The organism is Pacificispira sp. (genome assembly GCF_965228185.1).
In the GTDB taxonomy this organism is placed as follows: domain Bacteria; phylum Pseudomonadota; class Alphaproteobacteria; order UBA8366; family Aestuariispiraceae; genus Pacificispira.
In genome coordinates this window covers 459,326-573,237 of record NZ_CBDDHE010000003.1, presented here as the reverse complement: position 1 = coordinate 573,237, position 113,912 = coordinate 459,326, and the positions used below count along the sequence as shown (strand labels likewise).

109 protein-coding genes (2 of these 109 running past the window's edge) are annotated in these 113,912 nt (G+C 62.0%); 55 read left to right on the top strand and 54 right to left on the bottom strand.

The annotated features are described in order from the left end of the window. From ACO06O_RS06340 to tssB, 14 genes are all read right to left on the bottom strand, one after another. Positions 1-106 carry the start of an ATP-binding protein gene (locus ACO06O_RS06340; RefSeq protein WP_421877474.1) on the bottom strand. The gene continues 1,025 nt to the left of window position 1, outside the view, so 106 of the gene's 1,131 nt are visible here — the first part of the coding sequence; its start codon is at positions 104-106; the stop codon falls past the left edge of the window. After that, positions 103-564 (bottom strand): response regulator, encoded by a 462-nt coding sequence (locus ACO06O_RS06335; protein WP_421877472.1) that lies wholly within the window; start codon positions 562-564, stop codon positions 103-105. Before ACO06O_RS06335 ends, ACO06O_RS06340 begins: the two co-directional genes overlap by 4 nt. Before the next feature lie 14 nt (positions 565-578). Further along, positions 579-2,273, bottom strand: coding sequence for a sensor histidine kinase (locus tag ACO06O_RS06330; protein ID WP_421877469.1), 1,695 nt, complete (start codon positions 2,271-2,273; stop codon positions 579-581). Between the two features lie 82 nt (positions 2,274-2,355). Then, complete coding sequence (locus ACO06O_RS06325) at positions 2,356-3,249, bottom strand: toxin-antitoxin system YwqK family antitoxin (RefSeq protein ID WP_421877466.1); 894 nt, start codon at positions 3,247-3,249, stop codon at positions 2,356-2,358. Positions 3,250-3,253: 4 nt separating this feature from the next. After that, a complete protein-coding gene (locus ACO06O_RS06320) occupies positions 3,254-5,437 on the bottom strand; it encodes a type VI secretion system Vgr family protein (protein WP_421877464.1) in 2,184 nt (727 codons plus the stop codon). A gap of 45 nt (positions 5,438-5,482) precedes the next feature. Then, a complete protein-coding gene (tssH, locus tag ACO06O_RS06315; protein ID WP_421877460.1) occupies positions 5,483-8,152 on the bottom strand; it encodes a type VI secretion system ATPase TssH in 2,670 nt (889 codons plus the stop codon). Between the two features lie 70 nt (positions 8,153-8,222). Next, positions 8,223-9,548, bottom strand: coding sequence for an NAD(P)/FAD-dependent oxidoreductase (locus ACO06O_RS06310; protein WP_421877458.1), 1,326 nt, complete (start codon positions 9,546-9,548; stop codon positions 8,223-8,225). Positions 9,549-9,635: 87 nt separating this feature from the next. After that, complete coding sequence (tssG, locus tag ACO06O_RS06305) at positions 9,636-10,706, bottom strand: type VI secretion system baseplate subunit TssG (protein ID WP_421877456.1); 1,071 nt, start codon at positions 10,704-10,706, stop codon at positions 9,636-9,638. After that, the gene (gene tssF / locus ACO06O_RS06300) at positions 10,670-12,484 is read right to left on the bottom strand and encodes a type VI secretion system baseplate subunit TssF (RefSeq protein WP_421877453.1); all 1,815 of its coding nucleotides are present in this window, start codon (positions 12,482-12,484) and stop codon (positions 10,670-10,672) included. Before tssF ends, tssG begins: the two co-directional genes overlap by 37 nt. 3 nt (positions 12,485-12,487) lie before the next feature. Further along, entirely contained in the window at positions 12,488-12,958 is a 471-nt protein-coding gene (gene tssE / locus ACO06O_RS06295) for a type VI secretion system baseplate subunit TssE (protein WP_421877451.1), read from the bottom strand. A gap of 37 nt (positions 12,959-12,995) precedes the next feature. Next, the gene (locus ACO06O_RS06290) at positions 12,996-13,520 is read right to left on the bottom strand and encodes a hypothetical protein (RefSeq protein ID WP_421877448.1); all 525 of its coding nucleotides are present in this window, start codon (positions 13,518-13,520) and stop codon (positions 12,996-12,998) included. Positions 13,521-13,583: 63 nt separating this feature from the next. Then, on the bottom strand, positions 13,584-14,072 hold the full coding sequence (locus ACO06O_RS06285) for an Hcp family type VI secretion system effector (RefSeq protein ID WP_420417251.1): 489 nt from the start codon (positions 14,070-14,072) through the stop codon (positions 13,584-13,586). A 52-nt stretch (positions 14,073-14,124) separates the two neighbouring features. Continuing rightward, positions 14,125-15,576, bottom strand: a complete 1,452-nt coding sequence (tssC, locus tag ACO06O_RS06280) for a type VI secretion system contractile sheath large subunit (protein ID WP_421877446.1) — start codon at positions 15,574-15,576, stop codon at positions 14,125-14,127. A gap of 65 nt (positions 15,577-15,641) precedes the next feature. Beyond that, positions 15,642-16,166, bottom strand: a complete 525-nt coding sequence (gene tssB / locus ACO06O_RS06275) for a type VI secretion system contractile sheath small subunit (protein ID WP_421877444.1) — start codon at positions 16,164-16,166, stop codon at positions 15,642-15,644. Between the two features lie 398 nt (positions 16,167-16,564). On the opposite strand from tssB, the gene ACO06O_RS06270 reads away from it, so the two are divergent. The 3 genes from ACO06O_RS06270 (at position 16,565) to ACO06O_RS06260 (ending at position 17,813) form a co-directional block, all read left to right on the top strand. Further along, positions 16,565-16,858 (top strand): hypothetical protein, encoded by a 294-nt coding sequence (locus tag ACO06O_RS06270; protein ID WP_421877442.1) that lies wholly within the window; start codon positions 16,565-16,567, stop codon positions 16,856-16,858. Positions 16,859-16,924: 66 nt separating this feature from the next. Continuing rightward, a complete protein-coding gene (locus tag ACO06O_RS06265) occupies positions 16,925-17,095 on the top strand; it encodes a hypothetical protein (protein WP_421877440.1) in 171 nt (56 codons plus the stop codon). A 22-nt stretch (positions 17,096-17,117) separates the two neighbouring features. Then, positions 17,118-17,813, top strand: a complete 696-nt coding sequence (locus ACO06O_RS06260) for an aspartyl/asparaginyl beta-hydroxylase domain-containing protein (protein WP_421877438.1) — start codon at positions 17,118-17,120, stop codon at positions 17,811-17,813. 258 nt (positions 17,814-18,071) lie between these two features. Here ACO06O_RS06260 and ACO06O_RS06255 read toward each other — a convergent pair whose 3' ends face one another. Next, positions 18,072-18,794: a GNAT family N-acetyltransferase gene (locus tag ACO06O_RS06255; RefSeq protein ID WP_421877436.1), complete on the bottom strand. Its 723-nt coding sequence runs from the start codon at positions 18,792-18,794 to the stop codon at positions 18,072-18,074. Between the two features lie 109 nt (positions 18,795-18,903). Then, the gene (locus tag ACO06O_RS06250; RefSeq protein ID WP_421877433.1) at positions 18,904-20,067 is read right to left on the bottom strand and encodes a serine hydrolase; all 1,164 of its coding nucleotides are present in this window, start codon (positions 20,065-20,067) and stop codon (positions 18,904-18,906) included. Between the two features lie 204 nt (positions 20,068-20,271). Here ACO06O_RS06250 and ACO06O_RS06245 point away from each other — a divergent pair, with 204 nt between their 5' ends. Next, on the top strand, positions 20,272-20,991 hold the full coding sequence (locus ACO06O_RS06245; protein WP_421877430.1) for a hypothetical protein: 720 nt from the start codon (positions 20,272-20,274) through the stop codon (positions 20,989-20,991). Between the two features lie 3 nt (positions 20,992-20,994). Here ACO06O_RS06245 and ACO06O_RS06240 read toward each other — a convergent pair whose 3' ends face one another. Next, positions 20,995-21,780, bottom strand: a complete 786-nt coding sequence (locus ACO06O_RS06240; RefSeq protein ID WP_421877428.1) for a peptidase — start codon at positions 21,778-21,780, stop codon at positions 20,995-20,997. A gap of 396 nt (positions 21,781-22,176) precedes the next feature. Between ACO06O_RS06240 and ACO06O_RS06235 the strand changes: the two genes are divergently transcribed. The 3 genes from ACO06O_RS06235 to ACO06O_RS06225 all read left to right on the top strand — a co-directional run bounded on the left by ACO06O_RS06235 (position 22,177) and on the right by ACO06O_RS06225 (position 25,977). Beyond that, positions 22,177-22,662: a phasin family protein gene (locus tag ACO06O_RS06235; RefSeq protein WP_421877426.1), complete on the top strand. Its 486-nt coding sequence runs from the start codon at positions 22,177-22,179 to the stop codon at positions 22,660-22,662. Positions 22,663-22,849: 187 nt separating this feature from the next. Further along, positions 22,850-25,222: an ATP-binding protein gene (locus ACO06O_RS06230; RefSeq protein ID WP_421877423.1), complete on the top strand. Its 2,373-nt coding sequence runs from the start codon at positions 22,850-22,852 to the stop codon at positions 25,220-25,222. A 155-nt stretch (positions 25,223-25,377) separates the two neighbouring features. After that, positions 25,378-25,977, top strand: coding sequence for a DUF1013 domain-containing protein (locus ACO06O_RS06225; protein WP_421877421.1), 600 nt, complete (start codon positions 25,378-25,380; stop codon positions 25,975-25,977). Between the two features lie 39 nt (positions 25,978-26,016). On the opposite strand, the gene ACO06O_RS06220 is transcribed toward ACO06O_RS06225, so the two are convergent. The 4 genes from ACO06O_RS06220 to ACO06O_RS06205 all read right to left on the bottom strand — a co-directional run bounded on the left by ACO06O_RS06220 (position 26,017) and on the right by ACO06O_RS06205 (position 29,176). Beyond that, a complete protein-coding gene (locus ACO06O_RS06220) occupies positions 26,017-26,475 on the bottom strand; it encodes a methylated-DNA--[protein]-cysteine S-methyltransferase (RefSeq protein ID WP_421877418.1) in 459 nt (152 codons plus the stop codon). Positions 26,476-26,490: 15 nt separating this feature from the next. Beyond that, positions 26,491-26,760, bottom strand: a complete 270-nt coding sequence (locus tag ACO06O_RS06215) for a hypothetical protein (protein WP_421877416.1) — start codon at positions 26,758-26,760, stop codon at positions 26,491-26,493. A gap of 46 nt (positions 26,761-26,806) precedes the next feature. Further along, complete coding sequence (locus ACO06O_RS06210) at positions 26,807-27,577, bottom strand: S49 family peptidase (protein WP_421877414.1); 771 nt, start codon at positions 27,575-27,577, stop codon at positions 26,807-26,809. A 153-nt stretch (positions 27,578-27,730) separates the two neighbouring features. Then, complete coding sequence (locus ACO06O_RS06205) at positions 27,731-29,176, bottom strand: PLP-dependent aminotransferase family protein (RefSeq protein WP_421877411.1); 1,446 nt, start codon at positions 29,174-29,176, stop codon at positions 27,731-27,733. 93 nt (positions 29,177-29,269) lie between these two features. Between ACO06O_RS06205 and ACO06O_RS06200 the strand changes: the two genes are divergently transcribed. The 5 genes from ACO06O_RS06200 to ACO06O_RS06180 all read left to right on the top strand — a co-directional run bounded on the left by ACO06O_RS06200 (position 29,270) and on the right by ACO06O_RS06180 (position 33,410). Continuing rightward, positions 29,270-29,536 carry a DUF1127 domain-containing protein gene (locus ACO06O_RS06200; protein ID WP_421877408.1) on the top strand — a complete coding sequence of 89 codons (267 nt, stop codon included), beginning with the start codon at positions 29,270-29,272 and terminating at the stop codon, positions 29,534-29,536. A 192-nt stretch (positions 29,537-29,728) separates the two neighbouring features. Then, complete coding sequence (locus ACO06O_RS06195) at positions 29,729-30,703, top strand: threonine dehydratase (RefSeq protein WP_421877406.1); 975 nt, start codon at positions 29,729-29,731, stop codon at positions 30,701-30,703. Next, the gene (locus ACO06O_RS06190; protein WP_421877404.1) at positions 30,690-32,123 is read left to right on the top strand and encodes a pyridoxal phosphate-dependent decarboxylase family protein; all 1,434 of its coding nucleotides are present in this window, start codon (positions 30,690-30,692) and stop codon (positions 32,121-32,123) included. The genes ACO06O_RS06195 and ACO06O_RS06190 overlap by 14 nt, the downstream gene beginning before the upstream one ends. Further along, positions 32,120-32,920 (top strand): PhzF family phenazine biosynthesis protein, encoded by an 801-nt coding sequence (locus ACO06O_RS06185; RefSeq protein ID WP_421877402.1) that lies wholly within the window; start codon positions 32,120-32,122, stop codon positions 32,918-32,920. Before ACO06O_RS06190 ends, ACO06O_RS06185 begins: the two co-directional genes overlap by 4 nt. Beyond that, a complete protein-coding gene (locus tag ACO06O_RS06180; RefSeq protein ID WP_421877400.1) occupies positions 32,913-33,410 on the top strand; it encodes a GNAT family N-acetyltransferase in 498 nt (165 codons plus the stop codon). Before ACO06O_RS06185 ends, ACO06O_RS06180 begins: the two co-directional genes overlap by 8 nt. Positions 33,411-33,412: 2 nt before the next feature. Here ACO06O_RS06180 and ACO06O_RS06175 read toward each other — a convergent pair whose 3' ends face one another. The 6 genes from ACO06O_RS06175 to ACO06O_RS06150 all read right to left on the bottom strand — a co-directional run bounded on the left by ACO06O_RS06175 (position 33,413) and on the right by ACO06O_RS06150 (position 38,592). After that, positions 33,413-34,204 (bottom strand): substrate-binding periplasmic protein, encoded by a 792-nt coding sequence (locus tag ACO06O_RS06175; protein ID WP_421877397.1) that lies wholly within the window; start codon positions 34,202-34,204, stop codon positions 33,413-33,415. Positions 34,205-34,354: 150 nt separating this feature from the next. After that, on the bottom strand, positions 34,355-34,648 hold the full coding sequence (locus tag ACO06O_RS06170; protein ID WP_420417274.1) for a ferritin: 294 nt from the start codon (positions 34,646-34,648) through the stop codon (positions 34,355-34,357). 119 nt (positions 34,649-34,767) lie between these two features. After that, entirely contained in the window at positions 34,768-35,130 is a 363-nt protein-coding gene (locus ACO06O_RS06165; protein ID WP_421877394.1) for a hypothetical protein, read from the bottom strand. A gap of 127 nt (positions 35,131-35,257) precedes the next feature. Next, positions 35,258-35,770, bottom strand: coding sequence for an AAA family ATPase (locus ACO06O_RS06160; RefSeq protein WP_421877392.1), 513 nt, complete (start codon positions 35,768-35,770; stop codon positions 35,258-35,260). A 3-nt stretch (positions 35,771-35,773) separates the two neighbouring features. After that, positions 35,774-38,239, bottom strand: a complete 2,466-nt coding sequence (locus ACO06O_RS06155) for a GcvT family protein (RefSeq protein ID WP_421877390.1) — start codon at positions 38,237-38,239, stop codon at positions 35,774-35,776. Between the two features lie 119 nt (positions 38,240-38,358). Continuing rightward, positions 38,359-38,592, bottom strand: a complete 234-nt coding sequence (locus ACO06O_RS06150) for a hypothetical protein (RefSeq protein ID WP_421877388.1) — start codon at positions 38,590-38,592, stop codon at positions 38,359-38,361. Positions 38,593-38,913: 321 nt separating this feature from the next. On the opposite strand from ACO06O_RS06150, the gene ACO06O_RS06145 reads away from it, so the two are divergent. Both ACO06O_RS06145 and ACO06O_RS06140 read left to right on the top strand, forming a co-directional pair. Continuing rightward, positions 38,914-39,435 (top strand): c-type cytochrome, encoded by a 522-nt coding sequence (locus ACO06O_RS06145; RefSeq protein WP_421877386.1) that lies wholly within the window; start codon positions 38,914-38,916, stop codon positions 39,433-39,435. Positions 39,436-39,448: 13 nt separating this feature from the next. Beyond that, positions 39,449-40,360, top strand: coding sequence for a c-type cytochrome (locus ACO06O_RS06140; protein WP_421877383.1), 912 nt, complete (start codon positions 39,449-39,451; stop codon positions 40,358-40,360). Between the two features lie 3 nt (positions 40,361-40,363). Here the strand turns inward: ACO06O_RS06140 and ACO06O_RS06135 are convergent, their stop codons facing one another. The 4 genes from ACO06O_RS06135 to ACO06O_RS06120 all read right to left on the bottom strand — a co-directional run bounded on the left by ACO06O_RS06135 (position 40,364) and on the right by ACO06O_RS06120 (position 45,753). Then, a complete protein-coding gene (locus ACO06O_RS06135; RefSeq protein WP_421877381.1) occupies positions 40,364-41,392 on the bottom strand; it encodes an Ldh family oxidoreductase in 1,029 nt (342 codons plus the stop codon). A gap of 96 nt (positions 41,393-41,488) precedes the next feature. Beyond that, positions 41,489-43,453 (bottom strand): adenylate/guanylate cyclase domain-containing protein, encoded by a 1,965-nt coding sequence (locus ACO06O_RS06130; RefSeq protein WP_421877378.1) that lies wholly within the window; start codon positions 43,451-43,453, stop codon positions 41,489-41,491. A 391-nt stretch (positions 43,454-43,844) separates the two neighbouring features. Beyond that, a complete protein-coding gene (locus ACO06O_RS06125) occupies positions 43,845-45,143 on the bottom strand; it encodes a tetratricopeptide repeat protein (protein WP_421877376.1) in 1,299 nt (432 codons plus the stop codon). A gap of 25 nt (positions 45,144-45,168) precedes the next feature. Next, a complete protein-coding gene (locus ACO06O_RS06120) occupies positions 45,169-45,753 on the bottom strand; it encodes a peroxidase-related enzyme (protein ID WP_421877374.1) in 585 nt (194 codons plus the stop codon). A gap of 383 nt (positions 45,754-46,136) precedes the next feature. Here ACO06O_RS06120 and ACO06O_RS06115 point away from each other — a divergent pair, with 383 nt between their 5' ends. Continuing rightward, positions 46,137-46,757 (top strand): hypothetical protein, encoded by a 621-nt coding sequence (locus tag ACO06O_RS06115; protein ID WP_421877372.1) that lies wholly within the window; start codon positions 46,137-46,139, stop codon positions 46,755-46,757. 355 nt (positions 46,758-47,112) lie between these two features. Here the strand turns inward: ACO06O_RS06115 and ACO06O_RS06110 are convergent, their stop codons facing one another. Continuing rightward, positions 47,113-47,979, bottom strand: coding sequence for a TauD/TfdA dioxygenase family protein (locus ACO06O_RS06110; protein ID WP_421877369.1), 867 nt, complete (start codon positions 47,977-47,979; stop codon positions 47,113-47,115). A 106-nt stretch (positions 47,980-48,085) separates the two neighbouring features. Here ACO06O_RS06110 and ACO06O_RS06105 point away from each other — a divergent pair, with 106 nt between their 5' ends. Then, positions 48,086-49,012 carry a LysR substrate-binding domain-containing protein gene (locus ACO06O_RS06105; protein WP_421877366.1) on the top strand — a complete coding sequence of 309 codons (927 nt, stop codon included), beginning with the start codon at positions 48,086-48,088 and terminating at the stop codon, positions 49,010-49,012. A gap of 6 nt (positions 49,013-49,018) precedes the next feature. Here ACO06O_RS06105 and aroC read toward each other — a convergent pair whose 3' ends face one another. Continuing rightward, positions 49,019-50,101, bottom strand: a complete 1,083-nt coding sequence (gene aroC, locus ACO06O_RS06100) for a chorismate synthase (protein ID WP_421877364.1) — start codon at positions 50,099-50,101, stop codon at positions 49,019-49,021. After that, positions 50,101-50,943 (bottom strand): enoyl-ACP reductase FabI, encoded by an 843-nt coding sequence (fabI, locus tag ACO06O_RS06095; protein ID WP_421877362.1) that lies wholly within the window; start codon positions 50,941-50,943, stop codon positions 50,101-50,103. Before fabI ends, aroC begins: the two co-directional genes overlap by 1 nt. Before the next feature lie 149 nt (positions 50,944-51,092). On the opposite strand from fabI, the gene ACO06O_RS06090 reads away from it, so the two are divergent. Beyond that, on the top strand, positions 51,093-52,520 hold the full coding sequence (locus ACO06O_RS06090) for a YihY family inner membrane protein (protein WP_421877360.1): 1,428 nt from the start codon (positions 51,093-51,095) through the stop codon (positions 52,518-52,520). Here ACO06O_RS06090 and ACO06O_RS06085 read toward each other — a convergent pair. Together ACO06O_RS06085 and ACO06O_RS06080 are read right to left on the bottom strand one after the other, a co-directional pair. Next, positions 52,517-53,428, bottom strand: a complete 912-nt coding sequence (locus ACO06O_RS06085) for a DnaJ C-terminal domain-containing protein (RefSeq protein WP_421877358.1) — start codon at positions 53,426-53,428, stop codon at positions 52,517-52,519. The two genes, ACO06O_RS06090 and ACO06O_RS06085, sit on opposite strands and share 4 nt — an antisense overlap. Before the next feature lie 93 nt (positions 53,429-53,521). Continuing rightward, complete coding sequence (locus ACO06O_RS06080) at positions 53,522-54,025, bottom strand: RT0821/Lpp0805 family surface protein (RefSeq protein ID WP_421877355.1); 504 nt, start codon at positions 54,023-54,025, stop codon at positions 53,522-53,524. 189 nt (positions 54,026-54,214) lie between these two features. On the opposite strand from ACO06O_RS06080, the gene pdxH reads away from it, so the two are divergent. From pdxH to ACO06O_RS06060, 4 genes are all read left to right on the top strand, one after another. Next, positions 54,215-54,811: a pyridoxamine 5'-phosphate oxidase gene (gene pdxH / locus ACO06O_RS06075; protein WP_421877353.1), complete on the top strand. Its 597-nt coding sequence runs from the start codon at positions 54,215-54,217 to the stop codon at positions 54,809-54,811. A gap of 85 nt (positions 54,812-54,896) precedes the next feature. Continuing rightward, the gene (locus tag ACO06O_RS06070) at positions 54,897-55,799 is read left to right on the top strand and encodes a cation diffusion facilitator family transporter (protein WP_421877350.1); all 903 of its coding nucleotides are present in this window, start codon (positions 54,897-54,899) and stop codon (positions 55,797-55,799) included. Then, the gene (locus ACO06O_RS06065; protein WP_421877347.1) at positions 55,792-56,568 is read left to right on the top strand and encodes an SDR family NAD(P)-dependent oxidoreductase; all 777 of its coding nucleotides are present in this window, start codon (positions 55,792-55,794) and stop codon (positions 56,566-56,568) included. The genes ACO06O_RS06070 and ACO06O_RS06065 overlap by 8 nt, the downstream gene beginning before the upstream one ends. A 25-nt stretch (positions 56,569-56,593) precedes the next feature. Continuing rightward, complete coding sequence (locus tag ACO06O_RS06060; RefSeq protein ID WP_420417295.1) at positions 56,594-57,028, top strand: acyl-CoA thioesterase; 435 nt, start codon at positions 56,594-56,596, stop codon at positions 57,026-57,028. 15 nt (positions 57,029-57,043) lie between these two features. Here ACO06O_RS06060 and ACO06O_RS06055 read toward each other — a convergent pair whose 3' ends face one another. Continuing rightward, complete coding sequence (locus ACO06O_RS06055; protein ID WP_421877345.1) at positions 57,044-58,861, bottom strand: sensor histidine kinase; 1,818 nt, start codon at positions 58,859-58,861, stop codon at positions 57,044-57,046. A 53-nt stretch (positions 58,862-58,914) separates the two neighbouring features. Then, positions 58,915-59,631, bottom strand: a complete 717-nt coding sequence (locus ACO06O_RS06050) for a hypothetical protein (protein ID WP_421877342.1) — start codon at positions 59,629-59,631, stop codon at positions 58,915-58,917. Between the two features lie 246 nt (positions 59,632-59,877). Between ACO06O_RS06050 and ACO06O_RS06045 the strand changes: the two genes are divergently transcribed. From ACO06O_RS06045 to ACO06O_RS06035, 3 genes are read left to right on the top strand one after another with little or no spacing between them, the layout of a single operon-like run. Next, positions 59,878-60,666, top strand: coding sequence for a DUF4197 domain-containing protein (locus ACO06O_RS06045; RefSeq protein ID WP_421877339.1), 789 nt, complete (start codon positions 59,878-59,880; stop codon positions 60,664-60,666). Between the two features lie 21 nt (positions 60,667-60,687). Continuing rightward, positions 60,688-62,865: a CHASE2 domain-containing protein gene (locus ACO06O_RS06040; RefSeq protein WP_421877337.1), complete on the top strand. Its 2,178-nt coding sequence runs from the start codon at positions 60,688-60,690 to the stop codon at positions 62,863-62,865. Positions 62,866-62,899: 34 nt separating this feature from the next. Continuing rightward, the gene (locus ACO06O_RS06035) at positions 62,900-64,090 is read left to right on the top strand and encodes an NADH:flavin oxidoreductase/NADH oxidase family protein (protein WP_421877335.1); all 1,191 of its coding nucleotides are present in this window, start codon (positions 62,900-62,902) and stop codon (positions 64,088-64,090) included. A 226-nt stretch (positions 64,091-64,316) separates the two neighbouring features. Here the strand turns inward: ACO06O_RS06035 and ACO06O_RS06030 are convergent, their stop codons facing one another. The 3 genes from ACO06O_RS06030 to ACO06O_RS06020 all read right to left on the bottom strand — a co-directional run bounded on the left by ACO06O_RS06030 (position 64,317) and on the right by ACO06O_RS06020 (position 66,793). Beyond that, positions 64,317-65,639 carry a FecR family protein gene (locus tag ACO06O_RS06030; protein WP_421877333.1) on the bottom strand — a complete coding sequence of 441 codons (1,323 nt, stop codon included), beginning with the start codon at positions 65,637-65,639 and terminating at the stop codon, positions 64,317-64,319. Between the two features lie 13 nt (positions 65,640-65,652). After that, positions 65,653-66,282, bottom strand: a complete 630-nt coding sequence (locus ACO06O_RS06025) for a flavin reductase family protein (protein ID WP_421877331.1) — start codon at positions 66,280-66,282, stop codon at positions 65,653-65,655. Between the two features lie 106 nt (positions 66,283-66,388). Next, positions 66,389-66,793: a hypothetical protein gene (locus ACO06O_RS06020; RefSeq protein ID WP_421877328.1), complete on the bottom strand. Its 405-nt coding sequence runs from the start codon at positions 66,791-66,793 to the stop codon at positions 66,389-66,391. Between the two features lie 432 nt (positions 66,794-67,225). Between ACO06O_RS06020 and ACO06O_RS06015 the strand changes: the two genes are divergently transcribed. The 6 genes from ACO06O_RS06015 (at position 67,226) to ACO06O_RS05990 (ending at position 74,135) form a co-directional block, all read left to right on the top strand. Next, positions 67,226-68,242, top strand: a complete 1,017-nt coding sequence (locus tag ACO06O_RS06015; RefSeq protein WP_421877325.1) for an amino acid ABC transporter substrate-binding protein — start codon at positions 67,226-67,228, stop codon at positions 68,240-68,242. Between the two features lie 194 nt (positions 68,243-68,436). Then, on the top strand, positions 68,437-69,630 hold the full coding sequence (locus ACO06O_RS06010) for an amino acid ABC transporter permease (RefSeq protein WP_421877321.1): 1,194 nt from the start codon (positions 68,437-68,439) through the stop codon (positions 69,628-69,630). A gap of 10 nt (positions 69,631-69,640) precedes the next feature. Continuing rightward, positions 69,641-71,020 (top strand): amino acid ABC transporter permease, encoded by a 1,380-nt coding sequence (locus tag ACO06O_RS06005; protein ID WP_421877319.1) that lies wholly within the window; start codon positions 69,641-69,643, stop codon positions 71,018-71,020. A 54-nt stretch (positions 71,021-71,074) separates the two neighbouring features. Continuing rightward, positions 71,075-71,824 carry an amino acid ABC transporter ATP-binding protein gene (locus tag ACO06O_RS06000; RefSeq protein ID WP_420417562.1) on the top strand — a complete coding sequence of 250 codons (750 nt, stop codon included), beginning with the start codon at positions 71,075-71,077 and terminating at the stop codon, positions 71,822-71,824. 150 nt (positions 71,825-71,974) lie between these two features. Then, complete coding sequence (locus ACO06O_RS05995; RefSeq protein ID WP_421877317.1) at positions 71,975-72,988, top strand: ketopantoate reductase family protein; 1,014 nt, start codon at positions 71,975-71,977, stop codon at positions 72,986-72,988. A 79-nt stretch (positions 72,989-73,067) separates the two neighbouring features. After that, the gene (locus ACO06O_RS05990; protein ID WP_421877313.1) at positions 73,068-74,135 is read left to right on the top strand and encodes a TAXI family TRAP transporter solute-binding subunit; all 1,068 of its coding nucleotides are present in this window, start codon (positions 73,068-73,070) and stop codon (positions 74,133-74,135) included. A gap of 27 nt (positions 74,136-74,162) precedes the next feature. Here the strand turns inward: ACO06O_RS05990 and ACO06O_RS05985 are convergent, their stop codons facing one another. The 4 genes from ACO06O_RS05985 to gmd form a co-directional block, all read right to left on the bottom strand. Beyond that, entirely contained in the window at positions 74,163-74,993 is an 831-nt protein-coding gene (locus ACO06O_RS05985; RefSeq protein WP_420417309.1) for a universal stress protein, read from the bottom strand. A gap of 101 nt (positions 74,994-75,094) precedes the next feature. Then, positions 75,095-76,471, bottom strand: a complete 1,377-nt coding sequence (locus ACO06O_RS05980) for an SLC13 family permease (protein WP_421877310.1) — start codon at positions 76,469-76,471, stop codon at positions 75,095-75,097. Positions 76,472-76,483: 12 nt separating this feature from the next. Next, positions 76,484-77,434: a GDP-L-fucose synthase family protein gene (locus ACO06O_RS05975; RefSeq protein ID WP_421877307.1), complete on the bottom strand. Its 951-nt coding sequence runs from the start codon at positions 77,432-77,434 to the stop codon at positions 76,484-76,486. Between the two features lie 5 nt (positions 77,435-77,439). Next, a complete protein-coding gene (gene gmd, locus ACO06O_RS05970; RefSeq protein ID WP_420417312.1) occupies positions 77,440-78,480 on the bottom strand; it encodes a GDP-mannose 4,6-dehydratase in 1,041 nt (346 codons plus the stop codon). A 133-nt stretch (positions 78,481-78,613) separates the two neighbouring features. Here gmd and ACO06O_RS05965 point away from each other — a divergent pair, with 133 nt between their 5' ends. Further along, complete coding sequence (locus ACO06O_RS05965; RefSeq protein ID WP_421877303.1) at positions 78,614-78,967, top strand: DOPA 4,5-dioxygenase family protein; 354 nt, start codon at positions 78,614-78,616, stop codon at positions 78,965-78,967. Between the two features lie 23 nt (positions 78,968-78,990). Here ACO06O_RS05965 and ACO06O_RS05960 read toward each other — a convergent pair whose 3' ends face one another. After that, positions 78,991-80,313 (bottom strand): aspartate aminotransferase family protein, encoded by a 1,323-nt coding sequence (locus tag ACO06O_RS05960; RefSeq protein ID WP_420417314.1) that lies wholly within the window; start codon positions 80,311-80,313, stop codon positions 78,991-78,993. A 167-nt stretch (positions 80,314-80,480) separates the two neighbouring features. Between ACO06O_RS05960 and ACO06O_RS05955 the strand changes: the two genes are divergently transcribed. From ACO06O_RS05955 to ACO06O_RS05935, 5 genes are all read left to right on the top strand, one after another. Beyond that, on the top strand, positions 80,481-81,023 hold the full coding sequence (locus tag ACO06O_RS05955; RefSeq protein ID WP_421877300.1) for a cupin domain-containing protein: 543 nt from the start codon (positions 80,481-80,483) through the stop codon (positions 81,021-81,023). A gap of 76 nt (positions 81,024-81,099) precedes the next feature. Next, positions 81,100-82,314 carry a S1C family serine protease gene (locus tag ACO06O_RS05950; protein ID WP_421877298.1) on the top strand — a complete coding sequence of 405 codons (1,215 nt, stop codon included), beginning with the start codon at positions 81,100-81,102 and terminating at the stop codon, positions 82,312-82,314. A gap of 136 nt (positions 82,315-82,450) precedes the next feature. Further along, on the top strand, positions 82,451-83,128 hold the full coding sequence (locus ACO06O_RS05945) for a TIGR02466 family protein (RefSeq protein WP_420417317.1): 678 nt from the start codon (positions 82,451-82,453) through the stop codon (positions 83,126-83,128). Beyond that, positions 83,125-84,447: an adenylosuccinate lyase gene (purB, locus tag ACO06O_RS05940; protein WP_421877296.1), complete on the top strand. Its 1,323-nt coding sequence runs from the start codon at positions 83,125-83,127 to the stop codon at positions 84,445-84,447. Before ACO06O_RS05945 ends, purB begins: the two co-directional genes overlap by 4 nt. Then, entirely contained in the window at positions 84,398-86,494 is a 2,097-nt protein-coding gene (locus tag ACO06O_RS05935; protein ID WP_421877294.1) for a hypothetical protein, read from the top strand. The genes purB and ACO06O_RS05935 overlap by 50 nt, the downstream gene beginning before the upstream one ends. A gap of 82 nt (positions 86,495-86,576) precedes the next feature. Here ACO06O_RS05935 and ACO06O_RS05930 read toward each other — a convergent pair whose 3' ends face one another. Further along, positions 86,577-86,903, bottom strand: a complete 327-nt coding sequence (locus ACO06O_RS05930) for a DUF1476 domain-containing protein (RefSeq protein WP_420417320.1) — start codon at positions 86,901-86,903, stop codon at positions 86,577-86,579. Between the two features lie 267 nt (positions 86,904-87,170). Between ACO06O_RS05930 and purC the strand changes: the two genes are divergently transcribed. The 3 genes from purC (at position 87,171) to purQ (ending at position 89,047) form a co-directional block, all read left to right on the top strand. Then, a complete protein-coding gene (gene purC, locus ACO06O_RS05925; RefSeq protein ID WP_420417321.1) occupies positions 87,171-87,935 on the top strand; it encodes a phosphoribosylaminoimidazolesuccinocarboxamide synthase in 765 nt (254 codons plus the stop codon). Positions 87,936-88,055: 120 nt separating this feature from the next. Beyond that, the gene (gene purS / locus ACO06O_RS05920; protein ID WP_420417322.1) at positions 88,056-88,298 is read left to right on the top strand and encodes a phosphoribosylformylglycinamidine synthase subunit PurS; all 243 of its coding nucleotides are present in this window, start codon (positions 88,056-88,058) and stop codon (positions 88,296-88,298) included. Between the two features lie 44 nt (positions 88,299-88,342). After that, entirely contained in the window at positions 88,343-89,047 is a 705-nt protein-coding gene (gene purQ, locus ACO06O_RS05915; protein WP_421877291.1) for a phosphoribosylformylglycinamidine synthase subunit PurQ, read from the top strand. On the opposite strand, the gene ACO06O_RS05910 is transcribed toward purQ, so the two are convergent. Then, on the bottom strand, positions 89,044-89,754 hold the full coding sequence (locus ACO06O_RS05910; RefSeq protein WP_421877288.1) for a substrate-binding periplasmic protein: 711 nt from the start codon (positions 89,752-89,754) through the stop codon (positions 89,044-89,046). The two genes, purQ and ACO06O_RS05910, sit on opposite strands and share 4 nt — an antisense overlap. 356 nt (positions 89,755-90,110) lie before the next feature. Between ACO06O_RS05910 and ACO06O_RS05905 the strand changes: the two genes are divergently transcribed. The 8 genes from ACO06O_RS05905 (at position 90,111) to ACO06O_RS05870 (ending at position 97,551) form a co-directional block, all read left to right on the top strand. After that, positions 90,111-91,805: a methyl-accepting chemotaxis protein gene (locus ACO06O_RS05905; protein WP_421877285.1), complete on the top strand. Its 1,695-nt coding sequence runs from the start codon at positions 90,111-90,113 to the stop codon at positions 91,803-91,805. Between the two features lie 95 nt (positions 91,806-91,900). Next, a complete protein-coding gene (locus ACO06O_RS05900; protein WP_421877282.1) occupies positions 91,901-92,293 on the top strand; it encodes a DUF2237 family protein in 393 nt (130 codons plus the stop codon). A 30-nt stretch (positions 92,294-92,323) separates the two neighbouring features. After that, positions 92,324-92,851, top strand: a complete 528-nt coding sequence (locus ACO06O_RS05895; RefSeq protein ID WP_421877280.1) for a DUF4019 domain-containing protein — start codon at positions 92,324-92,326, stop codon at positions 92,849-92,851. Positions 92,852-92,872: 21 nt separating this feature from the next. Then, entirely contained in the window at positions 92,873-93,535 is a 663-nt protein-coding gene (locus ACO06O_RS05890; protein WP_421877278.1) for an RraA family protein, read from the top strand. Positions 93,536-93,604: 69 nt separating this feature from the next. Beyond that, the gene (gene purL / locus ACO06O_RS05885) at positions 93,605-95,833 is read left to right on the top strand and encodes a phosphoribosylformylglycinamidine synthase subunit PurL (protein ID WP_421877275.1); all 2,229 of its coding nucleotides are present in this window, start codon (positions 93,605-93,607) and stop codon (positions 95,831-95,833) included. A gap of 33 nt (positions 95,834-95,866) precedes the next feature. After that, the gene (locus ACO06O_RS05880) at positions 95,867-96,106 is read left to right on the top strand and encodes a BolA family protein (protein ID WP_420417332.1); all 240 of its coding nucleotides are present in this window, start codon (positions 95,867-95,869) and stop codon (positions 96,104-96,106) included. A 46-nt stretch (positions 96,107-96,152) separates the two neighbouring features. Beyond that, on the top strand, positions 96,153-96,491 hold the full coding sequence (grxD, locus tag ACO06O_RS05875) for a Grx4 family monothiol glutaredoxin (RefSeq protein ID WP_421877272.1): 339 nt from the start codon (positions 96,153-96,155) through the stop codon (positions 96,489-96,491). Positions 96,492-96,516: 25 nt separating this feature from the next. Further along, the gene (locus tag ACO06O_RS05870; protein WP_421877270.1) at positions 96,517-97,551 is read left to right on the top strand and encodes a hypothetical protein; all 1,035 of its coding nucleotides are present in this window, start codon (positions 96,517-96,519) and stop codon (positions 97,549-97,551) included. Here the strand turns inward: ACO06O_RS05870 and ACO06O_RS05865 are convergent. Further along, complete coding sequence (locus tag ACO06O_RS05865) at positions 97,512-98,354, bottom strand: hypothetical protein (RefSeq protein WP_421877267.1); 843 nt, start codon at positions 98,352-98,354, stop codon at positions 97,512-97,514. The genes ACO06O_RS05870 and ACO06O_RS05865 overlap by 40 nt on opposite strands. 7 nt (positions 98,355-98,361) lie before the next feature. Next, a complete protein-coding gene (locus ACO06O_RS05860) occupies positions 98,362-99,003 on the bottom strand; it encodes an MlaC/ttg2D family ABC transporter substrate-binding protein (protein ID WP_421877264.1) in 642 nt (213 codons plus the stop codon). A gap of 123 nt (positions 99,004-99,126) precedes the next feature. Between ACO06O_RS05860 and ACO06O_RS05855 the strand changes: the two genes are divergently transcribed. The 6 genes from ACO06O_RS05855 to ACO06O_RS05830 all read left to right on the top strand — a co-directional run bounded on the left by ACO06O_RS05855 (position 99,127) and on the right by ACO06O_RS05830 (position 107,145). Next, positions 99,127-101,700 (top strand): MMPL family transporter, encoded by a 2,574-nt coding sequence (locus ACO06O_RS05855; protein ID WP_421877262.1) that lies wholly within the window; start codon positions 99,127-99,129, stop codon positions 101,698-101,700. 138 nt (positions 101,701-101,838) lie between these two features. Then, a complete protein-coding gene (locus ACO06O_RS05850; RefSeq protein ID WP_421877260.1) occupies positions 101,839-102,741 on the top strand; it encodes a sterol desaturase family protein in 903 nt (300 codons plus the stop codon). 167 nt (positions 102,742-102,908) lie between these two features. Further along, on the top strand, positions 102,909-103,658 hold the full coding sequence (locus tag ACO06O_RS05845) for a vWA domain-containing protein (RefSeq protein ID WP_421877258.1): 750 nt from the start codon (positions 102,909-102,911) through the stop codon (positions 103,656-103,658). 19 nt (positions 103,659-103,677) lie between these two features. Further along, positions 103,678-104,454: a PP2C family serine/threonine-protein phosphatase gene (locus ACO06O_RS05840; RefSeq protein ID WP_421877256.1), complete on the top strand. Its 777-nt coding sequence runs from the start codon at positions 103,678-103,680 to the stop codon at positions 104,452-104,454. Positions 104,455-104,463: 9 nt separating this feature from the next. After that, the gene (locus tag ACO06O_RS05835) at positions 104,464-106,302 is read left to right on the top strand and encodes a protein kinase domain-containing protein (RefSeq protein ID WP_421877254.1); all 1,839 of its coding nucleotides are present in this window, start codon (positions 104,464-104,466) and stop codon (positions 106,300-106,302) included. Positions 106,303-106,320: 18 nt separating this feature from the next. Further along, positions 106,321-107,145 (top strand): glycosyltransferase, encoded by an 825-nt coding sequence (locus tag ACO06O_RS05830; protein ID WP_421877252.1) that lies wholly within the window; start codon positions 106,321-106,323, stop codon positions 107,143-107,145. Here the strand turns inward: ACO06O_RS05830 and ACO06O_RS05825 are convergent. Next, on the bottom strand, positions 107,108-107,980 hold the full coding sequence (locus ACO06O_RS05825; RefSeq protein WP_421877250.1) for a LysR family transcriptional regulator: 873 nt from the start codon (positions 107,978-107,980) through the stop codon (positions 107,108-107,110). The two genes, ACO06O_RS05830 and ACO06O_RS05825, sit on opposite strands and share 38 nt — an antisense overlap. A 124-nt stretch (positions 107,981-108,104) precedes the next feature. Between ACO06O_RS05825 and ACO06O_RS05820 the strand changes: the two genes are divergently transcribed. Further along, the gene (locus ACO06O_RS05820; RefSeq protein WP_421877247.1) at positions 108,105-109,139 is read left to right on the top strand and encodes an aldo/keto reductase; all 1,035 of its coding nucleotides are present in this window, start codon (positions 108,105-108,107) and stop codon (positions 109,137-109,139) included. Between the two features lie 3 nt (positions 109,140-109,142). On the opposite strand, the gene ACO06O_RS05815 is transcribed toward ACO06O_RS05820, so the two are convergent. The 3 genes from ACO06O_RS05815 to ACO06O_RS05805 all read right to left on the bottom strand — a co-directional run bounded on the left by ACO06O_RS05815 (position 109,143) and on the right by ACO06O_RS05805 (position 113,314). Beyond that, positions 109,143-110,591: a TrkH family potassium uptake protein gene (locus tag ACO06O_RS05815; RefSeq protein ID WP_421877245.1), complete on the bottom strand. Its 1,449-nt coding sequence runs from the start codon at positions 110,589-110,591 to the stop codon at positions 109,143-109,145. A 54-nt stretch (positions 110,592-110,645) separates the two neighbouring features. Then, positions 110,646-112,262 carry a malate synthase A gene (gene aceB, locus ACO06O_RS05810; RefSeq protein ID WP_421877242.1) on the bottom strand — a complete coding sequence of 539 codons (1,617 nt, stop codon included), beginning with the start codon at positions 112,260-112,262 and terminating at the stop codon, positions 110,646-110,648. Between the two features lie 119 nt (positions 112,263-112,381). Continuing rightward, entirely contained in the window at positions 112,382-113,314 is a 933-nt protein-coding gene (locus ACO06O_RS05805; protein WP_421877240.1) for a DMT family transporter, read from the bottom strand. 190 nt (positions 113,315-113,504) lie between these two features. On the opposite strand from ACO06O_RS05805, the gene ACO06O_RS05800 reads away from it, so the two are divergent. Then, positions 113,505-113,912: the 5' portion of an Lrp/AsnC family transcriptional regulator gene (locus ACO06O_RS05800; protein ID WP_421877238.1), read on the top strand. Its footprint extends 57 nt past the window's final position; 408 of the gene's 465 nt are visible here — the first part of the coding sequence; it begins with the start codon at positions 113,505-113,507; its stop codon lies beyond the right edge, outside the window.

Here is a 113,912-nt window from a genome sequence, read left to right as displayed (position 1 = left end):
CACAGCGTAGCGGCGCATTTTCCAGGCAGCGCCGCAGCATCTCCCGATCGGCGGGGGAATCGTCGACGATCAAAATGTCCAGCATCGGTTCGGTTCCTTCGCTCATGGCGGAAGCTCCGCCACATCGCGCCAGTACTTCAATAGCCCTTCCAGTGCCTGGACCAGGGAATCGAAATCGGGCGGCTTGGTTACAAAGCCGTTAGCCCCCTCCCGATAGGCCGATTTGATATCACGGCCTGACCGGGAACTGGAAAAGATTACAACCGGGATATGATTAAATTTTTCGTTTGTTTTTAATGTGCTGAGGACCTGCAATCCGTTCGCTTCAGGCAGGCTGAGATCCAGAAGAACGAGGTCCGGCAAGTCCTCGTCCCGCCCCAGGCGCTGCTCCAAATGGGTCAGAGCATCCCCGCCGGAACCGACGGAATCGAGACTGTGCCCTCCCCCAACCCGGCGCAGCGCCCGCGCTACGGATTCGACGTCAATGACGTTGTCATCGACCAACAGCAAACTGCAGCCCTGATCCATGCGACTCGTCTGTCCGTAACCGGGCATGGCGATCATGGTCTTGTCTCCGATCAGGCTGACAGCGTGAAATAGAACACAGAACCGCCGCCTTCTACGGGGCGCGTCCAGATTGTCCCGCCATGCCGGTCGACGATGCGCTTGGCGATGCTGAGACCGACGCCATGGGAGTCCCCATTATCATCGTTGTTCGACAGTTTACGGAACACCGTGAATATCTCGTTACGCGACTTTTCGGGAATGCCGATCCCATTGTCACGGACGAAGAAGACCGGCCCGGACGTCTTGCGCAAGACCGACAAGGCATCACCATCCGGAAGATCGGACACGGATCGAACCCAGCCGATTTCCACCATCTTCGATTCCGAATGATTGTACTTTAGGGCGTTGGCAATCAAGTTGCGATAAAGTTGCTGAACCTGCTCGGAATCGACCCGCATCGTTGGCATTTTGTCATCGACTTTCACCACGCCGTCCTGGGTGGCGATGTAACTGGCCAAGGTTTCAACCGCCGCCTGGGCGCACTCACCGATATTTGCCCGGTTGACCGGATTCCAGCGTCGTCCGCTCTTTGCCAACCGGTACAAGGAATCGATCATACCCTGAAGCCGCGATGCCATGGTTCGGATGTCGATCAGGCGCGACTTCACATCCTCGGGCAGGTCGTCCGGGTGATCCTCCAAAGCAAACGTCGCATAGTGCGAAATGCCGCGCAGCGGCTCCTTCAGGTCGTGAGAGGCGGTATGGGCGAAACTGTCCAGCTCGGTATTACTGATCTCCAATTGGCGTGCATACTCCGCCTGCTCGATCTGTGCGCGTTCACGCATCGCCACTTCGTCGACCAATTGCTTGTTCACTTCCAGCAATTCGTTTTGAGCCGACTTCTGGGCTGTCACATCGGTGGCAATTCCCCCGACGGCGATAACGACGCCCCCTTCCGACAAGATGGGGAATTTGGTCGATACGATCGCCTTCACCTCGTCAGAGGTCGTCAGCGGTTCCTCCTCACGCAGCGGGCGGCGCGTCGCGATGACCTGACGGTCATTCCGGACAAAGGTGTCCGCCATATGAGGGGGCAGAATGTCATGGTCGGTAAAGCCGATCGCCCGATCTCTCGGAATGCCGGTTATCTTCGACCATTCTTCGTTGACCAATTGATACCGGTTGTCGACGCCTTTGACCCAAATCGCCGACCCGGCATTGCCGATGATCGATTCCAAGAAGCGCGACTGTTCCCGTAGCCGCCGATTGACGTCCTGAAGCTCTTCAGTGCGTTCGGCGACGCGGACTTCAAGCTCATCCCGCGCACGGCGAAGATTGGTTTCCGCTTCGCGCCGCACTTCGATCTCGTCCTGAAGCGCCCGGTTCGCCGTTTTCAGATCGCCGGGGGATGGCAGCGCGATAAGCTGCGGCATGATGGCCCAGACAACGATGGCGGTGGAAACCGACGCCAGGGCCGTCAGCATCTTGGCTGTCGCCTGCACGCCATAGATCGGATACCAGATCGTCACCAGGTCGGCGACATGGGTGATCCCGCACCACAGGATGAACAGGATGAACAAATGGGCGATCCATTTGAACTCCAGATCCTTGCGCTCCTTGGCGAAGTACATGATCGCCAGCGGGATCGAAAAGTAGGAAAGCGCGATTACCGCGTCTGATCCGACATGGGTTACAATCAGATCTGGATCTTCCGCGAAACAAATCGAATGCGGCATGTACCGCTCAAGCGAAAAGAAATCCCACATGGGTGCTCCATACCGGTAGCCGAGACCACGTTGCGTCTCAGGATAGCACCCATACGTCTTAACGAAGATTTAACGGTTCAACTTATTCTTCAGCCTCTTCATCCATTTCACGCCGGCCAAACCGCGTTTTCTCGAGCTTTGGTCCTATTGGTTCCCCGTCGCGAAATTCCTGCCGAAAGGCTTCCTTCGATTTATGGTTGTATTCTACAGACCAGCCGTGAAGTTTATCGTCGCGATACCGGCTTTCCTTCAGGACGGTACCGTTGGGCAGCATTTCGACGGCCGGCCCGTTCAACTTTCCTGCAACGAAGGTCTCGCGCTTGACCAAATGGCCTTCCAAATCGAAATAACGCGCTTCCCCGTGCTTTTTTCCGTCCTTGTAGGGGATTTTGGCCATCGCCTTGCCGATCGGTGAATAGGTCGTCAGCCACCCGTTCTCCAAATCCGACTTGAACTCTATCTCCATCAACCTCTGGCCCTTTTCATAGAAGACGCACAATCCTTCCTTGCGTCCGCGTACGAAGACCACGGTCTGCTGAACCTCGCCATCATCATTGAAGAAGACGGTCTCCCCGTCCAGATAGCCGTTCACATAGATCGAACGCTGGGTCATGCGTCCGTCGCTATAGAACTCCGAAGGGCCGTTCAGGACGCCGTTGTTGAAATGGTGCCGCGCGGTCGGCCTGCCTTGGCTGTATTCGATGTATTCGCCATGCAGCTTGCCGTCTCGATGGTTCGAAAGCTGGACGATTTCCCCGTCCGAATAGAAACGGTTCTCGCCATGCAGCTTGCCGGCCCGGAAATTGCCCCATTGGGACAGTTCTCCATCGGTATAGAACTGCGCAACGCCGTCCAGCTTGCCGTCGGCGATGGTGTATTCCGCCTTCGGACGGCCCTCGTCATCCCGTTCCTGGTAAATGCCGTCCGGCGGCCGGGGTTTGGCCTTCTTCTTCGGGGGGTCGCCGTTTTCCGCCATGTGCCTAGCCCAGCTTTGCGATCGCGGCTTGCAGCATCGCCATCACACCGCCCTTAAGCGTGCCGTTCAATCCGCCCTCATAGGTGCCGGACAATCCGCCCTTCGCCGTCAGGGACAGACCGCCCTCCTGCTTCAGGCTCATGCCGCCCTTCATTTCCATGGACATGCCGCCTTCTTCCTTCAGCGACATCCCGGCCTTCGATTCCGTGTTCATGCCGGATTTCAGGGTCAGCTTCATACCAGCGTCGTCCGTGACGTTCATGCCGCCCTTGTTCGTCAGGTTCATATCCGCCTTGTTGTCCATGTTCATACCGGCGGTGTTGGTCATGTTCTGGCCCGCCGAATTGTCCATGTTCATACCGGCATCGTTGGAAATGTTCTGACCGGCGGAGGTGTCGATACTCTGCCCGGCCTCCACACTGATGTTCTTGCCGGCCTTGATCGTGATATTGCCATCGACATCGATGGTCAGGTCGCCGGACACGGTCAGCGAATAGTCGCCGGTGACCTTGTGAGTGAACCCGTCGCCGGTGGTGTGGTCCTGCGCCCCGTCGATCTTGAGCGTCCGCGTACCCTTGACGTAATGGTCCTCATTCCCGGTGTTGATCTTGGAAGTCCGATTGCCCTTTTCGACGGTCAGCGTGTCATCGGATTCGTTGATCGTCGTGGTCCGCGCATTTTCGACGACGCTGTTCCAGTCCTTTTGGGCGTGCAGGTAGACCTCTTCCTCACCCGCCTTGTCCTCGAACCGGAATTCGTTGAACCCGTCGCCGCCCTTGGACGAGTTGGATTTGATCGTGAACTTGGTCTGGTCGTCCGGCAGCGTATAGGGTTGGACCTGTTCGCCGTTATAGACGCAGCCGGTGATCAGCGGCCGGTCCGGGTCGCCTTCCAGGAAGGTCACGACAACTTCCATCCCGATGCGCGGCAGAAACCAACTTCCCCAGCTCTTACCAGCCCAGCCTTGGGCGACGCGGACCCAGCAGGACGTGTTCTCGTCCTTCTTGCCTTCGCGGTCCCAGTGGAACTGGACCTTCACGCGGCCGAACTCGTCGGTCCAGATCTCCTCTCCCGACTTGCCGGTCACCAGGGCCGTCTGCGTGCCGTGGATGCGGGGCATGCGAGTGCGGCGGCCCGGCCGGTAGGCCAGCGATTTGGGAAAGGCGCGGAACGTGTTCTCATAGCGGTCTTCCTCGGCCCGGACCGACAGTTCGCCCAGGACGTATTCGTCGTTCAGCGATTCCCGCCCATGCCAGATCAGCGAGAAGGAATAGCCCGCCGTGAAGGATTTCATCTGGGAACGGCCGTCGAGCGATTTCGACAGCGCCTCGAATTCCTGAACGCGGATATTGGCCCGGCCGTCACCGGCGCTTTTGGCCATATAGCCGCCCGGATACTCATAGACTTCCATATCCGAACCGGTACCGTCCCCGTCCGCGGTCGTTGCCAGTTCGGTCGACGGCGTTTCGAAATTATAATCGTCGGTGGCGAAATGGTCGGACACGACCCGTTCGGCATAGGACAATTGCAGGATCGCGTCTTCGTCCTCGCGCCCCTGCTGGCCGGTCGGGCGATAGGTCGCCGTATCAAACCCTTCGCAGGGCGCATGGGCGTCGGCATCGTCGGCCAGGACCAGCGTGTGCTTTCCGTCCTCGTGCCGGTGGTAATAGAAAATCCCTTCATCCTCGAACAGACGGTTCAGGAAGTCGAAGACAGTCTCGTTATACTGCACGCAATATGTCCGCGCCGTGTAGGACGAGGTCGTCTCATCCGCGAAATTCGTGACGCCGATCTCTCCCAGCACCTTGGCGGCGATATCGGTCACGGACATGTCCTGAAAGATGCGGCAATCCGTCTTGCGCGTGCCCAGCCAGAATTTCGGCCGGATGACGGCGCGATAGGTCCAGAAACGCGGGTCGGAATCGTGCTGCGAGAATTCCGTGACCATGCCGTCGAAATAGCGGGCGCTTTCACCGTCCGACATATCGATCTTCGCAGTCACCGTCTGGCCGACGATGCTGGCGAAATCGACCTCCGGATCCTCGGACATCATTTCCAGCTCATACCGGAACAGGGTCGACAGCCCCTCGGTCCCGCGGATAGCGCGCAGAATCATGGTGTCGGTGCCCAAGGGGGTCGTTACCGACAGATAGCGGTTCTCCTGCGTAAAGCCGATCGGATCAGCCATTCCGGGACCTCATGACCGCACCGCATCGAGACCGCGGCATCGGGATTACTCGAAAGAAACGGCGAAACCGCCGCCGTCCAGGCGGACGATGGCCTTATCGAACGGCTTTTCCTCCGCCATCCGGGCAAGAACGGACTGAGCCAGGGTCGGAAGAAGATTCTGGGTCACGACATTGTCGATGGCGCGCGCGCCGCTCTCCACCTCGCCGGACCGGGCTGCAATCGCCGCCGGGATCTCCGCGTCGATGACGAGCTCGGCGCCATTGTTCTCGCGGAAACGCCGCGCGACCTTGTCCAGCTTCAGGGTAACGATATTCGCGATCTCCTCCCGGCCCAGCGGCAGGTAGGGCACGATGACCAGCCGGCCCAGGAAGGCCGGCTTGAACCGCGTCAGCAGATCAGGACGGATCTTCGCGACCAGCCCGTCCAACGACAGATCTTCGCCGGAGAAAGCGGTGTCCATGATGACCTTGTCGCCCAGATTGCTGGTCAGGATCAGGACAGTGTTCTTGAAATCGACCTCGATCCCCTCGCCGTCTTCCATCTGGCCCTTATCGAAAACCTGAAAGAACAATTCCATGACGTCGGGATGGGCTTTCTCGACCTCGTCCAGCAGCACGACGGAATAGGGGTTGCGGCGCACGGCCTCCGTTAGGACGCCACCCTGGCCATAGCCGACATAGCCCGGCGGCGCGCCCTTGAGGCCAGAGACGGTATGCGCCTCTTGAAATTCGGACATGTTGATGGTGATCAGGTTGCGCTCGCCGCCATACAGCAGCTCCGCCAGCGTCAGGGCGGTTTCCGTCTTGCCGACGCCGCTGGGCCCCGCGAACAGGAAGACGCCGACCGGCTTGCCCGGATCGTCCAGACCGGCACGGTAGGTCCGGATCCGGCGCGCCACCACATCCAGGGCGTGGTCCTGGCCGACGATCCGCGCCTTCATGCGATCTTCCAGGTCGATCACGCCCTGGATGTCGTCGCGCATCATCCGGCCAACCGGAATGCCGGTCCATCCCGCGATCACGGAGGCCACGGTATCACCGTTGACCTCGACCGGCACCATCGGCGTTTCGCCCTGCATCGCCACCAGCCGGTCGCGCAGATCGGCATAGGCCCGTCCCGGCGGTTCGCCTTCCAGCTTCTTGCCGAAAACGGCGATCATCTCATCCGCGATTTCCCGTTCCGCCTCCCAGCGCGCCGTCAGGTCGTCGCGTTCCGTCTCCGCCTCCGCCATCGACGCTTCCAGGGAATCCAGGCGCTCCGCATGGTCGTCTTCCAGAATGCGTTCGCGGCGCAGAATATCGATCTCGACCTGCAAGCGCTCCACCCGCCGGGCGGCGGCCTCGACCTCGGCCGGACGATCACCCTGCGCCACCGCGACGCGGGCGCAGGCGGTGTCCAGAACGCCGATTGCCTTATCCGGCAGTTGCCGTCCGGCGATATAGCGGGCCGACAGCGACACCGCCTCGGCGATGGCCTCGTCCAAAATGCGGACCTTGTGATGATCCTCCAGGCGGCGCGCCAACCCACGCACCATCGCGACGGCACGTTCGACATCGGGCTCGTCAACTTTCACGACCTGGAAACGGCGGGCCAGCGCCGGGTCCTTTTCGATGTACTTCTTGTATTCCGCCCAGGTGGTCGCGGCGATTGTCCGCAGCTCGCCGCGCGCCAGGGCCGGCTTCAACAGGTTCGCCGCGTCGCCCTGCCCCGCCGCGCCGCCCGCGCCGATCAGGGTATGCGCCTCGTCGATAAACAGGACGATGGGCCGCGTCGACGAACGGACAGAGTCGATCACGGATTTCAGCCGTTCTTCGAACTCACCCTTCATGGAGGCGCCGGCCTGCAGCAGGGCCAGATCCAGCACGCGCAGGTCGACGTCGCGTAACGGTTCCGGCACATCACCGTCCGCCAGACGTTGGGCCAGGCCTTCTACGACTGCAGTCTTTCCCACCCCGGCCTCGCCGGTCAGGATCGGATTGTTCTGCCGCCGCCGCATCAGAATGTCGATCATCTGACGGATCTCGCCATCGCGCCCGACGATCGGGTCGATGGCACCGACCAGGGCCTGATCCGTCAACGAGACGGTATAGAGATCGAGCGCATCGGCCTCGCCGGCCGTCGTTTCGCCGCCCTCCGCAGCAGGTTTCGGCGGTTCGGCGGGCGCCTGGCGGGCTTCCTTGCGGCGCTCCCGTGCGGCCTTTGCATCGGCCTTGCTGGCCTCAAGAGAGGTCGGCATGGCTTCCGGCGAATGCCGCAGTATTTCATTCCACGAATCGCGCAATCCATCGCGCGGGATGGTTTCGAAGGATGGCGCGCCGTCGATCAGCGGCCCCCGTATCGTTTCTGTGTCCAGCGCCGCCTGCAGCAATCCGGCGGAACGGGTGGCATTCTGTCCCAATGTCAGGGACGAGAAGACCCAGGCTTCCTGCAGCAGGTCGTTGATATGGGGCGACAGGGACGGCGTGCGCGTATTTCCGCGCCGAAATCCGTCGATGGAAACCTGCAAATCCTCCAGCAGATCGGCAATGTCGACGCCATGGGCCTTCAGGGCCTGCACCGCGTCCGTGTCGGTCTGTTCCAGCAGTTTCAGCAGAACATGCTCGACTTCGACATTGAAATTCGTCTGCTGGACGCAATAGTTCGCCGCCTGCTCCAGCGCGCGCTTGCAGGCCGGGTTCAGCTTTCCCAGCAAGGTTCTGACGTCGAGCTTCATCAGCCCAGGCTCTCCTCACGCCGTCTTGTCAGGGAGTCGGGCGCGATTCGAGTTCCGGCGCAAGGAATGGCTATACTTCGGCGGGTGCGAGGCGGGAACCGTCGAAGAAGCGCTGATAGGCGAACGGCGCCGGATCGACGCAAGTCGGCGCGCCACTTACCATCTCGGCAACCAGTTTGCCCGCCCCGGGGCCAATACCGAAACCATGGCCGGAGAAACCGGATGCCAGAACCAGTCCGGGCATGGCCTCGATCGGCGCGATACAGGGGACCGCGTCCGGCGTCACATCGATCATCCCGGCCCAGTATTCCTCGACCTGAAGGTCCGCCAAAACGGGGAAACGCCGGCGCAGATCGGCCAGACCGGCATCCAGGATTCTCCGGTCGGCGGGCGGGTCCAGAACCCGGTTGCGCTCAAACGGCGTCTCGCTGTCCAACGCCCATTCCTTATCCTCGCGCAGGTCGCGCAGGAAAGCCCCGTCCAGGCGCAGCTTCACACTGCCCCGTTCGGCCAGGAAGGCGTTCCAGAACTTTCCGAACCAGCGGAAAGCGTCCGGCACCAGATGGAAGGTCGAATGGAACCCGCGCGACAGGGTGTACTTCCCGTCATTGCGTCGGCGTATGGAGAATTCCGGGGTCGACAGGCCGCCCGGCGTCACCTCAGGCCCTTCGGTCGTCCGCATCACGGAGGACCGGACCTTCAATTGCGGGAACTCGATCCCGTGCCGTCGCAGGAACAGGGACGACCACGCACCGCCCGCCAGCACCACCGCGCTGCAGTTGATGCGTCCCTTCTCGGTCACGACGGCGGACACCTTGCCGCCGCTCGTTTCCAGGCCCCGGACCGCACAACCGGTCAAGATCGCCGCCCCTTCCCGCTGCGCCGCCTTGGCGATCGCAGGCGCGGCGCGGGACGGCTCGGCGCGGCCATCGCTCGGCGTCCACAGCGCGCCCGGCCAATCCGATTCCAGTTTCGGCAGCAGATCGGAAAGGCCCTGCCGGTTCAGAACCTTGGTGTCCAACTGGTACTGGCCGGACAGGCTCTGCCATTTCTCATAGCTCGCCATGTCCTTTTCGGACTTTGCGACATAGATCACACCGGTCTGAACGAAGCCGGTTTCCGCCCCAATTTCCGCGTCGATTCCGCGCCAGATGCGCATGGATTCAATGATCAGCGGCAGTTCCTTGGGATCGCGACCCTGCTGGCGGCAATACCCCCAGTTGCGCGAGGACTGCTCTCCGCCGACGACGCCCTTTTCGCACAGGGCCACGCGCAGACCGCGCTTGGTCAGGAACCAGGCTGCGGAAACACCGACAATACCGGCGCCTATGACGACGACGTCGACTTCTTTGGGCAGCGTTTCGTTCGGGGTGACCGGATCGACGGGGGGCGACATGGCAGGACCTGCATCTCTGAAAGGAGCGCTACGATAGGCGGGAGTCCGCGCCCATCGCAAGCACCGCCACGGGACGAGGAATTGTGATCAGGTGGTTTCCAATGCGTGTTTGCTGCGGATCCGGATCGAGACCTGGGAATCCGTCTCGTCGGAATCCGCGCTGCGCAGCCAGCTTGTCCAGCCGAGCCGCAAATCGCTACCGAGACGGCTCGCCGGCACCGCTTCCGGCGCGGCGATCAGGCGGGCGGTGAAATTGTATTCCGGCGAGACATAGAACATGACCAACGCCAAGAGGGGCCGGTACCGGTGCCCCCCCGGCAGGAAGCTTTCGAACGTCTCGCGGTCCAACGGGCCGATGCGCAGTTCCAGGCCGGATTGCTGATCCCAGTAACGGGTCCCGAGAAAGGCCTGCGTTCCCAGCGCGTTGTTGCGCCCCGACAGGCCCTGCGCCTTGCCGCCCAGCACGGTTTCCTGGCCGGCCTCCAATGATACCCATTCGCCGATGAACTGCTGCGCCTTTACCGGCAGGCCGTAATAGTCCTGCATCATGCGCTCCAAACCCACGGCGGTGCGTTGCCGGTGCGCCAGCAGTCCCGCATAACGCAGCAACGCCCGGTCGTCGATCGCCATCCGGTCGCGCAATCCGCGCGTCCCCAATCCGATAAAGGATCGCAGCAGCTTTGCGATCAACGTCTCATGCGGTGGATGGGTGTCCAAGCCGATGCGGTGCGCCTTGCGCACCCGCACCATCAGCGAGGCCAGTCTGTGATTGAAGATATCCAGAAAGGCGCGCCAGGCGGTATCCTTCTTGGAAATACGACGGATAAGCCGTTCCGTGAACGGCCGGGGCAGCGGTCCCATCGCGCCCGCCAATCCCAAGAAGCGGATCGTCATATCGTCCGGCTTGCCCGGATCGCGCGGCAGATAATCCTTGATCGCACTGGGTGGGAAAGCCAGTGACGGGTCGGCGGTGAAGCGCACCGCCTCCTTGCGCGGATCCGGCCCCTCGCCCAACGGAATCTTGCCCGAGGACGGATCGACGCCGACGCCATGCGCCAATTCGACCAGCCGCACCGCCTGATAGAAATCGAAGCGGTAGGGCCGATTGCGCAGCTCCTCGATCAGAGGAGGTGTTGATCGCCTGCCCTTGGCGGCCATTCCTTCCACACTCCCTCTCGCTGGACCGAATGAACGACCAGCCTGGAAAACGAATTGATCGACGCGTAGAGGCCCAGGAACCGGTCCAGGACCGAGGCCAGCAGGATCGCGCTGGACCCGACATAGGCCCGTTCATCCATCGTCAGATGCACCTCGACCCCGCGCGCGAAGCCCCGCCAGGCGTCCGAGCCCAGGCGCGAGACCGCGCGGCGGCAGTTCATATCGACGATGCCGTTGATCTGTTGTTCCGTCCCGGGCGCCGCATCGTTGGTGTAGAGCCGCAGGATCTCGCGCAGCGCCTTCAGCGATCCGTCGAACTGACTCAGCGACAGATAGTTCAGCGACAGATGTGAAATCAGACGCCACAGCGTCTCGCCCCCGACCGGCGGTTCGATCTGCGGGGTCGGTTTGTAGAGCGCAGTGATCGACGAGACAGGTGCGCCCAGTTCCGTCTGCAACACCGCACCGGCCCGCAATTGTTCCGCCAGGCCGCGATTGGTGCACAGGGTATGGGCATAAAGCGTCGTCGTCGCCGGTTTGGCCGGCCGGTAGTCCAGATCGACAAAGGACAGATAGAGATCGGTCCCTTGAATGTCCGACCGCCCGGTCATGTCGCGTCGCGCATACCAGAATGCCCGTGCATTACGGCCATGGGCGGCGTGATTGAAGGAAAAGAACGGCTCGACCCGATAGGCCTCCGCCTCCTCCTGATTGCTGGCGGTGACGCTCAGGATGGAATGGATTTCCGTCGTCAGCTCCCGCCGGCGGTCCCCGATCAGCCGGTATTCCGTCGCGCGCCCGTCGATCCGGATCGGTTCCGACGTCTTGCGGAACAGGTTGACGACCGGGGTCGTGAACAGCCGAAAATTCTCCGCCTCGACCGTCACGCTGCTGGGCGGCGGGGTATCGAGCAGGATCAGGATATCCAGCTCGGTCTCCGCCCCGGCGGCGGACAGGCCCGTGACATCGAAATACAGGAACTTGTCCGGGAAGGTGAAGTATTCCCGCAGCAGATGATAGGCCGGCTGACCATGGGGCGGGACTTCGATGACGGCCTCATCCCGCTCGAACCCGACCGGTTGGATCGCGCTGGGCGGGCGTTGAACCGGCGTCCGCGTCTTGCCGTCCGCTATAAAAGCGACGCCGCGCGTGTTGACGAAAATCTGCTCGCAGATCGCGTCGCTGAGAACGCGGTCGGCATGCAGATGAAACCGCAGGCGATCCATGCCCAACGCGCTCAAGGCATCGGCCTCAGTCCGGATGCGCAGACGCAGCACCGCATTCACATCGACCCGGCTGTCCAGAAAATCATACCGATCCGTCGATTCAATGGCGGCCTCGCTGACCCGGACCGGCCATAGGGTGACCGGATAGGTCGTGCGCATGCGGCAGGTCATACCGTTGGGGGCAGTCGCAAACAGCTCCGACCCTTTGGGAATGGCATATCCGTCCGTCAGTTTGCCCCGCGCGCTGTCGACATTGAACTGCGCGATGGTCATGGACGGCACGGGATCGACGAATTGCGGATAGAGGATGCCCAGCAGCGCCTGCGGGATCTGCGGAAACTCCGCATCGATATTCTGCTGAATGCGCCCGGTCAGAAACGCGAAGCTCTCAATCAGCCGTTCGACATGGGGGTCCGGCGATTCCGCCCCACCAAATTCCAGACGCGCGGCAATCTTTGGATAGGTCTCGGCAAAGGCCTGCCCCATGCGGCGCAGATAGCCCAATTCGCGCTGATAGTGCCCCAGCAGGTCGTCGCGTGTTCCACGCGCCATGCCCTAAACCCCTTCCGAACTCGCGGTACCGTCCACACGTACAGGGAAGGAAATCGGTTCGATCGCATCGCCGAACCGCAATCCGCCTTCCACCCGCAACTCGATCCGCCCTGTTTCCTTCTGGATCGCCTCCACCGTAACGGCGACCTGGGTCAGGCGCGGTTCATAGGCGGCGATGGTCCTGGCGACATGGCGGGCGATCTTCTTTCGGTCCTGTATATTCCCCGTGAAAAGATGGGACAGGTCGACAAGACCGAAATCCGGAACCCCGCGCTGGTCATAGTCGATCTCGGACTCGCCCCAGCCGCACCGCGTATTCACCAAAACCTGGATTTCTCTTTGAACGGATTCCGCCAGCCCGTCGAGGTCGAGATAGCGCCGCGGGACGGGCTCGTTCGGCACACCGGGATCCTCGTCCGTCAGGCGGTCGAACAAGGGGGCCAAAGCGCCGGATTTGGTGCGTAACGGTCTCATCCCGATCCTCCGATGGGCCGCCCGGCCCGGGGAGGCGTCACAGGCTCAATAGATCGTGTTTGCGAACCCGTTGGATATTCGTCCCCTCTTCCAGGTTGGGGATATAGAACTGATATCCGACGAAATTCTTGGCCGATCCCGGCGCGGCGGCGGCCCCGCCGCCGGTTCCGGCACTGCCCGACGCGGTTGCCGCTGCGACCTGAGCCGCCGATTTTCCCTGACGCCGGATCGGTCCGAAAAACGCGTAACAGGATCGCTTCAACTTGCCGACGATGGCATAGCGACCGCCTGGATGCTTGCCATAGAAGGCGGAAAGTTCGGTGAACAACTCCTCCGCCTTCATGCCGCCGGCCTTGGCCATCTCCACACGCGCCTGAAATCCCGGATCGTGCTTGAATTTCTTGTAGGGCGACCAGAAGGTCGGCACCCCGCCAAAGGCGCCCGAATTCGTAAAATTGCCGCGGTTCGACACCGTAAACAGCATCATGCCGGCCTTCAGGTGAACCCGTTTGGCATGACCGTTCTTGAACGACCGCTTCACATAGGAAGGCATGTCGCTCACACTTAAACCGGTGTTTAGCTCGGCATCCATCCGTCACCCCGCCTACCCGCGATGGGCGCCGAATTAACCGTCGCCCTTGTTGACCGTAACGTCCCATTCCGACGCGATCGAACCCGGCTCGGCCATATCCTCGGACTGGACCTTCACTTCCCATTTGATCTTGGTGTAGTTCAGGCTGACCGACTCGACCGGGGAGTCGCTGCCACCGCCGGCGATCGCGATGTTCGAAACCATCGTGTTCTCCAGGGTGTAGATCATCTGCGGCGTGTGGGCCGCCTGACCGGACGCGCGCAGAACGGTGAAAGTCACCGTCCCCAGATTGGCGCCCATGCAGCATTTGTAGTTCAAAAGCGGGCTGGATTTGTCCGCGTATTTCGTGATCGTGAAATCCGTGTGCTCGACACGGCCACGGGCACGCCCGACGTTCGAAACGTCGGTATGAAGGTGGTTGTGAACCGAATGCGAGAAGCTCTGACACATGATCTGCTTCTCGTATTTTTCGATCGTGGCTTCCCCCTCGATGCCGTCGATCTTCATCACCAGAACGTCCATAGCGGCCTTCCTTGTTTAATGCCGTGTTTCCTTGTGCCCCGTTCGGGCGCGATTAAGCGGCCGGCGGCGGCAGTTCCGCGACCAGACGCACCGACGCAGTCAGCTCTTCCAGTTGGAAATGCGGCTTCAGGAAGACGGTCGCATTGTACGCGCCCGGCTTGCCCGGAATCTCCCGCACATCGACGCGGGCCTCACGCAGCGGATAGCGCGCCTTTGTTCCCTGCGGCGCGTCGTCCGTCAGCAGCACATAGTTCGCAATCCAGGTGTTGAGGTATTCTTCGACATTGGCCGCTGTCAGGAAACTGCCGATCTTGTCGCGCATGATGACCTTCAGGTAATGCGCGAAACGTGAGGCCGCCAGAATGTATGGCAGGCGCGCCGACAGGGCCGCGTTGGCATTGGCACTGTCCAGATTGTACTTCTTCGGCTTCTGCGTCGTCTGACCGCCGAAAAAGGCGGCATAATCCGTGCCCTTGCAGTGACACAGCGCGATAAAGCCCAGATCGGACAGTTCCTTTTCGCGCCGATCCGTGATCGCGATTTCGGTCGGGCATTTCAGGGCGATATCGCCCTCGTCCGTCTTGAAGGTATGGGTCGGGAGCCCCTTCACAACGCCGCCGCCCTCGACGCCGCGGATCGCCGCGGTCCAGCCATAGAGCGAGAAGGCGTTGGTGATACGCTGAGCCATCGCCCAGGACGCGCTGCCCCAGAGATACTTGGAGTGATCGCGCCCGTCGACATCTTCGGTGAAGCCGATCCCTTCGACCGGGATGGTTTCCGGGCCATAGGGCAAACGCATCAGCGTATGCGGCAGCGTCAGAACCATGTAGCGGCTGTCTTCGCTGTCGCGGAAGCTGCGCCACTTGATCATCTCGGCGCTCTCGAAAATCTTCGCCAGATCGCGCGGCGTCCCGAGATCGGTGAAGCTGTCCATGTCGAACATGCGCGGGCCGGCCGACGCGATCATCGGGGCGTGCGCCGCCGCGGCGACTTCCGCCAGCTTCTCCATCAGGGCGAAATCCTGCGGGTGGCGGCCGAATTCGAAATCGGTGACGAGGCAGCTATAGGGGAAGCCGCCGAACGTGCCGTATTCCTCTTCATATATCTGCTTGAACAGGGCCGACTGGTCGAACTCCACGGCCTTTTCCAGGTCGCCCAGAACGTCCTTTTTGGAGGCGTTCATCAGGCGCAGCTTGAGCTGCGTGCCGGTTTCCGTGTTCATCACCAGATAGTGCAGGCCGCGCCAGCTGGCCTCCAGTTTCTGGAAGTCGGGATGGTGCATCACCTCGTTCAACTGATCGGTGATCAGCGCGTCAATTTCCGCGATCTTTTGATTGATCGCCGCGACGGTGTCATTGGAGACATCCGATCCGCTTTCGACGACTGAATCGATGAATTCGCCGATCAGGTCGCGGGCATAGGCCTTCTGACCTTCGTCTCGCGCCAACTTGCCCTCGACCATGATCTGTTCGAGAACATTCAGTTCTTGGGCTTCTTCCGCCATCCTGCTTCCCCTTTATCGGGATCCCGTCGCCAGAACCGGATCCCGTCCACCGGTCCTAAACCGGATTATTCCTCGCCGCCCTTGGATTCCTCCAGGAGCTTTTTGACCTCGGCCTGGGTATCGCCGTCTTCGACCATCTTGCGCAGCAGCGCGTCCAGATCGTCATTGCCGTCCAGCTTGGTCTTCAGATCCTCCAACCGGCGGCGCGCCTCATAGAGTTTGCGCAGCGGCTCGATCTGCTTGACGATTTGGACAGGCTCGAAGTCTTCCAGCGACCGAAACTTCAGCTCGACATTCATCTTGCCGCCGTCTTCGCTGTCCTCGTCCGCCATCTTGTTATCGATCTGGAAGGCGAGGCGCGGCTTGGTCGCGGCCAGAATGTCGCCGAAATTGTCGCGATCGATCTCGACGAACTTCCGGTCCTTCATCTTCGGCAGCGGCTCTTCCGGCTTCCCGGACAGATCCGCGATGATGCCCATGACGAAGGGCAGTTCCTTCATCTGGATCGCGTTGCCGATCTCCACGTCATAGGTGATCTGGACACGCGGCGGGCGGACCCGGCCGATTTTATGCTGTATACTATCGGACATCGATGTCCCCCTTCATCGGTCCGCCCCCACGGCACCCCCGATCTTAACCGGTCAGGCACGGGCGGCCCAGTGTCGACTGCAGGCCTCAACTCGCATCCTGGTAAGCGCGCGACGCAAACCGATTCGCACCATGCCAGGGTGATTCGCAAGACAAGGTAAATGAAAGTCGGTTAGTATTGCAAGAGTTTCCATGCTCTATGTTTTTTTCAAATTTCGTTACTTGAATCGCCTTGTGAGCACCTGTCTGGATTACTCGAATCGCCACGCGCTATTTATTTCTGTTTCGAATCAAGGTTAACGTCATGAAAACACACAATAAAGGGTTGTGCTGGCGGGACTGGGCATTTCCGCCTAGACTGAAATGACGAAATGAAAGCAAGGGGAGGCCGAGGGCACCGATGAGCGATGAAGTGATCGAACTGATCGGCACGGAAACACCGACCGGCAGTATCCGGGTCCGGCTCGACCTGGAATTGCCGCACGAGCAGGCGATGCAGATCCTGGCGACGGTCCACGATTACAAGGACCGGAAGCAGAAGGAAGAGGAAGCCGCGCGCCGGCGGGAGGAGGCGGAACGCCGGAAGGCGGAAGCCGCAGCCCGCAAGGCTGCAAAGGCCGAAGCCGCGAAGGTGAAGAAACCGGCCCCGGCCAAGGACGCCGCGACCAAGGGCGACGCCGAAAAGAAGGCATGACGCCTCGACGAATCCGGCCTGAGTTAACCTGAAACACTCCTGAAACACAGACGATCGAGCAAAGCCATGTCCGACAAGATCCTGGAATTCAACGGCAGCGCAACCCTGCCCCATTCCCTCAAGGTCAACATCCAGATGGAAATGCCTTACGAACTGGCGGTTAAAATTCTGGACCTGATCCAGAAGAACATGCCCGCCGAGCCCGAGGCGGATCCGGCGGAGAATGCCGAGGGTTGATCCCCGGCCAAGAGGTTTTGCCATGGATATCGGCGTACCGTATCGCCGCTTGGGGCCGGTCGAAATTGAACCGGCCCTCGCGCTATTGCGTTCCCTGACCGATCAGGATTGGAACACCAACCGCATCCGTCAGGAATTGATGGCCGCATCACCGCATCGCGACACGACCCGCGCCATCATGCTGAAGTACAATTGGCTGCCCTATCAGAAGCCCTGGGGCATGCGTACGATGCGGGAATTGGTGGAGGCATGGTGCCGTCAGGAAAATGTGCCAACGGATGACCTGCTGCCGGAAATCGAGGCGGAGACCGACCAGGGCCATGTGAACGTCTTCCCGCAATGGGCCCGGTTCCGGGACGTCATCGGCCCGCTGGTCGAGCAGGCCACATCCTATCTGAACGCCCCGCGCGGCATCGCCACGCGGGTCGCCATTGTCGAGATGGTTCCAAACGGCAAGATCGCGCCCCATGTCGACGGTCAGGCCCATGCGGCCGCCGCCCATCGTCTGCATATCCCACTGATCGCCCCGCCCGGAGCCGAATACAAGGTCGACGGCAAGAAGTTCAAGATGCAGCCCGGCTTCGCCTATGACTTCAACAACCGCAAACAGCACAGCGTGCGCAACAAGAGCCCACGCCCGCGGGTCAACATCCTGATCGACTTCCTGCCCAATCCGGGCGCGCCGATGCAGACGGCCCTGCCGCCGAAGTTCGGCTAGAGCGGTATGTGTTCAGATGGAACCGCCTGAGACGCCGTCTTCGGCTTCCTGGTTAGGAGCGGCGCGCGTGGCGATGCGGGGCATCGGACGCGTGCCGCGACGCGGTCCAGGGAGCCGAAGACGGCGCCGAAGGTCGGCATGGCGAGCCGTCGGTGTCGTCGCGACGGCTGGACGATGCCCCGCATCGCCTGCGCCGACGCTCCTAACCCACAACCCGCCATACCGATCTCAGGTCATTCCATCTGAACCCATACCGCTCTAGGCGCGTAAGGCCGCGGCGGTCAGATCGGACAGGCGCTGCTTCTGATTGCCATCAGCCGCAAAATTGTCGGGCGACAGCCAGGCCTGAAATGCCTGTTTCACGGCCGGCCACTCCCGGTCCAGGATGGAAAACCAGGCCGTGTCCCGATTGCGCCCCTTAACCACGCTCATCTGCCGGAAGGTCCCTTCATAGGTGAAGCCGAGCCGGACGGCGGCCCGTTTCGATGCTTCATTCGCGGCGTTGCATTTCCATTCATAGCGCCGGTATCCCAATTCGTCGAAAACCCGCGCCATCATCAGATACATGCATTCCGTGGCGATCAGGCTGCGCTGCATCGGCGGGGCATAGTTGATATGGCCGACCTCGATGGAGGCGACCTTGGGATCGATGCGCAGATAGCTTGCAACGCCGACCGCTTTCCCGGTCGCCTGGTCGATGATGGCGTGGAACAGCGGATCGTCGCCAAGACAGGCCTTGTCCATCCAGACGCGATAGTCCTCCAGGGTCTCAAACGGCCCATAGGGCAGATAGGTCCAGTACCGCCCGTCCGGCGCCGCACGGTTGGCGGCGAACAAATCCGCCGCATGCCGGTCAGGATCGATCGGTTCGACCCGGCAGACGCGGCCGGACATCGGCGTCCGCGGCGGCAGTTCTGCGGGACGAAAATTGGAGACGGGAAAGCCGACCGGTTGGCCGAATTCGTTATGATGCTGTGTCACGGAAAGACCTTCGGATCAAATGCGCGAATGCGGCCCGGATACCAAGCGCCGGCGGATCGAAAAAGGTCCAGAAAGAATGGCCCCATGGGGCCACTTACGCAGACAAAGGTCAGCTGCGCGGCGCGAAGACGATACAGTCCATCTTTTGCGACTTGAGCGTCCGGCAGGCCGCGAAGGCTCCCGACTTATCGAAACCGGCGACGCGGGAGCGATGCAGCTTTCCGGCGCTGTCGACGACGACGACCCGACTTTCGCCCAGCGCGCCCAGTCGTGTCACGGCTTGCTGAGCAACGGTCCGGGCGGGTTCGGCGCGGCTGAACGCACCGACCTGAATGGTCCATTTCGTCGCCTGAAGCTCCGTCAGGTCGATATCGGCAGCGGCGTCGCCCTGCGGCAGTTCCTCTTCCGCCGGGGCGGCCGTCTGGCCGGCCGGTGCGTTGTTCATCGCGACCAGTTCGTTCTGACGCAGATCGTTTTCGAACAGCTTCGCAAAGCCGCGGTCCAGCAGGGTCTTCATATGCTTGTCGCGGGACGCGCCGGTCTTGCCGCCGAACACCACGCCGATCAGCCGATACCCTCCGCGTTCCACCGACGCCACGAGGTTGAAGCCGCTGGCATTGGTATAGCCGGTCTTGATCCCGTCCGTGCCCTCATAAGAAGACAGCAGCGTATTGTGGTTCTTGTAGGTCCGATTGCCGTACTTGAAATGGGTCGTCGCGAAATAGTCGTAGAAGTCCGGATGGTCTTCGCGGATACGAAGGCCCAGCAGGGCCATATCGCGCGCCGTCGACAATTGCCGGCGGTTCGGCAGACCGCTGGCGTTGCGGAAGGTCGTGCGGCTCATGCCCAATTGGCGCGCGCGTTCCGTCATCATGCGGGCAAACTCGATTTCCGTGCCGCCGAGACCTTCGGCGATGACGACCGCGACGTCATTCGCGGACTTGGTGACCAGTGCCAGGATGGCGTCCTTCACCGTGATCGTGTCGCCGGTGCGCAGGTTCAGTTTGGACGGGGCCATGCCGGACGCGCGCCTCGAAACCTTCAGTTTCGTGTCCAGGCTGATCTTGCCCGCTTCCAGGGCGTCGAACGCCATATAGAGCGTCATGATCTTGGTAAGCGAAGCGGGATAGTTCCGCGTGTCCTCGTTCACGGCATGCAGGACGCGGCCGGTATCCGCATCGATTACCATCGACGCGTAGCGGGCGGCCGCTTCGTGCGGCGCGACGGCGATCAGCATCGCCATGGAAAGGAAAAACGCGGTTATGACTTTCACGACGTCACCTTAGTCTTTCGGATTTCTTCCTAAGTCCTAAGGGGCGAATAAAACCGTCCCCCATTTGAACGCGAATCTTTAATACTTCAAGTAACACCCTATGTCCATTACAAAAATTGGCAGGGTGAAAAAACCGTTTGCCGCCTCTTCCCAAGACAGCCATATCAGAACGACCGTCACCAACAGCGGAACGGATTCCAATCGATGCGCCGACAAGCCCTTAGCCTCGCCCTCGCCACCGTTCTGACCGGCCTCGTCGCCGGCTGTACGTCGAATGGCGAAATCGACAATCCGGTGCAACGCCGGGCGACCTGGTTCTCCTTCCTGAGCGGCGACGATATCGCCGCCGAATGCGAGGCAAGCGGCCGCGAGCGCTATCGCCTGACCTATCTTGCCGACAGGGAAATCCAGGTTCGGATCTACGATATCGATGCCGACATGCCGCCCAAGCCGCAGCTGCGCACCCGCGTGATGCAGGTGGCCGCCAGCGAATGGTTCCCGCTGCCCGTCCTGGAAGATCCGTCCCGCCCCTTCCGTCCTTACGACACGGTAACGACCGTATCCGAAGAGGACATGTCCGCGATCCGCGACGGCTTGCTGAACGCCGGATGGTCGACACAACCGCCGCCCATCGGCCGCAAGATCGCATCGCATTCCTATGCCTGGCTGGTCGCCGGGTGCCGGGACGGCGCCTTCTCGTTCCAGGTTTGGGAATATCCCGACGCAGAGTTCGACGCCCTCGCCTTCCCGGCGGTGCTGTTCGCGGCGGAAAACAGCGGCATCGATGTGGTGCCGCCGCCGACGGACGGCGAACGCCGCACCTTCGACCGGTTCATGGGCCGCACCGGCGACAACATGCCGTCCGACGGGCGCGAACTTTACAATATGCAGGTCGTCCCGCGCGGCGTCATTCTGGTCAACTGACGCCTATTTGCGGTCGTCCTCGCGCACCAGCGACAAGGTCGACATCTGGGTCGATGTCGCGGCCGTCCCCGGGACCAGCGCCGTCTTCCACGGCGCCTCCGGCATTTGCATCGCCAATTGGGTCAGATTCTCATTCCACCAGCGGCGCTGCACCATGACGTCGTCATAGTCATACTGCGCTTCGCGCCACTTCCCGTCGGCCTGGGAGAAGGTGATCAGATCAATCGGGAAGCCGACATCGGCCGCACTGATCCGCGTGGAATCGAACGACAGATAGGCAAGGTTCGCGGCAGTCGCCAAATCCGTCTTGGAGTTCAACGCACGGTCCAGGATCGGTTTGCCGTAGCTGGTCTCGCCGATCGACAGGTAGGGCGTGCGGCTGTCCACCTCGATCCAGTTGCCTTCCGGATAAACCATATAGGCGGTCGGTTCGTCGTCCTCCGGCATCTTGCCGGCGACGATCGCATGCAAATTGAACTTCAGCTTGGACCGCTCGAGATCTTCCGCGTCCTCGTTGAACACCCGGCGCAGCGCGCCGCAATAGGCTTCAACCGCGTCCAGCATCGACGGATAGCCCTTGGCATCGCCGCGCCGCAGGTCGCGTTTCAGGTAAGCCAGCGTCTTGTCTCGAAGCGACCGCAGACCGGAGGTCATGGTCAGAACCGGCGCCGAGGCAGGTCCGACGAACTCGACCTTGCGGGCCGTCGTCACCTGTGTTCCCGCCGTAATGCGCCCGTCTGCAAGGCAGACCAACCCATCTTCAACCTTGATCGCAAGACAATATGTCATTCACACGCGCTCCCAACCGCCACCTTAGCAATCCGTGAATTTACTCGGACTCACGCCCGCTGGTCCATCGGAAAGACCGCGCCGCGAAACCATGAGGGGCCATCCCCGGAAGCATTGGCCAAGGTACGGCTTGTTCCCGGACGACAGTCTATAACGCGCTGAAATTAAAAATGAATTAACGACCTTCATTCGGAAAATGTTGCAGTGCACAAAAATATCACTTGACCCGAAAAGCAAGGTGCAACATATACCGTGTCATGAAATTGTTGCGGTGCAGCATAACCAACTGGGATGTGGCACCGACAAGGAAGGCGCCGGGCGGTCCGGCCCTTCAGTTTGGACACGGTCCGACACCGCACTCGCGCCCGGACCCCAGTGACACTAGGAGAATTGAAAATGACCACCGCGAAGAAAACCCCGACCATCGACACGAAGCCGATCGAAGAAGCCGTCGCCGCCGGTAAGCAGACCGTCGAACAGGCTGTTGCCGCGACGAAGGAACAGGTCGAAAAGGCCTCCACCGCCGCGATGAAGAGCTACGACGAGTTCGCTGCCCTGAACAAAGACGCCGTCGACGCCTATGTGAAGGCCGGCAACGTGTTCGCCAAAGGCTTCGAAGACCTGGGCAAGACCGTTTTCGCCTTCGCCCAGTCGCAGGCCGAAACCAACGTCAACGCCGCCAAGGCCCTGATGTCCGCCAAGACGATCAATGACGTCGTCGAAATCCAGTCGGACCTGGCCCGCACGCAGTTCGACGCGTTCGTCGCCGAAGGCACGAAGGTTTCCGAAATGTCCCTGAAGGTCGCCAACGAAACCGTTGAGCCGATCCAGGCGCAGTTCAACGTCGTCGTCGAAAAGATGATGAAGCCGGTCGCCGCCTAATCGGCACCGTGGTTCCGCCTCTTGGGCGGAATCGTTTCGAGAAGGCCCGGTCCATGTGACCGGGCCTTTTTCGTTGCATGAACGCTCAAAGGGAATTTCAATCAACTTGCCACTATGCGGCGTCGCGACTCATTGTTAGTCTCAACATTGGGCGAACCCGGCCAAGCCCGGTTGATCAGGGAATGAAATGCGTTTTACAACCGTTGCGCTGAAGCATGTCATTCTGGCCGGTGTGGCGTTTATCGAAGTCGTGACGGCCGCGGCGTTTCTATTGGCTTTCCACTTCTATGCGACCCAATCCGCAGAACAACATGCCCGATCCAGCATGCATTGGGCTCTCACCGCGGTGGAGCAGGAATTGTCCCTGTTCCTCGGCAAGGTGGAAACGGTAGCCGATCTGACGCTAGGTCTGTCGCAGTCCGAAATTCTAGACTTCGCCGACTCAGATCGAATCGAACGTTACTTTTTTGATGCTCTCCTCGCGTCGCCGCGTTTCACCGGCATCTATTTCGCCGGTACCGACGGTTCCTTTGTGTTCGTCACGCGCGAAGCACCGCAGATCGCCGATGGAGAGGTCTTCATCCGTCGCGTTTCCGTTGAAGATGCCGGACGAACTCAGAAGCTCTACGCACGTGGCGTGGATTTCCGCACGAAACGTAGCATTCCAGACGATGGCCCGGTCTTCGATGGCCGAACCCGGCCGTGGTATTCCGCCGCCATGGAACACAATCGTGCGCATTGGAGCGAACCCTACGTCTTTTACACCTCCGGGCAACCGGGCATCACGGTATCCAGCCGCGTCCACAATCCCCGCACAGGGGAAGTGCTGGGGGTGGTCGGCCTGGACCTCAGCTTCCAACGCCTCTCGCAATTCGTTCAGGGCCTGGAAATCAGCGACAATGGCAAGGCCTTCATTGCTGATCGATCCGGACGCCTGATCGCTTTCCCACTGGAATTGTCCGGCGAACCCGGCAATTTGCCAGCCATATCCCAAATGGCCGATTCCGTCGCTGCAGAGGCCTTCCGGTTGGCTAATATCGGGGAGACCGGGGTCGAGGCAGCGGTGACCTTCGACCATAACGGAACCGAATATGTCGCGGCTTTGAACGTTCTGAGTTGGGAAAACGGCGAATGGGTGGTCGGGGCCTACGCGCCGACAACGGATTTCTTGAACTGGTTCGGCGACGTACAGGTCGCCACATTCTGGCTGACCATGATCCTGATGGCAGCGGGCATGTTGGGCGGCCTTGCCTTGTGGCGAACGGTGCAGACCCGTTTGGCCCGGATTCAGGCCGGCGCGGAAGAAATGATCCGCAATACCGGCCAGCCATTTGTCTACGAACCGTCCGGATTCCTGGAATTGCAGACGACAGAGCGTGCCCTGACCGTGATGGCCGATGCCGTGGTCGAACGCGAAGAAGCCCTTCAGGCGCTGAATGAAAAACTCGCGGAGGTCATGCGCGCCGTCGACCGGATGCCGATTGGCATCGGTGTTTTCACCCCGGACGGCCCGATCCGCTATGTGAACGCCGTTGCCGCCGCAATTCTGGGCCTGCACGGCGATGGTGTTGAAAAGTTCGACGCCAATCTGATCGGCCGGCTGGACGGCTGCGCGGCCGCCAACGGCAGTACGCATGCAACGCTTTCCGCAGCACTGGAGAACCAAACGAGTTGGGAGGGGGAACTTTCCGCCGCCACCCTCCACGGACGCGACGAGACAACCGTCTACCGTATGATCGCGGTTCCCCTGCCGCCGAAATCGTCCGGAAAATGGGTGTTCGCCGTCGAGGACGTCACGGTTCAGAAAGGCATGGAGCGCGACCTGATCTCCGCCCTGGAAACGGCGACGGAGGCATCCCAGGCAAAATCCATGTTCCTGGCAAACATGAGCCACGAGCTGCGCACCCCGTTGAACTCCGTCCTGGGATACGGCGATATGATGCGGAACGAGATTTTCGGTCCTGTCGGCGACCCGCATTATGCGGAATATATCGAAAATATCCTGACCAGTGGCCACACCCTGTTGGACATCCTGTCGAACCTGTTGGATCTGACGGCGGTCGAGACGGGGCGGATGACCTTGAAGGCCGAAAGGGAAGACCTGACCGACATCATCGGCGAGGCGGTCCGGCCCCACCGTGCCGCATGCCAGTCGGCCGGCCTAGCGCTGGCCTTGGACTTGCCAGACGCTTTGCCTGTCGAGGCCGACGCAACGAAACTGCGCCAGGCCATCGGCAACCTGGTCCAGAATGCCGCCCGTTACGCGCACGGCGCGACGCGGCTTAGCGTGAGCGTGACCGACGCGCCAGGCCGCCGCGTTCGCATTGTCGTTGAGGACGATGGCATCGGCATTCCGCCGGACCGGTTCGAGCGCGTGCTGCAGCCATTCCGCCGCTCCGTCGAAAACTCCCATCTCGCCGCGTCCGACGGCGTCGGGCTGGGACTGCCGATTGCCAAGGCCATCGTGGAATTGCACGGCGGGACCATGACGCTGGAACGGCCTGAGGACGGTAAAGGGCTGCGGATCGTGCTGATCCTGCCGATCTGCGCGGCGGGCTAGAATCCGCCGTTTTTCTTTGCGTCGACCCGACACGATTGTTATAAGCGCGTCGATTTTCCCGAAACGCGTGGATATCCCGCCACCGGCCAAATCTCGGCCGGGCACCCTAGGAACTGGCGGATCCCGCCGGACCAGACCATGGAGCGCACCTGACTATGGCAAAGCTGTTGATGCCGAAAGCGACCGCCGTTTGGCTGATCGATAATACCGGCCTGACCTTCGAGCAGATCGGCGATTTCTGCGGCCTGCACGAATTGGAAGTCCAGGCGATCGCCGATGGTGAAGTTGCGCCCGGCATGCACGGGATCGATCCGGTTCAAAGCGGCCAGTTGAGCGCCGAGGAGATCAAACGCTGCGAAGCCGACCCGGACTCCAGCCTGAAATTGTCGGTCAGCGACATCCCGCAGCCGGTCATCCGCCACAAGGGTCCGCGCTATACGCCGGTGTCCAAGCGCGCGGACAAGCCGGATGGGATCGCTTGGCTGGCCAAGCATCACCCGGAACTGGCCGACGCCCAGATCAACCGGCTGATCGGTACGACCAAACCGACCGTCCTGGCGGTGAAGGAACGGACCCACTGGAATTCCGCCAACATCCGTCCGCGTTCGCCGGTCGAACTGGGCCTGTGTTCTCAGGAAGAACTGGCCATCGAAATCGACAAGGCCATCAAGGCGGGCCGCAAGCCGCTGGAACAGCCGATCATGGAACCGATCAACGAAGATCCGGATGCCGGCGGCTGGGAAGGCCTGGAATAAGGGTCAGCCGAACATTGGCACGCGTTACCGGCGGCCGGTCTACAGCAGTAGGCCGGCCGCTTTCTCTCTGCGCAGCAGCGCGACTTTCGTTTCGACCCCGCCCTTCGCCGAGAACCCGCCCAGACCGCCGCCCGCCGCCAGCACGCGGTGGCAGGGGATAATGATCGGGATCGGGTTCGACCCGCAGGCCTGACCGATCGGCTGCGGCGCGACACCCAGGTCTTTCGCCAGATCGCCATAGCTGCGCGTGTGGCCATAGGGAATGGCCAGCATCAAATCATAGACCTGCTTCTGGAAGTCCGATCCTGCAGGGTTCAGCGGCAGATCGAACGCCGTCAGATCGCCGTCGAAATAGGCCGCCAGCTGCGCCAGCGCTTCCGTCAGCAGGGGCGTTTCAGGGTCGCCCGCCCGGCTGTCCCAATGGACGGAGACGATGGCACCATCCCGCTCCGTCAATCCGATCCGGCCCAGCGGCGTATCGATGGCGGCGGTCGGCATGGCGGTCGTCTTTCCTCAATAGGGACAGTTCGGTTTTCCGCAGTCGGATATGCCCTCGACCGAAACGAAGGCCTGACAGGTCGGGCAACGTTCCGTGTCCTCGACATCGCCGCCACGCGGCTGATCGGCATCCTTCGCCCGCATCGATTTGCGCAGGCGCTCGCCCAGGGTTCGCTCGCCGGTGCCGCGCTTGCCGGAACTGACCCGGTCGCGGCGTTCCAGATAGCGGAAGCCGAACCAGACGATGGCGACGACCGCCACAAGAAGCGCGATTTTCAGAAACATAAGACTTGTCTAAGCAGCGCCGTTGACGCGGTCAAGGGCGCTGGCCTTACAGTCCGATGCGCTGACGCAGGGTTTGCTCCTCCGCACGGTCAATGACGGCATCCGCCAAGGCTTCCATCCCCAACAGGCGCTGAAACTTCGATTTCGGTTTCACCGTCGGGCGGATTTTGACCTTTTTGCCGAACCGCTCGCGCAGCACGGACCGCCGGTCGCCCAGACCGTCGACCAAGCCCAATGACTGCGCCTCCCGTCCGGTCCAGAACGCGCCGGTGAACAGATCCGTCTCCTGCGTCAGGCGATCTTTCCGGCGGGATTTGATCCAACCGATGAACTGATCGTGCAGATCCTCCTGAATACGCTTCAGCGTCCGCAGATCCTCTTCCTTCTCAGGTCGGAACGGGTCCAGGATCGCTTTCGATTCGCCCGCCGTATGCACCCGGCGCTCGACGCCCAGCTTGGCGATCGCTTCGACGAAGCCGAACCCGGCGGACACCACCCCGATCGACCCCACGATCGATCCGGGCATGGCGTAGATCTCATCCGCGGCACAGGCCAGCCAATAGCCGCCGGACGCCGCCGCGTCTTCACAGAACGCGATCACCGGTACGTCCTTTTCATCCGCAAGTGACCGGATACGCCGCGCGATCAGATCGCTTTGCACCGGTGATCCACCGGGCGAGTTGATTTCCAGCGCCACGGCGGCCAGATTGCGGAACGCGAAGGCACGATCAATGGCCGGGGCCAACGTATCCAGTGTCAGGCCGCGGCGGCCAAGTCCGCCCTGCCCGATCACGCCGGCCAGACGAATGACACCCACAACAGGTCCGCCGCCGAATCCAGGCACTTTGGAGAGAACCCCGTCGGTGGGTCGCGGGGGCTGCTTTGTGGTTTGATTGTCTGTCATGGCGCTAAAGGTGTGGGGCGCGGCACCTGGAAACAAGGTCTATTCGCAGACCGGCCCATTTTCGGGTCACATCGCGGCCTGATCCTGCATCGGATCGTGTTTGTCGAGGATGTGGCGCAAACTGTGCAAGCCTTGCTCCATCCGTTCCTCCGTCCGCGGCGGCCCAAGACAGACCCGCACGGCGAAAGGCGGTCGTTCGCGACCGATGGAGAAGGCATGTGCGGCGGACAGGATCACACCTTCCTCCCGCGCATGATTGACGAACTGGCTGGCATGCCAAGGGTCTGGCAGATGCAGCCAGGCATGCAAGGACCCGGGCGGCATGTCGAAATCCAGCCCCTCCAGGATCATTTGCGCCTTCTCCCGCCGCGTCTCGTCAATCCGTCGGCGTTCCATCAAAATGCGCTCGCCCGTCCCATCCAGGATCCAGCGGCTGGCAATCTCGGTCGTCAGCGGCGACGCCATCCAGGTACTTCCGCGCACCCCGGCAGCGATCTGGTCACGGCTGCGCGCCGGGCCGCGAATGAAGCCGACCCGAAGCCCCGGCGCGACGCTTTTCGACAGGGAAGTCACGTAATAGCCGATATCCGGCAGACGCGCGGTCAGTGGCGTGGGGGCGTCCTCCGGCAGCAAGCCAAACAGGTCGTCTTCGACGACGGGCACGTCGAACTCTCGGAAAATTGCGGCCAGCGCGTCGCGTCTTTCTTCGGACTGGGTGACATTGGTCGGGTTCTGCAGCGTCGGGACGGTATAGACGGCGTCGATCCCGCCTGTCGCCAATACTTGGCGCAGGGCATCGGGCATGATCCCTTCGCCATCGATATCGATAGGGACCAGTTCCAATCCCAATAGCCGCGCAATCGCGCGCAGTCCGGGATAAACCAGCCGTTCGGTCGCGACACGCCCGCCGCTGCGGCAAATCGCAGCCAGGGTCGCGAGAATGCCGTTATGTGCACCGGATGAAATCACCACCGTATCCGGTGGTGCGGAAAGGCCACGCTTGCCCATCCAGGTCTCTGCCGCCTGAAGGTGAAGCGGGTTACCGGTGGGCGCCTGATACCACAACAATTGCCCCAGGCGCGGATCCTGGCTGAGTGTCATCATCGCCCGGCGTAGGTCTTCGGTTCCGACATCGCCCGGCGGAAAGTTGAACTGCATACTGATCGGCGCGTCGGGATCGTCCTCCTCGTCCGGCGCGTCCAGACTGTACCAGTCGGTCGGCATGCTGGTGCTCTTGGATCCCAGACTGTGATCGCGCATCGGCCGAACGAAGGTGCCGCGGCCGACCTCGCCACCAACCAGTCCCCGGCGCTCGGCCTCCTGATAGGCGCGGGTAACAGTGCCGACCGTCACCTTCAGTTGCCAGGCGAGTTCCCTCTGCGGCGGCAGCCGGTCCCCCGGCTTCAAAACACCGTCGCGAATATCCGCGGAAACCGCATCGGCGATGGCCCGGTACTTCGGACCTTCGAACCGGTTCAGGTCCGGAGCCCAAATGTCAGCATGAATTGTCATGGTGACAATATAGCAATTGACCCCGACAATTGGAAGACTTTATTCATTGAACCGAGACAATCATGTCTCATCTGGGCAGATAGGAGAATTTGTATGGGTACAATTCATCTTTCGCCCGGATCGATCGGGTTCTCGAAGGGATCGGACCGCTCCGGGCAGTTACGTGCCGGATTCCGTAAAACAATTGGCCGGATGACGGTCAACGCCTTTCACCTGATCTGGAATGTCCTGGTGGACTACCAGCGACGATACGAAATGCGATGCCGGTTGCGGACGATGGACGATCGCCAGTTGCGTGATATCGGCATCACCCGGCGCGAGGCGAAACGCGCCGCGGACAAAACGTTCCGGCTGTTCTAGGGGCGGCCCGCAAGGGTAGCCTCGTCCCCGATCCCGCTTCGGTTTGACCGTTTGGGATTGGACAGTTGGAAACGGTATCGGGTGGCCCGTCTAATAGCGCGGACGGCGGGCCGCCCGATTTCCGTTACGATGTTCCTGGAAACCGCGCATCCGGACCGGACCAATTCGGGACCAACGCAGGGGGGAGCAATCATGACGGCCATCACGAAATCCCAATTGGAAACCGCCCTGGATACCGTCCATTCGGTCTTTCCGGGCACCCCGCAGTATTCCTGGCCGCTGCTGAACGCGCGGATGGGCTGCGAGGTCTGGGTAAAACACGAGAACCATACGCCGGTCGGCGCATTCAAACTGCGCGGCGGGCTGGTCTTCATGGCAGACCGCGCCAAGTCCGGAGCGACACGCGGCGTAATCACCGCGACGCGGGGCAATCACGGCCAGTCCATCGCCACGGCCAGCCGCCGCTATGGCATGTCCTGCACCATTGTCGTGCCCGAGGGCAACAGCGCCGAGAAGAACGCCGCGATGCAGGCCCAGGGCGGAAGACTGATCGTCCACGGCCATGATTTCCAGGCCGCCGCCGAACATGCCGCCGCACTGGCAGACGGCGAAGGTTTGGACATGCTGCCCAGCTTTCACGAACTGCTGGCCTGCGGCGTCGGCACCTATGCGATGGAGTTTTTCCGGGCTCAGCCCGATCTTGAAACCGTCTATGTCCCGATCGGTCTCGGATCCGGGATCTGCGGCGTCATTTCAGCGCGCGACGCCCTGGGCTTGAAGACCGAAGTGGTGGGTGTCGTGGCGGACACCGCCCCTGCCTATGCACTGAGCTTCGATGCCGGGGAGCCGGTCTCCACCAACACCGCCGATACCATGGCCGACGGCGTTGCCTGCCGGGTCCCCGTCCCCGCCGCGGTCGACATAATCCTGCAAGGCGCGGCCCGTATCCTGCGCGTCACCGACCCGGAAATCCGTGCGGCGATGCGGTGGTATTACCGCGACACCCATAACGTCGCCGAAGGGGCCGGCGCAGTGCCGCTGGCCGGCCTTTGGCGGGAGCGCGCGGAAAAGCGCGGCCGCAAGGTCGGCGTGATCCTGACCGGCGGCAATATCGATCGCAAGATCTACGCGGATGTATTGATGGAGTCAGACGATGTCGATGCGTGACGACTATCAGAACCTTTCCGATTTGCTGCAGGATGTGGTTTCAGCCACTGAAACCTTTCACGGCGCACTTCCGGAACGCCCTGTCGCCGCACGCAAACGGACAGGCGGTCCCAGCACCGATCTGCCGGGGCATGGCATCGGCGGAAAGGCCGCTTTGCGGGAGTTTCTTGATCAGTTCGGCGGCGACTTGTCGGGCAGCGTCGGCTCGCGCTATTTCGGCTTTGTCACCGGCGGAGCGACCCCGGCCTCCATCGCCGGGGACTGGCTGGCCGGCGCCGTCGACCAGAATGTCGCCTCTCCCGGCGATTCCGTTGCCGTCGCCATTACGGTCCAGGCCCTGAACTGGCTGAAGCAATTGTTCAACCTGCCGCAAACGTCCTATGACGGGGCGTTCACGACCGGTGCGACCGGCGCCAATTTCGCCTGCCTTCTGGCCGCCCGCGAATGGGCGGGGGAACAGGCAGGCTATGACATTGCCCGCAAAGGATTGGCCGGCGGCCCGCCGATCGCGATCTACAGCGCCTGCCCGCATGCCAGTTTCGTGAAGGTCGCCCGATTCAGTGGCCTGGGCGAAGACTCGATCCACGCCATCGCGCGGATCGGCGATACCGAAGAAATGGACCCGAACGCGCTGGAGGCGGCGCTGGCTGCTGCGCCTTCGGATCAACAGAAGATCGTCTGCGCCAGCGCCGGGACGGTCACGACCACCGCCTTCGACGACCTGGTGTCGATCGGCTCGATCTGTCGCCGCTATGGGGCATGGCTGCATGTCGACGGTGCGTTCGGCCTGTTCGCGCGCACGGTCCCCGAACTTGCCGGCCGGACATCCGGCATCGAAATGGCGGATTCGATCACGGTCGACGGCCATAAATGGCTGAATGTGCCTTATGACAGCGGTTTCTACTTCACACGCCGGGTGGATCTGATCGAACGCGCGGCCGGTGGCCTTCCGGCCTATCTGGATGTCGAAAGCGACGGCCTGCCGCACTACATCAACCGGGTTCTGGAAGGGTCGCAGCGGTTTCGCGCCCTGCCCGTCTGGATGACGCTCTGCGCCTATGGGGCCGACGGCGTGCGCGAGACGGTGCGCGCCAATGTAGGCCAGGCCGCAAGACTGGCGGCGTTCCTTCGGGACAGCCCGCATTTCGAACTTTTGTCGCCGACCACCTTGAACGTCGTGTGCTTCCGGGGCCTGCCGCCGGACGGCGTGGAGAACGCCGATGCCTGGAACAAGCTGCTGCTGGCGGAGCTCAATGCCGGCGGGACGGCCTTCATGACGCCCGGCGCCTATGGCGGCAAGGGCGGTATCCGTGCGGCGTTTTCGAACTGGCAGACCCGTGACGAGGACCTCGACCAAACCATCGTGGCGTTGCAGACTGCGCATGAAGCCGCGACCCGGAAAGGAAGCCTCGCCGCATGACGACCCGCCTGCCGATCTATCAGGTCGACGCCTTTGCCGAAGCGCCCTTCACGGGCAATCCGGCGGCCGTCGTGCCTTTGGAAACCTGGCTTCCGGATGCGGTCCTGCAGCAGATCGCCATGGAGAACAATCTGGCGGAAACGGCGTTCTTCATCCCGATTCCAGGCGCGCGCGATGCCGACTTTCACCTGCGCTGGTTCACGCCTGCCATCGAAGTCGACCTGTGCGGCCATGCGACCCTGGCGACCGCGGCCGTGTTGTTCGACCGGCTCTCCTTCGGCGGCGACCTGATCCGGTTCCAGTCGCAATCGGGCATTCTGAGCGTGCGCCATCTGGATGGCCGCTATCAGTTGGACTTCCCGGCGCGTCCGGCGACGCCGACTCGTGTCCCGGACGGCTTGGCCCTGGCCTTGGGTGGAATTGAGCCGGTCGGCTTTCTGCGGGCGAAGAAATCCATGGCGGTCCTGGCCGACGAGGCGGAAGTTCTGGCTGTCCGGCCGCATTTCGACTTTATCGCCGGGCTGGATGGGGACGGCTTGATCGTCACCGCGCCGGGCAGCGAAACCGACGCCGTGTCCCGGTATTTCGCCCCCCATGCCGGCATCAACGAGGATCCGGTCACCGGATCGGCTCACTGCACCATCGTGCCCTATTGGGCGGAACGCCTGGGCAAGACCAGCCTGCATTGCCGTCAGGTTTCGGCACGCGGCGGCGACCTTTTCTGCGACCTTGCCGGTGATCGTGTCCTGATGGCCGGCGCGGCGCGGTTTTATCTGGAGGGGGCAATCAATGTCTGAACCCGCCGCCCGGATAGAAGAGGCGTCGGAAACCGGTGACGATATCGCCTTCGTCAAAACCCTGTTCGTCGAATATGCCGAAAGCCTGGGATTCTCGCTCTGTTTCCAGGGTTTCGATGGCGAATTGCAGAATCTGCCGGGGAAGTATGCGCGACCGGACGGCAATCTGTGGCTGGCCCGGGTCGACGGTGCCCTGGCCGGATGTGTCGCAATGCGCCCGCATGAGGATGGTGCGGCCGAAATGAAGCGGCTGTTCGTCCGCCCCGGCTTCCGGGGGCATAAGCTGGGATCGCGCCTGGCGACAACGGTCATGCTTTACGCTCAGTCGCGCGGCTATACCGCCTTGCGGTTGGATACGGTCATCGACCAGATGCGCGAAGCCCAGGCAATCTACAAGCAACTGGGATTCGAAACGCGCGCGCCCTATTACGACGGCGCACCGGTCGATCTGGTCTTCTATGAACGCGATCTGACGGCGCCGATCGTTTAGCCTCAGGACCCTTCGCCGCCCTTTACGCCGGCGGGCTGGACATCCTCCGCCAGGTAGCGCGCGAAGATTTCTGCCAGCCTTCCGTCCGCCTGCATCTGGCGCAATACATCCTCGACCGACTCGGCAACGCCCTTAAGTTCCGGCGAGAAGGCGAGATAGTTCGGCTCTGTCAGGATCGCCGGCTCCAACACCTTGACGTCCAGCCCTTCCTCGCGGGCGACCTGCTTGGCCCACAGCATGTCTTCGAACGACACGTGACGCCGGCGCGATTGCAGGATACGCAGCGGCTGCATGACATCCTCCTGCGAGGAGATGCCGACAGCGCCTGGTTTCTCGATCAGGGGCCGCAAGATTTCCGGATAGGTGTAGCTGACGAAATAGATCGGCGTATAGGCCGCGAACTGATCCAGCGACTCGAACCGGTCCAGCGGGTCGTCGACATGCACCACTGCCGCGATCTTCCAATAGGCCAACGGGACGTCGACATAGGTCAATCCATCCTCGCCCGGTGAGACGGTCAGAACCGCATCGACCCGTCCCAATCGAACGGACAGCAGACAACGCGCATAGGGCAGGATCTGAAAATCCGCCGAATGTCCCAGCTCGGCCAGGGCAAGAGACAGAGCGTCGACGGCTGCACCGCGTGCGACTCCGTCCTCATCCACGCTGTAATAGGGATACCATTGTTCCAGACACACGGTTAAGGACGCGGACTTCACGTCCGACGCGGCAGCCGCCCAGGCCCCGCCGGACAGAACTCCGGCGAGCAGAACCGATTTCAGGAGCCGATACATGGCATGTCCCACGCCGCGCGTCGCTTCAGCGCGACAGAATACGCCCCCACCGGTGGATAAGATAGTCCGCGGGGCACCGATTAGAACCCGTTGCGGGTAGAACGGCCGGTACCGTCCGGCGCCGACCGGAATCGGCGCCGAAACAAGGCGTCAGTGATCGGCGATGTCCCCGTCCTTGAACAGAAACTCGCGCAGATAACCGTCGAAATCCTCACTGTTACGGCGCATCCACTCCAGGACCATGGCCGCATGTTCCATTTCTTCGCGCATGTTGTGGAGCAGGATTTCCTTCAGCTCCGGATCGTCGCAATCGTCGGCGCGTTGGCGGTACCAATCCACTGCCTCCAACTCCTCCATGATCGACACGATCGCGTGGTGGAGATTGAGCGTTTCCTTGGTCAGTCGTTCGCGCGGCGCATGAAGCGAGGAACTGGCTGCGGCCATGGCTTGGTTTCCTTTCCGGTTTGGCTGTGTCTCTGGCTAACCCAGTAAATACTGGTCCGCTGCCGGGCTCGGCGCAACCGTGCCCGGCCCGCGGCTGCATTTCTTTAACGCATCAGACGTCAGCGCGTTCCCTTCCAAACGATAAACGCGAACAGAACCATGTTCAGTACCAGAATGATCGACGAGATGGCCGCAATCGGATCGCCGCCTTCCGGATCGCCGCCATAGACTATGAACAGACCAACGACCAGACCGATCAGCGCGGCATGGGCCAGGACCGCATGGATCCGAGGCAACACGCCGGAAGCGGCATCAGGATACAGGCGATAGAAAACGGCGTAGATCGTCATTCCGACCCAACCGAACAGCATCAGATGGGCGTGGGTCGGCATCTGCCCATGATCGTGCGTGGCCGCCATATGCAGACCCAGCGCCATTCCCAGAAGTGCATAGATAACGGAACTGCGGAAATACGTTGCCACTAGCGTGTTACCCATCATTCCCCCAATCGCGGTCCAAATGCGGGACCGTCATCAAGAAAGCCGCCACTCGGGATGAGGGCGGCCAGTATCTGAGTATACGCTATGGCGGGACGGGAAAATAGTAGCCCTATGCGCCCGCCGATGTCCGGGAAGTGGCCAGGAAAGCGGCAACCAGAGCATCGGGCGCCGCGGACGCGGTATCGATCCGAGCGACGTCGTCGGTCCAGGCCCGGTAATCCCGTTTCCGGACATCCTTCCATCGTGGGGGAACCAACCCCTCGATATCCGGAACGCGCGTTTCCACCCGGCGCTTATGCTCCTTCTTGTTGGAACAGACGAGTTCGATTTCCTGGATATCGGCCTCGGCGTCCCGTGCTGCCCGGCGCCAACCGTCCCGCGATTCCGGAACGGGGTTGACCGAATCCGCGACGACGGTGCGGCCCTTGCGCAGATGATCCCGCGCGACGCCATATCCGATCAGATACCCGGCCGGGCCGATGTCCTGACCGGGTTTCGCGCGCAGGGCCTGTTCGATGGAATCGATCCGGATCAGGACCGCGCCCGTCTCCGCCGCGAGGGCGCGCGCGAATGTGGTCTTCCCCACCCCCGGCAGGCCGGACAGAACAATCAGTTGTGCCAAACCTTACCCTTTCGTTTTCAGTGCCGCCGGATCGTAAAGCGGCTTCAATTGGGCGGTCGCCTTGTATCTTTTGAAAGCGATCTCGACCTCATAGTCACCCGATTCGATCCAGTCCTTGGTCGCTTTGCCGCCTTCGTCCCCTGGGCAGGTAATGTATCCCATGCCGATCGACTTTTCGATCCGGTGTCCCCATGCCCCGGACGTCGTGGACCCGACCAGCACGCCGTTGCGGTAGATCGGCTCTTCGTGGAACATCATCGGCGCATCGGCATCGTCCCGTTCCAAACAGATCTGCACCATCCGCTTGGCGGGGATGCCCGCTTCCTTCTGGCGCAGCACCGCCTCACGCCCGATAAAATCGGGCTTGTCCCAGGCGACGGCGAAACTCAGCCCTGCCTCGACCGGCGTGTCCTCATCGCCGATATCATGTCCCCAATGCCGGAAGCCTTTCTCGGTACGACAGATATTCAGCGCGAAATAACCCGCATGCTTCAGCCCGAACTCCGCCCCGGCTTCGGCAATCCGGTCATAGACATGGGTCGAGAATTCCGCCGGAACATAGATCTCCCACCCCAGTTCGCCGACATAGGTGATGCGCCCCGCCCGGACCTTGGCATAGCCCAGTTCCAGTTCCTGCATCGTGCCGAAGGGAAAGGCCTCGTTCGACAAATCCGCCCCCGTCACCTTTTCCAACAGGGCGCGGCTGTTCGGCCCCATCACCCCGAACATCGGCAGGCCGCTGGTAATGTCGGTCGCGATGCAATGGGCGTCTTTCGGGATGTGACGGGTCAGCCAGGCGAAATCGCGCACTTGTGCGGCACCCGCCGTTACCACCAGATAGACCGTCTCCGACAGGCGGGTCACGGTCAGGTCCGCTTCGATTCCGCCACGGTCGTTCAGCCATTGGGTATAGACCATCTTGCCAGGCGGCACGTCGACCTGATTGGCGCAGATCCGGTTCAGGACCGCGCAGGCATCGCGCCCCTCGACACGGAACTTGGCGAAGCTGGATTGGTCGTACAGCGCGACCGAGTCCCGCGTCGCCCGGCATTCTTCACCGACATGATCGAACCAGCCCGGGCGATGAAAGGAGTAATCGAACCGCCGCGCCACGCCGTCCGGCGCGAACCACATCGGCCGTTCCCAGCCGGCTGTCTCACCCCAGACCGCCCCGGCCGCATCCAGCCGATCATGCAGCGGCGTCCGCCGCACACCGCGCGCGGTCTCGACCTGGAAATTCGGCCAATGCATGGAATAGAGCAATCCCAGCGTTTCCGTCGTGCGGTCGTGCAGATAGCTCTTGTTGTTCTGAAAATGTGCCATTCGGCGCACGTCGACATCGGCGAGATCCATCGGCGGATGACGGTCGCGGATCCAGTCCGCCAAAACCTTGCCAACCCCACCCGACGATTGAATGCCGATCGAATTGAAGCCGCAGGCAACGAACAGGTCCCGCACTTCCGGCGTTTCGCCCAACAGATAACGGTCGTCCGGCGTGAAGCTTTCGGGCCCGTTGAAGAATAGCGCGATACCCGCTTCCTGCAGGATGGGCAGCCGGTTCATGGCGTATTCCAGGACCGGTGTGAAGTGATCGATATCTTCCGGCAGGGTCTCGAACTCGAAATCCTCGGGAATGCCGTTCATGCCCCAGGGTTTGGCGCCCGGCTCGAAGGCGCCCAGCAGGATCTTACCGGCATCTTCCTTGTAATAGGCATGCTCGTCCATGACCCGCAGGACCGGCAGATTGCCCGGCAGGCCGTCCAGCGGCTCGGTAACGATGTAGAAATGCTCTGCTGCATGCAGCGGCAGGTTCACGCCGATGGAGGCGCCGAGATCGCGCGACCACATACCGCCCGCAATCACCACGGTGCCCGCGCGGATTTCCCCCTTGTCGGTCAGAACGCCGACCGCCCGGCCGCCCTCGACCAGGATTTTCGTGACCTTGGTATGTTCGAAGATCTTCGCGCCGCCCATGCGCGCGCCCTTGGCGAAGGCCTGGGTCGTGTCGATCGGGTTTGCCTGGCCATCACCCGGAAGGAAAGCGCCGCCGACCATGCCGTCGGTATTCAGCAACGGATAGATCGACTTCAAATCGTCAGGCGTCAGCAGTTCGACCGCCAGACCGAAACTGTTCGCCATGGATGCCGCGCGTTTAACTTCCTCAAAGCGCGCTTCGTTCAGCGCGGTATGCAAGGAACCGTTCTGTTTGAACCCGGTCGACTGGCCGGTTTCCTTCTCCAGATCGAAAAGCAGGTCGGCCGTGTACTTGGCCAATTCGGTCATATTCCGGTTCGGGCGCAATTGGCCGATCAAGCCCGCCGCGTGCCAGGTCGTGCCACTGGTAAGCTGTTTGCGTTCGCACAGAACGACGTCGCTGATACCGATCTTGGTCAGGTGATAGGCGATGGAGCACCCGGCCACGCCGCCGCCAACGATCACCACATCCGCCCGATTGGGAAACTCCGCCATGTCACGCAACTCCCTGCCGAAAAACTGTCCTGTATGAGCCGAAGTTTCGCCAAACCGGGCCCGCGTTCACAACGTTAATTTTCTGGATTACCCGTTACATGGCCTAACCGGTCGCCCGATCAGCCGTCCAGCGCCTCCCACCGGGTCCAAACCGGCGCGCCTTGATCGGGTCTCGTTTCCTTCTGATAGGCAGGGCTTGCCGGATTGTTGCACCACCCGGTGCCGTCCGCCGAAACGGTGCCGCCGCCTTGACCGATCCTGCGCTTTCCACCCCAGTAGCGGCAGGTCGCGCATTTGCCTTCCGTACCGGCGGCGAATTCGGCGCCCTGCACCGCGCGCGCTGCGATCAGCATGGCCGGCGCCGCGACCGCAAGCCCCAAAGTGGCACGAAGGGCGCCTCTCCGGTTGGAACCGAGAAAAATCCCTTCTGATTTATTCGACCCCTCAGTCACGTTCCGTCTCCCGTTGCGACGTAGGAGAACCCGATTGTTCCCGTCGTCTCGCGCCTGAAAATTTACGCCCGGACCACGTGTGTCGGAAGCCGAAAGCTGTTTATTCACAAAATCTCTATTGGAGCCGATGGAGAAAACCGGGTTTACTGACGTCATCTTTCAAACAGCCGGTCGCGCCGCATTCCGCGGTGCGCAGCTACGCGTATGGAAAGGGATAGATACATGGCCGGAAATGTCGTCTTTGGTGTGGGTGGCTTGATCATCGGCGCCGCCGCCGTCTTCGCTTACACTCACTTCGCCGCCGCGCCCGAAATGGCCGCGCCGGAAGTCGCACCGGCCGAAACGATGGCCGCCACCGCCGTCGCGCCGGATCAGAACTACATGCTTCGGAATTCCGCCATGAAGGCCATCGCCGGCCATATGAAGGCGCTCGGTGCCGTCGCAAAGGGTGAAGCAACGGCCGACGCCGGTACCGTTGTGCATGCGCAGGGCCTGAACTCCCTGGCGCAGACCGTGCCGCTGCTTTTCGATGTCGAGGCGATACCGGAAAAGAGCCGAGCCAAGGCTGAAATCTGGTCCGACTGGGCCGGATTCCAGAAGGCGGCCGACGATTTTTCCGCCGCAACCCAGACCGTGATTGCCGCCGCAGAATCCGGCGATCCGGCCCAACTGGGTGCGGCGCTGGGTGAAGTCGGCAAGACCTGCGGTGGCTGCCACAAGCCCTTCCGGGCGCCTGAACAGTAACCTGTCATCCGCTATGACAGGGGTTCAGCGTCACGCCGCCGGTCTGGCGGTACTCCTCGCCTGGGGCATGGGTTTGCCCTCGGGCATGGTGCTGGCCCAATCGGCCGGTACGGCGGACGATGCGCTGGCGCGCGGGGCGTATTTGTCCCGCGCGGCAGGGTGCATGTCCTGTCATACGGAATCCGTCGAAGGGGCCCAACCCTTCGCCGGCGGCCGGGCGCTCGAAACCCCTTTCGGCACCTTTTATTCACCGAACATCACGCCGGACCCTGAAACGGGGATCGGCGAATGGTCAGACGCGGATTTCATCACCGCCTTGCGAACCGGCACCGCACCGGAAGGCCATCTCTACTACCCAGTCTTCCCCTATCCCAGCTACACCAAGATGCGGGAAGACGACATGCTGGCCATCAAGGATTACCTGTTCTCGCTGGTCCCTGTCCGGGCGGCGAACAAGGACCATGAAGCCCAATTTCCACTGGGCTGGCGGTTCCTGTTGAACGGCTGGACGATGATGAATTTCACCGAAGGCGAACTGGCGGACGATCCCACGCAAAGCGCGGAATGGAATCGGGGGCGTTATCTGGTAGACGCCATGTCCCATTGCGGCGAATGCCACACGCCGCGGGGTATCTTCGGTGGAACGGATTCGTCGATGTATCTGGCCGGGACGGCCGACGGTCCGGAAGGCGAACTGGTACCCAATATCACGCCGCATGAAACCGGAATCGCGGATTGGAGCGAGGCCGACATCGCCTATCTCTTAAAAAGCGGTTCGAAACCGTCCTTCGACAATGTCCAGGGCAGCATGGCGGAGGCCATCGAGGACGGGCTGAGCCATCTGAACGACGCCGATTTGAAGGCAATCGCGGTTTACCTGAAATCGATCCCCGCGATTGAAAACCGGGTCGAGAAGCCGGAATAGCGGTCAGCCGTCGGCAGCATCGAGAATCTGACGCCAAGTCGGCGCGGGCAGCATCAAGCCCTCAGCGCGCGCCCGTCGCCGTGCGTCGCTCTCCCTTTCACCCGGCACCTGGACGCGGTCGAAGCCCGGCGCCGGCGGGCAGTCCCGCAGCTCCGCCAGGATCTCTTCCGCCACATCCTGAATCGCCGACGCGGACCGATAGCGGGTCGTGTCCAGAACGACCATCAGCCAGTTCATCTCCGTCGTCGCCGGGCCCAGCATTGCCTCGCCGATCAGTTCGGCCAGAACCGCCATGGCATAGCCCTTCGGCCCCCCGGCCGGCAGTATCGCGCCGCCCCGGAAATAATCTTCGGGATCCGTGCTGGGCATGCCATCCGGGTCGATCAAGACACCCTCCGGCAGCCGCGCACCGGCATTGCGCGCCGCATAGATCCAACCGCCGGCGATCATGGCCGTCGCGAAATCCAGGACAACCGGCCCCTGCAAGCCACCCGGCATGCCGATACAGTAAGGGTTGGTCGGCAGCAGCGCCTTACGGCCGCCATAGGGCGCGACCTGACGCCAGTTCTCGCGTCCGCCTCCGCCGATTATGATGGACAGGCATCCCTGCTCCGCGATCCTTTCGGCATAGGCGCCGAGCCGGCCCGTATGCCCGACATTACGGATGGCGATCGCCGCAACGCCGGTACGGCGCGCACCGGCTACCGCTTCTTGCGCGGCCAGATGCATGGCGAGAATGCCGATACCGCCCTGCCCATCTACGATCGGGACCGGGTCCGTGTCATAGATCGGGGACGCAGCCGGATCCATGTAACCGCTGAGGAACTGATCGGCATATTGCAGACAGCGCATGACCCCATGGGATTCGACGCCGCTCAAACCGGAATCGACCAGGTGGTCGGCAACGATTCGCGCCGTGACGTCCGGGCATCCGGCGCGGGTCAGAACCGCTTCAACGGCCCTAAATGCCTCATCCGCCGGGACCGCAACCCGCTCCCCTTCATACACCAGTTTTCCGGATTTTCCGGTCATCGCCTTGCTCCGCCGCAACGAACTTCGTCGACCAGTCTAGGCGACTGGCGCTTGGCGGTTGGCTCAGTCGCGACGCGAACCGGCGTGCTGCCGCCGTCAGTTGCTGGTGGCGACGGCCTTTTCGGATGCGGTGTTGCCCCGCGCTCGTTTGCGACGGTCCTTGACCCGGAAAATGGGCTGCGGTTCCTCGAAGCCCTTCAGATCGAAACGGCCGATTTCCTCGAAGATGAAACTCTTTCCGCGGCACATTTCGCGGACGATGCTGCTAACCGCCGTTTCATGGGCACTGGCCTTCGACAACACGCGGGCGGCCAGATTTACCGGCGTCCCGAACAGATCGCCGCTCTCGTGGATCGGCTCCCCGGCGCTGATCCCGACGCAGATTTCAAAGGCCAGGTCCGGCATCATCTCGCTGAACTTCTGAATGCCGTCCTGCATGGCCAAAGCAGCTTCGACCGAGGATACGACTGCCGGGAAGGATGCCATGATCCCGTCGCCGGTATGTTTGATCTCGCGGCCGCCATGTTTGGAGATCGCTTCGCGGACGATATCGTTATGGGCCCGCACGACATTCATCAGCCAGGCATCGCCCATGGTCTGCTGCTTATGGGTCGATCCGACGATGTCGGTAAATAGGACCGCAACGAACCCGTAATGTTCCTGATCGCCGGGCGCGTTGTCGTAATGTTTCGGATCGTCCGCCGCATTGCGGTCCTGACCGGGCGGCGCCTTGGGCGTCTTCCACAGTTTGAAAGCGGTCGACATGCCGCTGTCGCCCTTCGTGTCCTCGCCCTGCCCCAACACGCCCCCCCGGCCGGCGGCGTACATTTCGAAATAGCGCTTATCCAGCAGGTATTCGTCGATATTGGCCGCGAAACCCAAAGCCATCGACGCGGAAACCCCCAGAGTTTCGATCTGTTCGCTCAATATTGTCGTCACTTCCCGGGCGGCGACCTTGAACCGCCGGGCCAGCGTTTCCGCCGCGCCCGCCAGGAAAAGGATCACCCCGAACCGCAAGAAATGGTCCTTATCCAGCGAGTTGTTGGACAAGCGCTTCGCTTCGTCCACCAGTTCGGCGAGGGCCGCACGCAGCGGCGCGGGTCCCAAATTCTCGCTTTTCGGCTCGGCTGGCAGTTCCGGTTCGTCCTGCGGTTCGGGTGTTTCGATGGGCTCATCCGGCGGAACCGTCTCTTCCTGTTCACTGTCCTCGGGCGGCGGCGCGCTCTCCTCCGGCTTCGCGGTCAGGGCGTCCAGCGCGCTCGCCGCGTCGGACAGCGCCTTCGCCGCCGCATCGGACTCGCGTCGACGGCGCATCGCCTCCTGCATATCGACGCTCGGACCGGGTTGCGCCAAGGCGGCTTTCGCGCGGATGCCGGACAGGATCTTCTTCAGCAAGGGGAAGAATGTAACGGCCCAGCCAAAGAACCACGCCCCGATCAGGATGAACTGATTGACGTTAAGCCCGAAGACGATCCCGGCGACCGACAGCAGCTTGATGGCGTAATAGGCCAGGACGCCCGCGCCGGTGCCGACCACGCAGGCCAGCAGAAAGGCGATGATCATCTTGGGAATGGCGGCGGCCCAATCCGCCTCGTCCTCGCGCCGACGATCGCCTTGCTTCGGTGGGCGGCGAAGATCCGGCTCCTTTGCCGGACCCTGCTTGTTTGCGGCCTTTTTGGCAGCCGCCTTTTTCTTCGCTTCCGCGGCGGCATTGGCAGCGGCCGAACCCGGCGGCGCATTCTTGACGCCGCCCCGCGCGCCGCCGCCCGCCGACGCGGCACTGGGCTTCGCCTTGCCGTCATCGCCGGCGGTGATGAAGGCGACCGGTGGTTTGGTCTTCAGTTTCGGACTGTGATAGATGACGGATTCGGAAGCGGTTCCGGTCGCGTTGTCCCAGCTTTCACGCACGACACAGGCCGCATCGAAATGCCCCTGGCTGTCGAGCCGTTTGGCCTCCTCGATCGCATTATCCCGCTCGCTATAGGTATAGCGATGATGGATCTGCCAACGACCGTATTGGAGGTAGTAGACCTCATAAGAGACCGACCTGCCGCCCGCCATATACCTACCCCGGTTTCAAACGTTTCTTCGTAAGAATTCCCACCCAATCGGACGGCCGAAGAGCGACCGAAGACCTTCCTTCTGGATTGTCTGTTAGTCGCGCGACCCCCATTCGGCGTTACTATACCGCATTCGGCCCATAAATGATGTACCAATACTCCTTCCAGCAGGTTAACTCGCTACGCGCGGGAAACGATCCAACTAGAATTCGCACCATTCACCAAGAAAGCGCCGGAGAACCGGCTTAAGACGCAAGGGGTTAGCGGGCACCGGTATCCGTGCCGCCGCAGCAGGCAATCAAGTTTCGTATGCGTGAAACCAAGGCGAATTCAGCAACCGGATTGCGGTTTTAGGCCGCTGCCAGCGCACGAAACCCGCGAATCGGCCGATTTCAGGCAGCGGCCAACCTCGTCCGGCGTGCCTTGCCCCAGGCGTCGGACGGCCTTGCCTCCAGCCGCTCGGACAGCAGCGCGCGGGCCAGGGCCGGGCGTCCGGCTTTCATGGTATTGGCGATCAGCAACCGTTCGAACAGGTCCCGCTGGGCGTGGCTGCCGCCGATGCGATGCAGATCGCCGCGCGCCGCCAACAAAAGATCGATCACCTGCTCCGCATCGCCGGCCGCGTCGGCAAGTACCGCCATGCATAGCGAACGTCCGACATCGGCCGCGACCTGTGCCTGGGTGCCTTGCCGCGCAGCGAACCGGTCCAGGTCATCCAGAAAATCAGACAGCTCCTCGGCCCGGCCCGCCATGGCGAGCGCCAGCGCGACATGACAATCGGCGAAGACCAGCCCGTGGTCCCGCGCTTTCTTCAGGGCCAGATCGGCGACGGGATCGGCGCGTCGGCCGATATCTATCCCACATTCCTCAAGCCGCCACAGCAAGGATGCGCCGTTGGACAGATCCAGATAATCCTCGACCCGATCCGTCCAGACATCGTTATCGAAAATCGCCAGCGCCTTCGCGACATCGCCGCAATCGAGTGCGAACAAGGCGCGGTGCCAATGGGCGTGATGCACGAAATTGTGGATCTGGCCCCAATGGTCCCGTAGCCCGTCCAGCCAGGACAGTCCGTCCGCGCTGCGTCCGGTCATTTCCAGGACATGCGCGACGGCATGGGCGGCCCAGATATCGGCCGGTTCCAGGTCGATTGCGCGGCGCCCCAACCGTTCGGCCCGGGCGTATTCCCCCGCCTCCTCCAGCGCGAAGGCATAGGAGCCGGCGATGAAGCCATAGCCGGGCACCGTCGCGTCCCAGGCATACCAGGTACGCCCGGCGGCGTTGCGCATATCCTTCGCCACGCCGAGATAGAACCGGTTCAACTGGGACAGTTTCAGGGCAAGGACGTCGCGCGGATGATCGACCAGGATCGCCTCCCACCCCCGGCAGGCGGCTTCCATCTCGCCATCGACCCAGGAAGCCAACGCGGACAGATGGGCTTCCTCGCGCGCGGAGACCGGGCGGCGGGCGATCGCCTCACGGGCGGCGCCCAGGGTCTTGCGGGCGCCCTCCTCCATCGCGGCGGTCGCGAACATCTTCAGGAAGGCCCCTTTCACGATCAAGGCCATCGGCATGTCCGGATCGGCCGCGAAGACTGACTTCAGACGGTCGCCGATATCGATCCGCATCGCCATATAGGCCATCAAGGTCGCGTCCAGCGCGTCGACCGCCTCGGCATTCGCGGCGGTCACGGGGTTGCCCCATTGGTCTTTCCGCTCAGGCGTCATCGCTTCTGTTCATCCGGTGATAGGCGCTGTTCGGCATCATCTCCAACCCATGCGCCATGCGGTTCGTGTAGTTGAAGAAGGCGGCGGTCTCGACGATCTCCCAGATCGCGTTTGCGTCGAAGCCCAGATCCATCAATACCTCCCGGTCTTCCGCATCGATGTCGTTCGGGGCCTCGGTCAGCGCCCAGGCGTAATCCAGCATCGCCATGGTGCGGTCGTCCAAATCCGCGACCCGGTAGTTCAGGGCGATCATCTCCCCCAGTTCCGGATCCCCGGACAGGGCGCGAACCTGCTGACCGTGGGCCACAAGACAGTAGTAACAACGATTGCAGGACGAAACGACGACGGCGATCATCTCGCGCTCCAGTTTGGTCAGCGCGCCGTCGGACAGCATGATCTCGTTGTAGCTGTCGATGAAACGGCGCAGTCGTTCCGGGCGGAAGCTGTAGGATCGCAGAACATTGGGCAGCAGGCCCAGTTTCTCGCGGCAGATGTCGAAGTATTTGCGGATGTCCGGATCCAGATCGTCCTCTTCCGGAACCGGCAAGGCGTGAACGCTGTCGCGTGACGGCATGACGGGCAACCCCTTCGGTCGTTGGATCCACGCCCGAAGGTCTACCCGTTCCGGCGAGTTTGTCCCAGCGCTTTCTTGCCCGCCCTACCGTGAAACGACGCAGAGTTCCGGACAGGAGACCGCGGAAATCCGCCACGCGTGCCCTATGGTTTTGGACCGTTCCGACGAAATTCCTTGAGACACGACGTCACGCGCGGTCGAGACAGTCACCGTCCGCTTTCAGTTGTGAGGCGGACGGTCCAGTCGCCGGACGAGAAAACGCGACTGTAGCCAGGAACAGACTCTACTGAAATCTGAAAGAAGTTTGCCGTCTCACGTCATTTTGTGCCAACGACCAACGTCTTAGGCCGGTAGATCGGAAGTCGGAGGACAAACTCTGGATTTTGGATTTTCTGGGCGACACTGCACATTTTTCAATGGCCTTGGATCAATTAAGATTGACCCCGTTTGAAGGGCGGTTCCTTGCTTTGTTCCAGACGACGAGAGGTAAGAGGGTGTGGATGCTTAACCTAAGACCAGGAATACTCCTAAAGGGTTTGGTAATTGCTTTGCTGGTTGTGTTTGGGTCTCAAGCTCAAGCAGGTCGGCCGATGCCCTGGCTTGAAGGTTTGGAAACTCTACGGCTCAAGATTGGTGTCTCTGAGGATCCGAAGTGTCCAATCGAGAAGGAAGGATACTACAAAACAAAATTCACGAACAATATAATAAATAATTTCGACCTGAATGTGAAGGAAAGCGATGATGTAGATATTGTTTTTTATTTTGTTTTCGCTTCAACTTCTACAGTTGGTGGAGAATGTGTTTTGCGTGCAGCGATAAGGGTGGAGCAGGTAATGGAGGAAGAATTACTGCGTCACAATGATCAGACAATGAATCCTGTTATAGTCATGTTTCACGAAGATTCGTTGATATTTACCACCTCAGGTGCATCAAAAGAAGAAAGTCGTGGTATTTTCATGGATTATATAGACTCTATTTACGAGGAAATTGAAGGAAATAGATAGAAGTCGGGGTTAATTTAATAAATTCGTCAATTGAAATGCGCCCATTCTTCTTAAGAAAAACCTGATCGATATCAACTGCGAGGAACAAACTTTGTTCTGCCCCACTCTAGTGGTCCAACCCGACTGGTAGTGTCGGAAGCATTCAGGTGCGAAGAAGAATGCATCTAAGTCCGTTTCGGGTCAGGCACGGTCTTTCGGGCATGGGCGGCGGATCGTCCGGTAGGCTTGGCTAGCGGACAGGACGAGAACCGGGAGGCGATCTGCGGCCGCGTTAGACGGGCCGTCGAGACCGGCCTGATGCGTCAGGAATTCCGGACCTATGAGTCGGAATTCCGGCGCCATGCGTCCTTTCCCCCTACTCGGCGGCGGCCATGGCCGGTTCGGTGAACGGACGGGAGCGCTTGTCGGCGATGACCGTGACACGGCGCATTTCCCGTTCCTTCGGGAAATGGTCGCCGGTCGCCATATGCTGGGTCGACCAATTGTCCCAGACCGCCAGCATGTCCGGCTTCCAGCGGATACGGAGCTGATGGCGCGGCTGATGGATCAAATCGTAGATCACATTCAGTAGCGCCGTACTCTCGGACTTGGTCAGGCCCAGAATGCGCGTCGTGAAGGCCTGGTTTACATAGATGAAGGGCCGGCCGCTGGACGGATGATGTTTGATCACCGGATGGTCCGTGTTCCGGTTGCGGATGGCGTCGGTCATCAGCATATCCGCCCGGTCATGATGCCCCATCTCACGCAGATAATCGAAACCCTTGTCCATGCGGTGCTCGGCCATCAGCCCCGCCAAGAGGGTGCGAACGGGTTCGGACAGCGCGTCATGCACGGCGCGCATGTCGCAGAACAGGGTATCGCCGCCGGCATCCGGGATGATCTTGGACAGCAACAGCGACACGAAGGGCGGGTTGGCGTCGCAGCTGATATCCGTATGCCACTTCTCGCTTTCCGGCGGATTCTTGGCGTCGTTTCGGATGATCATGATGTTCTCGAAACCATCCGGCGTCGGATAGAGCGGATGTTTCGGGGCCAACGGTCCGAAGGCCTCGCCCAGCGCCAGATGCGCCTCGGAGGTCAGCGGCTGATCGCGGAACAGCAGGACCGCGCGGTCCATCATGATCTCATACAAGTCCGCCGCCTGGTCGGCCGACAAACCCTTGCCCAGATCGATCCCGTCGATTTCGACGCCGAAGCTGGCCGTGATCGGGGTGACGCGCATTTTCAATCCCTCCGCTGTAAAGCAAAGCATGTTGGATTTGGCGATCCTATGACTTTCCAATACGCTGTAAATTAACGTTTTCTATAATCAGACATTTGGAATTCGTATGGCATATCTGGAAAAGCGCCTGCCGCCCATGAATACGCTGGTTGCCTTCGAAGCCGCGTTCCGGCACCGCAATTTCACCCGCGCGGCGGAAGAACTGCACCTGACCCAGGCCAGCGTCAGCCGGTTGATCCGGCAATTGGAACAAGGCCTTAACACCAGATTATTCGAGCGCGGCCGCCGTGATGTGACCCCGACGCCGGCCGGGGAGGTTCTGGCGGAGACCGTGCGCCGGACGCTGGGCGACCTGGCCATGACGGCGGACCTGCTGCGCGGGGAAAGCCGGAACAGCGAGACCCTGACCGTCTTTTCGGAACTGGTGGTGGCCAGCCTGCTGATCGCGCCCTGTATCGGCGCGTTTCAGCACCGCTACCCGGACCTGACCATTCGCGTCTTCACGTCTTCGGAACCGTTGGAGGCGTTCGACAAGGACTTCGATGTTGGACTGCGCAGCGGCCGATGGGCGGAACATTCCTATCTGATCGAGCCCGTCGCCGACGACGCCATCTTCCCGGTCTGCGCACCAAAACTGTTGCAGGGCCTGGGCGGCGAGGTCACGGCGGAGACAATCCTATCCTGCCCCCTGCTGCACCTGGCCCAGGCCGGCGGTCCCTGGCCCGACTGGAAACACTTCCTGCACCATATCGGCGTGTCCCCGCCCCCAACCCTGAAGGGCCCGTCGATCAATTCCTATGACGTGCTGCTGGATTTCGCGGAGAATGGCGAAGGCTTGGCATTGGGATGGGCACGATCGGTCAAGGCGCGGATCGACGCCGGACGCCTGGTGCGTATCCCCAACATGCTGCTGCCCCTTCCCGACCACATCGCGGCGCACTATTCCAAACGCGCGCGCCCGAACCCGATCGCCCGGGAATTCGTCGCCCTGCTGAGGGAAACGGCCAGTCCGTTGGATGCTTTTTCGGGTTGAATTTGGTCAGCCGCACTGGCCGCGGTGGCGCAGCAAATGGTCCAGCAGGGTACAGGCCATCATTGCCTCGCCCACCGGCACGGCGCGAATGCCAACACAGGGATCGTGGCGCCCCTTGGTCACGATATCGGTTTCCCGGCCGTCGGTCGTGATCGTGTCGCGCGGCGTCAGGATGGAACTGGTCGGCTTGACCGCGAACCGGACCACAACCGGCTGTCCGGTCGAAATCCCGCCCAGAATGCCGCCGGCCTGATTGGACCGGAACAGCGGCTTGCCGTCATTGCCGATGCGAATCTCGTCGGCATTCTCTTCGCCCGAAAGGGCTGCCGCGCCGAAACCGGCACCGATTTCGACGCCCTTCACCGCATTGATCGTCATCATCGCGCAGGCCAGGTCGGAATCGAGCTTCCCATAGATCGGCGCGCCCCAGCCCGCCGGGACGCCTTCGGCTACGACTTCGATGACGGCGCCGCAGGACGATCCGGACTTGCGCACGCCGTCCAGGTAGTTCGCCCATTCCCCGGCGGCGACCGGATCGGGGCAGAAGAACGGGTTCTCGTCGACCTCGGACCATTTCCAGCGCGCACGGTCGATGACATGCGGGCCCATCTGGACCAGTGCGCCGCGAATGGACAGGCCGGGCACCAGACATTCCAGCGCCTTGCGCGCCACGCCGCCGGCCGCAACGCGCATCGCCGTCTCACGCGCGGAGGAACGCCCACCGCCACGATAGTCGCGGATGCCGTATTTTTCCCAGTAGGTGAAGTCGGCGTGCCCCGGACGGAACTTCGCCGCGATTTCGGAATAATCCTTGGAGCGCTGGTCGGTGTTTTCGATCTGCAGCCCGATCGGCGCGCCCGTCGTCAGGCCGTCGAACACGCCCGACAGGATACGAACCTCGTCCGCCTCGCGGCGCTGGGTCGTATAGCGCGACTGGCCGGGGCGGCGCTTGTCCAGGAAGGGTTGAAGATCGGCCTCGCTGAGGGGGATTTTCGGCGGGCAGCCGTCGACGACACAGCCGATCGCCGGCCCATGGCTTTCGCCATAGGTCGTCACCCGGAACAGATGGCCGAAACCATTATGGGACATTACCCGGCCTTCTTGTTCAGCCCGGCGAGAAGATCCGACACCGCCTCGGCCTGATCCACGGCGACCATACCGACCGTGTGATAGCCGCTGTCGACATGGTGCACCTCGCCGGTGACGCCGGAGGACAGATCGGACAGGAAATACAGGCCGGCGCCGCCAACCTCGTCGATCGTCACGTTACGGCGCAGGGGCGAATTCAACTCGTTCCATTTCAGGATATACCGGAAATCGCCGATCCCGCTGGCTGCCAGGGTCTTGATCGGACCGGCGGAAATCGCGTTCACCCGGATGCCGGACGCCCCCATATCGGCGGCCAGATAGCGCACGGAAGCCTCCAACGCCGCCTTGGCGACGCCCATGACGTTATAGTGCGGCATCACCCGCTCTGCGCCGTAATAGGTCAGGGTCAGGATCGACCCGCCCTCGGCCATCATCGGCGCGGCGCGCTGGCATAAAGCGGTCAGCGAATAGCAGGAAATGTCCATGGTCCGCAGGAAATTGGCCCGGGAAGTCTGAAGGTAATGCCCCTTCAGCTCATCCTTGTCCGAGAACGCAATGGCGTGAACCATGAAATCGATTTCGCCCCAGGCGTCCTTCAACGCCGCGAAGATCGAATCCATGCTGGCCTCGTCGGTGACATCACAAGGCAGCACGATCTTGGACCCGACGCTGTCCGCCAGCGGTTTGACCCGCCGCTCCAGCGCCTCGCCCTGATAGGTAAAGGCCAGTTCGGCGCCGGCATCCGCGGCGGCCTTGGCGATGCCCCAGGCAATGGATTTATCGTTCGCGACGCCGAGAATGACACCGCGCTTGCCTGCCATCAGGGATTCCGACTGGCTCATGCCCCCACACTCCAAAAATGTAACCGATACCGCCCGTCCGGAAGGTGCGCCATCCTATAGGGACCCTTCCGATCCGTCAAAGCGAAGCCCCCCTATCGAAAGGCGGCTTCAACCCGCTATACTAACTCAGGCAGCGATGGGAAAGCCGTATGAATGACAGTACAGGACGGGCGGGGCCGCCCGGGTCAAGTTCCCCAAAGCGGGGCATCGATATCATTGAGGGATTTCGCCGGATAATCGGCTTCGGATTATACGCGGCGGCGCGATTCGTCATGGATGGATGCCAGCAACGGGCGGCGTCGCTGACCTTCACGTCGCTGCTGGCGATGGTGCCCTTGCTGGCGGTCAGCTTCGCGATCTTCGCCGCTTTCCCGGCCTATGATTCGCTGAAATTCGAAGTCCAAACCTATCTGTTCGAACAGTTCGTCCCGTCCGTCGGATTGGAAGTGCAGTCCTATCTGGAAAGCTTCACCGAAAAGACCGGCCAGCTGACGGCGGTCGGCATCGTCTTTCTGGCGGTCAGCGCCGTCATGCTGCTGATGAGTATTTCCTCGACCTTCAACCAGATCTGGCAGGTGAAGCAGACCAGGGGCCTGATTTCCCGGCTTCTGGTCTTCTGGGCGGTGCTGACCCTGACCCCGATGCTGTTCGGCGCGTCGATATCGCTGTCCAGCTATCTCTTCGCCGCCGCCCGGGCCAGCGGCGTCGAATCGGTGACCGGCAATCTGACGAATTTCGCCTTCGTCGTGCCGTTTCTGCTGCAGACGGCGGGCCTGGCGATCCTTTATCTGGTCATGCCGAACTATCCGGTCCGGCGCCGGGACGCCCTGATCGGCGGTCTGGTGGCGGGCATCATGCTGGATGTGCTGAAGCGTGGCTTCGGGCTCTACATCACCTATTTCCCGACCTATGAGACGATCTATGGCGCGATGGCGACGGTGCCGATCTTCCTGGTCTGGGTGTACCTGAGCTGGATGGTGGTTCTGTTCGGCGCGGAAATCGCCGCCGGCCTGCCCGAATGGCGGCATGGTGCGCGCAGCCCCCGGCGCGAAAACCTAAGTCCCCTGATCCGCCTCACCGCGACCTTGTCGGTCCTGAATGCGCTGCTGCGCGCATCTTCGGAAGGTGTCACCCTGTCGGAGCGGCGCCTGCAGCGCAGTTCCAAGATCGGTCCCTTGGCCTTGGGGTGGGTTACTCGCACCTTGAAGAAGAAGCTGTATATCGCGCGCACCGAAAAGAACGGATGGGTTCTAAGCCGCGATCTGGGCGGGGTCAGCCTGTCGACACTCTATGTCGATCTCGGGATCGATCTGGGCGGCCGCATGCCCGGCGGTCAGTTGAACACGGCCTGGGGTCAGCGTTTCGCGGAAATCCTGAACGAGTTGGAGCGATCGCAAAACGACATCATGTCGACCGACCTGAAGACCCTGCTGTCCCCGCCGGCCGTCGGTGACGAACCCTTGCCGGCGGAAGATGAAGACGAGGATGAGACAGTCGGGACCGGTTCGACGAAGAAATCGTTCAACGCCAAGGTCCTGGCGCTGATCGGTCTTGGGACGCTGGGACAGGCCGGCTAGGGCTTGTCCAGCCCGGCGCGTTTCCGGACGTCGTAGTCGAAATCCTTTGACCATTCCTTCACGAAATCGACCAGCGCCTTGTCCGGCTTGTCCGGCAGGACGACCGACAATTTGACGAACTGATCGCCGGATAGGCCGGGACGCGGACTGATCCCCTTCCCGCGCAGGCGAAGGGTGGTGCCGGAATTCGACCCGGTGGGTACTGTCACCGCCACATTTCCGTGGATCGTCGGTACCGTGATCTTCCCGCCCAGCACGGCCTCGGCCAAGCTGACCGGAACATCGACGAAGATGTCATTGCCGTCGCGTTCGAAGAAGCGGTGTGCGTCGACCTGGACCTCGATGAAGGCGTCCCCGGCCTCGCCGCCGCCCATGCCGGGCATGCCCTGGCCGCGCAGGCGCAGGGTCTGACCGTCCTCGGTCCCCGGCGGAATCCGCACGTCCAGGCTCTTGCCGTCATACAGATTGACCCGACGCGTCGTGCCGCGCGCGGAATCCAGAAACGAGACCCTGAGGGAGTAGTTGACGTCCTTGCCCTTCATCCGGACGGTGCGGGTGCGCGCCCGATTCCGGCCGAACAGATCGGCGAAAATGTCTTCCGCGCCGTCGCCGCCAAACCCGCCGAATCCCCCGAAGCCGCCACGCCCGCCATGGGCGGCGCTGCGTTGGGACCCGTCGGCGTTGATCTCGCCCCGGTCGAACTGAGCGCGCTTTTCCTTGTCCCCCAGAATGCCGTAGGCCTGGGAGATTTCCTTGAAGCGCTGTTCGACGATCGGGTCGTCGGGATTGAGGTCCGGATGGAACTCTTTCGCCAAACGGCGATACGCTTGTTTGATTTCGTCCGCGCTCGCCGTCTTCTTGACGCCGAGCACGTCATAGGGGTCCTTCATACCGGTCCTGACGCTCATGCTACCTTGCTGCTCCCAAACACGCCGGGCGCGACTGGCGCCCGGCGCATAACTTAAGCAAGATTCGTTCCGGCGGCCGGAATTGTCCAGGTATTAGCTGACGATTTTCCAGGAACCATCCGCCTGACGGCAGGCCGTTCCATAGGCTTCTTCGGATTTTCCGCCAATCGTCACGGTCTGCGTGAATTCCCGGCACGGCTGGCCGCTTTCGGTATTGTAAGTCTCTTGCGGGGTGACCGTTCCGGAATGCCCGGTATTCGGATTGACCCAGCTGGACGTCGAATTGTCCGGCTGCTTTTCCAGCGCCGTCTGTGTGGTGTCGTGCATCTTCATCTTGTCGACATCGTCCAGCGACCGGCCGATCGAGGAGCCGACCAGGCCCCCAAGAACCGCGCCGGCACCGACGGCGACCAGTTGCCCGGTGCCCTTGCCCAGCTTCGACCCCAAGACGCCGCCGATCACGGCACCGCCGACGGTCCCGATCGTTTCCTTGTTGCCGGCGCCTTCACAGGCGCTCAGGCCCAAACCGGCGACCAGCGCCAGCGCAACGGCTTTCGCCGCACGACGGGGGGGCTGGTGAACACTGTAACTCGTCATCTTCCCTTCTCCTGTTAGGCTGGCCCTCGCCATCCTGATCGGGCGGTCCAACGCGCCGATGCCCCATCAGGACGCGCCAATTTCGAAATTCCGTCGCGAAGTCTTCGGAACCGATTTCGGCACGCTTCATTGAGGCCGTGCGGTTCGACCGCTATATATCAACCGATCCCACCTCTATATGGCGCAGATATGACCGATTTTAAAGAGACCGACCCCTACGCCCTGTTCGCATCGTGGATGGCCGAAGCGGAAGCATCGGAACCCAACGATCCCAACGGGATGGCCCTCGCAACATCAGACGCGCAAGGACGCCCTTCGGTTCGCATGGTGCTGCTGAAAGGCTATGATGAGACCGGATTCGTCTTCTATACGAACCTGGAAAGCAAGAAGGGCACCCAACTGGCGGAGAACCCCAACGCCGCCCTGTTGTTCCATTGGAAAGGCCTGCGTCGGCAGATCCGGGTCGAAGGGTCCGTGACCCCCGTCAGCGAGGCCGAGGCCGATGCCTATTTCCACAGCCGGCCACGTCAGAGCCAGATCGGCGCCTGGGCCAGCGACCAGTCGCGCCCGTGCGAAGGCCGGTTCGAGTTGGAAAAGCGCGTCGCGACCTATGCCGCCAAGTTCAATATCGGCACTGTGCCGCGCCCGCCCCATTGGTCGGGTTTTCGGATCGCCCCGCGCTATATCGAATTTTGGAAGGACGGGAAGTTCCGTCTCCACGACCGCCAGATCTTCCGCCGGGAGGACGAGGCCGAGCCGTGGACGATCGAACGCCTGTTCCCGTAAGGGAATGAGCCGCCCAGAACAAAATGACCGGGCGCATACCGATCCCGTCCGAACGTTATTCAGGGGGCACGCCGAAACACAGCGTTTGCTGCGCCTTGCGACCTATGCCTCGGCCGCGACCGCGACACTTCTGATCGCCGCCAAATTGGTGGCCTGGTTCATGACGGATTCCGTCGCGATCCTGTCGAGCCTGATCGATTCCCTGTTGGATCTCGGCGCGTCCCTGATCACGTTGCTGGCCGTCCGTCAGGCCATGGTCCCGGCGGATTCCGAGCATCGGTTCGGCCACGGCAAGGCGGAGCCCCTCGCCGCCATCGCGCAGGCCGGGTTCATCGCAGGGTCCGCCGTCCTGCTGATGATCGAAGCGGTCGGGAGGTTGATCGACCCGCGCCCCATCGCGGCGACGGAGGTCGGTCTGGCGGTCATGGGCCTGTCGATCATCGCGACCTTCGCACTGGTTGCGTTCCAGCACTATGTCATCGCCCGTGCCGGATCCGTCGCGATCAAGGCGGATTCCGCCCATTACCGGGCGGACCTGGCCGCCAATCTGGGCGTCATCGCGGCGCTGGCGGTCAGCGGCTACTTCGCCCTGCCCTTCGTCGATGCGATTTTCGGGGTCCTGATCGCGATCTATATCGCTTACAGCGCCTGGGCCGTCGGATCGGAATCGCTGCAAATGCTGATGGATCGGGAATTGCCGGACGAGGATCGGGAGAGAATCAAGAAAATCGCCCTGTCCTATCCGGATGTGGAAGGTGTTCACGATCTGCGGACCCGGCGGGCCGGCCCGGACACGTTCATTCAAATGCATCTGGACTTCAACGGGCAGTTATCGCTGAATCGCGTGCACGCGACCGCCGACGCGGTCGAAAAGGAAATCATGGAAGCCTTCCCGGACGCGGAGGTCCTGGTGCACGAGGACCCGGTGACACCCAAGGCATCAAGCGGCGCGCCGCAACAAATGGAACCCGACAAGACAGATGAGTAGTCCAGAAGCCAGAAGAACCGTCATCCTGACCGGCGCCAGCCGGGGCATCGGCCATGCCACCGTGCAGCGCTTTTCCGACGAAGGATGGCGGATCATCACCTGTTCGCGGGAGGGGATTCCCGACCATTGCCGCGCTGATCCGAACTGGACCCACCATATTCCGACCGACCTCAGCGATCGGGACGATGTTGCCGCCTTCATCCGGGCCGCGAATGACATCGTCGGGGACGAACCGATCCATGCCCTGGTAAACAACGCCGCCGTCTCGCCCAAAGCGTCCTTCAAGGAACGGCTGGGCTGCCTGAACGGCGATTTGGACAAGTGGCGGGAAGTCTTCGAGTTGAACTTCTTCACGCCGCTGACCCTGTGCCGCGGATTTGCCCGCGCCCTGGGCCGTGGTGCCCGGAAAGGGCCGGCCGGCAATACCGGCGGCGCGGCCATCGTCAACATCACCTCGATCGCCGGGCACGCCATCCATCCATTCGCTGGCTCCGCTTACTCGACCTCAAAGGCCGGCCTGTCCGCCCTGACCCGCGAATTGTCCGTCGAATTCGCGCAATTGGGCGTACGGGTGAATGCGGTCGCTCCGGGCGAGATCGAAACCGAGATGATCGGCGAGGAATACGAACCGCTGATCGCACGCATTCCGATGCAGCGTATGGGCAGCGCCCAGGAAGTCGCATCTTGCGTCTACCGCCTGTGCGGCGACGATTTCAGTTACGTCACGGGAACGGAAATCTTCGTGACGGGGGGCCAGCATCTCTACTGATCCGAACCAACCGAGGAGGACCTTTATGAGCGTATGGACCGAAACCTTCCGGGGCGCCGTGATGGCGTCGGAATACGATCCCGAATCCTCGATGAATTCCCGCCTCTATATCGAGCGGTTCGACCAGGCGACTTGGTTCCTGATGCACACGATCGGCGTCACGCCGCGCAGCATCCGCCAGCAGGGCCGCCGGGTCGCTGTGGTCCGGCAGAATTTTCAGTATGTCCGCGAGTTGCGCGGCGGCGAACTGGTGCGGATCGAAAGCGGCTTCATCGCGGTCGGCCGCAAACATCTGCGCTTCCTGCACCGGATGTTCGATGTCGAAAGCGGCGCGTTGATCGCCACCTCGGACGTGACCGCGGTTCAGGCCAGCCTGGAAACCGGCACGACCGTCGCCTTGCCGGACGATCAGACGGCCAAGGCACAGGAACGCACGATCACCGACGCCGAAATCGACTGACGCCCGTCGTAGCGTTCAGATCGACAATCTTTCCCGCAGCGTCCCGGCAATGCCCACCCGCTCGGGCGGCAGGATGACCGTTACGGTCGTACCCTCTTCCGGGTGGGAGCGCAGCCGCAACGTACCGCCGTGCAGCTCCACCAGCATCTTCGCCAAAGGCAAACCGAGCCCCGCCCCTTCATGCGACCGGTCCAGCCGTGACGAAATCTGACCGAAGGGCGCCAGAGCCGTCGCAATGTCCGGTTCCGCGATCCCGATCCCGGTATCGGAAACGGCGATAGACAGGCCGCCATTCTCCGTCAGGGCACCGTCGATACGCACCCGTCCGCCTGTCGGCGTGAACAGCACGGCGTTCTTCGCCAAGTGTCCCAGAGCCTGGCGCAGCTTGATCTCGTCGCCCCAGACCTGGGGCAGGCCTTCGTCAATGGCGAAGGATACGGCGACACCGGATTCTTCCGCCAATGCCGATACCTGATCGACCACCGCCGCTGCGATCCGCCTGATATCGATTGACGTTTCGTTCAACTCCTCGCTGCGCCCCTCGATACGGGCATAGGCGATGATGTCGTTGACCATCTCCAACAAGCGCTGGCCACTGTCATGGATCATCTTGGCATAGTCGACATAGTCCGGCGCGTCGATCGGGCCGTGTGCCTGGTCCCGGATCATGCCGGAGAACCCGATGACGGAGTTCAGCGGCGTGCGTAATTCATGCGTCACCCGCGCGACGAAATCGGATTTCGCTTCGGCCGCTTCCTCGGCCGCCTTCAAGGCCAGAGTCTGGGCCCGGTGCGCGGCGTCCAAGGCTGCCGTCATCTCATTGAAGCGCATGGCTAACGCCTGTAGTTCCGTGACCGCCATACCGGTAGAGATCGGCACGGAGACATCGGAGCGGCCTTCGGCCAGCCGATCCGCCGCCGCGGCGACGGCGCGCATCGGCCGCGCGATTACCCCGCCGATCAGCCAACCGACGATCCCGGCGATTCCAGCGCCGAGTGCGACAATCCCAAAGGCGGAATTGCGTACTTCATCCGCCCGTGCCTCCAGCTCCCGCAACGGCTGCGGGATCATGACGCCCCACCCCGTCATGGGGACCGTCGTAAATCCGGCGATCATATCCAACTGCGCGGCCGGGGAGAAGAACTGGGAGACTCCCGTCTCCCCATCCATCATGCGGGCGACGGCGTCGACCTTGGCGATGTTCCGGACTTCGTCTTCCCAGGCCTTGTTCGGATGTCCCAGGACATTGCCGGCGGAATCGACGATGGCCGCATGCCCGCCTTCGCCGAAAGCAATGGCCTGCTGGGTCTCGCGTAGGTATTTCGTGCTCAACTCGCCGAGCGCCAGGAGGTTCGGCCCCACCTTTTTGGTCAGATAGATCGCCGGAACGCCGTTGGGGTTCAGCGTCGCATCCGAGAACATCATCCGGCCCAACGCGCGCTCCGCCCGGGCGATATATTCGTCCAGCGGCGGCAGGGAAATCGAACTGAGGCTGGTGGAGGTTGCGGTCGAGACCGAAATGACCCGCTGGCTGTCCACCTCGATCAGGCAGATATGGCGGAACTGAAGCGATTCCAGCAATGCCGACAGATGCTCCGACCCACCGGAGTTCGGATCGGATTCGACGACATGGGAAAACACCGCCGCCACATCATGAGCATAACGGTCCAGGGCACGACTGAGGTTCCGCGCCAGCAGCAAATGCCGATCCTCGACCTCGGCGATTTCCCGGTCCAGCGCGGAGGCGCTGACCCAGGACGCCCAGGCGGCCAAAGGAACGATCGCCGCGACGATAAAGGCGCCGGCTAGAATTCCGCGAATGCCGAGTTTCACGACGGATTCCGACTCAATTGACGATCCTCCTCCCCCGAGAAGGGAGACACTATCTATGCCGCGCTTCGTCGGCGAAAGCCAAGAAAACCCGCGGCAACGAGAGCAACCGCAACCAGAATGGACAGCCAGAATCGCTGAAGCTGCAGCGCGTCGCGTTCCGCCTCAACCCGCGCCAGCGCGTTTTCGGTTTGCGCTGTCTCCGCGTCTCGCGCTTCCAGGGCCGTCCGGGCGCCGTCGAGAGACTCCTTCAGTTCTTCGGTCTCCGCTCGAAGACTTTCTAGCGCCGCTGCCTGATCATCCCGCTCACGCAGTGCAAGGTTCAATCGGTCGATCTCGGCCCGCGCTGCCGCAAGGTCCCCCTGCAGCGCTTCGATCGAACTGCCGGAGTCGCTTACCCGCTCCTTGAGCTCCAAAATCAGGCTGTCTTTTTGGCGCAAGGCAGCTTCGCCGGCATCCGTCGCCGCATCCGCTTCCGTCTGGGCGGCGGACAGGGCACTTTCCAGACCGGACAGGGCCGCAGCCTGATCCGTCAGGCGCGTGGACAGGGCCGCGGCCTCGTCCGACTTGGCCTTCAAATCGGCCTGCAGCGCATCGAGCGAGGCACCGAGACTGTCCAATTGCGTCCGTAGCGTTTCCAACGCCTCCACCGCTTCCCCCGACAGGGTCGGTTCGTCCTCCGTGCCAGACTGTGCGGTCGCGGCACCTGGCATACCGCCCAAGGCCATTCCCAGCGCCATGGCGGCGATCATGTTTCGGATCGAAATGGACACCTTTTCGGTCTCCCCAGACTGTTGAACATCGACTGCCGGCAGCGTCGCATCACGAGAACGCGCCATGTTGCGGACAGTCTAACGATAAGCGGCAGGCGGGTCATCCACCGGGAAAACTTTAAGCAATTCCATCGATATTCCTTATCCCCGGCATTTCATTTTCGCCCTTGGTTGGATTAACATGGAACAGGGTGGACAACATGGGCGCGCCGAGGCGACGCCATCGGGAAAGGAAGAATCTGGGCCATGAGCGGCATGAACCGACACGCGGCGCGACGCCGCCATTCCGGTGCGAGAGTTTCCGCAATCCTCCTGGCGCTGATCTTGCCATTGGCACCCTGCACAGCCGGTGCGACGTCCCTGTTGGACAGTGCCAAATCCTTGCTGAACAAGAATCTGGGGCAGTCCGGATCGGATGCGGGATCGGCCCTGGGCGGCGGCGAGATCGCAGAGGGGCTGAAACAAGCCCTGGAAGTCGGCAGCAAGCTTGTCGTCGACAATCTGGGCGCGGTCGACGGGTTTAACACCGATCCCGTCGCGCATATTCCCCTGCCGCCCGAATTGCAAAAGGCCCAGAAACTGATGGCAAAGGTCGGTCTGGGCGGACTGGGCGACGAGGTTGAACTGAAAATGAACCGCGCCGCCGAATCCGCAATGGACGAAAGCGGCGAAGTGGTGCTGAACGCCATCCAGGCCATGACCCTGGACGACGCGAACGGCATTCTACAGGGGCCGGACGATGCGGCGACGCAGTACCTGCAGCGGGTCGGCGGCGACGATATCAAAAGCCGCATCCGCCCCATCGTCGAACAGGCCCTGGCGGAAGTCGGTGCCATCGACGCCTTGGACCGCATGATGGAGGGCTATGACACCCTGCCCTTCGTGCCCAATGTCAAAGGCGACCTAACGGAACACGCAACCCAGAAGGCCTATGACGGCCTGTTCCACTATATCGCGGTCGAAGAGGCGGCGATCCGCGAGAACCCGGCGAAACGGACCACGGAGCTGCTGCAGCGCGTCTTCGCGCAGCAGTAAGCGCACCGGTCCTTCTTTCGCATGGGCAGCACCGCCAACATTCTGAGGAAGCTTGTTCCGGTCTTGATTTCCTTCGCGGTGCTGGCGGCCTGCATTGTCATTCTGCGCGCGGACATCCCGCTGAATGCCCGGCTGCGGAATGTCGTGTTCGACACGTATCAACAAATTGACCCCCGCGCGCCCTTCGAAGGCAGCCCGGTTCTGATCGTCGACATCGACGATGTCAGCCTACAGAAGATCGGCCAATGGCCCTGGCCCCGCGATTATCTGGCGGCCATTACCGGCTATCTCCAGGATATCGGGGCCGCGGCCATCGTCTATGACGTGTTCTTTGCGGAACCGGATGGATCCTCTCCCTCTACGGTGTTCGAGCGCCTGCCGGGAGACGCTCGGTCGCTGTTGGACGGCATCACCTTGCCGAACAACGACGAAACTTTCGCAAGCACGATCGCTCGTGGCCGGGTTGTTCTGGGAATGTCGATCAATGACGGCTCCCTGGAAGACGGACGACCGCCTCCGGACCTCCATTACGGCATTACAACCAGCGAACCTTCCGCTCTGGGATATATGCCCGCCGCTCCCGGCCTGACGAGAAACATTGGCTCCTTGGAAGAGGCTGCCGCCGGGTTGGGCATGATCACGATATCGCCGGATGTGGACGGCGTCATCCGCAAGGTTCCCATCATGTACCGGGTCGGCGATCAGGGCTACGCCTCGCTGGCGCTGGAAGCGCTACGCGTGGCGCAGGGTGAGAACACCTACAGTTTCAAGACCGTAGGCGGCAGCGGCGAACAGGGCTATGGCGAGAATACCGGCATTGTGAAGATGAAGGTCGGTCAGTTCATCATCCCAACGGATCACAAGGGGGCAATGCGGATCCACTTTGCCCATGCCGGCGCGGAAGAGGTCGTCCCAATCTGGAAAATCGTCACCGGCGATGTCGATCCTGCAACGTTACAAGGTCGGATCGTCCTGATCGGGACCTCGGCGAGCGGCTTGCGGGATCTTCGTTACAACACGCTTGGCGAAGAAGTGCCCGGCGTGTTCATGCATGCCCAGATGATCGACCAGATCCTGACCGAAAGCTATCTGGTGCGTCCGGATTGGGCCGAGGGTGCGGAGTTCATTCTGACGATTGTCGTGTCCTTTCTGCTGATCATCGTCGTCATGCGGTTCGGTGCGGTTTGGTCCGCCATTTTGGGCGGGGTGCTGGTTCTGGCGGGGGCCGGCGGCGCGCTTTGGGCCTTCCTGGAAATGCGCCTGCTGTTCGATCCGCTGTTGCCGTCGGTCGCCGCGCTGGCTGTCTTCATGGTCTGCTCCAGCGCACGCTACTGGCAGACGGAACGGGAGCAGAAATTCATTCGCGGCGCGTTCAAGACTTTCGTCAGCCCGAACCTTGTCGACAGCCTCGCACTCCACCCGGAGGCACTGAAACTGGGCGGAACGCGCAAGGAATGTACTTTCATCTTCACCGACCTCGCCGGTTTCACCAGCTTTGTCGAGAAGTCCGATCCCGAAGTCGCCGTGCCGCTGTTGAACGATTATATCGACAACATGGTCCGCATCGGACTGAAGCATGGCGGTTATCTGGACAAGATCGTCGGCGACGCGACCGTCTTCCACTTCAATGCCTTCCTGCCGCCCCTGGACCAGCCCGATCACCGGCAACGCGCCTATGATTGCGCAATGGAAATGAATGCCTGGTCCGACGCCTATTCGAAACAGAAACAGGCGGAGGGAATCCCCCTGAACGAAACCCGGATCGGGATCAATTCCGGGATGGTCACGATGGGGAATTTCGGCGGTGCTGTGATGGACTACACCGCCCATGGCGACGCCATCAACACGGCTGCCCGATTGGAAAGTGCGGGCAAGTTCCTGGGGGTGCATGTGTCGCTGGCCGGGGCGACCTTGGAAGGCGTGTCGAATTTCGTCGGGCGGCCGTGTGGCACCCTCGTTCTGAAGGGCCAGACGACCGGCACGCCGGTTTTCGAACCGATGACGCCGGAGAGGCTGAACGGACCAGCGGTTCAGAAATACCTGGAAGCCTACGAACTCATGAAAGCGGAAGACCCGAAAGCCGAGGAAGCCATGGAGGAGGTGCTGCTGCTGGATCCCGATGACGGATTGGCAAAAATGCATCTTCAACGTCTGCGCGACGGCCAGAACGGGATCCGTATCGTGATGACCAGCAAGTAGCGCCGCAGTCACATCACAAATGGAGGCCCGGCCGGTGCAATCAGCCAACCTGTTCGATCCCCTGACGCTGCCTTGCGGGGTGGTCCTGAAATGCCGAATTGCCAAGTCGGCCATGTCGGATTCACTGGGTGACGGTACCGGGCATCCGACCGAGGATCAGATCAGGTTGTATCAGCGTTGGGCCAAGGGCGGGACGGCCCTATCCATCATCGGAGAGGTGCAGGGCCATCCCGGTTATGCGGAGAAGCCGGGTAATCTGCTGCTGAACCCGAATGCCGATCCGGCCCCCTTCCGGGAACTTGCCCGCAAAGGAAGCGCGAATGACACCCGGATATGGCCGCAACTGGGTCATGCAGGCGCTCTCGCCCATGCTCCGACAAGTACGCCCCGAGGGCCGAGCGCACTCGACCTGCCCGGGCTGCGTTGCGCGGAGATGTCTCTGGCGGAGATTCGGCGCGTCCCGGAGGATTTCGCCCGGACAACCCGTCTAGCCCGGGACTATGGGTTCAGCGGCGTCCAAATTCATGCGGCGCACGGTTTCCTGCTCAGTCAGTTTCTCTCGCCGCTGTTCAATCGCAGAACGGATGAGTATGGCGGGTCGATCGAGAACCGGATGCGCCTGTTGCTGGAGTCCGTCAACGCATGCCGCGAAGCCGCCGGGCCGGACTTTGCAATAGCGGTGAAACTGAATGCGTCGGACATGCTTGAGGGCGGTCTGGAAGAGGCCGACTCCCTCGCTGTCGTCGCTGCGCTGGATAGGACGAGCATCGATCTTCTCGACATCAGCGGCGGCACCTATTTTCCCGGCGCGAAATCAGCGGCGGATGGTGGCGGAAAGGGCCCGTACTTCTTGGGGTTTGCCCGTCGCGCCCGATTGGAAACCACCAAGCCCCTGATGCTGACGGGCGGCTTCAAATCCTATCATCAGGTTGAGGAGACCTTGGCGGACGGGGTCGCCGACATGGCCGGCCTCGCCCGGGCAATGGTTCTCAATCCCGCGCTGCCTGACGACTGGCGTGCCGGGCGATCCCTTGTACCGGCGTTTCCAAGATTCACGTCTGCACCGGAGGGCGGGATTACGGCATGGTACACCATGCGCCTGACCGAAATCGGACAGGACAGGGACACATCGGAAATCGGCGATCTGGATCAGGCGCTGCGGGACTATGAAACGCGCGACGCGGAGCGATCCGAAATCTGGTCGCGGCATTTCGGGCACCCATAGACGCGCGCGAAGGATATCCCCCTGAACGGCACCCGGATCGGCATCCATTCGGGGATGGTCATAATGGGAGATTTCGGTGTGCGACCCTGCGGCATCCGCGTTCCGAAAGACCAAGCGTCCAGCACGTCGGTCTTGGCACCGATGACGGTTTGGCGAAAAGGCAACTTCAACGTCTGCGCGACGGCCGGAACGGGATCTGCATTGTCAGGACCAGCAAATAGCCGGTTTAGTTGTTGTTCCCCCCGACAGAGCCGTTGCTGCGAGTGGTATCGGTACCGCTTCCGGTTACGGTCTGATTCAGAGTGGTATCGGTCACCGTGACCTCGTGCTCCATGGCACCTGCGACTTCACCGTTCAGGCTACGGAACTTCATGACCACCGCGCCGTTGCAGGTATTAGCCCCGCAGTTGAAATTGATGTTGTTCTGGCTGTCGAAAACGGCCTGCCCGTCGCGCCCGGATGAAAAATCATTCGACAGAATTGAAAAAGAACCGCTGCCGAACCCAGCAGGTGAGACGGAGACCTCACTGTTGCCCCCCCCGATCGTCCGGGCTGAGAAATCGATATCGACGGCAATAGAATAGCTGCCGCCGTCGCTCAAATTGCCTGTGTCGCTGAAATGGAACAGGCCGGTGCTCCCATTCAGCTGAGCGATGGAATTAATCGAGCCGATCGCGCTGCCGACTTCATTGGCGCCGACATCGCCTTGTCTTGGGCCTCTGCCAATATTGTCTGTCGATACGGAATTCTGAAATGCGACACTGCCGCTCTGCCCGGTCGCCGAGGAAGCATTCGACAGGACACCGCTGGCTCCATTCTGCCCACCCTGCGGGTCATTCGTTTCATTGGTGGTGTCGTCGGTGCCACCATTCTGACGGCCGGTGTCGACCGGTGTTCCTGACCTCAATCCTTGCAGGAAGGCCGACCCGCTGGGCGCCGGCGGCGTTGGTGGCGATTCCGGCAAAAGGACAGTGCCGTAACCGGTCCGTTCGATGGTCACGGCGCCCTGCCCATTCGTCACGACAATAGCGCCGGATCGTTCGGGCGTGTTGTTGTTCACACCCGGCCCCAGCAATACGATTTCAGTGCGCGCCAAGCTGACCGTGCCGCCCCCGATTGTGCCGCGAATGCCGATTGTCCCCAGCGGGGTTTTGATAGCCATATTGTCCGGATCGTTCTGCGCGACCTGTCCGGTAACGAAGCGGAAAACGCCCTTGGCGACCGTGGCCGCGACCTGGCCCGCGCCGGTCGCAGGGTCATAGACGAATTCATCGATGGTCATTTCGCTGTTCGGCCCGATCGTGAAGACGGTTTCGTCCAGCAGAAGGATCTGCATGCCGGAATCCGCACCGGATCTGATTTCGTCTTGCAGATAGATCGGGTCGCCGCTGTCGATCTGCCGGCCGACGACCGTTTCGCCGCGGGCCAATTGCACGACGCCGCGCACGGCGGCGGACACGCCGGCCTGAACGCCCTCCTGTGCTTGGGCGCTGCTGACCGAAAGTCCGGTCAGCAGGGATATCGACAGAATTATTGCGAAATGGCGCATCGATAGGGTCAGGTCAGGACGAAACCGGCCAGGAAGGTCGGTCCATGGCGAAAATGTCGTTTACCCGGGCATAGTCCCGGTATCCCAACCGTGCGATGGCATCGACCTTGTGTATGTCGATCATCCCGTTGTCGATGACGGCGTCGGAAATATGGATGCCGACGACTTCACCGAAGACTACCGTATTGGAGCCGCCCTCCTGACTGGCCGGCAGATCGACGACCTTGACCAGCTTACATTCCAGATGGATCGGGCTTTCCTTCACCCGGGGCGGCGCGACCATTTCAGCAGGTTCCTTGGTCAGTCCGGCGACGTCGAATTCATCGACACCATGCGGCGCGGCGACAGAACTCAAATTGACCGCCTCCCGCAACGACCAAGTCGCCATGTTGTGAACGAACTCGCCGGTTTCCAGAATGTTGCGGACGGAATCCTTCGGCCCGACGTCGTTGGTATGGGGACTGGTCGCGCAGAACATGACCTGCGGCGGATGGTACGCCACGGCATTGAAGAAGGAATAGGGCGCCAGATTGATATTGCCGTCCTTATCCATGCTGGATATCCAGCCGATCGGACGGGGCACGACCAACGCGTTGAAGGGGTTGTGCTTCATCCCGTGCGGGTCGGATGCCTTGTAAAACATGAACTGTCCCTCTGCGTCCAAAGAATGCGATCCGGCAACACATAAAGGACCCGACCGCCCGGATCGAGTCTTCCTTGGGCGGGTCGCGCCGGGCGCTTCGTTCCGGCTAGTCCGCTTCGCCCCGCATCGCCAGAATCTGGTCGCACATGTTCAGGTTGAGCTTGATGACCTTGTCCAGAAGGGCCGCGTCTTTAGCCCCATCTTCTGCCATCGCGACGGTGACCTTGGTCATGAAGCCGCTGATCTTTGACAACAGGTCCGCAGTGTCTCCGGACACCTCGTCACTGAAATGCCGTGGCAGGAAATTCGAAATGAACCGCCAGAGGAACAGGTTGGTCTCAAAAATTGCCCGCCAGGCCTCTTCACTGGCGCCGTTGATCTTGGCGGCTTCAATCTTTTCGGCGAGGTCCAGGAAGGGCAGCGCCATGTCGTCGATCAGGTCCGCACGACGTCCGTCGGTCAGGTCGATCTCGCCCAGGCGGATCACATTCCCATCGGTAATTTCGGCCATTCCAGTCGCCCCCAATATTATAAAAGCGACCGTCGACGGCGCTTTCGTGATGTTCATTTTTGCACAGCCGAACCCAGCAAGTCCATGAGAAAGCTAACCGAACCCGGCTTACTTGCCGCGCGAGAATTCGCGTAAAACTTCCGTCAAAAAAGTGCTGGCGGTACCTGAATTTTGCTGCCAGTGTTTCCTCCAAGGACGCGGCGTTTTGCCTCTTGTTCCAAGTCGTCACGACTGGGGACCGCCAAAAAGGCGCCGCGTCAAACGGGAGGTCGGCGACAGGGTTTGCAAAATCCGCAGGGATTTGAAATATTCCCAGTCACCAAACCAGATAAAGAGCTGCGACAGCAGCCGTTTGGGAGCGCTAGAGGGCCTGAGCAGGCTGCTTGACCGGTATTTACTGGCATCAACCAAAGCATAGGGGACAGTAACACAATGAAACTCAAATCGATCCTGGTCGCAGGTGCGGCTATGGCTATGTCGGCGACGATCGCCAACGCGGCCACGCTGGACGACGTTAAGGCGCGTGGCGAGCTGAACTGCATCGTCACCACGGGTCTCGTCGGCTTCGCGTACACGGACGAAAGCGGTAAGTGGAACGGCTTCGACGTCGACTTCTGCCGTGGCGTTGCCGCCGCGGTTCTGGGCGACGGCATGAAAGTCAAGTTCGTTCCGACCACCGGCAAGACGCGTTTCACGGCGCTGAACGCCGGCGAAGGCGACGTGCTGTACCGCAACACGACCGTCACGATGAGCCGCGACGCCGACCTGAAGCTGACGTTCCTGGGCGTCAACTACTACGACGGTCAGGGCTTCATGGTCAGCAAGGACCTGGGCGTGACCTCGGCGAAAGAACTGGACGGCGCGTCGGTCTGCATTCAGACCGGTACGACGACCGAGCTGAACCTGGCCGACTACTTCCGTGCCACGGGCATGTCCTATGAGCCGGTTCCGATCGAAACCAACGAAGAAGCGCGCACCAACTATCTGGCCGGTCGCTGCGACGTCTACACGACGGACGCCTCGGGCCTGGCCGCTAGCCGTGCCACCTTCGACGATCCGAAGAACCACATCATCCTGCCGGAAATCATCTCCAAAGAGCCGCTGGGTCCGGCGGTCCGTCAGGGCGATGACGACTGGGCGGACATCAACCGCTGGGTCCTGAACGCCATCATCGAAGCCGAAGAATTTGGCATCACCTCGGCCAACGTCGACGAAATGGCTGCCAATCCGCCGAACCCGTCGATCGCGCGTATTCTGGGTGTCGAAGGTAACTACGGCGAAATGATCGGCCTGGACAACGAGTGGGCCAAGCGCGTGATCAAGGCCGTCGGCAACTACGGTGAAATCTTCGACCGTAATATCGGCCCGAACACCGAAATCGGCCTGGAGCGTGGTCTGAACGCTCAGTGGAAAGACGGCGGCATTCTCTACTCCGCCCCGATCCGCTAAGACCGAATGAATGTCGGGGCGGCACGCAAGTGCCGCCCCGATCTTCTTTATTTCCAATATTCCATGCGTTTGTCGATTTTCATGGCAGACCTCGGCCCGAATATTCTCCGGGTTCGACCCTGCCCTCGACTGGGCCCAGCCCTTACAGAAATTTGGGGGACCGTAAGTGTTAACGCTCGGGGAGTATCTTCATCATGTCCGCTGTAGCTGAATCGGATCGGCCAAGCGCCGGCCTGCTCAGCCTCTGGTACAATCGAGAGGCGCGGCAGGTAATCATCCAGATCTTCACCATCGCGGTGGTTTTCGCAGCCATATTCTATTTGGCCCGCAATGCCGCCATCAACCTGGAGCGGATTGGTAAGGATCTGGGCTTCGCCTTCCTTCTCGAGCCGTCCAGCTACGACATCAACCAGACGTTCATCGAATATTCGTCGCGCAGTTCACATCTCCGCGCGGCGGTCGTCGGTGTTCTGAACACCTTCGCCGTCGCGATCTGCGGCGTGTTCCTGGCGACGGTGGTCGGGTTCGTGCTGGGCGTCTTGCGCCTCAGCAAGAACCTGCTGATGAACAAGATGGTCTATTGCTACGTCGAAGCCGTTCGCAACGTCCCGGTTCTGCTGTGGATTCTGCTGATGCACGGTTTCGTCGTCCACACTCTGCCGCATCCGAAGCAGGCGGGGGACATCGCGGAGACCTTCTTTTTCTCGAACCGCGGCATCAACATGCCGAGCCCGACATTCGAACCCTTGTTCTGGGCCAGTGCCTTGGTTTTCATCGCCGGTATTGTCGGTGCAGTCGTCTACAAACGACACGCCAAGAAGGTTCAGGACGAGACGGGCAAGATCCTGCCGGTTCTATGGGTTTCCCTGGGTCTGGTGATCGGAGCTCCGCTTGTTGTTTTCTTGATCACCGGCATGCCCATCGAATGGAGCATTCCGGAGCTCAAAGGCTTCAACTTCAAAGGCGGCGTGACCGTGAAGCCGGAGTTGATGGCCCTGACCTTGGCGCTGGCGCTCTACACCTCGGCCTTCATCGCCGAGATCGTCCGGGCCGGGATTATGGCGGTCAATTACGGCCAGACCGAAGCAGCCCACGCGTTGGGTCTTCGTAACAACCGCACGCTTCAGCTTGTTGTCATTCCACAGGCACTGCGCGTCATCGTTCCGCCGCTGACCAGCCAATATCTGAACCTGACGAAGAACTCGTCGCTGGCTATCGCCATCGGGTACATGGATGTCACCGCGACCCTGGGCGGTATCACGCTCAACCAGACCGGCCGGGAAATGGAATGCATGCTGTTGCTGATGGCGATTTACCTGTCCATCTCGCTGGCCATTTCATCGTTCATGAACTGGTACAACAAACGTATCAAACTGATCGAGCGGTAGGAGGTCAGACATGGGTATCACGACACAATCCTACGAGCCGATGCAGACCAGTCCGCCGGAATACAAGCCCGGCGAGCACCCCAGCCTGCCGCCGCCCAGAAACTTGGTGGGGCCGGTAAAATGGGCAAAGGACAATCTGTTCGGCAGCGTCACCAATACGATTCTGACGATCGTCGCGGTCTATCTGCTGTATCTGATCGTCCCTGCTATCCTGGACTATTTCTTCTTCAACGCGGCCTTCGAGGGTGCCTCGCGCGCCGAGTGCCGGGAAATCGCGAAGGGCGCCTGTTGGGCGTTCATTGACGAACGCATCTCGGTCTTCACCTATGGGTTCTATCCGGTCGAAGAACGGTGGCGACCCAATATTGCCTTCATCCTCTTGTTCGTCGCACTGGCGCCGATCCTGTTCGACAAAGTGCCCTACCGCGGCAAGCTGATCGTCTTCTCGATGGTCTACCCGCTGTTGGCCGTTCTTCTGATCGTCGGCCCGATTGAAGTCGAGAGCATGCACTTCACACAGGGCGTATCCGGTCCGCTGACCTGGCTGGTCGTCTTTGCAGCGGCCGCGGCGCTGTCCGTGTACGGCAGCAAGACACATAACGCCCTGGCCATGGTTGTGGGCATCGTCCCTGCCGGCTTCGTTCTGGTTGCCTTCTTCCTGTCCGACGCCTTGTGGATTTCGTTGCCCGACTCGATCGGCCTGACGAACGCCGCAGAAGACATCTACATCTTCGAACCGGTCGACACGCACCTGTTCGGCGGCGTTCTGCTGACGATCATCATCGGGGTCACCGGGATCACCCTGTCGCTTCCGATCGGCATCGTCCTGGCACTCGGCCGGTATTCGAACCTGCCGGCGATCAAGACGCTGTGCATCATGTTCATCGAGTTCATCCGCGGCGTGCCGCTGATCACGCTGTTGTTCGTGGCCTCGACGATGCTCAGCTATTTCCTGCCGCCCGGCACGGATTTCGATCTGCTGCTGCGGGTTCTGATCATGGTGACGCTGTTCGCATCTGCCTATATGGCAGAGGTCATTCGCGGCGGTCTGCAATCCCTGCCCAAGGGGCAGTTCGAAGCCGCCGACGCCATGGGTCTCAAGTATTGGCAGACCATGCGGCTGATCATCCTGCCGCAGGCGCTGAAGGTTTCGATCCCGGGGATCGTGAACACCTTCATCGGTCTCTACAAAGACACGACCCTGGTCCTGATCATCGGGCTGCTGGATATCCTGGGGGTCGGCAAGACGGCGATCTCCGACCCGGCCTGGAATGGCCTGTCCACGGAAGTCTATGTCTTTGTGGCCCTCTTCTTCTTCGTATCGTGTTTCGGCATGTCGCGGTATTCGCTCTATCTCGAGCGGAAACTCCATACCGGCCACAAACGATAAGATTGCGAATAAAGGAAATCCGTCATGAGCGACGTCGCTGAAAAAGCAAAAAGCATGGTCAACACCGACGAGGTGGCGATCCAGATCAACCAGATGCACAAGTGGTACGGCGAGTTCCATGTGCTGAAGAACATCAACCTGACCGTTCCGCGCGGTGAACGCATCGTCATCTGCGGCCCGTCCGGGTCCGGCAAGTCCACGATGATCCGCTGCATCAACCGGCTGGAAGAACACCAGCAGGGGCAGATCATCGTCGACGGGATCGAACTGACGAACGATCTGAAGAACATCGACGCGATCCGCCGCGAAGTCGGGATGGTGTTTCAGCATTTCAACCTGTTCCCGCATCTGACAGTGCTGGAAAACTGCACGCTGGCGCCGATCTGGGTCCGCAAGACGCCGAAGCAGGAAGCCGAAGAAACGGCGATGCACTTCCTGAACAAGGTGAAGATCCCGGAACAGGCCCACAAATACCCGGGTCAGCTTTCCGGCGGTCAGCAGCAGCGCGTGGCCATCGCCCGCTCGCTGTGCATGAACCCGCGCATCATGCTGTTCGATGAGCCGACATCGGCGCTCGACCCCGAGATGATCTCCGAGGTTCTGGACACGATGATCGACCTCGCCAAGACCGGCATGACCATGCTGTGCGTCACCCACGAAATGGGCTTCGCCCGCAAGGTCGCCGACCGCGTCATCTTCATGGATGGCGGCGAGATCATCGAGGAGAACGAACCGGAAGAGTTCTTCACCAATCCGCAGAACGAGCGGACCAAGCTTTTCCTGAGCCAGATTCTGAACCACTGATCGGTCCAGGTTTAGGGGGGAGGACGTCGCCGCCAAGGCTGCGACGGATCTCAGCGGAAACGGGCGCTGCCGCTATCGCGGGCAGTGCCCGTTTTCTTTTTCTGTAGGCGGGGTTACAACGCCCGAAAGTCACCGTAAGAGGGTAACGAAATGCGGATTGCCATTGTCGGCGCCGGAGCGATCGGCGGCATGCTGGCGGCCATACTCACAAAGGCTGGACAAGACCCTCTATTGATCGCCCGTGGCGCGACATTGGAAAAGATTCGCGCCGGCGGCATCGACTTCCAAGAGGGCGATACGCATTTCAACGTCAGGCCCCGCGTCACGGACGATGCGGGCGACGAAGGCTTCCAGGACCTGGTCGTGATTGCCGTGAAGGCGCATCAGATCGAAAGCGCCCTCCCCGCGATGCGGCCGCTGATTGGTCCTGAAACCCGGATACTGACCGCGATCAACGGCGTGCCGTGGTGGTACTTTCAGGGCATTGGCGGCGAACGGGAAGGACGGGTTCTTCACCGGGTCGATCCGACCGGCGCCCTGGCGGCCGCCTTCGATCCGGGTCGGATCATAGGCTGCGCCGTCTATCTGGCAGCCGAGGTCCACGCCCCCTATCGGATCGAAAGCGCCGGCGTCCGCAAACTCATCGTCGGCGCTGCTTCAGGCAAGGATGAAGACTTTCTGGCCCGCCTTTCCGCGATCTTCGAAGATTCCGGGCTGCCGATGCCCGTCGTGCCCGATATCCGCGCCGAAGTCATGAACAAGCTGATGGGCAATCTGTGGGCAAATCCGCTTTCCGTCATCGTCGACGGCACGATGTCCCAGATGACGGAAGATCCCGGTGTCTGCGAGATCGGACGGAAGATGATGGCGGAATTCGAAACCGTGTGCGGCGGCCTGAACGTCACCCTGCCGATTACCATCGAGAAGCGTTTGGCGGGGGCGGCGCGCTTGGGCGCTTTCCGAACCTCGATGCTGCAGGATGCGGATCGGGGCCGCCATATCGAGTTGGAGGCGATCCTGGGAAGCGTCATAGAAATCGCGGATATTCTGGCGATTCCGGTTGAAACCATGCGCATGGTCTACGCCCTGACCCGGCTGAAGGCGACATTGGCGGATTGCTATGCCGCGCCCCCCGGCCTGTCTCCGCTTGCCGCAACAGCCTGAATAGGCACGCCGTCGGCGTTTGACGGCGATCGTCCCTCGGGCTTACAAATGTAGACCCTTCCAATCGAGGATTCCGGCCATGGCCCCCAAGCCCGCCCCGCCCCTCCTGCCCGGCAAGACGTGTGGTCTGCCGGACCGGCGGCAGGTCATGGCGGGCGGCCTCGCGGGATTGGCCTGCATGACCTTTCCGGATATCGCAAATGCCGAAACGCGCGAAGCCCTGACCTTCTTCCGGATCGGCACCGGGCCACCTTCCGAAACGCTCTATAGTCTCGGCACGGCGATCTCCGCCGGTATCAGCCGCCCGCCGGGCAGCAGACCCTGCGACGAGGGCGGCGTGTGCGGCGTACCCGGTCTGATCGCGGTCGCGCAATCGCGCGAGGGCTCAATCCCGAATATCCGCGACATGCGGAACTACGAGCTGGAATCGGCACTGGTTTACGCCGACATCGCCTATTGGGCCTATAAGGGTGGCGGTCCCTTCACCGATGGGCGCGGCGTGCCGGATCTGCGCGTGATCGCCGATCTGATCCCGGTCTCCCTGCATGCCGTCGTCCGGGCCGATTCCGACATCCGCTCCATCCGGGATCTGCGCGACAAGGTCGTGTCGGTTGGACCGAACGGATCCGGGACCGACCGGATCGTCGACGTACTGCTGCGCGCGAACGGGTTGAGCATGACGGAAATCCATCCGGTACGGTTGGGACCCGGCCCGGCCGCGGACCGCATGATCAGCGGCGATATCGACGCCTTCTTCGACATGGGCGCCTATCCGATCGACGCGGTGGTCGAACTGACGGATGAAATCGACATCCGCCTGCTGACCATCGATCCGCTGACCATGGAAACGCTGAAGCCGTTCTTCCCTTTCCTGCGCAACGGCCGCATTCCGATCGGGGCCTATCGCGGCACCGAAGAGGCCGATACCGCGAAACTGGGCGTTCATTGGGTCGTCCGCGAAAGCACCGATGCCGCCCTGATCGAGGCGATTACCCGGGCCCTGTGGCAGAGCAGTACGGCAGATGTGTTCAACCTGAACAATCCCGGCCACCGTTTTCCGACAATCGGGGAAGGCAGGCCCCAGGGCCTGATCCCGACGCATCCCGGCGCGGAAGCCTACTACAGCGAAGTCTCGCGGACCGGCTGACACGCCGCCGGCAGCCCCCCGCCGGGCCTAATGCGACATCAGAACCGGCGCGGTCATACCCTTGAGCACCGTCCGGGTCGCGCCGCCCATGATGGTCTCGCGCAGTCGGGAATGCCCATAGGCTCCCATCACGATCAGATCGGCACCGGTATCCGATGCCTCGTTCAGAATGGCCGTCCCGGCATCGATGCCGGCGGAGGAGGCGCGGCGCACTTCCGCACGGACGCCGTGAGCGGCCAGATAACGGGCCGGATCGTCCCCGATATACTCATCGGCGGGTGTGTCCGTTCCAGCAGTCAGGATCGTTACTTCCGAAGCCGCATTGAACAGGGGCAGCGCGTCTGCCAGGGCACGGGCCGCTTCCCGCGTATCCGTCCAACACAGCAGGACATGGCCGCCGACCGGTGCCTTCTGACCGATATAGGGCACGATCAAGACGGGCCGCCCGGCCGCCAAGACCAGATTATCCGGCAGTTCCTCGATCTCCGCCGGCTCCTCGTCCGGCTTGGCCTGTCCTAGTACGATAAGGTCGCAACCGCGCCCGACCCTGCATAGGGTCCGGACCATATCGCCACGGCCTTGTGCGAATTCGGAACGGTCGATCCGGCCGGCGTTTCGGATGCGGGCCTCAAATCTGGTGCGCGCCTCGGCGACCAGACGGTGCTGGTCCTGGATCAACGCATCCACGACATCGGCAGGGATCTGCGCCGCCGCATAGGTCGGGATGCGCGGTTCCATCTCTATGGCGCAACCGATCAGATGCGCGTCCTGCGCCTCCGCCAATTGAAGCGCCGCATCCAGCGCGCGGTCGGCGCGCGCGGTCCCATCATAGTGAACCAAAATGCGTTTCAGGGTCATCGGTCTCGCTCCTTCCATTTCCGGCCTGTCCTAAGGCCGGGGACATGATGCCCCCATGGAACGGACGCCGCCTTGATATCCCTCAATTCCTGAAAGTCGCCCTAAATCATACCCAGCGCGCGCCACCACAGGAAGTTCAGCGGCAGGATGACGATGAAGCTGATCACCGCGACCAGCAGGACAAGCTTTGTCGCATCCGCCAGTTTGGCCCCGCCCAGTGCGACCGCCAGAATGATCGGCGGTGCCTGATAGGGCAGCAGGGTCGTGGAATAGGATAGCACAATTGACGCCAGGATGGTTTCGAGCGGCAGACCGGACGCCTCGCGCAACGGCTCGACCAGCGGCACCATGACCGCAGGCAGACCGGGCATGGTGGTTACGAGTGACGTCGCGCCGCCGCCAAAGGCCAGCGCGAAGTAGTTCAGCAGCCCCTCACCCTCCCGCAGCGGCAGGATATCGGCCATAATTGCGCCCAATCGCGCGCCAAGGCCGCTATCGGCGATCAAGGCGCCCAGAGCCAGAATGCCGGCCACATAGATGACCAACCCGACATTGACCTGTTTGAACGCGTCGCTTCCCAGAACGCCGATCCCGGGCAACAGGCACGCCGTTGCCGCCATGAGTCCGATCCAGGCGGGCGAGACACCGTGTAGGACATCTGTCGCCCAGCCCAGCAGGGCAAATATCAGAATGGCCGCCAAGCGTTTCTCCGCGGCGCTCATCGGGACGGCGTCGCCGTCGCTCTGGTCCTTGTCGATGCGATCCCGGAACAGGAAACAGGCGACGGCCCAAATCAACACTGCCTTGCACAGGCCCAGGAAGGGAAAGTGCAACAGCATCCATTCGCCATACAGCGGCGCGATGCCGTACTGTTTCTCCACTGCGCCGACATACACCATGTTCGGCACCGTCGCGGGCAGAATGCCGTTCGGCGGGTTGAAACAGGCAAAACCGGTGGTCAGGGCAACGCCGATCCGGCCGATTCGGCCTTCCTTCAGGCCGTACCGGTCCGCCAGCGCAAGCGCGATGGGCATCAGCAGCACGATCCGGCCCATGCTGGACGGCATGAAGAACGAAATCGTCAGGGCGACGGCGACGATCCCGGCCAGCAGCCCGCCATAGGTCGCCGGGAACATCCGCGCGAGGCCCCGCGCGACCCGCGCGCCGAGCCCCGTCTGATTGATCGCCGCGCCGACGATCAGGCCCGACAGGACCAGCCAGAAGGCCTTGCTGGCGAAGCCGGAAAAGATCAGTTGCGGCGGCGCGATGGCGAAGACCATCGCGACGGTGAAGAACAGCAGCGCCGTGACATGTTCGGATGTGACGCCTGTGGCGTAGAGGGCGATCGTCCCGATCACCAGGCCCGCGATGGGGGCGACGGTCGGTCCCAGCCCTGTCGGATCCAGGAAGGCGATCACCCCGCCGGCAATAAGTCCCGCCAGGGCGAGCAAGGCCGAGGGTTTGGCCAAGTCCGCCATGACGGGTCCGGCCTAAACCGACAACCTGGCGTCACGCGCCGCCAGGAACCATTCATAGGTTTCCGCCAGGCCGTCGCGCAGCGCGATTTCCGGCTTCCAGCCCAGGCCACGCAGCCGGCTGGAATCGGCGAGTTTGCGCGGGGTGCCATCGGGCTTGGTCTTGTCGAAAACCAGTTCGCCCTGGAAACCGACGACGTCCCGGATCAAGGCAGCCAGGTCGGCTATCGACAGTTCCGCGCCGGATCCGACATTCACCATGTCATAGGGCACATCGCTTTCCAGACAGAACCGCGCGGCGCCCGCCATGTCGTCGACATGTAGGAATTCGCGCAGCGGCGTGCCGCTGCCCCAGATCGTCATGGTCTCCGCCGCAGCCAGCTTCGCCTCATGCGCCTTGCGCATCAGCGCCGGGATGACGTGGCTTTTCTCCAGATCGAAATTGTCGCCCGGCCCGTAAAGGTTGGTCGCCATCAAGGTGACGGATTTCAGGCCGTATTGCTTGGCATAGGCCCGGCACATCATCAGCCCGGCGATCTTGGCCACCGCATAGGCCTCGTTGGTCGGTTCCAGCGGCCCGGTCAGCAGATGCTCTTCCCGGATCGGCTGCGGCGCGTGTTTCGGATAGATGCAGGTGGAGCCGAGATAGATCAGCTTCTCCACCCCGGTCTCGCGACAGCTTTCGATCACATTGGTCTGGATCGCCAGATTGTCGTGAATGAACGTGCCCGGGTAATCGTTATTGGCGACGATCCCGCCGACCTTGGCTGCCGCGCAGACGACATGGCGCGGTTTTTCGGCACGGAAAAAGTCACGTACCGCCGCCTGGTCGCGCAGATCCAGTTCCTTGGACGTCCGCGTCATGAGATTGGTGTAACCGGCGGATTCCAGTGCCCGGCAGATCGCGGACCCGACGAGCCCTCGATGCCCGGCAACAAAGATCGGTTCCGACCGGTCCAAGGCCATCTGCGTCAGTCCCCGGCGCGGCTGTGGACGGCGTGACCGGCGTCCAGCAGCGTGCGCTCGCGCTGGGCCAGTTCCATATCGTGATCGACCATCATCCGGACCAATTCCTCGAACCCGACCTTCGGCTCCCAGCCCAGCCGCGCCTTGGTCCGGCTGGGATCGCCCAACAGGTGATCGACCTCCGTCGGCCGCAGATAGCGCGGGTCGAATTCGACATGCTTGGCGGGGTCGAGACCGGCATAGCCGAAGGCCATATCCAGGAACTCGCGCACCGAATGTGCCTCGCCCGTTGCGACGACGTAATCACCCGGCTCGTCCTGCTGCAGCATCAGCCACATCGCCTCAACGAAATCGCCGGCGAAACCCCAGTCGCGCTTGGCGTCCAGATTGCCCAGGAACAGCTTGTCCTGCAGGCCCAATTTGATGCGGCCCACGGCGCGGGTGATCTTGCGCGTCACGAAGGTCTCGCCCCGGCGCGGGCTCTCGTGATTGAACAGGATTCCGTTCGCCACGAAGATGTTGTACGCCTCGCGATAATTGGTCCCGAACCAATAGGCGGCGACCTTGCCGACCGCATAGGGGCTGCGCGGATAGAAGGCGGTATCCTCGTTCTGCGGCGGCTTGGCCGCGCCGAACATTTCGGAACTGCCCGCCTGGTACAGCTTCACCTGGTTCTTGGTGGTGTGAATGTAGTCGCGCAGCGCTTCCAGGAGGCGCAGGGCCCCGGTCCCGACCACATCGGCGGTATATTCCGGCTGATCGAAACTGACCCGCACATGGCTCTGCGCGCCCAGGTTATAGACCTCGTCCGGCCGGACATGCTCCAGGATGCGGCGCAGGCCCGTGCCGTCGGCCAGATCGCCATAATGCAGGTTCAGGCGCAGATGGCTTTCATGGGGGTCCTGGTAGATATGGTCGATCCGCTCCGTCGTGAAAGTCGACGCGCGGCGCACCAACCCGTGGACCTCATACCCTTTCGACAGCAGCAATTCCGCCAGATAGGAACCGTCCTGACCGGTAATGCCCGTGATCAAAGCCTTCTTCATATCGCGCCCGTCCGCACCGCTATTTCAAATGTCCGGAAAATGAGCCGCATAGCTACGCGCGCCGCCGCATATGGTCAAGGTTGACGGGCCGTTCCGTCTTGTCACGCCGGGCACCGCGCCGCAAAATCACCCCATGACCGAGGTTAGCGATATCGGCGGCTATCACGCCCATGTGTATTTCGACGCCCAGTCCCTGCCGCAGGCACGGGCGCTGTGCGAGGCGGCGCGGGACACGTTCGGCGTGCAGATGGGGCGCGTCCATGAACGGACCGTCGGGCCGCATCCGATGTGGTCCTGCCAATTGCTGTTTCCGGCGGAGAAATTCGCGACCGTCGTGCCCTGGCTGCATGTCCATCGGAACGGATTGATCGTCTTCGTTCACACATTGACCGGCGACGATCTGTGGGACCATACCCACGGTGCCATGTGGCTGGGCGAGAGCGTCGCGCTGAAACTCGACATGTTCGAGATGGAGGGCGCCGACTAGCGCCCTCCCCCGAATGCCTCGGATCAGGCGACCTCTTTCAGCACGTCGCCCAGAATGCCGACCAGATCGTCGATATGCTTTTTCTCGCAGATCAGCGGCGGGGACATGGCGATGATGTCGCCGGTGACGCGGACCATCGCGCCCTTCTCATAGGCTTTCACCATGATGTCGTAACCGCGCTCGCCCGGCGCGCCCGGACGGGCCGACAGTTCGACGGCGGCGACAAGGCCCATATTCCGGATATCGACGACGTTCGGATGCCCTTTCAGCGAATGGATGGCATCGGCCAGATAAGGCTCCAGCGCCAGCGCATTCTCGAACAGGCCTTCTTCCTTATAGGTCTCCAGCGACGCCAGACCGGCGGCAGCGGCGACCGGATGGCCGGAATAGGTATAGCCGTGGAACAGCTCGATCGGCGCGTCGGCCTTGTCGAGCATGGTGTCGTAGATTTCCTTGCGGACCGCGACTGCCCCCATGGGGATCACGGCATTGGTCAGCCCCTTGGCGCAGGTCAGGATGTCCGGCACGACGCCCAGGCGTTCCGCCGCCGTCGCAAAGCCCAAACGGCCGAAGGCGGTGATGACCTCGTCGAAGATCAACAGAATGCCGTGCTTGTCGCAGATCTCGCGCAGGCGCTTCAGATAGCCTTTCGGCGGCAGCAGCACCCCGGTCGATCCGGCCATCGGCTCCACGATCACCGCAGCGATGGTCGACGCGTCATGCAGCGTCACCAGCTTTTCCAGGTCGTCTGCGAAATGCGCGCCATATTCCGGCTCGCCCTTGGTGAAGGCGTTATGTTCCAGATCGTGGGTGTGGCGGATATGGTCCGCCCCGGCCAGAAGCGAGCCGAAATACATCCGGTTCTTCACGATGCCGCCGACGGTGATGCCGCCGAAGCCGGTGCCGTGATAACCGCGCTCGCGTCCGATCAGGCGGGTTCGCGTGCCCTGGCCCCGCGCCCGCTGATAGGCCAGCGCGATTTTCAGCGCCGTATCCGCCGATTCCGACCCGCTGTTGGTGAAGAAGACATGGTCCAGGTCGCCGGGGAACATGTCGCGCAGACGGCTGGCCAGTTCGAAGGCCTTCGGGTGACCGAACTGGAAGGTCGGCGCGAAATCCAGTTCCGCGACCTGCTTCTGCACCGCCTCGACGATTTTCGGGCGGGCATGACCGGCATTCACACACCACAGGCCCGCCGTTCCGTCCAGAATATCGCGGTTGTCGTGGCTCTTGTAGTACATGCCCTCGGCGGAGACGAGGATGCGCGGATCCTTCTTGAATCGCCGGTTTGCCGTGAACGGCATCCAGAAGGCGCTGAGGTCGTTTTGAGTCATTCCGTCGGGCATGGGTCCAGGCTCCGCCACCAGTATGTTTCGAAGGCCGGTACGGTAGCGATCCGCCGATCGTTAACACAACCCCTTTTCTTCCCCCGGATAAATCCATGATTTACCTAACAGAACAGGCCTGTATGTTATTCATACTTAACAGATGAAACACTCAGGAGGGGCAGCGCGTGGAAATCGGCGACAGATTGCGGGCCGTGCGGCAATCCTTCGGCCTTTCCCAACGGGCGCTGTCGCGGCGCTGCGGCGTCACCAACGCAACGATCTCGCTGATTGAATCCGGCAAGCTGAGCCCGACCTTCGGGGTCCTGAAGAAAATCACGGACGGCCTCTCGCTCGACCTGTCGGAGTTCTTCGGTTTCGAGGAACCGAAATCGGAACAGGTCTTCTATTCCGGCGACGAGTTCCGGGAGCTGCGCAACGGCAAAATCCTGTACCGCCAGGTCGGCCGAGACCTTTCCGCCCGCGCGCTGCAGATGCTCTATGAGACCTACAATCCCGGCGCGGATACCGGCAAGGTCATGCTGAAACACGAAGGCGAGGAGGCCGGCGTCGTCATCGAGGGCCGGTTGGAGGTCTGGGTCGGCGGCGCCAAGCGCGTCCTGAAGGCCGGCGACGGATATTCCTTCCAAAGCAGCATCCCCCATCGCTTCCGGAACCCGTTCGACGAAACCTGCACCGTCGTCAGCGCCTGTACGCCGCCATCGTTCTGATCGTTTCTGTTAGGAAAAATCCAAGCACACGACTATAAATCGACAAAATGCGATCTTTAACACGCGTGGGGTAGAAATGCTGCGATTTGCTGTATTGCTTTCAATTCTACTTTTTATTGCATCGTGCAAAAGTGCCTTCTACTACGATGGTATCGCTTACGACAGTAGGATGGCTGCGCTTCGGGCCGCCAACCTTCACGTTGACCAAAACGTTGCCGGTGTACGCCCAGTCGACAAACCACTTGGTGGCAGTGCTTTGGTTGTGATCCCAACATTCGATGTAATTCTCAAAAATGGAGTCAACGCAACAGGCAACGCCACAATAGAGATGAGATCATATGTGGCTGAGACGCTGGAGATTGGATTTCTCGGAATTGGACGCGCAATCAAGAAGTCTGGAATCTATGACGATGTCTCGATTGTTAGATCCATTGATCCCTCCGCGACGCCAATCGCGGATCATGACTACAAGATTTGGCTTGTGGGCTTATCCCCAGAAAGATGGCAATGGTATGTGGACAGTCAGGGAGGCAACAACCCTCAGCCGGTTTCGATGGACTTAGGGCAAGTTGGCTCCGCCCGAGCAGATTCATTCGTTTCTTCTCTTGAGGCTTACGCAAGCCGAATAGCGCAAACGACCAAGGTCGCTCCAGACTCCGAACGAGTAGTGTCAAGCGGAACAGGTTTCTTTGTAAACCAACGCGGGCAGATACTTACCAACGCGCACGTCGTTGATGAATGCCAAAGCATCGCCATACGACTGCCAACATCAGAGGTGGGCAGTGCTCGTAAAGTTTCTATAGATCAAAGAAACGATCTCGCTCTGCTTCAATCAGATTTCCAAAATAGACCGTATGCAAATTTCAGGTCCTCTAACCCTCCCGTACAAGGGGAAGATATAGTTGTTTTTGGCTTCCCTTTGTCTAGCATGTTATCATCGGGAGGAAATCTTACTACCGGAACGGTCAGCGCACTTAGCGGTTTATTCAATGACTCGAGTAAAATTCAACTCACAGCGCCAGTGCAGCCGGGAAATAGTGGAGGTCCTGTTTACGACCGAAGTGGAAGCGTAATTGCTGTTGTGTCTAGCAAGCTAGACGTACTTCGGGCTGCCAAATATACTGGAGATATCCCACAGAACGTGAATTTTGCGATTAAGTCTGAAATTGTGTTCTCATTTTTGAATTCATTATCTATCGATTTTGATAATTCTGCTCCAGGCAAGCTCTTAACAACCACCGAGATAGCGGACCTAGGCCGTAATCAAACCGTCAGAATTGACTGTTATTAGCCGACACCTACTCGACTGCATCGCCTTAGGTCTATTCGAAATGCATTCACAATTCCCTGTCGGCCTTGCCGTTTGGGGACTCCGGGACTAGAAACGGCGCGTTCACCCCGTATTGATCGCCGTGTCCGGAGCCGCGATGGCGCTGCATCAGGAATATTCCAACGGATTGCTGCTGGCCTGGCCGACGCCGATCCTGCAGCGGCAGGTCGATGACGCCGCCCTGCTGTCCGCTCTGCGCGATCAGATCCTGGCGCGGGAGAAGGACGATCCCGAAGGTTTGCCCCGCGCGCTGGTCAATGGATGGCATTCCCGGCTGGATCTGATGGAATGGCCGGGCGACGCGATCGCCGACCTGAAACAGCATATCGGCGATGCCCTGTCCGACTTCATGTCGATGATGACCAATGGCCGGCATGTATCGGGAACCGCACATATAACCGCCTGGGCCAATATCAGCCGCCGCGGCGGTTTCCACCGCCTGCATACCCATCATTCGTCGATGGTGTCCGGCGTCTTCTATGTCGATATCGGCCAGGCCGATCCGGAGGACACGCGGTTCAACGGGTCGCTGACCTTCGTCGATCCGCGCCAGGCTGTGGAGATGATCCAGCTTCCCGGCCAGCCGTTCGGCGAGAAGATCAAGTTCGATCCCAAACCGGGCATGCTGCTGTTGTTTCCCAGTTGGCTGAAACATTTCGTCGACCCGTTCCGGGGCGAGGGAACCCGCATGTCCATCGCCTTCAACATTGCCATGCCCGACGCCCGCGTCGCCGATGCGGGGGCCGGCCCATCCACGGAGAAGAAGAGCCCATGATCCCCCGCTACAGCCGCAAGGAAATGGCCGACATCTGGGAACCCGCGAACCGGTTCCGCATCTGGTTCCTGATCGAGGCCCATGCCTGCGACGCACTGGCGGAACGCGGCGTGATCCCGAAGGAAGCGGCGGCGGCCGTCTGGGCGCGCGGCGACAAGGTCTATACCGAAGACCGCATTGCCCGGATCGACGAGATCGAGCGAGAGACCAAGCACGACGTCATCGCCTTCCTGACGGAACTGGCGGAACAGGTCGGCGACGAGGCCCGCTTCGTCCACCAGGGCATGACCTCGTCGGACGTGCTGGATACCTGTCTGGCAGTGCAGCTGACCCAGGCGGCCGATCTGCTGCTGGGCGATCTGGACCGGGTACTGGCCGCCCTGAAGAAGCGCGCGCTGGAGCATAAGAACACCGTCTGCATCGGCCGGTCGCATGGCATCCATGCCGAGCCGACGACCTTCGGCGTGAAACTGGCCGGCCATTACGCCGCCTTCGCCCGCAACAAGGAACGCCTGCTGGCCGCCCGTGCCGACATCGCCACCTGCGCGATTTCCGGCGCCGTGGGTACCTTCGCGAATATCGACCCGTCCATCGAGGAGCATGTCGCCGCGAAGCTGGGCCTGACGCCGGAGCCGATGTCGACCCAGGTCATCCCGCGCGACCGCCACGCCCAATTCTTCGCGACGCTGGCCGTGATCGCAGGATCGATCGAAAACCTGTCGGTCGAAATCCGTCATCTGCAGCGCACCGAATTGCGTGAGGCGGAAGAATACTTCTCGCCGGGCCAGAAGGGTTCTTCCGCCATGCCGCATAAGCGCAACCCGGTCCTCACCGAGAACCTGACCGGTCTTGCCCGCATGGTGCGCGCCTATGCCCTGCCCGCGCTCGAGAATGTCGCGCTGTGGCATGAACGGGATATCTCTCATTCGTCGGTCGAGCGGATGATCGGCCCCGATTCCACGGTCACTTTGGATTTCGCGCTGAACCGGATGGCCGGCGTCGTCGAAAATCTGGTGGTCTATCCCGAAGAGATGATGGCGAATCTCAACCGATTGGGCGGCCTGCATAACTCGCAGCGTGTGCTGCTGAATCTGACCCAGGCCGGAATGAGCCGGGAAGATGCCTATCGCGCCGTTCAGCGCAATGCGATGGAAAGCTGGAAAACCGGCAATTCCTTCCAGGAGCTGCTGAAGGCGGACGAGGAGGTGGCCCGTCACTTGCAGGCGGAGACTATCGACGCGCTGTTCGACATGGGCTACCACGTGAAGCATGTGGATACGATCCTGCATCGGGTTCTGGGAGAGACCGGCACGGCCTAAACGGCCCCTCGCCGCGCTCCTGCTCGCCACGACGCTGCTGTCGTCGGCGGTGGTATTGCCCGACCGCGCGGGTTTCGCGCAGTCTCAGGCCGACACCGTCGACGGCATGGAGCGGCCGCGTTTCGACGTCACCGACGAATTCAGCGCCAGCAACATCGACCCGGTGACGCAGGCGATCCTGAACGATGCCCTGAAAAGCCTGCAGTTCTTTGCCATCGCCCAGTTGGAGGCCGACGAGGATATCGGCCTGGCACAAAGCGGCGTCGTCCGCGGCTATCTGGCCCGGCGGCAGAAGCAGGACGCCATCGACAATGCCGAACGGATCGAAGATCCGATCTGGCGCGCGCGCTCCTATATCTGGATATCGGACTATGTTCAGGTCGTGGAAAAGAACCACGACGAAGCCCGGCAATGGATCGACCGCGCGGTTCAGGAAGTGCTGGCTTTGCCCAACATGCGCGACAATGGGGAATCGCTTCAGATCGCCGCGCTGAGGCTCGCCGCGCGCGGCTTTCCGGAAGCCGCCACCAAATCGGCCCAGGCGATCCCGGATACGCGAACCCGCGTCGGCACTTTGCAGCGGGTGGCGGACATCTCGCTGAGCCTAAGCGAGTCCGCCGCGACGCGAGGGGAAACGGCCACCATTCTGCGCGCCGCCTTCGCCGAGGCAAATGCCCTGACCATGGATCCGATCGACAAGTCGGATATCCTGATCGAAATCGGCGCGGTGCAGCTTAAGGCGGAGGACGGCGCCGGCGCTCAAGCCAGCTTCCAGGCCGCCCAGCAACTTATTCTCGACGTGCCCGGCGCCCGCAAATACGACGCGCTGACCCGGCTGGCGTCGAAAATGGTCGAGGCCGGAAATCAGCGCGGCGGCATGACCGTCGTGCGGATGATCCCGGAAGGCGCCGACCGCGCCCGTGCCTTGGCCGCCGTGTCGTCCGCGATGGGCCGCCGCAATATCGACGCCGCCGTGCCGCTGTTCCGCTTGGCAATGGAAGAAACCGAAAGGATCGAGGACCAGCAACAGCGGTTCGACACGCTGGCCTATCTGATCGCCCGCCAGTCAGAGGTCGGCCGCCTGGCCGACGCCTTCGAAGGCGCGTTCTTGATCACCGAGGAAGTCCCCCGGTCCGAGGCGCTTCTGGGCATGGGACGGGTTCTGATCGCACAGGGGAAGCTGACCGAGGCGCTGGTCTTGAAGGACTACATCCCCTTCGTCGGCATGCGCGCGCAGCTCATGGCGCCAGTGGCCCTCGGCCGGGGCCTGGAACAGGATCCCGAAGGCGCCAGCGCCTTGCTGGCGGAAGCCCTGGACCCGACCGGCTTCCCCTATATCCCGGAATATGTCCCGGCGGCCCTGGATGCCGTTCTGACCGCCCAGATCCGCGGCGGGCTGAAAAGCGCCGATCAGGCGATCTTTTCCCGCGCCCGCGACTTGGCGGAGGTGCTGCCGGGCGACCTGCCGCAGGTCGAAGCCCTGGTTCAGGTCGCCATCGCCGAGGCTCGGCGCGGCCGCCTCGACGACGCCCAGAAGACGATCAGCGCTGCCTACCGCATCGCTTTCGAAAACAATCGCACGGCCGGCTTCGACCGCGCGCTGATGGCGATCTCCCTGGCGCAGCTTGCGGCGGGCGATCTGATCGGCGCCTATGACACCGCCGCGCGGATTCCGGAACCCCCGCCGGGCGGCCCCTTCCCGCGCACCCAGGACGGCGGCTTCGACGTGCCCCGCTATCAGGCGCTGATCCGGGTGGCGGCGGCGGCCGGGCGGTTGGGCGATCCGCGCTTCGGCGGTGAAATCGTGACCCGCAAGATCGCCCATGCCCCCGCCAAGGCAACCGGACTGGCCGCCGTCGCCATCGCCATGGCGAACCGCACGACGGATCTGATCGACGTCATCAACGACATTCGCGACGGCGCCTTGCTGTCACCGGATTTCGACTATCTGAACAAGGTGGCCCAGGAGGTCGAGGGCGAGACCGGTTCAGGCGGCGGCCGCCTCGGCGACGCGCCTCAACTGGCGCCAATGCCCCAGGGCGGATAGCCAGGCGCGCGCCGGACACCGCAAAAGAAAAAGGGCGCGCCCGACGGCACGCCCCTGATCCGGTTGATCCATGGAATCGCGCTTATTTGGCTTCGCTGCGGATCTGCGCGCGGGCCGTGACCAGCAATTCGTCCATTTCCTTACGGACCAGATGTTCGGACGTATCGACGCCCTTCGCCTGCAGGTCGCCCAGGACCTTGCGCAGAACATCGTCGTCGCCCGGCTCGTCGAAGTCGGAGATCACGACGTCCTTGGCATAGGCGTCGGCATCCGCGCCGGTGATACCCATCTGTTCGGCAGCCCAGAGGCCCAGCAGCTTGTTCCGGCGCGCGACGGCCTTGAACTCCTGCTCACGGTCGTGGCTTTCCTTGGCCTCGAAGCTCTTCTCGCGATCGTCGAACTTGTTCATACCTGCGGTCCCCCCGGCATAGTCTTTCCTGGTGAAGCCCCGCACGGCACCAGAGCCGGCAGGGTCCGGTCGGGGCTTGGGCTCCTTCCGGCGGTGCCCTGTATGTAATCGGTCCTGCACCGACGATCAACGACGGAACCATCCCCGCGACAGGATTTCCCACCCTGAATCGGCCCCGCCGCCCGTCAGGAAGATTGTAACCGACCGGTGGCATTGCTATACGCTGCGAATTCTCACCAATCCGGCGGCAAGGGCGGGTCCAAACCGATGGCGCGACGCAGACAGATTTACGAAGGCAAGGCCAAGGTCATTTTCGAAGGTCCGGAACCGGGCACCCTGGTCTGCTACTTCAAGGACGACGCCACGGCGTTCAACAATCAGAAAAAGGGCACGATCACCGGCAAGGGCGTGCTGAACAATCGGATCTCCGAATTTCTGATGCTGCGCCTGCAGGACCTGGGCATTCCGACCCACTTCCTGCGCCGTCTGAACATGCGCGAACAGCTGGTCCGCGAAGTGGAAATCATCCCGGTCGAGGTGGTGATCCGCAATGTCGCCGCCGGGTCCATGGCCAAGCGCCTGGGCATTCCGGAAGGCACACCGCTGCCCCGCTCCATCGTCGAATACTGCTACAAGTCCGACGAGCTGGGCGACCCGCTGATTTCCGAAGAGCATATCACCGCCTTCGGCTGGGCCAGCCCGCAGGATATCGACGATTTCCTGGCGATGTCGCTGCGCATCAACGACTTCCTGTCCGGCGTCTTCCTGGGCATCGGCATCAAGCTGGTCGATTTCAAACTGGAATTCGGCCGCATCTATGACGAAAACGGCGATGTCCGCATCGTCCTGGCCGACGAGCTGAGCCCGGACAATATGCGCCTCTGGGATACGCAGACCGGCGAGAAGATGGACAAGGACCGCTTCCGCCGCGATCTGGGCAATGTCGAGGATGCCTATCGCGAGGTCGCCCGCCGCCTGGGCGTGCTGCCGGAAGGCGCGAACATCGAATCCATCGACAGCGAATCGAACTAGGAAGTTCTGGCTCCGGCACCGGCCCGCTCCCCCTCCCGGCCGCCCAACGACAGGGTATGCTATGGGTGGCCGGGAGGGGGAGCGGGCCGGTGCCGCCAAGGACCATAAGGAAGCCAGACCATGAAAGCCAATGTCACCGTCACTTTGAAACGCGGCGTGCTGGACCCCCAGGGCAAGGCCATCGGGCATGCGCTGGAGGGCCTGGGCTTCGACGGGATCGGCGAAGTCCGTCAGGGCAAGCTGATCGAGGTCGAACTGGACGAAACGGACCGGGCCGCCGCCGAGAAGAAGCTGGACGAGATGTGCCGCAAGCTGCTGGCCAACACCGTCATCGAGGATTACCGGATCGAGATCGTAGCCTAAGCGCTGCACCGGCCCGCCAAAGCGACCATCGGGAGCGAGAGAATATGAAAGCCGCCATCGTCGTTTTCCCCGGCACGAACCGCGAGCGCGACATGGCCGCCGCGCTGGAAAAGGCCGCCGGACATAACAGCAAGCCGGACCTGATCTGGCACGGCGAGACCGAGCTCAAGGGATACGACCTGATCGTCGTGCCGGGCGGCTTCTCCTACGGCGATTACCTGCGCTGCGGCGCGATGGCGGGGAATTCCCCGATCCTGCGCTCCATCAAGGAACAGGCGGAACGCGGCGTCACGGTCCTGGGCGTCTGCAACGGCTTCCAGATCCTAACGGAAACCGGTCTGCTGCCCGGCGTCCTGATGCGCAATGCCGGGCTGAAATTCATCTGCAAGATGACCCATATCCGCTGCGAACGCCGCGTCGCGCCCTTTACCGGCGGCATGGCGGAAGGCCAGGTCAGCCGCGTCGCCGTCGCCCATAACGAGGGCAATTACTTCGCCGACGAGGACACGCTGAACCGCCTGGAAGGCGACGACCGCGTCCTGTTCCGCTATTGCGACGATCGGGGCAATGTCTCCGACAAGACCAATCTGAACGGCTCCCAGCGCAACATTGCCGGCATCCTGAATGAAAAAGGCAATGTCCTGGGCATGATGCCCCACCCCGAAAACGCCATCGACCCCATCGCCGGCGGCGTCGACGGCCTACCGCTCTTCGAAAGCCTCGCCAAGGCGGTGGTGGAACGGGCCTAGCGATATTTCGCGTGAATTGCGTCGTAGATTCCGTCGGCGCGCATCGCGGCCAGGGTGGCGTTGAAATCCTGGGCCAGGATTTCAGATCCGGCATAGGCGCGGCTGAAACACAAATGGAAGCTCTGTCGGTCGATCGGATGAAAACGTACGCGGCCGGACAGGCCCAGGTCCCTTAGGACGAACTCCGTCGATTCCCGGCTGAGATAGAGATAGTCGAACCGTTTCGCCATCAGCATACGGACGGCGGATGCCGGGTTGGGCGCGGAGATCGGATCCAGCCCCGCCTTCCGCAGCGCGCCGAGACTTTCATAGGAATCGACAGACGCCGTCCGCTGGCCGCGCAGATCCTCCAGAACTGCGGGGGCCGGGCCGTCATATTCCCAGCGCACAAAGAAGCCGCTGGTGAATTCACTGATCGGGTCGGAATAGAGGATGTAGATTTCCCGCTCCGGCACATAGGCACAGGTCAACGCCGCGGACGTCTGCCCCAGTTGCACCTTCAGCAACGCGCGGCTCCAGGGCAGGAACTCGATCTCTGCCGCATATCCCATCCGGGCGAAGGCTTCGGTCACGACCTCATAGTCGAATCCGCGCAGCCCGTTGACCGGTTCCGCCATCTCATAGGGCGGATAGTCTTCAGCGGTTATCGGGATTGTGCGGAGCGTTTCCTGAGCCGCGGCGCGCGGGCCCATCGCGGATATCAGCACGACCGCGATCATCCCCGCAAAAGATCGAATTCGATCATGTCGACGCATCGGCACTCCCCCGCACCGACCTGCTCTCATCCACCCCCAGCCCATGCCACCACATGATAGGTGAACTTTATGTGAAGAAGCCAAAAAATGCGTCGGATATTGCGACAGGGAACCGATATTCCTGGTGGCGGTACACTCCATAAATCCTTCATTTGCCGCCAACCAGGCTTCATTTTTGAGAACATCTCTAAACCAATAATCATATATGTCAATAATTTGAATTATTGTTTTTATTAATTGTAACATGCATTCGCAATGTTTATTTGAAATGAGTTCGCTTCAAGCCCGCCCACATACTGGAACCCCACATGCTGAACAGCTTTCGCTCAAAGATCGTCGCCACGATCGTTGCTGCCACATTCGTTCTCGGCGCGGTGGCCGTTACCGATGTCGCGATTACGATGCACGGCACCCTCAAAGCGACGGTTCAGGCCCAGCAATCGACCAATATCCGGATCGCCGCCGCTCTTCTGCAGGAGCGCCTCCCGGGTTTCTCAGCACGGTTTTCAGAGGACGCGCCACCGCGTCTGATCCTGGACGGGGTGCCGGATTTCGGGGATCACCGTCTGGTCGACGAAATCGGCCGTATTACCGGTGAGACCGTGACCCTGTTCCTCTACGAACCGTCGAATGGGGATTTCTGGCGCCGGACGACCAACATCCGACTACCCGACGGCGGCCGGGCGGTCGGCACGGCGCTAGGCACCGGCGGACGCGTCCATCCGGTCGTCAGTACAGGCGGAACCTATACCGGCGAAGCGACGATCCTGGGGCGAGACTACTTCACCCAATATACGCCGATCTTCGCCCCGGGCGGCCGTCAGGTCGTCGGCGTGCTCTATGCCGGATTGGACAAGGCAGTCTTCGACGCCCAGCTTCTGTCGCTTCTGCAGCGCAATGTCCCGATCCTGCTGGCGGCGATTTTCCTGATCGGCGGCGCGGCCTTTGTGACGGTCACCAAACTGACGGCACCCTTTGCAGCCCTGACCCGCGATGTCGAACGCCTGAGCAGGGGCGAGTCGCTTCAGGACACCGATTCGAGCCGCCGCGGGGATGAATTCGGGCGGATCGGGCGGGCCTTGCTGTCCTTCAGCGACAGCCTGACGGAACGGCACCGTTTGGAGGCCGAGGCCGAGCGACGCCGCCAACGCGACGCGGAGGAAGCCCAGAACCTGCACAGCGCGGTCGCTGATTTTCGGTCGGGCATCTCTCACGTTATGCAGCGGCTGGAAACCAGCGCGAAAGAGCTCCACAATTCCGCCCAAACCATGAACCGCTCGTCCAACTCGACCGCAGGCGAGGCCACGACGGTGGTGACGGCGGCGGATCAGGCCGCCCAAGCGGTTGCCAATGTCGCCACGGCGACGGAACAGGTCTCAGCCTCAATCCAGGAAATCTCCGGCCTCGTATCGCGTGCCGAACACGTCTCCGAAGCGGCCCGCGCGACCGGTCGACAGACCACGGACCGGATCCGCCAGCTCTCGCAGCAGGTCGGCGGTATCCGAGACATTGTCGGGCTGATCAACGACATCGCCGGACAGACCAATCTTTTGGCGCTTAACGCAACGATCGAGGCCGCACGCGCCGGTGAATCCGGCAAGGGCTTCGCCGTCGTCGCCAACGAGGTGAAATCCCTGGCAACCCAGACCGGCAAGGCGACCGGCGATATCGAAGACGAAATCGGCAAGGTCCTGACGATGACCGATCTTTCGGTGTCCGCCGTCGACGAGATGGTTCAGATCATCGAAGACCTCGCCAGCATTGCCGTGGCAATCAGCGACGGGATTCGCCAGCAAACCGGCGCCACCCGCGAGATCACGGAACATATCGCCCAGGCCTCCGTCGGTACCCGGGATGCCTCGACCGCGATCCAGCGGATCGCCGACACCGTGCGTCAGATCGGGGATGAAATCGGCGGAATCGTCAATCAGGCGGACGGCTTGTCGGGTCATACCGCCGAGATCGGTGACCGGGTCGGCCGGTTCATCCGGGTCGTCGGATAACGCAGCAGCGGGGACCCGAGACCGGCTTTCGTGACCGGACCGAACCTGTTTAAGTGGGGCTGGCCGCGATCGTTCCCCTTCGACAGAGGTGCCCCTTGTCCATCGCCAACGATACCCATCCCGCGCAGCGCAATGTCATCGGCGAGGCGCTGATGCCCTGCTCCGTCGATCCGGTCACTGGGTTCTTCCGCGACGGATGCTGCAATACCGGACCGGAAGATATCGGCTCTCACACGGTCTGCGCGGTGATGACCGCGGAGTTTCTGGAATTCAGCCGGCGGCGCGGCAACGACTTATCGACCCCAATGCCGGAATATGGCTTTCCCGGTCTCAATCCCGGTGATCAATGGTGCCTGTGCGCCGCGCGCTGGCGTGAGGCCTATGAGGCCGGCTGCGCGCCCCGCGTCGCCCTGCTGTCGACCCATGAACGGGCGTTGGAAGTCTGCGACCTGGCGGCATTGAAGGATCATGCCGTCGATCTGAGCTGACCCGCCCGATCTCACGTAAGGGAGCCCGCCATGTTACCCCGCGCCGCCGCCCTGCTTCTTCTGTTGGTCCTGACGCTCTGGGCACCCTCACCCCGGGCCCTCGCCCAGGATTCCTGGCAGCCGACCCAGCAACTGAACGAGCAGCTTGCCGCCGCAACGGCCCAATTCTGGGCATTGTTGGACGCGCGCCGGTTCACGGAAGCCTACGGTCAATTGGCTCCGGGCCTGCAAAACCAGCTCACGCTCGAACAGTTCACGGACCTGATGACCACGATCACCGAACAGGGCGGCGCAGTCTCGGCCCGGCGGCACGGTCGCGTGACCTGGTACCGCAAGCCCGACCCGAACGGCGTGCCGACCAGCTTCGCCGCCGTCGACTTCCTGGGCACGATGGAGCGGGCGGAACTGTATTGCGGCTATCTGCTGTGGCATGTCCCGGACGACGGCGGCATCGGCGTGTTGCGGGTGGAGCAGAACTTCATCCCTGACCAGGTGCGGGCCAAGATGACCGACGACGAAGTTCGGAAGATGACTTCCGCCTGGCGCTGCATGCGCTGACCCGTCCGGAAGGAAAACACAATGCCCGTCCGTCAACACAAGACCGATTTTCGCCGCCTGCCGCAAACGATCCTCGACGCTTTTGCCGAAATTCCGACGGCCGTCGCATCGGATTGTCAGGAGCGCGGCTGGACAATGGCGGCCGCAATCTCGCCGCTGGCGCCGTCCATGCGGATTGTCGCCCAGGCGCGCACGGTGGACTGCATGGCCGCGGACAACAGTGCCCTGCACGCCGCCCTGAATCTATGTGAGCCCGGCGAGGTTCTGGTCTGCGATGCGAAAGGTTTCACGGATTCCGCCGTATTCGGCGGCCTGATGACCCGTGCCTGTCTGGCGCGCGGCGTCGCCGGTCTGGTAATCGACGGCGCGGTACGGGACAGCCAGGAAATCGTCGAACTGGGCTTCCCCTGTTTCGCGCGTGGCGTGGTCCCGCGCGGCCCGCACAAGAATTTCGGCGGCGCCATTGACGGTCCCATCGCCTGCGGCGGCCTGCCCGTCTCCCCTGGCGACCTGATTCTGGGCGACGCCGACGGCGTCACCGTCATCCCCCTCGCCCGCGTGGAAACCGTCCTGGAAGCCGCCCGTGCGATCCTGGCAAAAGAAGCGAAGGCCCTTGCTGCCATCGCCGAGGGAAAGACGCTATCCGACTTGTACGGTGTGCCGGAGGTCGTTCCGGCGGACTAAGGCGGTTTCGCGATTCGGAACCTTTGCATTTGCGTCTGAGTCGGGCTAGAGAACCGGCGATTTCCGAACATGCCAGCCGGAAGGGACTCCATGTCGCTGCCCCAAGTGGACATCACGCCCGAGGTCGTCGCCGAACACGGGCTGACCAAGGACGAGTACAAGACCGTTCTCAACATCATGGGGCGCGCGCCCAATATCACGGAACTGGGGATCTTCTCGGTGATGTGGTCGGAGCATTGCTCCTACAAATCGTCGCGCGTCTGGCTGAAGACCCTGCCGACCGAAGGGCCGCAGGTCATTCAGGGGCCGGGCGAGAATGCCGGCGTGGTGGATATCGGTGACGGCGACGCGGCGGTCTTCAAGATCGAAAGCCACAACCACCCCAGCTTCATCGAACCCTATCAGGGCGCGGCGACCGGCGTCGGCGGCATCATGCGCGACGTCTTCACCATGGGCGCGCGGCCGATCGCCAACCTGAACGCCCTGCGCTTCGGCGATCCCAGCCATCCGAAAACCCGCCATCTGGTGTCCGGCGTCGTCGCCGGCATCGGCGGCTACGGGAATTGCATGGGCATTCCGACCGTCGGCGGCGAGGTCAATTTCGACAAGGCCTATAACGGCAATATCCTGGTCAACGCCATGACCGTCGGCCTGGCCCGTACCGACAAGATCTTCTATTCGAAGGCATCGGGCATCGGGAACCCGGTCGTCTATGTCGGGTCCAAGACGGGCCGCGACGGCATTCACGGCGCGACCATGGCCTCGGCCGAATTCACCGAGGATTCCGAAGAGAAGCGCCCCACCGTCCAGGTCGGCGACCCCTTCACCGAAAAGCTGCTGCTGGAAGCCTGCCTGGAATTGATGGCGACGGACGCCATCGTGTCCATTCAGGATATGGGCGCGGCCGGTCTGACCTCGTCTTCCGTCGAAATGGCGGACAAGGGCGGCGTCGGGATCGAATTGCAGCTCGACCGCGTTCCGATGCGCGAAGAGGGCATGACGCCCTATGAGCTGATGCTGTCCGAAAGCCAGGAACGCATGCTGATGGTCCTGAAGCCCGGCCGCGAGGACGAGGCCAAGGCGATCTTCGACAAGTGGGAGCTGGATTTCGCGGTCATCGGCACGGTCACGGATACCGGCAACCTGACCCTGAAATGGCATGGCGAAACCGCGGGCGACATTCCCGTCGCGCCGCTGGTCGATGCCTCCCCGATGTATGAGCGCCCGTGGGAGCCGACCCCGGCCTCCGCGCCGGTCGGCGAAATCGATCATCCGTTGAGCCCCGGTGACGCGCTGAAGAAACTGATCGGCTCCCCCGATCTGTGCTCCCGCCGTTGGATCTGGGAACAGTATGACCACCTGATTGGCGGCGAGACGGTACGGGCGCCTGGCGCGGCAGACGCCGCTATTGTGCGCCTTCCCGGCCGCAAGAAGGCCGTCGCGGTGACAACCGACTGCACCCCGCGCTATTGCCTTGCCGACCCGATCACCGGCGGCGCCCAGGCGGTGGCGGAGGCCTGGCGCAACATCACCGCGACCGGGGCGACGCCGCTGGCGATCACCAACAACATGAATTTCGGCAATCCGGAACGCCCGCGCATCATGGGTCAGTTCGTCGGTGCGGTGAAAGGCATGAGCGCCGCTGCGAAGACGCTCGACTTCCCCGTCGTGTCCGGCAACGTGTCGCTCTACAACGAAACCAATGGCGAGGCGATCCTGCCCACCCCGGTGATCGGCGGCGTCGGTCTGATCGACGATGCGGCCAAGGCGGTGGGTCTGGCCCTGAAGAAGATCGGTCAGATCCTGATCCTGATCGGCGAGTCCAAGGGGCATCTCGACCGGTCGATCTATCTGCGTGACGTGGTCGGCCGCGATGCCGGGCCCGCGCCGAAGGTCGATCTGACGGTCGAGCGCCGCAATGGCGACTGCGTGCGCGGGTTGATCCACAAGGGCCTGGTTCGGGCCTGTCATGACCTGTCGGATGGCGGGCTGGCGGTCGCGGTCGCCGAAATGGCGATGGCCGGCGGAGTCGGCGCGACCCTGGATGCGGCCCCTCCGGGTTTCGGCATTCATGCATGGCTGTACGGCGAAGACCAAGCCCGCTACCTTGTGGCGGTGGACGATGAGAAAGCCGTCCTGTCCGCCTGCGCGGCGGCAGGGGTCCCGGCCCAGCGTGTCGGCATCACAATCGGGCGCTCGTTGACGCTGCCCGGAGGCGACACCATATCGCTGGAACAACTGGCCAAGGTTAACGAGACGCGCCTGCCGAACTACATGGCCGGCGCCGATTGGACGTGATCCTAAGGCACGATCTGTAAGGGGGCTAAGACCATGCCGATGAGTGCAGGCGACATTGAACGCTTCATCAAGGAGGCACTGCCGGATGCCGAGGTCATCATCAACGACCTGCGCGGCGACGGCGACCATTACGCCGCCTTCGTGAAGTCCGCCGCCTTCGCCGGCAAGTCCCGCGTCCAACAACATCAGATGGTCTATGCCGCCCTGAAGGGCCGCATGGGCGGTGAGTTGCACGCGCTGGCGCTGCAGACAGCGGTGCCGGAAGACGCATGACATCCGGGGCGATCTGAGATCAGGCCCCGCTAGGAAGGAAGTAGAGATGGACGATCAAACGCAAAGCCGCATCCAGGGCGAAATCGACGCGACGGACGTGGTGCTGTTCATGAAGGGCACGCCGGTTTTCCCGCAATGCGGTTTCTCCGCCGCGGTGGTCCAGGTGCTGAACCATATGGGCGTGCCGTTCAAGGGCGTGAACGTTCTGGACGACATGGCGGTCCGTGAAGGCATCAAGGAATTCTCCAACTGGCCGACCATCCCGCAGCTTTACGTGAAGGGTGAATTCGTCGGCGGTTGCGACATCGTCCGGGAAATGTTCGAAACCGGCGAGTTGAGCGATCTGCTGAGCGAGCGTGGGATCGAAACCGAAGTCGACGCCTGACCTGGCCCAAGACGGCCGGCACGTCATGCGCCTGCTTCGATGGGCAGGACTGACGTGTGCCGCCGGGATTATCCTTGTTCTGCTAGTCTCAACCGTCGCCAAGACGGTGTTGGAGAGCTACGCGAAATCGGAAGCCCGCGCTTTTGCCGTCTCGGCCGGCGACGACGCGTCTCTGCCTATTCCTGAACGGGCCAGACGCGTCGCAGCCGCAGTCTACAGATTCTACAGCCAACGGGATCTGTCTTCGCCCTCTCTGCTGTTTCGCCTGCAGCCTTATCTGACAAATCAGGTCCTGCCCGAAATCCTCCGGGTCCAGAGCGGCGCCATCGAGACGATCCTGATCGAGGGGGCCTGCGACAGCGCTTCGCGTGCGTCTGTCTTTATCCTGCGCCAGCTCGGAATCGACACGACCCAGGTTAATCTAGTCACCCCCCATAACGGTCATTCGATTGTTGGGGTCAATCTGGACGATGGATCCCAGATCCTGCTGGATCCGACCTATGGATTGGCGCCGATCCAGCATGGTTCCCTATTAACAACCGCTGAAACTCTGGAGCTTCAGCGGATGCAGGTCCCGGCCAGCTCAATCTGGGCAACCATCGCGGAAGGGGCGACCTATCACCCAGTCTATGACGACTTCGCGTCGGCCGCCCAGGCATCTCAGGGAGAGCCGCTGCATTGGACCGTCCACCTGGATTTGGGCCAGTCCAATGGATTGCGCCTGGGCGAGGCCGACGGCGATCCCCACGATGTGTCCGAAGACGGTGCAGCGGCCGGGCTTTCCCCCTATCTGCACTATCTCGGCCACAGGTTCGATCGCGGTTGGATTCGGGGTATTCGGGCCGCACAGGACGTCACTGTCACCTTCCATACCGTCGGCGAACCGATCGACGGCACCCTGACCGCTGACCGAGCACCGGCCGAAAGAACCGATCGGTATGTACGCTATGTCCTGAATGCCGGCGACGAGCTGCGATTGCACGACGGTCGCGCGGAACGGAACTGGCGGACCCTGCGCAGCTACACCAATGTCGATTGGGTGGAATTCGAACGCCGGTAGATCAGCCATGCATAGCTGACGATCGCGAAGGACACGACCTGCTCGAACCATTCGTCATAGAGATGTGAGGCAAGCAGGATCGGGATCAGCGGCAGGTAGCGACCGTCGGGCTTCAATGCCATGAACCGCCCCCTCAGGCCCGGCACCGCGTCTCGCGGCAGCAACAGCAGCACGGCGGACAGGATGCAGGCCAGAACCATTCGGACGACCTCGTTCCAGCCGACAGTCAGGTTGTGCAGGTTGATCTCGCCCTGGACGTTGCTTTCCTTAAGCGCTTCCGGCGTCTCGATGCCGAAAATCCGCTGGCCCCAGCTGATCTCTTCCAGCGCCAGGAACAGCATGCCCCCGAAGAAAACCCACAGCAGGATCCGGTCCGGCTTCGGCAGCGTTTGGCGGCGGGCGGCCAGCCCCGCAAAGGCCGCGGAGGCCACCAGAAGCAGGACGGTCAGATATTCCATCGGCCCATCTTCCACGAACAGAAAATCCGGCAACAGGCCGTGGTGCGACAATAGGAAGACTGGGCTGACGGCAATACAGGACCAGAAGAGGATGGGCGACCAGACGACCGGAAGCGGCCGTTCCGGGCCGTGGTGACGGTGGAGGTACCAGCCTGCCCAAATCAGGAAAAGCCCCAGAATCCCGACCGAAATCCAAAACCGGAAGGGATCGTAATACGCATTCGTCTGGCGCAAGGCCGGGATAAGGCTCTCTAACGCAGCATCGTCCCACCTGCCGATCAATCCGGCGACGGTGACAATCACCAACAGAATGCCGGCGCCCCGCAGCCCGTTCCAGCCCGTCATGGTGACCCTAGCCTTCCGACAGGGCCGCCGTGCGGTCTCGCAACAGCGCGATCAGCCCGTCGAAGCCCTTATCGTCCAGAACCTTGGAGACCTCAGCCCGGCGGACCGCCAATTCGCTGATATCGCCGTCGATCCGCAGATCCACGATGCGGTATCCATTCGGCGTATCGGTCAGCACGAAGTCCAGCACGGATTGACCGGACTGAGGGCCGGAATAGGTCGCACGCACGGCCGCCAAACCAGACGGGCCGTCGTTGACCGCGCCGACGGCAAACCCAGTCGCGTCAAACTGCGGCAGACGGCGGATGTAGCTGGCGACGGTGAAGCGGGTATAGGCTTCGACAAAGTCAGCCTGCTGACTCTCGCTGAGACCGCGGAAGCGCCGCGCGCCGATCGTGTTGGCGGCAATCTTCGGCAGATCGAAATATCGGTGGAGCAGATCCGAGACCGCGTCCAACCGCTGTGCACCATTCATGGCCTTGGAATCTCCGGCCAGCTTACCCAAATCCTGGCCTAGTGCAGCCACGATCTCCGCGGGTTTGGCAGGCGTGCCCGCGGCGATGGCGACCGGCGCCGAAACCGCGAATCCGGTTGCAGCAACAGCCGCGACAAACGAACGTCGGGACAGGGTCCCAGAAACAAGTGCCATCAACAAAAACTCCTAAATGTTGGTTCGCGTGCCGTTTCCCCGTAACGTGGCCCACGAAGCTTCCAATGTCTTGACCCGCGATATCTCCGCCATATGACAGAAACGAACCCAATCCGCCACGGAATGACGCTACTGTCCGAATTCTCCGCGCGGCGCCCTCTCGTCGTGTTGGCGGCTGCCGTGATGGTCGCGGTGTTGTCCGTTCTCGGCGCCATCCGGTACCTGTCACTTAATCCGGACGCCTATGCGCTCCTGCCGGAAGATGTGCCCTTCCTGCAAAATTACAACGCCTATAAGGACCGCTTTACCTATGACCGGCGCACAAACATTGCCGTAATCGACGCGCCCAGTCCGGAAACCGCCGTGGCCGCACAAATGGAACTAGCGGCAGAACTTGAAGCGCGGAACAACGGCGTCTTTCACGCCATCCGGGCGCCCGGCACCGATCCCTTCCTACGCCGGAACGGGCTGCTCTATCTCACGCCGGACACGTTGGAACAAGCAATCGATCGGTTGGCCGCTGCCGAGCCGGCCATCGCCATCCTGGCCCAGGACCCCAGCCTGCGCGGCATCGCCGATCTGGCCGACAGAATGCGGGCCCTCGGCGCCAACGATCCAGAATTCCAAGGCGCGCGAACGGCCCTGGCCGCAATGATCGAAACGGCGGCGCGCGAAACCGCGTCAGGGGCCCCCAACTCCGTGTCCTGGACCCGCTTTGCCCTTGGACCGGATGCGGGGTTGGATCTGGCATCGAACCGCCGAATTCTCCTGCTTCAAGGGAGGCTCGACGGGGAAGAAAGCGCCGTCGGCGGAGACGGTACCGGCCTGATCCGGGCCGCGGCGCGCGATCTTGATTTCGAGGCGCGCGGCATTTCGATGCGCCTGACCGGGCGCGGGCCCTTGTCGAAGGAGGAAATGACCCACGCCGTTGCGGATATCCAAATGGCGGGGGCCCTGTCGCTTACCTTGCTGGCTTTCGTGCTCATCATCGGATTCCGATCCTGGCGCGCTATCGTTGGCTGTTTTGGCGCGTTGTTCTGCGGCTTGGCCTGGACCTTCGGCTTCGCGACACTGGCGGTCGGCTCCCTGACACTTCTTTCGATCGTCTTCTCGGTGCTCTTCATCGGGCTGGGCATCGATTTCGCAATCCACTATGCCCTTCGCTACCGAGAAGAGGCTACGAACACACCCAACGCGCCGGGCGCGGCCAAGCGGTCCGCGGCCAGTTGCGGTGGGACTCTGGGGCTCTGCGCGGTGACGTCGGCGGTCGGGTTCCTGTCCTTTTGGCCCACCGATTACCGGGGCTTGGCGGAGTTGGGCCAGATCGCGGCCGCCGGGATGGTCCTGGCGCTGATCGCCAGTTTGACCGTCCTTCCGGCCCTGTTCAGCCTGATGCGGCTGCCTGGCGGCGCGCATGCCACGATGCCGGGCGGCGGTGCGGTCGGTGGCTGGATCGACCGACGGAAGCGGCCGGTCGTGGTGGCGGCCGCCATCCTATCGATTGCGGCGCTCGCCCTGTCGACCCGGGCGGAATTCGACTTCAACACGTTGGCGCTCAAGGACCCGAAAGCGGAATCCGTCCAGACCCTGATCGACCTGCAGCAGGATGGGGCGATCACCCCCTATACCCTGTCTATCCCATTCGCCGACCGGCCGGCGGCCGAAGCGGCGGCGGACAGACTGCGCGCCCTGCCGGAAGTCGCCGGTGTGCGGACGCTGGATGACCTCGTTCCAGCCGAAGCGGACCTGAAGCAGGCGATGATCGAAGAGGCGGCGGTCTTCCTCTGGCCGGCACTAACGCCTCCCTCAGCCAATGACGCCGCCGGCGAAGGTGGAGCACTGGCTGCCTTGCGCGATCTGCGTGCGCAATCCTGGGACGACCTGCCGCCGGAGAGCCGCGAACGGCTTGTCGATGGGCTCGACGCATTGGGCGACGCGGACGCTGCGGCGTTCGAGGACCGGCTGACGACGCCCTTGCGAGTCACGCTGGAAGGATTGAAGGACGCGTTGGGGGCCCGTGCCTTCACGCTGTCGGGTCTGCCACAGGACATGGTCGACCGGTATGTCGCGCCGGATGGCGGCGTTCGGATCGCCGTCCTGCCCAAGGAGGACCTGCGGGATTTCGCGGCGCTGGGTGACTTCGTCGACGCGGTAACCGCCCTGTATCCCGATGCCACCGGCCGTCCTGTACTGGAAGCGGGGACCGGCAAGATCGTCGTCGCCGCATTTCAGCAGGCGGTCGTAATCGCTCTGGGCGTGATCCTGGCCTTCCTGATCTGGCGGTTGCGCAGCCTGCGCGACGCCATCCTGGTTCTCATTCCCCTGATCCTGGCCGGGGCGGCAACGACGGCTTTCGGCGTCCTGGCCGGCATCCCGTTCAACGTCGCGAATGTGATCGTTTTGCCACTCATCCTGGGGCTCGGGGTCGATAATGGTGTTCATTTTGTGGCAAGGTGGCGTGAAGAGGGCGACCTGAGCGCCGTTCTGAAGTCCTCCACGCCCCGGGCTGTTCTGCTCAGCGGCGGGACCACTCTCGCCTCCTTCGCAACACTGGGAATCGTAAGTAATTCAGGGATTTCCAGCATGGGAATGCTGCTCAGCGTCGCCATGATCGCGATCATTTTATCGACAATGATCGTTCTGCCGGCGCTGCTCGCCTGGCTCGGCACGGATAGGGCGCATATTCGGCAAATTTAAACAGAACGACTTGAAAACTACGTCGATTCGTAACAAATAGCCTGCTGCACCGCACACACCACTCTGTGCGGCCCATTTTGTTCAGCCGGCAGTCTCCGTTGTCGGTGTCACTCACGCTCAATCGGCGACGGATTCCGAATGCGACATATTACGACGACGTTGGTTCGGTACGGGCTTTGGCCCGGGCTCCTCGCGCTCTGCCTCGGCACGACGATTTACGGCGTTCTGCACGACAGTGGCTTTCTGCTGTTCAACATTGCCTATCTGGCGCTGGCGGTCGTGCTGTTTTTTGCCGAGCGGGCCCTGCCTTTCGAGCGGGCCTGGCTGAAGAACGACGGACAGATCTGGGTCGATCTGGCGCATACCGCGTTGAGCAAGGGCGTCGCGCAGGTATTGATCGTCGTCGGCGCGGTTTTCGGTTTGGCCGAAAATTTCGCGGAATCGGGCCTGAACATCTGGCCGACCGAATGGCCGTTGCTGGCGCAGGTCGCGCTGGGTCTGGTCGTGATCGAGGCCGGCCTCTACGCCGCCCACCGGCTGTCCCACGAAGTGCCCCTGTTCTGGCGCTTTCACGCCGTCCATCACAGCGCCAAGCGGTTGAGCTTTATCAACACCGGCCGCTTTCACTTCGTCGACACGGCGGTTTCGATCCTGCTGAGCCAGCCGCTATTGTTCCTCGCGGGGGCGCCGATCGAAGTCTTCAAGCTGACCAGCGCGACCACCGCCTTCATCGGCATGCTGACCCATTGCAATGTCGATATGCGGTTCGGCTGGCTGTCGTATGTCTTCAATACGCCTACGCTGCACCGGTTCCACCATTCCAAGGATCTGCGCGAGGGCAACAAGAATTACGGCGAGAACCTCGTCCTGTTCGACCTTCTGTTCGGCACTTATTACAACGCGTCCTATCGCCCGCCGGTCGATATCGGTATCGACGGACCGATGCCCGATGATTTCCTGGGACAGTTGGCACAGCCGTTCCGGAACGAACGGAAGGCCGCCGTAACGCCTGCCGACATCAGTCCCGCCGGCCAGAGCTAGCGAAAAAAACAGATCTCTATTTGAGACGAATCCTTAGCGGATTCAGGGAATCTTCCGTTTCCTGATGTATCGATAGGGATTCGGCCTCCTAGATTTATAGAGATTACCTGTTCAATATCTAAAATAACTTGATATGCTGGCACAAAACTTGCTGAACGAATCGGTAAGTGATTGGGGCGCCCTACACCCTGGCAGGCGATTCGGGCGTCGATCTGGTGGTTATCGAAAGACGGGAACGAGACGGCATGGGACTTGGCCTTCCCGAGTTCGTTCACAATCCGGAGAACCGGTGTCCGGTGGCATTGCTGCTGGACACGTCGGCATCGATGCGCGGCGAACCGATCGCAGAGCTGAATGCCGGGCTGCGCTCTTTCCAGCATCACATCCTGTCCGACGAACTGGCGAGCCTCAGGGTCGAGTTATCGATTGTCGCTTTCGGCGGCGATGTGCGTATGGTCCAGGATTTCGTGACGGTCGACGAATTGGGTCCCCCGCAGCTGGAAGCGTCCGGGAACACGCCCATGGGCGAAGCCATGGACCTGGGACTGCGCATGGTGGAAGCCCGCAAGGCGGTCTATCGCTCCAACGGGATACACTATTACCGGCCCTGGATTTTCCTGATCACGGATGGCGCGCCGACGGACGGCGAAGCCTGGCAGCACGCGGCCATGCGCATGCAGGAAGCGGATCTGACCGGCCGCGCAACCTTCTTCACCGTCGGGGTTCAGGGCGCGGATATGGACATCCTGCGCGAAATCTCCTCCCCGAACCGGCCGCCGCTGATGCTGCGCGGCCTGATGTTCCGCGATCTGTTCCGCTGGCTGTCCGCCAGTGTGCGGCGCGTATCGATGAGCCGCATCGGCGGCGAAACCCTGGCCCTGCCACCGGTTCACGGCTGGGCGGAAATTCATCCCTAGGCGAGGAGGCACGGCGATCATGTCCTGGATGGCGGCCCTCGACTACCGGCAAGGCGCATCGCACCGCCGCGCGGGCATTCCCTGCCAGGATTTCGGGCGCCTGGCTCTGCCTGACGAAAACACCGTGATCGCCGCCTTCGCCGACGGCGCGGGATCGGCGAGGTTCAGCCATCTGGGCGCGCGCGCCGCCGTCGATGCCGCCCTGCCCTGGATCCGCGATCGCATCGCGGATGCCCCCGGCCTGCGCGGCGCAGTTAGCCGCCTGTCGCCGGAACGCCTGTTCGACGGTCTCACCAACACGGTTCAGGCCGCCATTCGCGAAACAGCCAACGACAACCGGCTGTCGCTCGACGACCTGGCCTGCACCCTGACGGTCGTGGCCTTGGCCCCGAATGGCGTATCGGTAGCCCAAATCGGGGACGGTATCGTCGTGGCGCGCCTGTCGCATCAGGATTACACCCTGCTGATCCAGCCGGATCGCGGCGAGTACGCAAATGAGACAAGCTTCGTGACCGATCCCGATGCGGCCGATCGTTTGCGCGTGCGCTCCCTGGAAGGTCCGGTACGGTTCGTCAGTGCGGCCACCGACGGCCTGGCCGCCGTTTCGGTCGACAATCGCGCGCAGACGCCGCACGCCCCCTTCTTTTCACCCATCGACCTTTTCACCCGCCAATCCGGCAGCGCCCTGGAGGTGCATGACGGCATCCGCGCCTTCCTGGCGTCGGATCGCCTGTCTGCCAAGGTCGAAGACGACCTGACGCTGATGGTCTGCGGCTGGCGCGGCCTGGACGGCTGAGGCGCGGCAATGGCGATCCGACCGTCGAACATTCCCCGACCCGACCTGTTTGACGATAACGGGGTACGGCTCTCTCTGGGAGAGCGGATCGGCGACAGCGGCGAAGCCACGGTTTTCCGCGACGCCAACGATCCCGGGCGGTTGATCAAGCTGCACCATGCGCCCTCCGCTCGGCTGCGCGCGAAATTGAGGGCTCTGCCAGCCCTGGCGCCGCAGGACCCGTCCCTGGATGCAAGGCATGTGAACTTCGCCTGGCCGGTCTCAACGGTCTGGAACGCGGCTGGAGACGCGGCAGGGACGATCCTGCCCGCCGTCGCCGACGCCCGCAGCCTGACCGCCCTGGCCAATCCGAAACTGCGGGCGCGCCGGGCGGCGGAGATGGATTGGCATTTCCTGCACGCCGTCGCCGCCAATGTCGCCTTCCTGTTCGACTATCTGCACGATCTGGACATCGTGGTCGGCGACGTCAGGCCCGAGAATATTCTGGTCGGCGGTCGTGCGCTTGCGACAATGATCGACTGCGATTCCGTGCAGATTGACGGGCCGGACGGTGTGGCCCATCTGTGCACCGTCGGCAGCGAAGGCCATACCGCACCGGAATGGATCGGCCGCCGCTTCGACGAGCATCCGCGCGACGTCCGGTCGGACCGGTTTGGCCTGGCGGTCCTGATCTATCACCTGCTGACCGGCGCCCATCCCTGGACCGGGGAATGGATGGGCGCGGGGGATCCGCCGCCGCGCGATCAACTGATCCGCAGCGGCGACTGGCCGTTCCGTCCTGGCGCGAAACTTCGGCCGGTGCCGGGCATGGTGGCGCCGGATGAACTGGCCCCCGGCCTAGACGCCCTGTTCCGGCGCGCCTTCATCGCCGGACATGCGGACCCGGATGCCCGGCCCAGCGCCGCCGAATGGCAAGAGGCGCTGTGCATCGCGCTGGCCGATCTGGAGAGCTGCGCCCGCAAACCGCACCACCATCACGATGCCGCGCTAAAGGCCTGCCCCTGGTGCGCCCGGGCGGAGGCTGGCTTGCCCGATCCCTTCCCGGCGCCGCCCACCGCCCGCGATCCGTTCGCGCCGCTGATCCTGGCCTTCGAGCGGGCCATGGCGCGGGGTGATACGCGCATGGCCGTCGAACTGTGGTTCGAGAACCCGGTTCTAGCCCGCGTCGCCGATCTGAAACACCTTCACGACCGCATGACGGAGTTGCGCGACGCCATCGACGCCGCAGACCGCTGGCAGGCCGCGTTGGAGCGGCACCCTGAGGATGTGCAGGGCCTCGCGGCCCTGGCCGACGACCTGCCGCAACTGCTGGACGGTCGGCTTCTCCGGCATGAGCATATCGAGGGGGAGACGATCCCGGCCTCCGTCCGCCGCATTGCCGCCGCCGCGTTGGATATTCCGCCCGCACCGATGCTGACAGCCCGGCCGGTGCCGTTGCTGATCGAGTCGGAGCGGCATGTGCCTCCGCTGACGTCCTCGGCCCGCTCCATAGCGCCCCCGCCGGTCGATGCAGCGGCCGGACCGGCGCCGACGTCGATCGCCTATCGTGTCGAGGGCGGATGGCGCGGTTTGCGTCCGGCAAGATTGATCCTGACGGCGGAGAAGCCGGGCCGCATTCCGGCGCTGTCCCTGATCGACAGTCTGACGGGTACCCTACTTGTGACTGTTCCGGCACAGCGGCTTCGGGGCACCGCCGCCTTCCCCTTCGATCAGCCTGAAAGCCGTGTCATCGTCGAGTTGCATGCTTCCGACACGGGGTCTGTCCGCATCAAGCCGGCACCGAAACGGGCGCGGACGATCGGCGCGGCGGCGGGTGGCTTCCTGACCCCCGCCCCGGCGGCCGGGTAGGTCCAGAGGCAAGCTACGATGGTAGGCATTCCGGATCCCGACCATCCGCCGCCCGGCAACACCCCACGTTTCGACGCCGCAATCGTCATTCCGACCGTGCTGCGCGAAACGCTGCCGCAGGCCGTCCGATCCGTATTCGGGCAACGCGGGGTCGGGCGTATCCAGGTTCTGATCGGCGTGGATTGTCCGGCCGACGCGCCCCGCGGCATGCTGGACACGCTGAAACAGGAATGTCCCGACAATGTCCAGATAACCGTCGTCGATCCCGGATATTCGACGTCGAACCGGAGCGGCGGTATGCATGCGGCGCTGGATTGCGGGGCGCTGCGCACGGTGATGAGCTATCTGGCCCACAGCCGCTATGTCGCCTATCTGGACGACGACAATTGGCTGCACGAATCCCATCTGTTCCATCTGCGCGAAGCGATCGCCGGAAAAGACTGGGCCTATTGCTATCGCTGGTATGTCGATCCGGAAACGGACCTGCCGGCCTGCCTAGACCGTTGGGAATCCGTCGGCCCCGGCCGCGGCGTTTACGCCAAGGTACTGGACGGCTTCGTGGATCCCAATTGCCTGATGATAGACAAGGTGGCCTGCGAACCGGTCCTGCGGCTCTGGTCGATCTCCGGGTCCAAGGACAATATCCACCTGCCGCCGGACCGGCTAATCTTCGACACACTGAAACGCCATTTCCGGGCCGGAGAGTCGCGCAAGGCAACCAGCTATTACCGGCTCAACCCCAAAAACGACGCACATCCCTACCGGATGAAGTGGATCGCCGAAGAGGCCCAGAAAACAGCGGCGGTCAGGAAATCCGAACCGACTGAACAAGAAAGTCGATAAAGACCCGCGCCCGGGCCGGCAATTGACGGGCGCTTCCGGCATAGACTGCGTGAACATCCAATCGATCTCCGGAATCGAAGTCGCGCAAGACCTCTACAAGGTCGCCGCTGGCGATATCCTGTGCGACCTGAAATTCCGCCAACCGCGCGATCCCCGCACCGGAAAGGGCCAGTCGCCTTACGGTCTCCCCATCAGCCCCACGCAGCTTTCCCTTGGGTCTGACCATGCGCCGCCCCCCGTCGATCCGGAAGGGCCATCCAGTCTCTTCCCGCGGGAAGGTGAAATCCAAACAGGAATGCCCGTCCAAGTCTTCCGGCCGATTTGGAGTGCCTGACCGTTCAAAATAGACCGGAGATCCGACGACGCAGAGACGACTGTCCCCCAGCTTTCGGGCAATCAGGCTCGACGCAGGCAACGGGCCCGTACGGATCGCGATATCCGCGCCGCCGGTCACAAGATCGTCAATCCCATCCGTCAGAACGAGATCCAGGCAGACTTGCGGATATTGCGCGGCAAAGGCCGGAATGGCCGGTAGTAGGAATGCGTGACCGACCGGCACATTAACGCTGACCCGCAAGCGCCCGGTGGGAACGTCACCGGCGGCCGCCTCTTCCTCGGCCGCGGCGATATCATTCAGGATTGTCGTGCAGCGCCGATAGAAGGCTTTTCCTTCATCGGTCAGATGCAGCCCCCGGGTAGATCGTTGAAACAATCGGGTATGCAGGCGAGATTCCAGCCGCCCGATCAGCTTGCTGACCGTCGACGGCGCGATCTTCAGTTGATGGGCCGCTGCGGAGAAACCGCCGGTTTCCACCACGCGGGCAAAGATTTCCATCTGACCGGTCCGGTCAACCGCTTGATGCCGCATTATGAATTTACTTCACTTCAAGGTTCGTGTTCTTCCTTATAGTTCATAAATTGTCCCACACCAAATGTCTGTCTCAACCAAGGAGGCAGATATGGAATATCGGAAACTGGGTCGCTCTGGATTGGATGTACCAGTACTGAGTTTTGGCACCGGCACTTTCGCGGGCAGCGGCCCGCTGTTCGGGGCTTGGGGGACGTCAGACGTCACTGAGGCAACACGGCTGATTGATCTGTGCCTGGATGCCGGCGTCTCTCTATTCGACACAGCGGATGTTTATTCGAACGGGGCGTCAGAGGGCGTTCTCGGCGCCGCCCTGGAGGGGCGCCGGCAGAAAGTGTTGATTTCGACAAAGATCGGCCTGCCAATGGGGGACGGTCCGAATGAGGCCGGCACCAGCCGGGCGCGGATTCTGATTTCGGTCGAGGCGGCCCTGCGCCGACTGCGCACGGATTGGATCGACATCCTGCAACTTCACGCCTTCGATGCGGCGACACCGGTGGAAGAGGTCCTGTCCGCGTTGGATGAGGTCGTCCGTAGCGGCAAGGTTCGCTACACCGGCGTCTCGAATTTTGCGGGCTGGGAGATCATGAAAAGCCAGGCGGCGGCCGATCGGTACGGCTATCCCCGCTATGTCGCGAACCAAGTGTATTACTCGTTGATCGGACGGGACTATGAATGGGACCTGATGCCGCTCTCCGCCGATCAAGGGCTTGGCGCGCTGGTCTGGAGCCCCCTCGGCTGGGGCCGTCTGACCGGAAAACTGAAGCGGGGGCACGCATTGCCGCCAGGGAGCCGCCTCCATGAAACTGCCGGATTTGGCCCGCCGGTCGACGAGACGAAACTGTTCACAGTTCTTGACGCTTTGGAGACGATATCTCACGAGACCGGGCGCAGTGTCCCCCAGATCGCGATCAACTGGCTGACGCGCCGGCCGACTGTGTCTTCCGTCATTCTGGGCGCTCGGAACGAAGCGCAATTGCGTGACAATCTGGGTGCGGTCGGTTGGACGCTGTCCGACGGCCATATGGACCTGCTGAATCAGGCTAGCGGGACCGAGGCCCCCTATCCGCACTTTCCCTATCGCCGGCAGGACGCGTTCGCGCGCTTGAACCCGCCGATGGTATAAGCTTCACCGCACCCAGAAATCCCGGTCGAAAACCACCAACAGCGCCAGGATTTCCAGTCGGCCGGCCAGCATGGCGCCCGTCAGCGCGAGTTTGGCCGCGTCCGGCAGGGGGGCGAAGTTGCCTGCCGGGCCGACGATCGGACCGAGGCCCGGACCGACATTGGTCACGGCGGTCGCGGCGGCGGTAAAGGCTGTCAGCGTATCCAAGCCCAGCAGGGCAAGGACAAGGAACGTCGCCGCGATGGTCGCGATAAAGACCGCCAGGAACGCCATGACGGACAGAACGAGGGCATCATCGACGACCCTGCCCTGATAGGTCGGACGGACGACCCGGTTCGGGCTGAACAGGCGTTTCACATGATTGCGCACCACGCGCCAAAGGATCTGATACCGGAAAATCTTGATCGCCCCGGAGGTCGACCCGGTACATCCGCCGACAAAAGTCAGGATCAGGAAAAGCCCTGCCGCCCCCGCGCCCCATGTGGTGTAATCCTGCGACGCAAACCCGGTCGTCGTCACGACGGAGACGATGTTGAACGCGGCGTCGGTCAACGCCGTACCGAAGGGCAGGTCGTTGATCAGACTATGGGCGACCGCGGCAACACCGATTACCGCCGCCATAAACGCAAGGAACGCCCGGACTTGGCTATCCCGAAGCAGCGCCCTGCGATCCCGCCGGATCGTTCTGAGATACAGAACGAACGGCAAGGCGCCCGCGATCATGAAGACGATGCCGGTCCAATATAGGATCGGCGACTGAAAATGGCCGAAGGACGCATCGTGCGTCGAGAACCCGCCCGTCGAGACGGTTGAGAAGGTATGTGTCAGAGCGTCAAACAACGACATGCCGAAAACCGCATAGAGCCCGGTGCAGATCGCGGTCAGCGAGGCATAGACCGCCAGCAGCAACGACAAGGTCGCCAGCACCCCCGCCACTTTCTCCGAGGAGGTATCCGAGCTTTCAATCTTGAAGATCTGCATACCGCCGACCCGCAGCAGCGGCAGGATCAGGACGGCCACGGCGATGATCCCGATCCCGCCGATCCATTGCAGCAAGGCGCGCCATAGCAGCAATCCAGGCGGCAGCCCGTCGAGACCGGTCAGGACCGTCGACCCGGTCGTCGTGATCCCCGACATGGCCTCGAACAACGCGTCGGTGAAGCCGATGCCCAGGCTGAGCATCGGCAGGGCACCCAACCCGGCGACCAGAATCCATCCCAGGATGGTCGCCAGAAACGCCTGCCGCAGATCCAGTTTCAGCGATCCGGCCCTTGACCAGGTCGAAAGGGACAGAATGAGGCCGATGCCCACCGCGAAACAGGTCGATTCCGCGAAGGGTATCCAATCCGGACTGCCGGCCGCCAGATCCACCGCGGCCGGAATCGCCATGAAAAGGCCGACCAGGATGGAAAGCCAACCCAAGACATGGACGACAGGTCTGATCTCGATCATGGGATCGATTTACGCCCGTCCCGGCATTTTGACCAGCGGCCGATTAGCGTCCGATCAACCGCCGTCCCCCAACACCATTTCATAGGCCGGCAGTGTCAGGAAGGTCGGGAAATCCTCGGCCAGCGCCATCTGTTCGAACAGGCTGCCGGCCTGCTCGAATTTGGTGCCGGACAGGTCACCCCCGGCTTCGGCACGAATCTTGTCCATTTCCTCGGCAATCATCTGAGAAACGGATTCCCGGCTCAGGACCTTGCCGTCGGCGGTCTTGGCGCCGTGTTTCGCCCATTGCCAAAGCTGGGCGCGCGAAATCTCCGCGGTCGCGGCGTCCTCCATCAGATTGAACAGCGGCACGCAGCCATTGCCCCCCAGCCACGCTTCGGTATAGCGCACGCCGACCTGGATATTGGTACGCACGCCCGTTTCGGTGATCGCGCCTTCCGGCACCGACAGCAGATCGGCGGCGGAGATCGACACGTCGTCGCGCTGACGATCGATCTGGTTCTGCCCTTTCATCACCGCGTTGAATGCCGCCAGCGCCACCGGGACCAGCCCCGGATGGGCGACCCAGCTGCCGTCATGGCCGTCATTCGCCTCGCGTTCCTTGTCGGCTTTCACCTTTGCGAAGGCCTCGGCATTCGCAGCCTCGTCGCCCTTCACAGGAATCTGCGCCGCCATACCGCCGATGCAGGGGGCGCCGCGCTTGTGGCAGGTCTTGACCGCCAGCAGCGAGTAAGCGCGCATATTCGGCACCGTCATCGTGACCATCGACCGATCGGGCATGACAAAGTCCGGATTGCGCCGGAATTTCTTGATGATCGAGAAAATGTAATCCCAGCGCCCGCAATTCAGGCCCGCGGAATGGTCGCGCAATTCATACAGGATCTCGTCCATCTCGAAGGCGGCCAGGATGGTTTCGATCAGGACTGTGGCCCGGATCGTCCCATTCGGCACGCCCAGCAACCATTGCGCCTCGACGAAAATCTCGTTCCACAGCCGGGCCTCCAGATGGCTTTCCATCTTCGGCAGATAGAAATAGGGACCGGTGCCTCGGGCCTTTGCCTCGGCGTGGTTGTGGAAGAAGTAGAGCGCGAAATCGACGATACCGCCGGACGCCGCCTGTCCGTCGACCAGAATATGTTTTTCTTCCAGATGCCAGCCGCGCGGCCGGACCACAAGGACCGCCGTATTGTCGTTCAGCGCATAGGATTTGCCGGATTTCGGATCGTCGAAGGCGATCTTGCGCGCCACCGCGTCGCGCAAATTGATCTGCCCGCCGATCATGTTGTCCCAGGTCGGACAGTTGGAATCTTCCAAATCCGCCATGAAGACATAGGCGCCGGAATTCAGCGCGTTGATCACCATCTTGCGATCCGTCGGGCCAGTGATCTCGACGCGCCGATCCTTCAGATCCTCGGGCAGCGGGGCGATCTTCCAATCGCCGTTCCGAACCTCCGCGGTCTCCGGCAGGAAGTCCGGCAATTCGCCGGCGTCGATCCGAGCCTGGCGCGCCTCGCGCAGGGCCAGCAATTCCTTGCGGCGGGCCCCGAACTTGCGTTCCAGCGTCGCGACGAAGCCGACCGCCTCGTCCGTCAGAATTTCGGCGAATCCCGGCTTCATTTCGCCGGTCAGGCGGACGCCGGTCGCGGCAGCGGCTAGGTCGTTTGCGGACATGATCTAATTTCCCCCGGGGCTGACAGTGTCGTTTCTGTTCTGCAGTGCAGCATTCCAGCGACGTTACCGTCAGACGGAACGGTTTCCAAGACCCGAAAAAAGGAAGTCTTGTCGCAGCCCTAGACGTGACGGCGCCGTCTCAGAATCCCCAGGGCGAGAATCGTCCCAACCGCGACGAGACCAAGACCGATCAGATGTCGCATTGAAGGAACCTCTCCCAGCGCCGGATAGGCAAACAGTGCCGCCAGCCCCGGAACCAGGGCACCGAACACTGCGGCGCGGCCCGCGCCCAGGATGGACACGGCCTTGGTATAGAAGATCAGTGCCAGAACGGCGGAGAACACACCTTGAGCCAGTCCCTGAAAAACCAGTTCGCCGACTGGCGCATCCAAAAATGCGGTCCCCCGCCGGATCAGGTAGATCGGGGCGAACATGATCAGCGACAGAACAGAGACCAGCGCCGTCGCGTGCAGCGGCTCGACCGACCATTTCCGGCTGGCAACGGTATAGCTGGCCCACAGAAGGCCGCCGCCAGCGAACAGCAGATGCCCCTTCCATAAGGCTTCAAAGCCGGTCTTATCCAGGACGGCCGCGCTGGCCATGGTCAGAATACCGGTCAGGACGATGGCAAGGCCGAGCCAACGCATGCGGTCCGGCGCATCTTTCAGGACGAACCAACCGACGATCGTCGACGTGGTCAACATGAAGCCGGGGATGATCAGACCGCCATGACCGGCGGGCGCGAAGGTGAACCCGCTGGACGTGACCAGCATGTAGGGGGCTCCTGCGCCGACGGCCAGCACGATGGCACGGCCCCAGCCGAGCCCGCCATGTCCGCGGCGCAACACGATGGGCAGCAACAACATACCCGCCACCAGGAAACGCAGCATGGTCAGATCCATCGGGGTCAGCGTCTGCTGAACGCCGAAGCGAGACGCGACGGGCCAAGCGCCCCAGATCGCGGCGGCCGCCAGCCCAGCCAGGATGCCAGTCCAGGGAATGCCGGCCGTCGCGGCAGCATGCGGGGAAAGGGGAGTTGCGCCTTGTGTCATGCCTGCCGCCAATTCGTTATCTCGCTCGTCGGAGACGCGCCCCGTGATATCGGCTACCGGGGCCGGGTGCGAGTCCCGATGCGTCACAGCATTTGATACGCCGGGGCCGGAGCCGACAGGCGGCGAATGCCCCCCAGTCAGCGCCGAATTAATGCTTTATCGGGATGGTTATCGGTGAAATCCTGCAGCCATGCAGGAAATCGACGATTTCGACAGAAAGATCCTGTCCCTGATGCAGGACGACGCGCGCCAAACGACAGAGGCTATTGGCGCGCAGGTAGGGCTATCCGCAACGGCTGTGCAGCGGCGTCTGAAACGCCTGCGCCAAGCCGGCGCGATCCGACGGGAAATCGCGGTTCTCGACGCGGCCGTCACCGGCAAGCGCATCACACTGATCGTTCAGATTACCCTGAACAAGGGGCGCGGTCATGCCGTGGACGGGTTCAAGGCCCGGATGCGCGCGCTGCCGGAAGTACAGCAGTGCTTTTACACGATGGGGGATTCCGATTTCGTCTTGATCGTGACTGCGAAAGACGTCGCGGATTACGAGGCGTTCACCAGACGCGCCTTCTTCGACGACGCCACGATCGCGCATTTC

Coding starts and splice junctions, on each gene's coding strand:
- ACO06O_RS06335 (WP_421877472.1), bottom strand. CDS start 564: ATGATCGCCATGCCCGGTTACGGACAGACGAGTCGCATGGATCAGGGC.
- ACO06O_RS06330 (WP_421877469.1), bottom strand. CDS start 2,273: ATGTGGGATTTCTTTTCGCTTGAGCGGTACATGCCGCATTCGATTTGT.
- ACO06O_RS06325 (WP_421877466.1), bottom strand. CDS start 3,249: ATGGCGGAAAACGGCGACCCCCCGAAGAAGAAGGCCAAACCCCGGCCG.
- ACO06O_RS06320 (WP_421877464.1), bottom strand. CDS start 5,437: ATGGCTGATCCGATCGGCTTTACGCAGGAGAACCGCTATCTGTCGGTA.
- tssH (WP_421877460.1), bottom strand. CDS start 8,152: ATGAAGCTCGACGTCAGAACCTTGCTGGGAAAGCTGAACCCGGCCTGC.
- ACO06O_RS06310 (WP_421877458.1), bottom strand. CDS start 9,548: ATGTCGCCCCCCGTCGATCCGGTCACCCCGAACGAAACGCTGCCCAAA.
- tssG (WP_421877456.1), bottom strand. CDS start 10,706: ATGGCCGCCAAGGGCAGGCGATCAACACCTCCTCTGATCGAGGAGCTG.
- tssF (WP_421877453.1), bottom strand. CDS start 12,484: ATGGCGCGTGGAACACGCGACGACCTGCTGGGGCACTATCAGCGCGAA.
- tssE (WP_421877451.1), bottom strand. CDS start 12,958: ATGAGACCGTTACGCACCAAATCCGGCGCTTTGGCCCCCTTGTTCGAC.
- ACO06O_RS06285 (WP_420417251.1), bottom strand. CDS start 14,072: ATGGACGTTCTGGTGATGAAGATCGACGGCATCGAGGGGGAAGCCACG.
- tssC (WP_421877446.1), bottom strand. CDS start 15,576: ATGGCGGAAGAAGCCCAAGAACTGAATGTTCTCGAACAGATCATGGTC.
- tssB (WP_421877444.1), bottom strand. CDS start 16,166: ATGTCCGATAGTATACAGCATAAAATCGGCCGGGTCCGCCCGCCGCGT.
- ACO06O_RS06270 (WP_421877442.1), top strand. CDS start 16,565: ATGAGCGATGAAGTGATCGAACTGATCGGCACGGAAACACCGACCGGC.
- ACO06O_RS06265 (WP_421877440.1), top strand. CDS start 16,925: ATGTCCGACAAGATCCTGGAATTCAACGGCAGCGCAACCCTGCCCCAT.
- ACO06O_RS06260 (WP_421877438.1), top strand. CDS start 17,118: ATGGATATCGGCGTACCGTATCGCCGCTTGGGGCCGGTCGAAATTGAA.
- ACO06O_RS06245 (WP_421877430.1), top strand. CDS start 20,272: ATGCGCCGACAAGCCCTTAGCCTCGCCCTCGCCACCGTTCTGACCGGC.
- ACO06O_RS06240 (WP_421877428.1), bottom strand. CDS start 21,780: ATGACATATTGTCTTGCGATCAAGGTTGAAGATGGGTTGGTCTGCCTT.
- ACO06O_RS06235 (WP_421877426.1), top strand. CDS start 22,177: ATGACCACCGCGAAGAAAACCCCGACCATCGACACGAAGCCGATCGAA.
- ACO06O_RS06230 (WP_421877423.1), top strand. CDS start 22,850: ATGCGTTTTACAACCGTTGCGCTGAAGCATGTCATTCTGGCCGGTGTG.
- ACO06O_RS06225 (WP_421877421.1), top strand. CDS start 25,378: ATGGCAAAGCTGTTGATGCCGAAAGCGACCGCCGTTTGGCTGATCGAT.
- ACO06O_RS06220 (WP_421877418.1), bottom strand. CDS start 26,475: ATGCCGACCGCCGCCATCGATACGCCGCTGGGCCGGATCGGATTGACG.
- ACO06O_RS06215 (WP_421877416.1), bottom strand. CDS start 26,760: ATGTTTCTGAAAATCGCGCTTCTTGTGGCGGTCGTCGCCATCGTCTGG.
- ACO06O_RS06205 (WP_421877411.1), bottom strand. CDS start 29,176: ATGACAATTCATGCTGACATTTGGGCTCCGGACCTGAACCGGTTCGAA.
- ACO06O_RS06200 (WP_421877408.1), top strand. CDS start 29,270: ATGGGTACAATTCATCTTTCGCCCGGATCGATCGGGTTCTCGAAGGGA.
- ACO06O_RS06195 (WP_421877406.1), top strand. CDS start 29,729: ATGACGGCCATCACGAAATCCCAATTGGAAACCGCCCTGGATACCGTC.
- ACO06O_RS06190 (WP_421877404.1), top strand. CDS start 30,690: ATGTCGATGCGTGACGACTATCAGAACCTTTCCGATTTGCTGCAGGAT.
- ACO06O_RS06185 (WP_421877402.1), top strand. CDS start 32,120: ATGACGACCCGCCTGCCGATCTATCAGGTCGACGCCTTTGCCGAAGCG.
- ACO06O_RS06180 (WP_421877400.1), top strand. CDS start 32,913: ATGTCTGAACCCGCCGCCCGGATAGAAGAGGCGTCGGAAACCGGTGAC.
- ACO06O_RS06175 (WP_421877397.1), bottom strand. CDS start 34,204: ATGTATCGGCTCCTGAAATCGGTTCTGCTCGCCGGAGTTCTGTCCGGC.
- ACO06O_RS06170 (WP_420417274.1), bottom strand. CDS start 34,648: ATGGCCGCAGCCAGTTCCTCGCTTCATGCGCCGCGCGAACGACTGACC.
- ACO06O_RS06155 (WP_421877390.1), bottom strand. CDS start 38,239: ATGGCGGAGTTTCCCAATCGGGCGGATGTGGTGATCGTTGGCGGCGGC.
- ACO06O_RS06150 (WP_421877388.1), bottom strand. CDS start 38,592: ATGCTGATCGCAGCGCGCGCGGTGCAGGGCGCCGAATTCGCCGCCGGT.
- ACO06O_RS06145 (WP_421877386.1), top strand. CDS start 38,914: ATGGCCGGAAATGTCGTCTTTGGTGTGGGTGGCTTGATCATCGGCGCC.
- ACO06O_RS06140 (WP_421877383.1), top strand. CDS start 39,449: ATGACAGGGGTTCAGCGTCACGCCGCCGGTCTGGCGGTACTCCTCGCC.
- ACO06O_RS06135 (WP_421877381.1), bottom strand. CDS start 41,392: ATGACCGGAAAATCCGGAAAACTGGTGTATGAAGGGGAGCGGGTTGCG.
- ACO06O_RS06130 (WP_421877378.1), bottom strand. CDS start 43,453: ATGGCGGGCGGCAGGTCGGTCTCTTATGAGGTCTACTACCTCCAATAC.
- ACO06O_RS06120 (WP_421877374.1), bottom strand. CDS start 45,753: ATGCCGTCACGCGACAGCGTTCACGCCTTGCCGGTTCCGGAAGAGGAC.
- ACO06O_RS06110 (WP_421877369.1), bottom strand. CDS start 47,979: ATGCGCGTCACCCCGATCACGGCCAGCTTCGGCGTCGAAATCGACGGG.
- ACO06O_RS06105 (WP_421877366.1), top strand. CDS start 48,086: ATGGCATATCTGGAAAAGCGCCTGCCGCCCATGAATACGCTGGTTGCC.
- aroC (WP_421877364.1), bottom strand. CDS start 50,101: ATGTCCCATAATGGTTTCGGCCATCTGTTCCGGGTGACGACCTATGGC.
- fabI (WP_421877362.1), bottom strand. CDS start 50,943: ATGAGCCAGTCGGAATCCCTGATGGCAGGCAAGCGCGGTGTCATTCTC.
- ACO06O_RS06090 (WP_421877360.1), top strand. CDS start 51,093: ATGAATGACAGTACAGGACGGGCGGGGCCGCCCGGGTCAAGTTCCCCA.
- ACO06O_RS06085 (WP_421877358.1), bottom strand. CDS start 53,428: ATGAGCGTCAGGACCGGTATGAAGGACCCCTATGACGTGCTCGGCGTC.
- ACO06O_RS06080 (WP_421877355.1), bottom strand. CDS start 54,025: ATGACGAGTTACAGTGTTCACCAGCCCCCCCGTCGTGCGGCGAAAGCC.
- pdxH (WP_421877353.1), top strand. CDS start 54,215: ATGACCGATTTTAAAGAGACCGACCCCTACGCCCTGTTCGCATCGTGG.
- ACO06O_RS06065 (WP_421877347.1), top strand. CDS start 55,792: ATGAGTAGTCCAGAAGCCAGAAGAACCGTCATCCTGACCGGCGCCAGC.
- ACO06O_RS06060 (WP_420417295.1), top strand. CDS start 56,594: ATGAGCGTATGGACCGAAACCTTCCGGGGCGCCGTGATGGCGTCGGAA.
- ACO06O_RS06045 (WP_421877339.1), top strand. CDS start 59,878: ATGAGCGGCATGAACCGACACGCGGCGCGACGCCGCCATTCCGGTGCG.
- ACO06O_RS06040 (WP_421877337.1), top strand. CDS start 60,688: ATGGGCAGCACCGCCAACATTCTGAGGAAGCTTGTTCCGGTCTTGATT.
- ACO06O_RS06030 (WP_421877333.1), bottom strand. CDS start 65,639: ATGCGCCATTTCGCAATAATTCTGTCGATATCCCTGCTGACCGGACTT.
- ACO06O_RS06025 (WP_421877331.1), bottom strand. CDS start 66,282: ATGTTTTACAAGGCATCCGACCCGCACGGGATGAAGCACAACCCCTTC.
- ACO06O_RS06020 (WP_421877328.1), bottom strand. CDS start 66,793: ATGGCCGAAATTACCGATGGGAATGTGATCCGCCTGGGCGAGATCGAC.
- ACO06O_RS06015 (WP_421877325.1), top strand. CDS start 67,226: ATGAAACTCAAATCGATCCTGGTCGCAGGTGCGGCTATGGCTATGTCG.
- ACO06O_RS06010 (WP_421877321.1), top strand. CDS start 68,437: ATGTCCGCTGTAGCTGAATCGGATCGGCCAAGCGCCGGCCTGCTCAGC.
- ACO06O_RS06005 (WP_421877319.1), top strand. CDS start 69,641: ATGGGTATCACGACACAATCCTACGAGCCGATGCAGACCAGTCCGCCG.
- ACO06O_RS06000 (WP_420417562.1), top strand. CDS start 71,075: ATGGTCAACACCGACGAGGTGGCGATCCAGATCAACCAGATGCACAAG.
- ACO06O_RS05995 (WP_421877317.1), top strand. CDS start 71,975: ATGCGGATTGCCATTGTCGGCGCCGGAGCGATCGGCGGCATGCTGGCG.
- ACO06O_RS05990 (WP_421877313.1), top strand. CDS start 73,068: ATGGCCCCCAAGCCCGCCCCGCCCCTCCTGCCCGGCAAGACGTGTGGT.
- ACO06O_RS05985 (WP_420417309.1), bottom strand. CDS start 74,993: ATGACCCTGAAACGCATTTTGGTTCACTATGATGGGACCGCGCGCGCC.
- ACO06O_RS05980 (WP_421877310.1), bottom strand. CDS start 76,471: ATGGCGGACTTGGCCAAACCCTCGGCCTTGCTCGCCCTGGCGGGACTT.
- ACO06O_RS05975 (WP_421877307.1), bottom strand. CDS start 77,434: ATGGCCTTGGACCGGTCGGAACCGATCTTTGTTGCCGGGCATCGAGGG.
- gmd (WP_420417312.1), bottom strand. CDS start 78,480: ATGAAGAAGGCTTTGATCACGGGCATTACCGGTCAGGACGGTTCCTAT.
- ACO06O_RS05965 (WP_421877303.1), top strand. CDS start 78,614: ATGACCGAGGTTAGCGATATCGGCGGCTATCACGCCCATGTGTATTTC.
- ACO06O_RS05960 (WP_420417314.1), bottom strand. CDS start 80,313: ATGCCCGACGGAATGACTCAAAACGACCTCAGCGCCTTCTGGATGCCG.
- ACO06O_RS05950 (WP_421877298.1), top strand. CDS start 81,100: ATGCTGCGATTTGCTGTATTGCTTTCAATTCTACTTTTTATTGCATCG.
- ACO06O_RS05945 (WP_420417317.1), top strand. CDS start 82,451: ATGGCGCTGCATCAGGAATATTCCAACGGATTGCTGCTGGCCTGGCCG.
- purB (WP_421877296.1), top strand. CDS start 83,125: ATGATCCCCCGCTACAGCCGCAAGGAAATGGCCGACATCTGGGAACCC.
- ACO06O_RS05935 (WP_421877294.1), top strand. CDS start 84,398: ATGTGGATACGATCCTGCATCGGGTTCTGGGAGAGACCGGCACGGCCT.
- ACO06O_RS05930 (WP_420417320.1), bottom strand. CDS start 86,903: ATGAACAAGTTCGACGATCGCGAGAAGAGCTTCGAGGCCAAGGAAAGC.
- purC (WP_420417321.1), top strand. CDS start 87,171: ATGGCGCGACGCAGACAGATTTACGAAGGCAAGGCCAAGGTCATTTTC.
- purS (WP_420417322.1), top strand. CDS start 88,056: ATGAAAGCCAATGTCACCGTCACTTTGAAACGCGGCGTGCTGGACCCC.
- purQ (WP_421877291.1), top strand. CDS start 88,343: ATGAAAGCCGCCATCGTCGTTTTCCCCGGCACGAACCGCGAGCGCGAC.
- ACO06O_RS05905 (WP_421877285.1), top strand. CDS start 90,111: ATGCTGAACAGCTTTCGCTCAAAGATCGTCGCCACGATCGTTGCTGCC.
- ACO06O_RS05895 (WP_421877280.1), top strand. CDS start 92,324: ATGTTACCCCGCGCCGCCGCCCTGCTTCTTCTGTTGGTCCTGACGCTC.
- ACO06O_RS05890 (WP_421877278.1), top strand. CDS start 92,873: ATGCCCGTCCGTCAACACAAGACCGATTTTCGCCGCCTGCCGCAAACG.
- purL (WP_421877275.1), top strand. CDS start 93,605: ATGCCAGCCGGAAGGGACTCCATGTCGCTGCCCCAAGTGGACATCACG.
- ACO06O_RS05880 (WP_420417332.1), top strand. CDS start 95,867: ATGCCGATGAGTGCAGGCGACATTGAACGCTTCATCAAGGAGGCACTG.
- grxD (WP_421877272.1), top strand. CDS start 96,153: ATGGACGATCAAACGCAAAGCCGCATCCAGGGCGAAATCGACGCGACG.
- ACO06O_RS05870 (WP_421877270.1), top strand. CDS start 96,517: ATGCGCCTGCTTCGATGGGCAGGACTGACGTGTGCCGCCGGGATTATC.
- ACO06O_RS05865 (WP_421877267.1), bottom strand. CDS start 98,354: ATGACGGGCTGGAACGGGCTGCGGGGCGCCGGCATTCTGTTGGTGATT.
- ACO06O_RS05860 (WP_421877264.1), bottom strand. CDS start 99,003: ATGGCACTTGTTTCTGGGACCCTGTCCCGACGTTCGTTTGTCGCGGCT.
- ACO06O_RS05855 (WP_421877262.1), top strand. CDS start 99,127: ATGACGCTACTGTCCGAATTCTCCGCGCGGCGCCCTCTCGTCGTGTTG.
- ACO06O_RS05850 (WP_421877260.1), top strand. CDS start 101,839: ATGCGACATATTACGACGACGTTGGTTCGGTACGGGCTTTGGCCCGGG.
- ACO06O_RS05840 (WP_421877256.1), top strand. CDS start 103,678: ATGTCCTGGATGGCGGCCCTCGACTACCGGCAAGGCGCATCGCACCGC.
- ACO06O_RS05835 (WP_421877254.1), top strand. CDS start 104,464: ATGGCGATCCGACCGTCGAACATTCCCCGACCCGACCTGTTTGACGAT.
- ACO06O_RS05830 (WP_421877252.1), top strand. CDS start 106,321: ATGGTAGGCATTCCGGATCCCGACCATCCGCCGCCCGGCAACACCCCA.
- ACO06O_RS05825 (WP_421877250.1), bottom strand. CDS start 107,980: ATGGAAATCTTTGCCCGCGTGGTGGAAACCGGCGGTTTCTCCGCAGCG.
- ACO06O_RS05820 (WP_421877247.1), top strand. CDS start 108,105: ATGGAATATCGGAAACTGGGTCGCTCTGGATTGGATGTACCAGTACTG.
- ACO06O_RS05815 (WP_421877245.1), bottom strand. CDS start 110,591: ATGATCGAGATCAGACCTGTCGTCCATGTCTTGGGTTGGCTTTCCATC.
- aceB (WP_421877242.1), bottom strand. CDS start 112,262: ATGTCCGCAAACGACCTAGCCGCTGCCGCGACCGGCGTCCGCCTGACC.
- ACO06O_RS05805 (WP_421877240.1), bottom strand. CDS start 113,314: ATGACACAAGGCGCAACTCCCCTTTCCCCGCATGCTGCCGCGACGGCC.